Origin of the sequence: Leptothrix cholodnii SP-6, assembly GCF_000019785.1 — a bacterium.
GTDB classification, from domain to species: Bacteria; Pseudomonadota; Gammaproteobacteria; order Burkholderiales; family Burkholderiaceae_C; genus Sphaerotilus; species Sphaerotilus cholodnii.
In genome coordinates, this window is sequence record NC_010524.1 from 2,897,672 (window position 1) to 3,012,637 (window position 114,966).

Annotated in this window: 95 protein-coding genes and 1 riboswitch (2 of these 96 only partly in view); of the genes, 28 read left to right on the top strand and 67 right to left on the bottom strand. The window is 69.0% G+C overall.

Going from position 1 to position 114,966, the window contains the following annotated elements; translation table 11 throughout:
• The 6 genes from LCHO_RS13195 to bamC all read left to right on the top strand — a co-directional run.
• Positions 1–403, top strand: the 3' portion of a protein-coding gene (locus LCHO_RS13195; protein ID WP_012347657.1) for a hypothetical protein. The gene continues 320 nt to the left of window position 1, outside the view; the window shows 403 of its 723 coding nt (coding positions 321–723); its start codon lies off the left edge, out of view; its stop codon occupies positions 401–403.
• 83 nt (positions 404–486) lie between these two features.
• Positions 487–1,731, top strand: coding sequence for an MFS transporter (locus LCHO_RS13200; RefSeq protein WP_012347658.1), 1,245 nt, complete (start codon positions 487–489; stop codon positions 1,729–1,731).
• A 9-nt stretch (positions 1,732–1,740) separates the two neighbouring features.
• Positions 1,741–1,872, top strand: coding sequence for a hypothetical protein (locus tag LCHO_RS24140; protein ID WP_012347659.1), 132 nt, complete (start codon positions 1,741–1,743; stop codon positions 1,870–1,872).
• 15 nt (positions 1,873–1,887) lie between these two features.
• Positions 1,888–2,475, top strand: a complete 588-nt coding sequence (locus LCHO_RS13205) for a class I SAM-dependent methyltransferase (protein ID WP_012347660.1) — start codon at positions 1,888–1,890, stop codon at positions 2,473–2,475.
• A gap of 58 nt (positions 2,476–2,533) precedes the next feature.
• Positions 2,534–3,415, top strand: coding sequence for a 4-hydroxy-tetrahydrodipicolinate synthase (gene dapA / locus LCHO_RS13210; protein WP_012347661.1), 882 nt, complete (start codon positions 2,534–2,536; stop codon positions 3,413–3,415).
• A gap of 122 nt (positions 3,416–3,537) precedes the next feature.
• Positions 3,538–4,734 (top strand): outer membrane protein assembly factor BamC, encoded by a 1,197-nt coding sequence (gene bamC / locus LCHO_RS13215; RefSeq protein ID WP_012347662.1) that lies wholly within the window; start codon positions 3,538–3,540, stop codon positions 4,732–4,734.
• 126 nt (positions 4,735–4,860) lie between these two features.
• On the opposite strand, the gene LCHO_RS22805 is transcribed toward bamC, so the two are convergent.
• Both LCHO_RS22805 and LCHO_RS13220 read right to left on the bottom strand, forming a co-directional pair.
• On the bottom strand, positions 4,861–5,052 hold the full coding sequence (locus LCHO_RS22805; protein WP_083772729.1) for a hypothetical protein: 192 nt from the start codon (positions 5,050–5,052) through the stop codon (positions 4,861–4,863).
• Positions 5,053–5,271: 219 nt separating this feature from the next.
• A complete protein-coding gene (locus tag LCHO_RS13220; RefSeq protein ID WP_012347663.1) occupies positions 5,272–6,528 on the bottom strand; it encodes a ribosomal protein uL16 3-hydroxylase in 1,257 nt (418 codons plus the stop codon).
• Between the two features lie 58 nt (positions 6,529–6,586).
• Between LCHO_RS13220 and LCHO_RS13225 the strand changes: the two genes are divergently transcribed.
• A complete protein-coding gene (locus tag LCHO_RS13225) occupies positions 6,587–7,120 on the top strand; it encodes an FKBP-type peptidyl-prolyl cis-trans isomerase (RefSeq protein WP_012347664.1) in 534 nt (177 codons plus the stop codon).
• Positions 7,121–7,159: 39 nt separating this feature from the next.
• On the opposite strand, the gene dut is transcribed toward LCHO_RS13225, so the two are convergent.
• Together dut and coaBC are read right to left on the bottom strand one after the other, a co-directional pair.
• A complete protein-coding gene (gene dut, locus LCHO_RS13230) occupies positions 7,160–7,612 on the bottom strand; it encodes a dUTP diphosphatase (RefSeq protein ID WP_012347665.1) in 453 nt (150 codons plus the stop codon).
• 14 nt (positions 7,613–7,626) lie between these two features.
• Positions 7,627–8,886 (bottom strand): bifunctional phosphopantothenoylcysteine decarboxylase/phosphopantothenate--cysteine ligase CoaBC, encoded by a 1,260-nt coding sequence (gene coaBC / locus LCHO_RS13235; protein WP_012347666.1) that lies wholly within the window; start codon positions 8,884–8,886, stop codon positions 7,627–7,629.
• 161 nt (positions 8,887–9,047) lie between these two features.
• On the opposite strand from coaBC, the gene LCHO_RS13240 reads away from it, so the two are divergent.
• Positions 9,048–11,420, top strand: coding sequence for a TonB-dependent receptor plug domain-containing protein (locus tag LCHO_RS13240; protein ID WP_012347667.1), 2,373 nt, complete (start codon positions 9,048–9,050; stop codon positions 11,418–11,420).
• 6 nt (positions 11,421–11,426) lie between these two features.
• On the opposite strand, the gene LCHO_RS13245 is transcribed toward LCHO_RS13240, so the two are convergent.
• On the bottom strand, positions 11,427–12,641 hold the full coding sequence (locus tag LCHO_RS13245) for an ammonium transporter (RefSeq protein ID WP_012347668.1): 1,215 nt from the start codon (positions 12,639–12,641) through the stop codon (positions 11,427–11,429).
• 416 nt (positions 12,642–13,057) lie between these two features.
• On the opposite strand from LCHO_RS13245, the gene LCHO_RS13250 reads away from it, so the two are divergent.
• A complete protein-coding gene (locus tag LCHO_RS13250; RefSeq protein ID WP_012347669.1) occupies positions 13,058–14,497 on the top strand; it encodes a DEAD/DEAH box helicase in 1,440 nt (479 codons plus the stop codon).
• A 43-nt stretch (positions 14,498–14,540) separates the two neighbouring features.
• Here the strand turns inward: LCHO_RS13250 and LCHO_RS13255 are convergent, their stop codons facing one another.
• From LCHO_RS13255 to yaaA, 4 genes are all read right to left on the bottom strand, one after another.
• Positions 14,541–15,149, bottom strand: a complete 609-nt coding sequence (locus LCHO_RS13255; RefSeq protein ID WP_083772730.1) for a GNAT family N-acetyltransferase — start codon at positions 15,147–15,149, stop codon at positions 14,541–14,543.
• Positions 15,150–15,440: 291 nt separating this feature from the next.
• A complete protein-coding gene (locus LCHO_RS23730) occupies positions 15,441–15,893 on the bottom strand; it encodes a hypothetical protein (protein WP_050757363.1) in 453 nt (150 codons plus the stop codon).
• A 116-nt stretch (positions 15,894–16,009) separates the two neighbouring features.
• A complete protein-coding gene (locus LCHO_RS13265; protein ID WP_012347672.1) occupies positions 16,010–16,873 on the bottom strand; it encodes a 2OG-Fe(II) oxygenase in 864 nt (287 codons plus the stop codon).
• A 65-nt stretch (positions 16,874–16,938) separates the two neighbouring features.
• Complete coding sequence (yaaA, locus tag LCHO_RS13270) at positions 16,939–17,712, bottom strand: peroxide stress protein YaaA (protein ID WP_012347673.1); 774 nt, start codon at positions 17,710–17,712, stop codon at positions 16,939–16,941.
• A gap of 61 nt (positions 17,713–17,773) precedes the next feature.
• On the opposite strand from yaaA, the gene LCHO_RS13275 reads away from it, so the two are divergent.
• Positions 17,774–18,202, top strand: a complete 429-nt coding sequence (locus LCHO_RS13275; RefSeq protein WP_012347674.1) for a YchJ family protein — start codon at positions 17,774–17,776, stop codon at positions 18,200–18,202.
• Here LCHO_RS13275 and LCHO_RS13280 read toward each other — a convergent pair whose 3' ends face one another.
• Positions 18,203–18,724, bottom strand: coding sequence for a hypothetical protein (locus tag LCHO_RS13280; protein WP_190274804.1), 522 nt, complete (start codon positions 18,722–18,724; stop codon positions 18,203–18,205).
• Positions 18,725–18,920: 196 nt separating this feature from the next.
• Here LCHO_RS13280 and nth point away from each other — a divergent pair, with 196 nt between their 5' ends.
• Positions 18,921–19,559 (top strand): endonuclease III, encoded by a 639-nt coding sequence (gene nth, locus LCHO_RS13285; RefSeq protein WP_012347676.1) that lies wholly within the window; start codon positions 18,921–18,923, stop codon positions 19,557–19,559.
• Positions 19,560–19,569: 10 nt separating this feature from the next.
• Here nth and LCHO_RS13290 read toward each other — a convergent pair whose 3' ends face one another.
• From LCHO_RS13290 to LCHO_RS13340, 11 genes are read right to left on the bottom strand one after another with little or no spacing between them, the layout of a single operon-like run.
• The gene (locus tag LCHO_RS13290) at positions 19,570–20,379 is read right to left on the bottom strand and encodes a cobalamin-binding protein (RefSeq protein ID WP_012347677.1); all 810 of its coding nucleotides are present in this window, start codon (positions 20,377–20,379) and stop codon (positions 19,570–19,572) included.
• Between the two features lie 17 nt (positions 20,380–20,396).
• A complete protein-coding gene (gene panD, locus LCHO_RS13295) occupies positions 20,397–20,792 on the bottom strand; it encodes an aspartate 1-decarboxylase (RefSeq protein ID WP_012347678.1) in 396 nt (131 codons plus the stop codon).
• A gap of 10 nt (positions 20,793–20,802) precedes the next feature.
• Positions 20,803–21,453, bottom strand: a complete 651-nt coding sequence (locus LCHO_RS13300) for a histidine phosphatase family protein (RefSeq protein ID WP_012347679.1) — start codon at positions 21,451–21,453, stop codon at positions 20,803–20,805.
• Complete coding sequence (locus LCHO_RS13305) at positions 21,446–22,240, bottom strand: adenosylcobinamide-GDP ribazoletransferase (protein ID WP_012347680.1); 795 nt, start codon at positions 22,238–22,240, stop codon at positions 21,446–21,448. Before LCHO_RS13305 ends, LCHO_RS13300 begins: the two co-directional genes overlap by 8 nt.
• Positions 22,240–23,319: a nicotinate-nucleotide--dimethylbenzimidazole phosphoribosyltransferase gene (gene cobT / locus LCHO_RS13310; protein ID WP_012347681.1), complete on the bottom strand. Its 1,080-nt coding sequence runs from the start codon at positions 23,317–23,319 to the stop codon at positions 22,240–22,242. The genes LCHO_RS13305 and cobT overlap by 1 nt, the downstream gene beginning before the upstream one ends.
• Positions 23,320–23,369: 50 nt before the next feature.
• Positions 23,370–24,911 carry a cobyric acid synthase gene (locus tag LCHO_RS13315; protein WP_012347682.1) on the bottom strand — a complete coding sequence of 514 codons (1,542 nt, stop codon included), beginning with the start codon at positions 24,909–24,911 and terminating at the stop codon, positions 23,370–23,372.
• Between the two features lie 15 nt (positions 24,912–24,926).
• Positions 24,927–25,724: an ABC transporter ATP-binding protein gene (locus LCHO_RS13320; protein WP_012347683.1), complete on the bottom strand. Its 798-nt coding sequence runs from the start codon at positions 25,722–25,724 to the stop codon at positions 24,927–24,929.
• Entirely contained in the window at positions 25,721–26,728 is a 1,008-nt protein-coding gene (locus tag LCHO_RS13325) for a FecCD family ABC transporter permease (protein WP_012347684.1), read from the bottom strand. The genes LCHO_RS13320 and LCHO_RS13325 overlap by 4 nt, the downstream gene beginning before the upstream one ends.
• On the bottom strand, positions 26,725–27,636 hold the full coding sequence (locus LCHO_RS13330) for an ABC transporter substrate-binding protein (protein ID WP_012347685.1): 912 nt from the start codon (positions 27,634–27,636) through the stop codon (positions 26,725–26,727). The genes LCHO_RS13325 and LCHO_RS13330 overlap by 4 nt, the downstream gene beginning before the upstream one ends.
• Positions 27,633–28,208: a bifunctional adenosylcobinamide kinase/adenosylcobinamide-phosphate guanylyltransferase gene (gene cobU / locus LCHO_RS13335; protein WP_012347686.1), complete on the bottom strand. Its 576-nt coding sequence runs from the start codon at positions 28,206–28,208 to the stop codon at positions 27,633–27,635. The genes LCHO_RS13330 and cobU overlap by 4 nt, the downstream gene beginning before the upstream one ends.
• Before the next feature lie 11 nt (positions 28,209–28,219).
• The gene (locus LCHO_RS13340; protein WP_012347687.1) at positions 28,220–30,136 is read right to left on the bottom strand and encodes a TonB-dependent receptor; all 1,917 of its coding nucleotides are present in this window, start codon (positions 30,134–30,136) and stop codon (positions 28,220–28,222) included.
• Positions 30,137–30,206: 70 nt separating this feature from the next.
• Positions 30,207–30,447, bottom strand: a riboswitch (cobalamin riboswitch).
• 89 nt (positions 30,448–30,536) lie between these two features.
• Between LCHO_RS13340 and LCHO_RS13345 the strand changes: the two genes are divergently transcribed.
• The 4 genes from LCHO_RS13345 to LCHO_RS13360 all read left to right on the top strand — a co-directional run bounded on the left by LCHO_RS13345 (position 30,537) and on the right by LCHO_RS13360 (position 32,647).
• On the top strand, positions 30,537–30,764 hold the full coding sequence (locus LCHO_RS13345) for a cell division protein ZapB (RefSeq protein WP_012347688.1): 228 nt from the start codon (positions 30,537–30,539) through the stop codon (positions 30,762–30,764).
• Positions 30,761–31,087: a cell division protein ZapA gene (locus LCHO_RS13350; RefSeq protein WP_012347689.1), complete on the top strand. Its 327-nt coding sequence runs from the start codon at positions 30,761–30,763 to the stop codon at positions 31,085–31,087. The genes LCHO_RS13345 and LCHO_RS13350 overlap by 4 nt, the downstream gene beginning before the upstream one ends.
• A 277-nt stretch (positions 31,088–31,364) precedes the next feature.
• Positions 31,365–31,838 (top strand): EVE domain-containing protein, encoded by a 474-nt coding sequence (locus LCHO_RS13355; protein ID WP_012347690.1) that lies wholly within the window; start codon positions 31,365–31,367, stop codon positions 31,836–31,838.
• Positions 31,835–32,647, top strand: coding sequence for a sulfite exporter TauE/SafE family protein (locus LCHO_RS13360; protein WP_012347691.1), 813 nt, complete (start codon positions 31,835–31,837; stop codon positions 32,645–32,647). Before LCHO_RS13355 ends, LCHO_RS13360 begins: the two co-directional genes overlap by 4 nt.
• Positions 32,648–32,653: 6 nt before the next feature.
• On the opposite strand, the gene LCHO_RS13365 is transcribed toward LCHO_RS13360, so the two are convergent.
• The 5 genes from LCHO_RS13365 to LCHO_RS13385 form a co-directional block, all read right to left on the bottom strand.
• Positions 32,654–33,640, bottom strand: coding sequence for a GGDEF domain-containing protein (locus tag LCHO_RS13365; protein ID WP_012347692.1), 987 nt, complete (start codon positions 33,638–33,640; stop codon positions 32,654–32,656).
• 73 nt (positions 33,641–33,713) lie between these two features.
• Positions 33,714–34,292, bottom strand: a complete 579-nt coding sequence (locus tag LCHO_RS13370) for a DUF3501 family protein (RefSeq protein ID WP_012347693.1) — start codon at positions 34,290–34,292, stop codon at positions 33,714–33,716.
• A 21-nt stretch (positions 34,293–34,313) separates the two neighbouring features.
• The gene (locus LCHO_RS13375; RefSeq protein ID WP_012347694.1) at positions 34,314–35,678 is read right to left on the bottom strand and encodes a (Fe-S)-binding protein; all 1,365 of its coding nucleotides are present in this window, start codon (positions 35,676–35,678) and stop codon (positions 34,314–34,316) included.
• Positions 35,679–35,780: 102 nt separating this feature from the next.
• On the bottom strand, positions 35,781–36,200 hold the full coding sequence (locus LCHO_RS13380; RefSeq protein ID WP_012347695.1) for a rubrerythrin family protein: 420 nt from the start codon (positions 36,198–36,200) through the stop codon (positions 35,781–35,783).
• Positions 36,201–36,378: 178 nt separating this feature from the next.
• Positions 36,379–37,512, bottom strand: coding sequence for a type IV pili methyl-accepting chemotaxis transducer N-terminal domain-containing protein (locus LCHO_RS13385; protein WP_223210442.1), 1,134 nt, complete (start codon positions 37,510–37,512; stop codon positions 36,379–36,381).
• Between the two features lie 518 nt (positions 37,513–38,030).
• On the opposite strand from LCHO_RS13385, the gene LCHO_RS13390 reads away from it, so the two are divergent.
• Positions 38,031–39,287: an MFS transporter gene (locus LCHO_RS13390; RefSeq protein ID WP_012347697.1), complete on the top strand. Its 1,257-nt coding sequence runs from the start codon at positions 38,031–38,033 to the stop codon at positions 39,285–39,287.
• Between the two features lie 65 nt (positions 39,288–39,352).
• On the opposite strand, the gene LCHO_RS13395 is transcribed toward LCHO_RS13390, so the two are convergent.
• Positions 39,353–41,095, bottom strand: a complete 1,743-nt coding sequence (locus LCHO_RS13395; RefSeq protein WP_012347698.1) for a bifunctional protein-serine/threonine kinase/phosphatase — start codon at positions 41,093–41,095, stop codon at positions 39,353–39,355.
• A 143-nt stretch (positions 41,096–41,238) separates the two neighbouring features.
• On the opposite strand from LCHO_RS13395, the gene nirB reads away from it, so the two are divergent.
• The 3 genes from nirB (at position 41,239) to LCHO_RS13410 (ending at position 46,957) form a co-directional block, all read left to right on the top strand.
• Positions 41,239–43,704: a nitrite reductase large subunit NirB gene (gene nirB, locus LCHO_RS13400; RefSeq protein WP_012347699.1), complete on the top strand. Its 2,466-nt coding sequence runs from the start codon at positions 41,239–41,241 to the stop codon at positions 43,702–43,704.
• Positions 43,705–43,736: 32 nt separating this feature from the next.
• Positions 43,737–44,093, top strand: a complete 357-nt coding sequence (nirD, locus tag LCHO_RS13405) for a nitrite reductase small subunit NirD (RefSeq protein ID WP_012347700.1) — start codon at positions 43,737–43,739, stop codon at positions 44,091–44,093.
• A gap of 62 nt (positions 44,094–44,155) precedes the next feature.
• Positions 44,156–46,957, top strand: a complete 2,802-nt coding sequence (locus LCHO_RS13410) for a nitrate reductase (protein WP_012347701.1) — start codon at positions 44,156–44,158, stop codon at positions 46,955–46,957.
• 156 nt (positions 46,958–47,113) lie between these two features.
• Here LCHO_RS13410 and LCHO_RS13415 read toward each other — a convergent pair whose 3' ends face one another.
• From LCHO_RS13415 to LCHO_RS13450, 8 genes are all read right to left on the bottom strand, one after another.
• Complete coding sequence (locus tag LCHO_RS13415; RefSeq protein WP_012347702.1) at positions 47,114–48,448, bottom strand: sigma-54-dependent transcriptional regulator; 1,335 nt, start codon at positions 48,446–48,448, stop codon at positions 47,114–47,116.
• A complete protein-coding gene (locus tag LCHO_RS13420) occupies positions 48,445–50,352 on the bottom strand; it encodes an ATP-binding protein (RefSeq protein WP_012347703.1) in 1,908 nt (635 codons plus the stop codon). The genes LCHO_RS13415 and LCHO_RS13420 overlap by 4 nt, the downstream gene beginning before the upstream one ends.
• 179 nt (positions 50,353–50,531) lie before the next feature.
• The gene (locus LCHO_RS13425) at positions 50,532–55,376 is read right to left on the bottom strand and encodes an NAD-glutamate dehydrogenase (protein WP_012347705.1); all 4,845 of its coding nucleotides are present in this window, start codon (positions 55,374–55,376) and stop codon (positions 50,532–50,534) included.
• Between the two features lie 583 nt (positions 55,377–55,959).
• Positions 55,960–56,694, bottom strand: a complete 735-nt coding sequence (locus LCHO_RS13430) for an amino acid ABC transporter ATP-binding protein (RefSeq protein ID WP_012347706.1) — start codon at positions 56,692–56,694, stop codon at positions 55,960–55,962.
• 12 nt (positions 56,695–56,706) lie between these two features.
• Positions 56,707–57,372 (bottom strand): amino acid ABC transporter permease, encoded by a 666-nt coding sequence (locus tag LCHO_RS13435; RefSeq protein ID WP_012347707.1) that lies wholly within the window; start codon positions 57,370–57,372, stop codon positions 56,707–56,709.
• Positions 57,369–58,112 carry an amino acid ABC transporter permease gene (locus LCHO_RS13440; RefSeq protein WP_012347708.1) on the bottom strand — a complete coding sequence of 248 codons (744 nt, stop codon included), beginning with the start codon at positions 58,110–58,112 and terminating at the stop codon, positions 57,369–57,371. The genes LCHO_RS13435 and LCHO_RS13440 overlap by 4 nt, the downstream gene beginning before the upstream one ends.
• An 87-nt stretch (positions 58,113–58,199) precedes the next feature.
• A complete protein-coding gene (locus LCHO_RS13445) occupies positions 58,200–59,102 on the bottom strand; it encodes a transporter substrate-binding domain-containing protein (RefSeq protein WP_012347709.1) in 903 nt (300 codons plus the stop codon).
• 31 nt (positions 59,103–59,133) lie between these two features.
• The gene (locus tag LCHO_RS13450) at positions 59,134–60,204 is read right to left on the bottom strand and encodes a type II asparaginase (protein ID WP_012347710.1); all 1,071 of its coding nucleotides are present in this window, start codon (positions 60,202–60,204) and stop codon (positions 59,134–59,136) included.
• Between the two features lie 399 nt (positions 60,205–60,603).
• Between LCHO_RS13450 and ybiB the strand changes: the two genes are divergently transcribed.
• Positions 60,604–61,533, top strand: a complete 930-nt coding sequence (gene ybiB, locus LCHO_RS13455) for a DNA-binding protein YbiB (RefSeq protein ID WP_012347711.1) — start codon at positions 60,604–60,606, stop codon at positions 61,531–61,533.
• A 99-nt stretch (positions 61,534–61,632) separates the two neighbouring features.
• Here the strand turns inward: ybiB and LCHO_RS13460 are convergent, their stop codons facing one another.
• The 7 genes from LCHO_RS13460 to scpA all read right to left on the bottom strand — a co-directional run bounded on the left by LCHO_RS13460 (position 61,633) and on the right by scpA (position 71,527).
• Positions 61,633–63,531 (bottom strand): propionate--CoA ligase, encoded by a 1,899-nt coding sequence (locus tag LCHO_RS13460; RefSeq protein ID WP_012347712.1) that lies wholly within the window; start codon positions 63,529–63,531, stop codon positions 61,633–61,635.
• Positions 63,532–63,625: 94 nt separating this feature from the next.
• Positions 63,626–64,087, bottom strand: a complete 462-nt coding sequence (locus tag LCHO_RS13465; protein WP_012347713.1) for a VOC family protein — start codon at positions 64,085–64,087, stop codon at positions 63,626–63,628.
• A 20-nt stretch (positions 64,088–64,107) separates the two neighbouring features.
• Positions 64,108–66,183, bottom strand: coding sequence for an acetyl-CoA carboxylase biotin carboxylase subunit (locus tag LCHO_RS13470; RefSeq protein WP_012347714.1), 2,076 nt, complete (start codon positions 66,181–66,183; stop codon positions 64,108–64,110).
• Positions 66,184–66,203: 20 nt separating this feature from the next.
• The gene (locus LCHO_RS13475) at positions 66,204–67,736 is read right to left on the bottom strand and encodes an acyl-CoA carboxylase subunit beta (protein WP_012347715.1); all 1,533 of its coding nucleotides are present in this window, start codon (positions 67,734–67,736) and stop codon (positions 66,204–66,206) included.
• A 60-nt stretch (positions 67,737–67,796) separates the two neighbouring features.
• Positions 67,797–68,852, bottom strand: coding sequence for a methylmalonyl Co-A mutase-associated GTPase MeaB (meaB, locus tag LCHO_RS13480; protein WP_012347716.1), 1,056 nt, complete (start codon positions 68,850–68,852; stop codon positions 67,797–67,799).
• Entirely contained in the window at positions 68,845–69,318 is a 474-nt protein-coding gene (locus LCHO_RS13485) for a GNAT family N-acetyltransferase (protein WP_012347717.1), read from the bottom strand. Before LCHO_RS13485 ends, meaB begins: the two co-directional genes overlap by 8 nt.
• 46 nt (positions 69,319–69,364) lie before the next feature.
• Positions 69,365–71,527: a methylmalonyl-CoA mutase gene (scpA, locus tag LCHO_RS13490; RefSeq protein ID WP_012347718.1), complete on the bottom strand. Its 2,163-nt coding sequence runs from the start codon at positions 71,525–71,527 to the stop codon at positions 69,365–69,367.
• A 36-nt stretch (positions 71,528–71,563) separates the two neighbouring features.
• On the opposite strand from scpA, the gene LCHO_RS13495 reads away from it, so the two are divergent.
• From LCHO_RS13495 to sucD, 3 genes are all read left to right on the top strand, one after another.
• Complete coding sequence (locus LCHO_RS13495) at positions 71,564–72,262, top strand: GntR family transcriptional regulator (protein ID WP_012347719.1); 699 nt, start codon at positions 71,564–71,566, stop codon at positions 72,260–72,262.
• A 114-nt stretch (positions 72,263–72,376) separates the two neighbouring features.
• Positions 72,377–73,537: an ADP-forming succinate--CoA ligase subunit beta gene (gene sucC, locus LCHO_RS13500; protein ID WP_012345532.1), complete on the top strand. Its 1,161-nt coding sequence runs from the start codon at positions 72,377–72,379 to the stop codon at positions 73,535–73,537.
• 17 nt (positions 73,538–73,554) lie between these two features.
• The gene (gene sucD / locus LCHO_RS13505; RefSeq protein ID WP_012345531.1) at positions 73,555–74,448 is read left to right on the top strand and encodes a succinate--CoA ligase subunit alpha; all 894 of its coding nucleotides are present in this window, start codon (positions 73,555–73,557) and stop codon (positions 74,446–74,448) included.
• A 168-nt stretch (positions 74,449–74,616) separates the two neighbouring features.
• Here sucD and LCHO_RS13510 read toward each other — a convergent pair whose 3' ends face one another.
• The 7 genes from LCHO_RS13510 to LCHO_RS13540 form a co-directional block, all read right to left on the bottom strand.
• Positions 74,617–75,927: a citrate synthase gene (locus LCHO_RS13510; RefSeq protein ID WP_043705402.1), complete on the bottom strand. Its 1,311-nt coding sequence runs from the start codon at positions 75,925–75,927 to the stop codon at positions 74,617–74,619.
• A gap of 70 nt (positions 75,928–75,997) precedes the next feature.
• Positions 75,998–76,273, bottom strand: coding sequence for an FAD assembly factor SdhE (locus LCHO_RS13515; RefSeq protein ID WP_012347721.1), 276 nt, complete (start codon positions 76,271–76,273; stop codon positions 75,998–76,000).
• A gap of 31 nt (positions 76,274–76,304) precedes the next feature.
• Entirely contained in the window at positions 76,305–77,009 is a 705-nt protein-coding gene (locus LCHO_RS13520) for a succinate dehydrogenase iron-sulfur subunit (RefSeq protein ID WP_012347722.1), read from the bottom strand.
• An 18-nt stretch (positions 77,010–77,027) separates the two neighbouring features.
• Positions 77,028–78,836 (bottom strand): succinate dehydrogenase flavoprotein subunit, encoded by a 1,809-nt coding sequence (gene sdhA / locus LCHO_RS13525; RefSeq protein ID WP_012347723.1) that lies wholly within the window; start codon positions 78,834–78,836, stop codon positions 77,028–77,030.
• Positions 78,836–79,198 (bottom strand): succinate dehydrogenase, hydrophobic membrane anchor protein, encoded by a 363-nt coding sequence (sdhD, locus tag LCHO_RS13530; protein WP_012347724.1) that lies wholly within the window; start codon positions 79,196–79,198, stop codon positions 78,836–78,838. The genes sdhA and sdhD overlap by 1 nt, the downstream gene beginning before the upstream one ends.
• Before the next feature lie 37 nt (positions 79,199–79,235).
• Entirely contained in the window at positions 79,236–79,664 is a 429-nt protein-coding gene (gene sdhC, locus LCHO_RS13535) for a succinate dehydrogenase, cytochrome b556 subunit (protein WP_012347725.1), read from the bottom strand.
• A gap of 93 nt (positions 79,665–79,757) precedes the next feature.
• A complete protein-coding gene (locus LCHO_RS13540; protein ID WP_012347726.1) occupies positions 79,758–80,537 on the bottom strand; it encodes a GntR family transcriptional regulator in 780 nt (259 codons plus the stop codon).
• A gap of 222 nt (positions 80,538–80,759) precedes the next feature.
• Between LCHO_RS13540 and LCHO_RS13545 the strand changes: the two genes are divergently transcribed.
• From LCHO_RS13545 to acnB, 4 genes are all read left to right on the top strand, one after another.
• The gene (locus LCHO_RS13545) at positions 80,760–81,746 is read left to right on the top strand and encodes a malate dehydrogenase (RefSeq protein WP_012347727.1); all 987 of its coding nucleotides are present in this window, start codon (positions 80,760–80,762) and stop codon (positions 81,744–81,746) included.
• A 126-nt stretch (positions 81,747–81,872) separates the two neighbouring features.
• Positions 81,873–82,925: an HpcH/HpaI aldolase/citrate lyase family protein gene (locus LCHO_RS13550; RefSeq protein WP_012347728.1), complete on the top strand. Its 1,053-nt coding sequence runs from the start codon at positions 81,873–81,875 to the stop codon at positions 82,923–82,925.
• Between the two features lie 210 nt (positions 82,926–83,135).
• Complete coding sequence (locus LCHO_RS13555; protein ID WP_012347729.1) at positions 83,136–83,576, top strand: hypothetical protein; 441 nt, start codon at positions 83,136–83,138, stop codon at positions 83,574–83,576.
• Positions 83,577–83,787: 211 nt separating this feature from the next.
• Positions 83,788–86,379, top strand: coding sequence for a bifunctional aconitate hydratase 2/2-methylisocitrate dehydratase (acnB, locus tag LCHO_RS13560; protein WP_012347730.1), 2,592 nt, complete (start codon positions 83,788–83,790; stop codon positions 86,377–86,379).
• 94 nt (positions 86,380–86,473) lie between these two features.
• Here the strand turns inward: acnB and LCHO_RS13565 are convergent, their stop codons facing one another.
• The 7 genes from LCHO_RS13565 to LCHO_RS22260 form a co-directional block, all read right to left on the bottom strand.
• Entirely contained in the window at positions 86,474–87,385 is a 912-nt protein-coding gene (locus LCHO_RS13565; RefSeq protein WP_012347731.1) for a DNA ligase, read from the bottom strand.
• 162 nt (positions 87,386–87,547) lie between these two features.
• Positions 87,548–89,002, bottom strand: coding sequence for an exodeoxyribonuclease I (sbcB, locus tag LCHO_RS13570; RefSeq protein ID WP_012347732.1), 1,455 nt, complete (start codon positions 89,000–89,002; stop codon positions 87,548–87,550).
• A 54-nt stretch (positions 89,003–89,056) separates the two neighbouring features.
• Positions 89,057–90,283 (bottom strand): hypothetical protein, encoded by a 1,227-nt coding sequence (locus tag LCHO_RS13575; RefSeq protein ID WP_012347733.1) that lies wholly within the window; start codon positions 90,281–90,283, stop codon positions 89,057–89,059.
• Between the two features lie 28 nt (positions 90,284–90,311).
• Positions 90,312–91,706 (bottom strand): undecaprenyl-phosphate glucose phosphotransferase, encoded by a 1,395-nt coding sequence (locus LCHO_RS13580; protein ID WP_012347734.1) that lies wholly within the window; start codon positions 91,704–91,706, stop codon positions 90,312–90,314.
• A gap of 156 nt (positions 91,707–91,862) precedes the next feature.
• A complete protein-coding gene (locus LCHO_RS13585; protein ID WP_012347735.1) occupies positions 91,863–93,773 on the bottom strand; it encodes a GGDEF domain-containing protein in 1,911 nt (636 codons plus the stop codon).
• Between the two features lie 115 nt (positions 93,774–93,888).
• The gene (locus LCHO_RS13590; protein WP_012347736.1) at positions 93,889–96,051 is read right to left on the bottom strand and encodes a putative bifunctional diguanylate cyclase/phosphodiesterase; all 2,163 of its coding nucleotides are present in this window, start codon (positions 96,049–96,051) and stop codon (positions 93,889–93,891) included.
• A 9-nt stretch (positions 96,052–96,060) separates the two neighbouring features.
• Entirely contained in the window at positions 96,061–99,828 is a 3,768-nt protein-coding gene (locus LCHO_RS22260) for a response regulator (protein WP_012347737.1), read from the bottom strand.
• A 307-nt stretch (positions 99,829–100,135) separates the two neighbouring features.
• Between LCHO_RS22260 and LCHO_RS22265 the strand changes: the two genes are divergently transcribed.
• On the top strand, positions 100,136–101,512 hold the full coding sequence (locus LCHO_RS22265) for a sensor histidine kinase (protein ID WP_150105474.1): 1,377 nt from the start codon (positions 100,136–100,138) through the stop codon (positions 101,510–101,512).
• A gap of 41 nt (positions 101,513–101,553) precedes the next feature.
• Here the strand turns inward: LCHO_RS22265 and LCHO_RS13605 are convergent, their stop codons facing one another.
• The 11 genes from LCHO_RS13605 to flgF all read right to left on the bottom strand — a co-directional run.
• Entirely contained in the window at positions 101,554–102,699 is a 1,146-nt protein-coding gene (locus LCHO_RS13605; RefSeq protein WP_043704310.1) for a GNAT family N-acetyltransferase, read from the bottom strand.
• Positions 102,696–103,301, bottom strand: a complete 606-nt coding sequence (locus LCHO_RS13610; protein ID WP_012347740.1) for an ANTAR domain-containing response regulator — start codon at positions 103,299–103,301, stop codon at positions 102,696–102,698. Before LCHO_RS13610 ends, LCHO_RS13605 begins: the two co-directional genes overlap by 4 nt.
• A gap of 88 nt (positions 103,302–103,389) precedes the next feature.
• Positions 103,390–106,344 carry a PAS domain S-box protein gene (locus LCHO_RS13615; protein ID WP_150105475.1) on the bottom strand — a complete coding sequence of 985 codons (2,955 nt, stop codon included), beginning with the start codon at positions 106,342–106,344 and terminating at the stop codon, positions 103,390–103,392.
• The gene (locus LCHO_RS13620; RefSeq protein ID WP_012347742.1) at positions 106,341–107,540 is read right to left on the bottom strand and encodes an EAL and HDOD domain-containing protein; all 1,200 of its coding nucleotides are present in this window, start codon (positions 107,538–107,540) and stop codon (positions 106,341–106,343) included. The genes LCHO_RS13615 and LCHO_RS13620 overlap by 4 nt, the downstream gene beginning before the upstream one ends.
• A 21-nt stretch (positions 107,541–107,561) precedes the next feature.
• Positions 107,562–108,779 (bottom strand): flagellar hook-associated protein FlgL, encoded by a 1,218-nt coding sequence (gene flgL, locus LCHO_RS13625; protein WP_012347743.1) that lies wholly within the window; start codon positions 108,777–108,779, stop codon positions 107,562–107,564.
• Between the two features lie 97 nt (positions 108,780–108,876).
• On the bottom strand, positions 108,877–110,799 hold the full coding sequence (gene flgK, locus LCHO_RS13630) for a flagellar hook-associated protein FlgK (RefSeq protein ID WP_012347744.1): 1,923 nt from the start codon (positions 110,797–110,799) through the stop codon (positions 108,877–108,879).
• A complete protein-coding gene (gene flgJ / locus LCHO_RS13635) occupies positions 110,796–111,842 on the bottom strand; it encodes a flagellar assembly peptidoglycan hydrolase FlgJ (RefSeq protein ID WP_012347745.1) in 1,047 nt (348 codons plus the stop codon). Before flgJ ends, flgK begins: the two co-directional genes overlap by 4 nt.
• Positions 111,843–111,844: 2 nt before the next feature.
• Positions 111,845–113,023 (bottom strand): flagellar basal body P-ring protein FlgI, encoded by a 1,179-nt coding sequence (locus LCHO_RS13640; protein ID WP_012347746.1) that lies wholly within the window; start codon positions 113,021–113,023, stop codon positions 111,845–111,847.
• 46 nt (positions 113,024–113,069) lie between these two features.
• On the bottom strand, positions 113,070–113,771 hold the full coding sequence (locus tag LCHO_RS13645) for a flagellar basal body L-ring protein FlgH (RefSeq protein WP_012347747.1): 702 nt from the start codon (positions 113,769–113,771) through the stop codon (positions 113,070–113,072).
• A gap of 9 nt (positions 113,772–113,780) precedes the next feature.
• Positions 113,781–114,563: a flagellar basal-body rod protein FlgG gene (gene flgG, locus LCHO_RS13650; RefSeq protein WP_012347748.1), complete on the bottom strand. Its 783-nt coding sequence runs from the start codon at positions 114,561–114,563 to the stop codon at positions 113,781–113,783.
• A gap of 17 nt (positions 114,564–114,580) precedes the next feature.
• A protein-coding gene (flgF, locus tag LCHO_RS13655) for a flagellar basal-body rod protein FlgF (RefSeq protein WP_012347749.1) crosses the window boundary here: on the bottom strand, positions 114,581–114,966 show its 3' portion. 340 nt of this gene lie beyond the right edge of the window; 386 of the gene's 726 nt are visible here — the last part of the coding sequence; its start codon lies off the right edge, out of view; the stop codon is at positions 114,581–114,583.

The following is a 114,966-nucleotide window of genomic DNA, read 5'->3' on the forward strand; positions in this document are numbered from 1 at the left end:
CTTCGACATCGGCGTGGCCCTCGGCGCCGTGCCCGACAGCAATGTGCGCACCACCGGCGGCGAACTGCGCTGGGCCTTCGTCGACGGCGGCATGCTGATGCCGGCGATCGCCGTGCGTGGCGCGATCAGCCGGCTGTCGGGCGTCGACCAGCTCAAGGTCAGCACCAGCAGCATCGACGTGTCGATCTCGAAGGGTTTCCTGATGTTCACGCCCTACGCCGGCGTCGGCACGGTCAACATCAAGACCGACGCGCCCGGCACCGGACTGGCCAAGGAAAGCTTCAGCAAGAGCAAGGTGTTCGCGGGCATCAACATCAACCTCGGCCTGCTCAACCTGGCCGCCGAAACCGACAAGACCGGCGACAACACCAGCTACGGCCTGAAGGCCGGTTTCCGGTTCTGAACGGCGCCTGATGCCTGCGGCTGCCGTCGCGGGCCGAAGCCCCGAGGCTGCGCCGCGACGTCGCCATTGGCTACAGTCGCGGGATGACCGAGCCCCATCCCGCCCACACGCCCGCGCGGCTGTCGATGAACCAGGTGCTGCTGTGCGGCGCGCTGATCGTCACGCTGTCGATGGGCATCCGCCACGGCTTCGGCCTGTGGCTCGACCCGATCACCAGCGAACGCGGCTGGAGCCGCGAGACCTTCGCCTTCGCGATCGCGATCCAGAACCTGGCCTGGGGCATCGCCGGGCCGGTGACCGGCATGCTGGCCGACCGCTTCGGCGCCTTGCGCGTGCTGCTGGTGGGCAGCGTGGCCTACGCCCTCGGGCTGGTGCTGATGGCGCTGTCGACCTCCGGCCTGGCGTTTACCGGCAGCGCCGGCCTGCTGATCGGCATGGCCCAGTCGGGCACCACCTACGCGGTGATCTACGGCGTGATCGGGCGCAATGTCGACCCGTCCAAGCGCTCGTGGGCGATGGGCGTGGCGGCGGCGGCCGGCTCGTTCGGCCAGTTCCTGATGGTGCCGGTGGAGAGCTGGCTGATCAACCACCTCGGCTGGCAGAACGCGCTGTTCCTGCTGGGCTGCGCGGCGCTGGCGATCATGCCGCTGGCCTTCGGCCTGCGCGAGCCCAAGCTCGGACACGGCGCCCATCGCGGCCATCAGCAGAGCATCGCCAGCGCGGTGCGCGAGGCCTTCGGCTACCGCAGCTTCCAGCTGCTGATGGCGGGTTACTTCGTCTGCGGCTTCCAGGTCGTGTTCATCGGCGTGCACATGCCGAGCTACCTGAAGGACCACGGCATGGCGCCGCAGGTGGCCACCGGCGCGCTGGCGCTGATCGGCCTGTTCAACGTGCTGGGCACCTACGCGGCCGGCGTGCTCGGCCAGCGCCTGGCCAAGCGCCACATCCTGGCCGCCATCTACGCGCTGCGCTCGCTGGCGATCGTGGTCTTCCTGACGGTGCCGCTCACACCCGCCAGCGTCTACGTCTTCGCCTCGGTGATGGGGGTGCTGTGGCTGTCGACCATTCCGCCGACCAACGCCGTGGTGGCGCAGATCTTCGGCGTCCAGTACCTGTCGATGCTGGGCGGCTTCGTCTTCCTCAGCCACCAGATCGGCTCGTTCCTGGGCGTGTGGCTGGGCGGGCGTCTGTACGACAGCACCGGCAGCTACGACATCGTCTGGTGGATCGCGGTGGCGCTGGGCATCTTTGCCGCGTTCATCAACCTGCCGGTGCGCGAGTCCGCGATCGCCCGGCCGGTCCACTCGCCCTCGACCTCCGCGGCCTGAGGATCGGCGATGCGATCGCCCCGACTGCAACGCACGCTCGCCTGGCTCGCCGTGGCGATCGCGCTGGCGCTGGTCACGCTGAGCTATTTCCAGCCCGCGCTGGTGGTCGATCTGGGCAACCGGATGTGGGCCTGTTTCTAGGCCGTTGAACTGCAGATGATCCCGATCTCACCTTCCGCGCCCGGTGCGCACGGATCGAGCACGCCGCCCTCGGACTGGGTGGTGCGCTTCAGCGCCGACCTCGCACCCGGCGCCCGCGTGCTCGATCTGGCCTGCGGCGGCGGGCGGCACGTGCGCATGCTGGCCGCACGGGGCCACCATGTCACCGCGGTCGACCGCGACGCCCAGGCGCTCGCCGGCCTGTCCGGCATCGCTGCGGTCACGGTGGTGGCCGACATCGAGGCCAGCCCCTGGCCGCTGCCCGATCAGCGCTTCGACCTGGTCGTGGTGACCAACTACCTCTGGCGCCCCTTGCTGGCGCAGATCGTCGCCAGCGTCGACGCGGGCGGCTGGCTGGTCTACGAAACCTTCGCGATCGGCCATCAGCGCTACGGTCGACCGAGCAACCCCGACTTCCTGCTGCGTCCCGGCGAACTGCTCGACGCCGTGCACGGTCAATTGCGTGTGGCCGCCTACGAAGAAGGCCTGCTCGACGGCCCGCCGCGCTGGGTGCAGCGCATCGCCGCACGGCGCGAACCCGACATGCCATTGCACAGCCACAGCCCGGCGCGCACGCCGGTGTGAGTGGTCAGACTGCTGAAACCCCGCCCGCTAGAATCGCGGGCTTGCAAGGAACCCGCTCATGAATCCGATTGTTGGCAGCATCGTCGCCCTGGTGACCCCGATGCTTGAGGACGGCAGCGTCGACTACCCGACCCTGCGACAGCTGATCGACTGGCACATCGCCGAAGGCACGGCGTGCATCGGCGTGGTCGGCACGACGGGGGAGTCCCCCACCGTCTCGGTCGAGGAACACTGCGAGATCATCCGCGTAGCCGTCGAGCAGACCGCCGGGCGCGTGCCCGTGATGGCCGGCGCCGGTGGCAACTCCACCCGCGAAGCCATCGAGCTGGCGCGCTTCGCCAAGAAGGTCGGCGCCGACTGCACGCTCAGCGTGGTGCCCTACTACAACAAGCCGTCGCAGGAAGGCATCTACCAGCACTTCCGCGCCATCGCCGAAGCGGTGGACATCCCGACGGTGCTCTACAACGTGCCCGGCCGCACGGTCGCCGACATGCTGCCCGAGACCACCCTGCGCCTGGCGCAGGTGCCCGGCGTCATCGGCATCAAGGAAGCCACCGGCAACATCGAGCGCGCCTGCTGGCTGATCAAGCAGGCGCCGGCCGGTTTCTCGATCTACTCGGGCGACGACGGCACGGCCGTTGCGCTGATGCTGCTCGGCGGTCATGGCAACGTCAGCGTCACGGCCAACGTGGCGCCGCGGGCGATGGCCGACCTGTGCCGTGCCGCCGTGGCGGGCGACGCACGCACCGCGCGCGAGATCCATTTCAAGCTGCTGGGCCTGCACAAGCTGCTGTTCGCCGAGCCCAATCCGACGCCCGTGAAGTGGGCGATGCATCGCCTGGGCCTGTGCGCCGCGACCATGCGCCTGCCGATGGTGCCCATGAGCGCCCATCTCGAAGCCGGCCTTGAAGCCGCCATGCGTGAGGCCGGCCTTCTTTGATCGCAGAGCTGCCCGCCCTGCGCGGGCCTGCGACCCTGACTGCCCACCCTGCTCATGCGCCGCTGGGGCGCTGACTCACCCTGTTCCTGCAGGGCTTTCCGCCTGCTTACCGTGCTCCGACCATGTCTGATTCCCTGACCCGCGCCCCGCAACGCCTGAGCGCCTCCCTGTGCATGACGGCGCTGGGCCTGTTGCTGGCGCAAGGCCTTGGCGGCTGCTCGGCGGTGTCGAACACGCTGGCACCCAACAAGGTCGACTACAAGGCCCAGGCACAGCCTGCCACCAAGCTCGACGTGCCGCCCGACCTGACCCAGCTGGCCAGCGATCCGCGCTACCAGCCGCCTACCGGCGCCAGCGTCAGCGCCAACGCGCTGCAAAGCGCGGGCTCGGCGGTCCTGCCGGGCTCGGCCGCGCCGCAGCCCGGCACCATCGCACCACGGGCAGCCGGCGGCACCCGCATCGAGCGCTCCGGCAACCAGCGCTGGCTCGTCACGTCGTCGACGCCGGAGCAGCTCTGGCCGGTGCTGCGCGAGTACTGGCAGGCCAACGGCTTCACGTTGCTGGTCGACAAGCCCGAACTGGGCGTGATGGAAACCGACTGGCTCGAGAACCGCGGCAAGCTGCCGCAGAACACCTTGAGCCGGGCGATCAGCAAGGTCTTCGAAGCCCTCACCGACAGCGACGAGCGCGACCGCTACCGCATGCTGGTCGAACGCGGCGCGCAGGGCACCGAAGTCACCATCAGCCACCGCGGTGCGGTCCAGGTCGTCACGGGCGACCGCAACAACGAACAGGTTCGCTGGCAGACCCGGCCCACCGACCCCACCCTCGAAGCCGAAATGCTGGCTCGCCTGCTGGCGCACCTGGCACCGGCAGCAGATGCCACCGCGGCTGCGCCGGCACTGGCAGCGGCCGCACAGACCGTCGCCGCCGCGCCGGCCGCGCCGCCGCGGGCCCGCATCGATGCGTCGGCCGCGGTGCCGACGCTGCAGGTCGACGACGGATTCGATCGCGCCTGGCGCCGTGTCGGTGTGGCGCTCGATCGCAACGGCTTCACGGTCGAGGACCGCGACCGCAGCCAGGGCGTCTACTTCGTGCGCTACGTCGACCCCAAGCTCGCCGGCAAGGAAGACCCCAACTTCATCGCACGCCTGTTCGGCGCCAAGAAGGAAGACCTTTCGGGCAAGCGCTACCGCGTTCAAGTCGCCGCCGAAGGCAGTACGGCCAGCACCGTGTCGGTGCTCAACAGCGAAGGCATGGCCAGTGCCGACGAAAGCGCCCGCAACATCGCCCAACTGCTGCTTGTGGAGTTGCGCTGACGCATCAAGGGCATCGACCGGCCCTGCAGCCGACCCGCGCTCCGCGCCGGTCGGCTTTTTTCTGCTCGTCGCAGACAGCCAAAAAAAAGCCGCCCGGAGGCGGCTTTTCGAATCGAAGCGGTGTGCTCAGTTCGAAGCAGCGGAAGCAGCAGCTTCGACAGGAGCGGACGCTTCCATCGCAGGAGCCGAAGCCTCAACGGCAGGAGCCGAAGCTTCCACGGCAGCGGGAGCAGCAGCAGGAGCGGCTTCTTCCTTCTTGCCACAGGCGGCGAGGGCAGCGGCGGCGATCAGGGCGGCCATCAGGAGCGACTTGTTCATGGTTATTTCCTTGGGTCTTGGAGTCAGACAATTACCGGTAATTGCGGGGCTCTCGGACGAGGCTCAAACAAGAAGCCAACAATTCGTCAAGTCCCACCTGAAGCGTGATCAGCTCGAGCATTTTCACGTCCAGCCCGCAAGTATACCCATTCGGCGTGCACTCGGCAGGTGCCCGGTATGCAGCCAAAGCCGGAACCGGTGCACCCGAGCGTGCCGGGCTCAGCCAGCCAGCGGGTGCAGCCAGCCGTCGTCAGCCCACTGCTCCAGCAAGGCACGCAACGCCGGACTGGCTCGGCGCAGGGTGGTGGCATCGAGTTGGCGCGCGTCGGCCAGCAGATGCAGCATCGCCGCATCGCGGCCCGCCGCACGCCACGAATCGCCGTTGCAATAGACGTGGCCGTCGTCGTAGAGCAGGCAGCTGCGGTCATCGAGCCGGACACCCACACCGTCAGGCAGCGGCTCGCCGAGCTCGAAGCTGACCTGCGCCTTGGGCTCGCTCAGGTACTCGCCCAACGCGCGCGCGAGTGCGCCAGGCTCGGCCAGCGCGCGCATCAGGCCCTGCTCGGCAAACGCCAGCAGTTCGGCCGGGATGCGCCCGGGCGCCGCGGTGGCCGACTGCTTGGGGTCGCGATAGACCGGCGGGCGCGCACCGGCATCGGCCGGATCGTCGATGCCGTCGGCCAGACGCAGCAGCGTCTCGCGCACCAGTTCGCTGCGCTGCGGCGAGCGGAAACCCACCGAGCACGTCATGCACTCGCCGTCGACCGCATCGCCGTCATGGGCCCAGCCGGGCGGCAGGTAGAGCATGTCGCCCGGCTCGAGCACCCACTCTTCTTCATGACGGAAGTTCTCGATGATCTTGACCGGCAGCCCTTCCCTCAGGCGCGCGTCGGGCAGGCGGCCGATGCGCCAGCGCCGCCGGCCCGCCACCTGGATCAGGAAGACGTCGTAGGAGTCGAAGTGCGGCCCGACACCGCCCCCCTCGCTGGCCCAGGAGATCATCAGATCGTCGAGCCGGGCCTGTGGCACGAAGCGGAAGCGGTTCAGCAGGTCGGCGGCAGCCGGCACGTGCAGGTTGAGGCCCTGCACCAGCACCGTCCAGCCGGGTTGCTTGATGGCCGGCAGCGAGCGGCGCGGCATCGGTCCGCGCTTGAACTGCCACGTCTGCCGGTCGCCCTCGCCCTGACGGCTCAGGAATCGGGACTCGACCGCATCGTCTTCGAGCATCGCGAACATCTGCGCGCGCGACACCGGCGGCTCGATGCCCGGCACGGCCTGGCGCACCAGCAGCGGCTTGCGCTGCCAGTGGCGCTGCATGAAGACCGACGGACTGAGCCCGCCGAGCAGCTCGCAGGGCAGGTCGAGCGGCGGCACGGCCGCGTCAGGATGGACGGGAGACGGCGTCGAGCCCTTCGTGACCGAGGGCTTGGCGGGTTGGGCTGCAGCGGATGCAGCGCGGCTTTTCGGGAGATTCATGCCCGCATTGTGCCGGCGGGCTTCGGGGGCCTCGCGCGCGCATGCGATCATTCCGGCCATGAGAATTTCAGAACCCTGTGTCGTCAGCCTGACCTGGCGCCTTGAAGATGCCCAAGGGCAACTGATCGACGAACTGGTCGAGCCGGTCGAGTTCTTCTACGGCGGCGACGACCTGTTCGCCAAGGTCGAAGAGGTCATCAACGGCGAAGGTGCCGGCTTCGAGGCCACGCTGCACCTGGAGCCCGAACACGCGTTCGGCGAGTACCACGCCGAGCTGGTGTGCTTCGAGGAACGCCGCCTGTTCCCCGACGGCATCGCGCCGGGCATGCAGTTCGAGGGCCTGCCCGAAGGCAGCCAGACGCCCGACATGCCGAGCGCGGTGATCTACACCATCACCGAGGTCTACGACAGCCATGTCGTGCTCGACGGCAACCACCCGCTGGCCGGCGTCGCGCTGGTGCTGCAGCTGCAGGTGACGGACGTGCGCGAAGCCGACGAAGAAGAGATCCTGCGCCGCAGCGTCGACAACGACGCCACCGGCCTGCTCAGCCTGGCGCCGGTCATGGCGACCGACAACCAGACGATGCACTGAGGTGCGATGCGGCGGTCCGCCGCGCGGATTGCCCGTCGGTCAGCCTCGGCCGGTGGAGCCGAAGCCCGCCACGCCGCGATCGCTGGCCTCGAATTCGTCGACCTGCCGGAACTGCGCCTGCACCACCGGCACGATCACCAGCTGGGCGATGCGTTCGAGCGGCTGCACGGCATAGGCCACACTGCCGCGGTTCCAGCAGCTCACCATCAGCTGGCCCTGGTAATCGCTGTCGATCAGCCCGACCAGATTGCCCAGCACGATGCCGTGTTTGTGGCCCAGCCCCGAGCGCGGCAGGATGATCGCCGCCAGGCCGGGATCGGCGATGTGGATGGCGATGCCGGTGGGGATCAGCGTGGTCTGGCCGGGCGCGATCTCGAGCGGCAGGTCGATGCAGGCGCGCAGGTCCAGGCCGGCGGCACCGGGCGTCGCGTAGGCGGGCAACTGCTCGGCCAGGCGGGCGTCGAGCAGCTTGTATTCGATCTGGGTGTTCATGGATGTCGGGGATTTCAGGTCGTTGCCGACGCGCGTGAGCCGGCCAGACGCCGGGCGATGTCGCCCACCAGCGCGCGCGCCAGGCTGAGCTTGTCGGTGGCGCGGCCGTCTTCGGGCAGGGCGCGCTCGCCGTCGGCGTCGACCAGCAGCAGCGCGTTGTCGTCGCGCCCGAAGGTGGCGGGACCGAGGTTGCCGACGATCAGCGGCACCTTCTTGCGCAGCAGTTTTTCGCGCGCGTGCTGGGCCAGCTTCTCGCTCTCGGCGGCAAAGCCGACGCAGTAAGGCGGCTCGGGCAAAGCCGCCACCGCGGCCAGGATGTCGGCGTTTTCGGTCAGCTCGAAGCTCGGTGCGACCTTCTTGCCGGCCTTCTTGATCTTGTGCGCGCTCAGGTTGGCCGGGCGCCAGTCGGCCACCGCGGCGGTGGCGACGAACACGTCGTGCTGCGCCGCCGCGGGCATCACCGCGTCGTGCATCTGCTGCGCCGAGCGCACGTCGATGCGCGCCACGCCGCGCGGCGTGGGCAGGTGCACCGGACCGGCGATCAAGGTGACGGCCGCACCGGCTTCGCGCGCCGCGCGGGCGATCGCAAAACCCATCTTGCCGCTCGACAGGTTGGTGATGCCACGCACCGGGTCGATCGCCTCGAAGGTCGGTCCGGCCGTGATCAGCATCGACACGCCCGCCAGCGGCTTGGGCGAGAGTGCGGCGATCAGGTCCTCGACGATCTGCTCGGCTTCGAGCATGCGGCCGTCGCCGACCTCGCCACAGGCCTGGAAGCCCGAGTCGACGCCCAGCACCCGCGCGCCATCGGCAGCCACCTGGGCCAGGTTGCGCTGCGTCGCCGGATGGGCCCACATCTCGCGGTTCATCGCCGGCGCCAGCACCAGCGGCACCGGCTCGGCACCGCTGCCCCACGGGCGCGCCAGGCAGGTCAGGCTGAGCAGGTCGTCGGCCCGGCCCTGCGCCAGGCGGGCGATGAAGTCGGCGCTGGCCGGCGCCACCAGCACCGCGTCGGCGCCGCGGGTCAGGTTGATGTGCGGCATGCCGTTGGGCTCGCGCGCATCCCAGGTGTCGGTGGCCACCGGCTGGCCCGACAGGGCCTGCATCGTCTCGGCGGTGATGAAGCGCAAGGCGCCGCTGCTCATCACCACGCGCACCTGCGCGCCGGCCTTGATCAGCAGCCGCAGCAGCTCGGCACTCTTGTAGCAGGCGATGCCGCCCGTGAGCCCCAACACCAGTTGGCGGCCGGCCAGATCGAGTCGTTCTTCGGTCATGGGGCGCGAGTCTAATCGGGCGCGCTTGCGTGACGTGGACACCTGCGCGCCGGTGCCGACCCGGCGCCAGCAGGCTCTTGCACCTGCGTCGACAATCCGCCGCAGCCCGGCCCACCGGCGCCCACCTCGATTGCAACAGCCGCCACAAGGTCTGCCCGTCCATGCGCCCCATCGTTCGTCCGTCCCAGGATCCGACCGCCAGCCTCGTTCCCCGCCGCAACGCCGGCCCGATCAGCCACGCCGTGGCGATGCTGCTGCTCGGCCTGACCAGCTTGAGCGCGCACAGCCAGACCGGCAGCAGCCCCGGGACACCGACGGATGGCTCGGTCGAGACCCGCGAGGTCAAGCCGCCCGCCGAGCCCACTGCTCGCCCGCCCGCCACCGCCCCGGCGCTCGAACGCGTCGAGATCATCGGCACCGCCAGCGACACCGACGTGCGGCGTGAATCTAGCGCCGCCAAGATCGTGATCGGCCGCGAGGAACTCGACCGCATGGGCGACAGCAGCGTCAGCGAGGTGCTCAAGCGCCTGCCCGGCGTGACGCTGGGCGGGCGACCCGGTCGCGGCGGCGCCGTGCGCATGCGCGGGCTGGGCAGCGGCTACACGCAGATCCTGATCAACGGCGAGCGCATGAGCGCCGGCCTGTCGCTCGATGACCTGACACCCGAACAGCTCGAACGCATCGAGGTGCTGCGCGCACCCACCGCCGAAACCGGCGCGCAGGCGATCGCCGGCACGATCAACATCGTGCTGCGCGAAGAGGTGCGCAAGCGGCTCAACAACGTCCACCTGATCCTCACGCACGACGACCGGCACTGGCAGCCCTCGGCGACGCTGAACCGCGCCAATCAGGACGGCGCCTTCAGCTACAACCTCAACGGCCAGATCTCGCACGGCGACCGCGAAAGCGAATCGCTGCGGCGCACGCTCGAAACCAGCACGCCCGACGCCGGCGGCGCCGAAACCACCACGCTCGACCAGACCGACACCAGCTTCAGCCGCGACCGCCGCAACAGCGTGCACCTGGGCGGGCGGCTGCAATGGCGGTTGAGCCCGACCGACACGCTGGCGCTGACGCCGTTCGCGATCGTCTCCAACAACCAGGGCCACGCCAGCAGCCTGCGCACGCAGGCGGTGCCGGGCAGCGCGCCCGACTTCGATCGCAGCAGCGGCGCATCCACCAGCCAGTACCGGCTGGCGCGCCTGAACGGCCAGTGGCAGGGCCGCTTCGAGGGCGGCGCCCGGCTGGAGCTGCGCGCCGGCAGCAGCGCGTGGATGTTCGACAGCGACAGCGAGCGGCGCGAGTTCAGCGCCGGCAGCCAGAACCGCCTTCAGCAGGATCGCTCCGAGATCCGCGAACAGTGGTGGAGCACCGGCGGCAAGTACACCCGCAACCTGGCCGGCGAGCACCAGCTCGCCACCGGCTGGGAGGCCGATTGGGGCCGCCGAGACGACACCCGCGTCAGCCTGCAGACGCTGCCCGGCACGGCCACCACCTCGCTGCTGGCCGACTTCGGCGACAACCTGCGGGCCCACACAGTGCGCACCGCCGTCTGGGCGCAGGACGAGTGGGATCTGAGCGGCCAGTGGGCGCTGCACGGCGGCCTGCGCTGGGAAGGCATCGGCACCCGCAGCGACGCGCCGGACGCGCCGGTGCGCAACCACAGCCAGGTGCTGAGCCCGCTGCTGCACGCGATCTACCGCATCGAAGAGGGCGGGCGCGACCAGATCCGCGCCAGCCTGACACGCAGCTACCGCGCGCCGACGCTGCAGAACCTGGCCGCGCGGCCGTCGATCAACAGCACCTTCCCGGCCACCGGCGCCAATCAGCCGACCAGCCCCGACCGCGCCGGCAACCCGGATCTCAAGCCCGAACTGGCCACCGGCCTGGACGTGGCGTACGAGCATTACCTGGGCGGCGGCGGCGTGCTGAGCGCGGGCGTCTTCCACCGCCGCATCAACCAGCTGATCCGCAACCAGACCGCGCTCGAGACGGTCAGCTGGTCGAGCGTGCCGCGCCACGTGTCGCGGCCGCAGAACATCGGCCGCGCCAGCACCAGCGGCATCGAGCTCGAAGCCAAGCTGCGCCTCGACGAGTGGCGCGACGGCGCCGCGCCGGTCGACCTGCGCGGCAACCTGGCGCTGTTCCAGTCACGGGTCGACGGCATCGTCGGCCCCGACAACCGGCTCGACCAGCAGCCCGGCTGGACCGCCAACCTCGGCGCCGACTACCGCCTGCGCAGCTGGCCGCTGACGCTGGGCGGCAACCTGGCGCTGACACCCGGCTATGCGGTGCAGCAGAGCAACGCCCAGCGCTTCGAACAGGACGCCAAACGGGTGCTCGACGCTTACCTGCTGTGGCGCATGAGCCCGGCGACGCAGCTGCGCTTCACGGCCAGCAACCTCGTGGCGCGCGACTTCCACAACATCAGCACCGTCGTCGGCAGCGACGGCAGCAACACCCTGCGGCAGACCGCGCTGAGCACCGATCCGAGCCTGACGGTGTGGGGCCTGCGGCTCGAGATGAAGCTTTGAGCCGCCTCACCAGCTGACGTCGCGATCGGGCGTGGCGCCGATCTTGTGGATCGAGATGTCGGCGCCGTCGAACTCTTCTTCCTGCGTCAGGCGCAGGCTGGTGAACAGGCGGATCGCGCCGTAGACGGCCAAGCCGCCCGCAAACGCCCAGATCACCGCCAGCAGCGTGCCGATCGACTGGCTGGCCAGGCTGACCCCGCCGATGCCGCCCAGCGCCTGCTGGCCGAAGATGCCGCAGGCGATGCCGCCCCAGGCGCCGCACAGGCCGTGCAGCGGCCAGACGCCGAGCACGTCGTCGATCTTCCAGCGGTTCTGGGTCAGGGTGAACAGGCTGACGAAGATCGCCCCGGCCACGCCGCCGACCACCAACGCGCCGGCCGGGTGCATCAGGTCGGAGCCCGCACACACCGCCACCAGCCCGGCGAGCGGGCCGTTGTAGGCGAAGCCCGGGTCGTTCTTGCCCATCAGCACCGCCACCAGCGTGCCGCCGACCATCGCCATCAGCGAGTTGACGGCCACCAGGCCGGAGATCTTGTCGAGCGTCTGCGCGCTCATCACGTTGAAGCCGAACCAGCCCACCGCCAGCACCCAGGCACCCAGCGCCAGGAACGGGATGCTCGACGGCGGATGGGCGCTGATCTGCTGGCGCCCGGCGCCGTCCTTGCGGTATCGACCGGTGCGCGCACCCAGCAGCAGCACGGCGGCCAGGCCGATCCAGCCGCCCACCGCGTGCACCACCACGCTGCCGGCGAAGTCATGGAACTCGGCGCCGAAGGTCGATTTCAGCCAGGCCTGCAGGCCGAACTGCTGATTCCAGACGGCCCCTTCGGACAGCGGATAGATCAGCCCGACGATCACCGCGGTGGCGATCAGCTGCGGGCCGAAGCGCGCGCGCTCGGCGATGCCACCCGACACGATCGCGGGGATCGCCGCCGCAAACGTCAGCAGGAAGAAGAACTTGACCAGCTCGTAGCCATTCTTGGCCGCCAGCGCCTCAGCGCCGGTGAAGAAACTCACGCCGTAGGCCACGCTGTAGCCGACGAAGAAGTAGGCGATGGTCGAGACCGCGAAGTCGACCAGGATCTTGACCAGCGCGTTGACCTGGTTCTTCTTGCGCACCGTGCCCAGTTCCAGAAACGCAAAGCCGGCGTGCATGGCCAGCACCATGATGGCGCCCAGCAGGATGAACAGCGCGTCAGCGCCTTGTTTGTATGAGTCCATGACGAGGAGAGAGAAGGGATGAAAGGATCTCGAGGCCTCGAGCACGCACCGATGCGGCACAAAGCGCACCACTTAAGCAATTCACATACCCATTCAGGTGCACGCTTGCCGGCATGGAATCGGGAGTCAGTGCACCAACCATGCACGCAAGCACATCCGCTGCGCACGAATTGAGTGCTTTTGATCCAACTTGGTGCCAATCTGGATGGCCTTTGCAGATTTCGGGTAAACCCGCGAACTGAAAGAGGCCGCAGCGCCGCCGGACACTACAATGCGCCCCGGCATGCCTGCACCAGTCAGGGCATGACAGTCATTCCTGACTCCCCGCCTCTTCCGATGGGGCCTGAGACTGGCGCTCCCGCAAGGGGAGGCTGCAGGCCAGATCGCCCCGCCCAGAGCGGGAAGCTCCCAACTCCATGACCTTTGACGACCTGGGCCTGGCCCAGCCGATCCTTCGTGCCGTGCACGAAGAAGGCTATTCGATCCCCACCCCGATTCAGGCGCAAGCCATCCCCGCCGTGCTCGCCGGCGGTGACCTGCTGGCCGGCGCACAGACCGGCACCGGCAAGACCGCCGGTTTCACGCTGCCGCTGCTGCACAAGCTCGCCGCGGGCGAGCCGGTCAAGAACCGCAACGGCCGCCCGGCGATCCGCGCGCTGATCCTCACCCCCACGCGCGAACTCGCCGCCCAGGTCGAAGAAAGCGTGCGCACCTACGGCAAGTACCTGCAGCTCACCAGCATGGTGATCTTCGGCGGCGTCGGCATGGGCCCGCAGGTCGACCGGCTGCGCAAGGGCGTCGACATCCTGGTGGCCACGCCCGGGCGCCTGCTGGACCACCACCAGCAAGGCACCATCGACCTCAGCCAGGTGCAGTTCTTCGTGCTCGACGAAGCCGACCGCATGCTCGACATGGGCTTCGTGCACGACATCAAGAAGGTGCTGGCCATCATCCCGGCCAAGAAGCAGAGCCTGCTGTTCTCGGCCACCTTCAGCGACGAGATCAAGGCGCTGGCCGACCGGCTGCTCAACAAGCCGCAGGTGATCGAGGTGGCGCGCCGCAACACCACCGCCGAGACCATCGCCCAGCGCGTCATCAAGGTCGGCCGCGAGAACAAGAAGGACCTGCTGGCCCACCTGATCAAGAGCCAGAACTGGCACCAGGTGCTGGTGTTCACGCGCATGAAGCACGGCGCCAACCGGCTGTGCGAGTTCCTGAACAAGAACGACATCAGCGCGATGGCGATCCACGGCAACAAGAGCCAGGGTGCACGCACCAAGGCCCTGGCCGAGTTCAAGACCGGTGACCTGACGGTGCTGGTGGCGACCGACATCGCCGCGCGCGGCATCGACATCGACATGCTGCCGCACGTCATCAACTACGAGCTGCCCAACGTGCCGGAAGACTACGTGCACCGCATCGGCCGCACCGGCCGCGCCGGCGCGCAGGGCGAGGCGCTGTCGCTGGTGTGCGTCGACGAAGAAGGCTTCCTGGCCGACATCGAGAAGCTCATCAAGCGCAGCATCGCGCGCGAGGTGGTGGCCGGTTTCGAGCCCGATCCGGGCGAGCGTGCCGAGCCGATCCAGGTGGGTCGCCGCACGCTCAACGGTGCTCCGCGTGGTGCACACCGCCCGTCGGGCAACGGTGCGCCGAAGCCGACCCATCGTGGTGGCAACTCGTCGGCACCGCGTTCGAGCGCCGGACATGCCTCGGGAAATGGCAATCACTCGGCACATGCCCGTCCGGCTGGCCAGCAACCGCGCTCCGGTCAGCCCAACGGCGCCGGTCGCAGCAGCCAGGGCACGGCACAACCGGGTGCGCTGAACCGCACGCCGCCGCGCTCACGCAACGGCTGATCGCCCGATCCGTGCCCGGAACGTCCGGGCAGCCCGCGCAGCTTCAGCCGGCGCGGGCGCTGCTGCCAAGCCAGGCGCCGTAGAGCGCGCGCATCGCCAGGCGCTGGAAAGGCGCCGGCGGCACGCGCGGCGCATGTTCGCGCTTGAGCTGCCAGGTCGGCCACACCGGCGACTTGGCGCGGCGCACCAGACGTCGCATGCCCGCAGCGGCACTGGCACAGGCTGCCGAGACGTCGTAGCCCAGATGGCGAAAGAACGACTGCGTGACGAGGTCGTCGCTCGGCAACTCGAATGCCAGGCTCGGCGCCCCGCAGGCACACGCCACTTCTTCGCAGTAACTCACGAGCGCGCGGGCCACGCCCTGGCCGCGCAGGGCCGGCAGCACGCCCAGTTGCGTCAGCAAGGTGACGCGACAGCCGGGCTGGACCTCGAAGCGGACCATGCCCACCAGCCCTTCGGCCGTGAAGGCCACCGCCAGGCAATGCCGCTGGTCACGCAACCAGTGGCCGTAAGTGGCCTCGTCGATGTGCGGAAACACGCTGCACATCAAGCCCTGCAGACGGGCCCAGTCACGTATTCGCGCCGCCCGAACCCGCACCGCGGCACCCGGAGCGGGCAAGCCTGAGTCGAGAAAGGCGGGAAGCGAAGACATCGAGATCTCCAGAAAGGCGGAATCGCTGGCGTGTGATTGTTCACAAGAACAACGATTTGATCATGACACGTGACGGCGTGTAACACCAGCACAAATGATGGGTTTCTTTCCCATTGGGCTGGATCAAACCCGTGCGTGACGCAGGGCATGACGGCCTGGCGCCAGCAGGCTCATGGCGCGCCCGGCCGTCGGCTGCGGACGATCTGCAGCCGATTCGAAACGGGCGGCTGTTGCGCCAGTGCAACTGGAACCCGTCGACCGCCCGTTGAAGCGGTCCGCCCGGCCCCGGTATCAGGGACGCGAGCCGTCGTTGAAATCGGCCGGCAGCGGCTTCTTCTGCGCGGGACGGGCCTTGGCTTTCTTCGCCTTCGCCGCGGCCTTGGCGGCGGACGCCTTCTTGCCAGCCAGCGCGGTCTTCTGGCGCTGGGCACTCGACTTCGCGGTCGATTTCCCGGCAGCCGCCTTACGGGCTGCAGCCTTCTTGGTGGCGGCCTTGCTGGCCGTCTTCTTCTTGACCGTCGCCTGCTTCGCAGGCTGCACCGGAGCCGCGGCCTGGCTGGTCAAGCGCGGCCGCTCGGCCATGGCATTGCCCAGTGCCGGAGCGGGCGCAACCGGCGCAGGAGCGGCAGCGACCGGCGCCGGCAGGGCCGCTGCAGGCACCGGCAACACGATCGTGGTGGTATTGGACTTGGGCGCTGCGGCGTTCTGGGCCTGGGCCGTCACGGCCAGCAGGGCCAGTGCCATCGCGGCAGTCAATCGGTGCATGCGAACTCTCCTCGTTGTGATGGACATGGCCGGGCAGAACCCGGCCGATCCATCATTATCGGATCGCCCCACGCAGACGCCGTGAACGCCAGCCGTCAATCAAACCGGGCCTGGCGCAACCACTTGGTGGCGACCCATTTCTCGCCAGCCAGCACCGGCGCACCGCCGTGCAGCGATCGGGTCGACGGATGGGCGCGCTCGTAGCTGAAGAACACCGCATTGCCCTTGATCGGCGCGACCTCGAGGTTCACGTCCGGAAAGGTCGTGCCGCCGCCACGTTCGGGCGTGTTGAGGTACATCACCAGCGTGCCGACCCGCTGTCCGCCGCGCTTGAGGATGGTCGGCGTGCCCGGCTGGGCCGGATCGAAATAGTCGTAATGCGGCTTGTATTCGGCGCCCGGGCGGTAGTGCAGCACCTGCACGCCCTCGCCGTTCTCGAGCGGCCAGTCGAGCAGCGCCGCGATGCGCGCCTCGATGCGGCTGATCAGCTCGCCCTCGCCGCGCATGAAGAACATGCCCTGGCTGGTGCGCGCCTCGTTGACCTCGCTGCCGCCGGTGTCGTTGTCGACCGTCTCCGAGCGGGCCAGGCGGGGCTGCGCCAGTGCCACCAGCGCGTCGCATTCATCGTGCGAGAGAAACCCGCCAAACACCACCACGCGCGGATCGCGCAGGTTCATCAGCACCTGCACCTCGCGGTCGAGGGCCATCACGGCCGACGGCGCCTGCTCGAGCCGGGGCTCGGGCACAGGCGAAGGCGCAGGCAGGGCGTCCTGCAAGGCCTGCTCGGCCAGATGGGTCTTGAGCGTTTCTTCCAGCGTGGCGATGGCGACGTCTTCCTGCCAGCCCGCATCGGTCATCGAGCGCAGCACCGCCTCCGGTGCATGGCCGGCACGGGCCTGCTCGACGATCCATTGCCGCAGTTCGGGGGTGGCGCTCTGGCTGCTGATTCGGGTCTTCATGCCCGAATTCTGGCAGGCCGCACCGGCCCTTCGGACGCCGGGCCCCGGCGGTGTGCATCAAGTTGTCAATCGGCCGGATGGCGGCGGAAGACCAGCCGGTCGGGCCCGGACACCGCCGGCGCGTAGGCGTAACCGGCCAGGTCGAATCCCTGCAGATCGGCCACGCGCCGGATGCGCTGCGTGATGGCATAGCGCGCCATCAGCCCGCGTGCGCGCTTGGCGTGGAAGCTGATGATCTTGTAGACGCCGCCCTTCCAGTCCTCGAACACGCAGTCGACCACCCGCGCCTTCAGCACGCCGCGGCGCACGACCTTGAAGTATTCCTGCGACGCCAGGTTGACCACCACCGGGTGCGGTTCGCCGGACTGCCGTTCATTCAGGTAGTCCGACACCGTGTCGCCCCACCAGGCGTACAGGTCCGGCCCCTGCGGATTGGCAAGCCGGGTGCCCATCTCGAGGCGATAGGGCTGCAGCGCGTCGAGCGGCCGCAGCGCGCCGTACAGGCCCGACAGGATCACCAGATGCGACTGGGCCCAGCGCAGGTCGGGCGTGGCCAGCGTGCGGGCATCGAGCCCGTCGTAGACGTCGCCGTTGAACGCCAGCACTGCCGGCTTGCTGTTGTGGCGGTCGGCCTGCGGCTGCCAGGCGGCGTAGCGGGCCACGTTGAGGCCGGCCAGCGCATCGGACAGATCCATCAGCTCGGCCACCTCGACGGGCGTCTTCGTGCGCAGGATCTCGATCAGATCCGCGGCCTGGCGCGTGTACAGCGGCTCGGTGGCGGCGACGCGGGTGGGCGTCTGATAGTCGAGCGACTTGGCGGGCGACAGGAGAAAAAGCATCGGCGGGAATCCAGGGGCAGCGCAGCGCGCGGATTATCCGTGGCCGTGACAATCGGCGCCCATGAAGAACCTGCCCCCCACCCCCGCCGCAACGCCCTGCCCTTGCGGCTCGGGCCAGACCTTGTCGGCCTGCTGCGGCCGCTATCACGCGGGCGCGCTGCACCTGCAGGCACCGGACGCGGAATCGCTGATGCGCTCGCGCTACAGCGCCTACGTGCTCGATCGGCTCGACTACCTGCTCGCCACCTGGCATCCGGACACGCGACCGGCCAGCCTCGCCCCCAACGAGAGCGGCCTGCGCTGGCTCGGCCTGGACGTGCGCCACCATCGACAACAGGATGCCGACCACGCCACGGTCGAGTTCATCGCCCGCAGCAAGCTCGGCGGGCGCGCCCACCGGCTGCACGAGATCAGCCGCTTCGTGCGCGAGAACGGCCGCTGGTATTACGTCGACGAGATGGGCGCGAACCCGCAACAGGCGCCGCGCTGATCAGGTCGAGACCTTGACGCGCTTGTTCGGCTTGATCGGTGCTGCCACCGGCGGCAGGAACTCCGCGCGCACCGGTGCCGACAACAGGTGCGTGATGAACCAGCCCAGTGCCACGCACAAGGCCAGCCCCAGGCCGGCCGCAGACGCGCTGGCCGGCGGCAGCCCGTCGCCGAGGCTCGCCAGCGGAGCGGCGCCCGCATCATGCACACCGCGCAGGCTGTCGATGAACAGACCCAGCACCTCCGACTGCAGCCAGCGGCCGTTCAACTGGGCGTAGATGACGTAGGCGAACATGCCGATGGCCGCGCAACGGGCCCAGTTCATGCGGTGCCAGAGCCCCAGTCCGACCACGACCAACAGGCTGGCCAGGCCGACCAGACGGACCTGCCAGATCGCCAGATCGGCAGCCGGCAAGACCCAGCTGCCAGCCAGCGCCGCCACACCCGCGGCCACCATCAGCAGCGCCAGGCCCGACACGGCCACCGCGCGTGGGCGTTCGACAGACGCGACAGTTCCGGCCAAGCGGTTCGAAGCAGAAAAATATCGTGGATGCATGATCTTGCTCATCGCCCCGTGAACTGTGCACGTTATAGGGGCAGTATGTCAGCGCGTAATCAAATGTTTCTCAGGGATTCTGCTGGGCCGCTTGCGGCCGTTCCATCCCCTGGGCACAGGGCGCCCCGCAGTCCGGGGGCACATCCCGCCTAGACTGCCGCCCATGCAAGCCGACCAGATCCAGCGCTTTTTCAGCACCTTGCGGGCCGCCAACCCGATGCCAGCGTCCGAACTAGAATACAGCTCGGTGTTCGAGTTGCTCGCGGCGGTGCTGCTGTCGGCGCAGGCCACCGATGTCAGCGTCAACAAGGCCACGCGGCGGCTGTTCCCGGTGGCCAACACGCCGGCCAAGCTGCTCGCGCTGGGCGAGGAGCGGGTGGCCGAGCACATCAAGACCATCGGCCTGTACCGCAACAAGGCGAAGAACCTGGTCGAGACCTGCCGCCTCCTGCTGGCCCGGCACGGCGGCCAGGTGCCGCACAGCCGCGAGGCGCTCGAAGCCCTGCCCGGCGTGGGCCGCAAGACCGCCAACGTGGTGCTCAACGTGGCCTTCGGCGAGCCGACCTGCGCGGTCGACACGCACGTCTTTCGCGTCGGCAACCGCACCGGGCTGGCCCCGGGCAGGACACCGCATGAAGTCGAGATGCAGTTGCTCGAACGTGTGCCCGACGAGTTCAAGGTCGAGGCCCACCACTGGCTGATCCTGCACGGCCGCTACGTCTGCCAGGCGCGCAAGCCGCAGTGCTGGCTGTGCAGCGTGGCCGACTGCTGCGATTTCGAGCCCAAGACAGCCGCGCCCTGAGCGAAAAAACTCAGCCCTGCAGCGCTGCCCAGGCCTGGATGCGCGCGGCGATCTGGCGCACGCCGTCGGTCAGCGCGGCCGGGCCGGGCTGCAGGATCTCGCTCGACTTGATCTCGAAGACCTGGCCGTTGCGCACCGCCGGCACGTCCTGCCAACCCGGCCGGGCGATGACCTGGTCGGGCCGGAACTTGCGCCCGCACCACGAGCCCAGGATCAGGTCGGGCGCACGCCGCACCACTTCCAGCGGGTCGGCAATGATGCGGTTCTTGCCCAGCGACTGGCCGGCCAGCTCGGGGAAACACTCCTCGCCACCGGCCAGCACGATCAGCTCGCTGACCCAGCCGATGCCGCTGATCAGCGGGTCCATCCACTCCTCGAAATAGACCCGCGGCCGGCGCGGCAGCGTGGCGGCGCCTGCGGCCACCGCATCCAGCCCAGACTGCAGTTCGGCCAGCAAGGCGGCGGTGCGCTGATGTGCGCCCACCATCGCCCCGACCATCGCGATGGTCTGCAGGATGGTGGTGATGCCGCGCTGGTTGAACACGTGCACCGGCACGCCGGCGCGGATCAGCTGGCTGGCGATGTCGGCCTGCAGGTCCGAGAAACCCAGCACCAGGTCGGGTTCGAGCGCCAGGATCTTGTCGATCTTGGCGGAGAGAAAGGCGCTGACCTTGGGTTTTTCCTGCCGCGCCCGCGGCGGGCGCACGGTGTAACCCGAGATGCCGACGATGCGGTCCTGCTCGCCCAGCAGGTAGAGGATCTCGGTGGTCTCTTCGGTCAGGCAGACGATGCGGCGCGGGTAGAGGTCGGGCGTCGCCATTGCCGAAGCCGTCGCAGTCACCGCAGCGGCGAGGTCTGCGGCGGGTTCTGCGGCTCGCTGCGCAGTTCCTTGATGCGGTTGGCCTCGTCCATGAACACCAGCTTGGGCTGATGCGTGGGCACCTGCTCCTCGTGCACCTGCGCGAAGGCCGCGATGATGACCAGATCGCCCGCGCTGGCGCGCCGCGCCGCCGAGCCGTTGAGCGAGATGATGCCGCTGCCCCGCGGCGCCTTGATCACGTAGGTGACGAAACGCTCGCCGTTGTTGATGTTCCAGACGTGGATCTGCTCGTTCTCGCACAGGTTGGCGGCGTCCAGCAGGTCTTCGTCGATGCCGCAGGAGCCCTCGTAATGCAGCTCGCAGTGGGTGACGACGGCGCGGTGGATCTTGGATTTGAGCAGGGTGCGGAACATGGCGGACGGGTCAGGTTGAAACGGGTACGGCACTGCGGCCGCTGCGGTGCAGCATGGTACCGATGCGCAGAAGCCCCCGGGCGGCCGACCAGTGCGCCGCGCCGCCGTAACACAGCGGCGCGGGCCAGTGGCTCGCTTCGGGCAATTCGGTGTTGACAAAAGTCAGCGCGTTGATCCAGCCCGCATGCGCGACCAGCAGGCGGGCAGCCGCCTTCGGGCCTCTGGCGACGGCAGTGGATTCGGCGCCTGCCGCGTCGTGGGCAATGAAGGCACGCACCCGCTCGCGCAGTGCGGCGAGGGATTCACCACCACCCGGCGCGTGGCCGGCAAAGTCGGCCTCCCAGGCGGCGAACTCGGCGGCGCCGATGTGCGACCAAGGCTCGCCGTCCCACGATCCGAAATCCATTTCCAGCAGACGGACGTCGACGTGGTGGCGCCAGCCCCAGCGCCGCAGCCAGCGGCCGACCGCCGCGCAGCGCGTCAGCGGCGAGGTCCAGACCTCGCGGGCGAGCCCCTCGCGACGTGCGTGGCGGCGCAGCCGATGCGCCAGACGCTTGGCGCGGCGCCGGTCGACGCTCACGTCGGTGCAGCCGATGCAGCGCCCGGCCACGTCGAACGGGCGCGGATGGCGCCAGAGCCACAGCTCGCCGTCGTCACTCAAACCAGACTCCCGCCAGCCAGCCGAGGTAGGCCGCCAGCTCGCACAACTGCTGCGCCGCGCCGAGCGTGTCGCCGGTGTAGCCGCCCAGGCGCTGCCGGTACCAGCGCACGCAGAACGCCGCCAGCGCGATCACGCCGAGTGCGGCGCAGGCCAGCGTGAACGCCGACGCTCCTAGCCCCCACGCCGCCGCACAAGCCAGCGCGGCCCAGCCGAGCGCAGCCGCGAGGCCGGCGTCGGACACCTGCTGCGCCATCGGCTTGGCCTTGGCGTGTTCGGCGTCGCCGGCATAAGGCAGCAGCCGCAGCAAGGCCACCGGCACCGCACGCGACACCGCGTGCGCCCAGACCAGCGCGATCAAGGCTTGGACGCCGTCGAAATCGGTCAACTCGTACAGCGCCACCGCCTTCAGCCCCAACACGCCGACCAGACCGAGCGCGCCGTAGCTGCCCAGCCGCGAGTCCTTCATGATGGTCAAGGCGCGCTCGCGGCTGACACTGCCGCCCAGGCCGTCGCAGGTGTCGGCCAGGCCGTCTTCGTGGAAACCGCCGGTCAGCCACACGGTGGCCGCCATGCTCAGGCCCACCGCCACCGACAGCGGCCAGACCTGCGCAGCCAGCCACAGCACCAGCGCCGCCACGCCCCCGACCCACGCGCCGACCAGCGGGTAATGCCGCGCGCTGGCGTGCATCCACTCCGGCGTGTAGCCCACCCAGGCCGGCACCGGCACGCGGGTGAAGAACTGCAGCGCGATGAAGAACAGCCGCGCTTCGTGGATCAGCGCGGCCATCACGGCTGCGGGGTCGATCCGGCGGCCGGTCCGGTCGAGGCATCAGTCGAGGCATCACTCACGCCGGCCGACTCGAAACTCGCCATCTCCGCCAGGATGCGACAGGCCGACTCCAGCAGCGGCCAGGCCAGCGCCGCGCCGGAACCTTCGCCCAGGCGCAGGCCGAGGTCGAGCAGCGGCCGCGCACCGAGCTGCGCCAGCAGCAGCGCATGGCCGGACTCGTCCGAACGGTGTGCGAACACGCAGCGCTGCAGCACCGCCGGCTGCAGCCGCGCGGCCACCAGCAAGGCGGCGCCGACGATGAAGCCGTCGATCAGGATCACGCGCCGTTCGGCGGCGGCCTGCAGCATGGCGCCGACCAGCATCGCGATCTCGAAACCGCCCATCGCGGCCAGCACGGCCAGCGGCTCGGTGGCGTCGACGTGATGGACCAGCACCTCGCCGAGCAGCGCGGTCTTGCGCGCCAGCGCGGCGTCGTCCAAGCCGGTGCCGCGGCCGACGCAGCGCCACAGCGGCTCGCCGCTCAGGCGCGCGAGCAGCAGCGCCGCCGCCGAGGTGTTGCCGATGCCCATCTCGCCCAGCGCCAGCGCATTACCCGGCAGGCCGCGCACCACCTCGCGGCCGGCGCGGATGGCCTGCTCGCACTGCACCGCGCTCATCGCCGGGCCGGCCAGCATGTCGGCGCTGCCGGGGCCGATCTTGCGCAGCAGCAGGCCGGGGCGCGGCGCGAAGTCGTGGCGCACGCCCGCGTCGACCACCGTCAGCGCCAGGCCGTGCTGGCGCGCCAGCACGCTGACCGCCGCGCCGCCGGCGAGGAAGTTCTCGACCATCTGCCAGGTCACGTCGCTCGGATACGCCGACACGCCGCGCGCGGCCAGACCGTGATCGGCGGCGAACACCACCAGCTGCGGCTGCTCCAGCCGTGGCAGCGTGCGGCCCTGGATCAGCGCCAGCTGCAGCGCCAGCGCCTCCAGCCGGCCGAGCGCGCCCAGCGGCTTGGTCTTGCGGTCGATCTGCTGCTGTACCTGAGCGGCGAGGCTGGCGTCGTGGAGGTCTTCGAGGGTCGGGATCAGGTTCATGGCTGCGGGGCGTAGAGACGCCGTGGGTGCAAGACGTGGGATGGCGGCAATCAGCCGGGTGGCTGCTTCGGGCTCAGCAGCCCGGCCAGCGCACCGAGGCTGAAATGCCGCTCGGCGAAATCGGCCAGGCCGTCGAAGACGCTGTCGAGCGTGCGGCAGCCGGCGCCGAACAGCGCCTGCAGCACGGCCGGCGATTCGAACAGGCCGTGCGTGTAGACGCCCAGCACCGAGCCGTTCTGCCAACCGATGGTGTCGCCGCACGTGCTGCGCAGCGCGGGCAGCGCCGACGCCATCGCCGGGTGCTGGATTGAGCGGCCGTTGTGGATCTCGTAGCCGTCGAAGGCGACGCCGGCCAACGCCGCCCAGACGCCGTGGGTGGCGCCGAACGAGGCGCGTGTCGGCCGCAACAATTTGTGCGGATCGAACTGCGTCACCAGCGGCAGCAGGCCCAGGCCGGGGCCATTACCACCAAGCGCGTCGAAGCCGCCCTCGACGCCGTGCAGGTCGATCAGCGCTTCGCCCAGCATTTGCAGGCCGCCGCAGATGCCCAGCAGCGCGCCGCCGGCTGCGGCATGGCGGGCGATCGCCGCGTCGAGCCGCTGTGCGCGCAGCCAGGCGAGGTCGGCCTGGCTGTGTTTCGAGCCCGGCAGGATGACCCAGTCGGCGCGCTCCAGATCAGCCGGCTGGCGCGCCCAGACCAGTTGCACGCCCGGCAGGTTGCGCAGAGGCTGGAACTCGTCGAGGTTGCTGATGCGCGGGTAGGCGACGATGGCGATGCGCAGCCGCTGGGCGGCGTGGCCCGGCGCGGCCGTGTGTCCGCCCGGCTCGTACAGGCCGTCTTCCTCGGGCAGGCCGTGCTCGCGCCACATCGGCAGCACGCCGATCGTCGGCACGCCGGTCAGCGCCTGCAGTTGTTCGGGCCCGGGCGCCAGCAAGGCCGCGTCGCCGCGAAAACGGTTCAGCACGAAGCCGCGGATCAGCGCGCGCTCGTCGGCCGGCAGCAGCTGATGCGTGCCGTAGAGGTGGGCGAAGGCGCCGCCGCGGTCGATGTCGGTGATCACCAGGCAAGCGGCTTGCGCCGCCAGTGCGGTGCGCATGTTGACGTAGTCGCTGGCGTGCAGGTTGATCTCGGCGGGCGAGCCGGCGCCTTCGATCACGACCACGTCGTTGTGGGCCATCAGCTGCTGCAAGGCGGCGCGGGCGTGTGGCCAGAGCGCCTCGCTGCGCTCGCGCCACGGCACCTCGGCCAAGTCACGGCGCACCTCGCCCAGCACCACCACCTGGCTGCGCGTGTCGGCCTCGGGCTTGAGCAGCACCGGGTTGTGCATCACGCCGGGCACGCAGCGCGCGGCCAGGGCCTGGAAATACTGCGCGCTGCCGATCTCGCCCATGGGCTGCGCGCCGTCCGCGCCGATCAGGCCGGGCACGACACGGGCGTTGTTGCTCATGTTCTGGGCCTTGAACGGCGCCACTTTCAGGCCCTGGCGCGCATACCAGCGGCACAGCGCGGTGGCCAGCCAGCTCTTGCCGGCGCCGCTGCTGGTGCCCAGCACCATGACGGCACGGGCCGGCGATCGGACCAGGTCGGACATCGATGGATTCCTCGATCAAAGGTGCGGCACGGCGACCCAGCGGCCGTCGACCGACAGGATGCGGATCGCGCCGCCGAACACCGCCTCCAGCTCGGCGTGCACGGCCGGATCGTCGGACCGGCCCTGCGCCCGCACGCGGCCCTGCGCCAGCACCACCAGGCGGTCGGCGGCCAGCGCCAGCGGCAGGTCGTGCAGCACGCTGATGACGCAGTCCTCGCGCGAGCGCCGCTTGAGCAGGCGCACCAGCGCCACCTGATGCGGCGCGTCGAGGTGGGTGGTCGGCTCGTCGAGCAGCAGCACCGGCGCATCCACCGCCAGCGCCCGCGCCAGCAGCACGCGCTGGCGCTCGCCGCCGGAGAGCTCGGTCAGGCGCCGGTGCTGCCAGTCGGCGCATTCGGTGTCGGCCATCGCCTGCTGCACGATCGCCTCGTCGTGCGCGTTCGGTCGACCGAGCAGGCCCAGATGCGGCAGGCGGCCGAGGTGCACCACGTCGCGCACCGTCAGCTCGCCCGAGGCTTCGCCCTGCTGCGCCAGCCAGGCCAGGCGCCGGGCGCGCTCGCGCAGCGGCCAGTCTGAAATCGGTCGGCCCTGCAGTCGGACCTCGCCGGTGAAGGTCGGCAGCAGGCCGGCCAGGCAGCGCAACAGCGTCGACTTGCCGGCGCCGTTGGGGCCGACGACGGCGGTCCAGCCGGTGGCGGCAAATTCGAGGTCGACGCCGCGCAGCACCTCGCGGCGCGCAGCGCCTTCGCCCAGCGGCACCCCGAGGGCGCGGCATGACACGGCGGGCGTCGTTGCCGTCGTCGCACGCATCATCCCAGCCCCCGCCGATGCAGCAGCCACAGCAGATAGAGCCCGCCCAGCACGGCGGTCAGCACGCCCACCGGCAGCTCCTGCGGCGCGATCACGCAGCGTGCGGCCACGTCGGCCAGCAGCAGCAGGGCGCCGCCCATCGCGGCGCTCGCAGCGAGTCGATAGCCGTGCGTCGCGTGCACGAAGCGCCGCACCAGATGCGGCGCGACCAGCCCGACAAACGCCACCAGCCCGGCCTGCGCCACCGCCGTGCCGGTCGCCAGCGCCATCAGCACGACCAGCGCGGCGCGCAGGCGCGGCAGCGACAGGCCGAGGCTGCTGGCGCTGTCTTCGCCCAGACTGAGTGCATCGAGCGTGCGCGCCAGCCGCCAGGCCAGCGGCAGCGTCGCGGCCAGCGCCGCGGCCAGCAGCGCCACGCTCGGCCAGCCGAGAAAGCCGGTGCTGCCGAGCAGAAACGCCTGCTTGCCGCGCAAGGCGGCGGGCGACACCATCGTCACCAGATCGTTGAGCGCGCCCAGCACCACACCCACCACCACGCCGGCCAGCAGCAGCCGGGTGGTGTGTTCGGCGCCGCGGGCGAGCATCAGCGTCAGGCTCACGCCCAGCAGCGCGCCGCCGAACGCCGCGCCGACCAGGCCGAAACGCGCCAGCAGTTCGGCGCCCGCCAGGCTCAGCCCGCTGCCGACCAGGCTGCCGGCGGCCAGCACCAGCACCACGCCGAGCGATGCACCGGCCGCCGAGCCGAGCAGGTACGGATCGGCCAGCGGATTGCGGAACAGCCCCTGCGCGATCGCGCCGGACAGCCCGAACAGCGCGCCCACCAGCCAGGCACCGAGCGTGCGCGGGGCGCGGATCTGCCAGACGATCAGCTCGGCGGTCGGGTCGTCGAGCGAGGGCAGGCGCCAGCCCTCGCTGCCGGCCAGCAGGCCCGCGAAGCTGCCGGCCAGCGCGATCAGCAGCAGCGCCCAGGCCAGGCGCTGTCGGCGCTGGCGTTCGAGTTCGCTCATTTCGATGTTCCGTTGCCGCCGGGTACGGGCGCGGCCAGCCGGCCGAGGCAGGCGGCGATCAGCAAGGCGCCCTCGCCCAGCCTCGGGCCGGGGCGCACCAGCATGTCGTAGTCGGCGGGCGCGAAGGCGCAGGTGCGCCGGCGCTGCAGCGCCCGCAGGTGCGACCAACCCGGGCGCTGCGGCATCGCGGCCAGGTCGTGCGTCACCGCCATCACGAGGTCGGGTTGGGCACGCAGCACGAACTCGGGGTTGAGCTTGGGGAACGGGCCCAGTTCGGGGCCGATGATGTGGGCCAGGCCGAGCTGCGTCAGCGTCTGGCCGACGAAGGACACCGCCCCGGCCGCATAGGGCGCGGCATCGACCTCGAAATAGACCCGCTGGCCGCGCCAGGCCGGCGGCACCTGCGCGGTGGCGCGCCGCACCTGGCTGTCGATCTGTTGCCACAGCAGTTCGGCCTGGCCGGGGCGACCGAGCAGCGTGGCCAGCGTGGCGAGGCCGGCGCGCAGCTCGGTGTGGTCGACCGGTTCGAGCGCCAGCACCTTCAGGCCCAGCGCCTCCAGCCGCTCGATCGCGCGGCTCGAACGCGCCGCCAGCACGACGTCGGGCCGCAGCGCGACGATGGCCTCGATCTGCGCGTCCTCCAGCCCGCCGAGCTTGGGCAGGCGGCGCACCGCGTCGGGCCAGTTGGAATAACGGTCGACCCCGACCAGTCGCTCGCAGGCACCGAGCGCGCAGACGCTTTCGGTCAGCGAGGGCATCAGGCTGACGATGCGCTGCGGCGGCCTCTCGAATGTCAGACGGTGGCCGCGTTCGTCGGCCACGCTGATGGCGGCCTGCGCGACGGCGCCGAGGCCGAGGCACAGCCCGATCAGCAGCAGCCACGCGCGGCAACCGCCCGACAGGCTCATGACGACGCCCCCGGCTTGATCGTCAACGGCAGCCCCGCCACCATCAGCGTGACGCGGCTGCAGCACTGCGCCAGATCCTGGTGCAGGCGGCCGAGTTCGTCGACGAAGCGGCGCGCCTCGGCACGCATGGGCGACAGGCCGAGGCCGATCTCGTTGGACACCAGCACCAGCGGGCCGGGCACGGATTCGACCGCCGCCATCAGCGCCGCGCGCTGCGCGGCCCAGCCGGCTTCGTCCACATCGCCGGCCATCGGCATCAGCCAGTTGGTCAGCCACAGCGTCAGGCAGTCGACCAGCACCAGGCAGCCCGGGTCGCTGAGGCGGGCAATGGCGCAGGCGAGGTCGAGCGGTTCCTCGATCGTCGCCAGCGCCGGCACGTGGACGCCGCGGTCCGACCGGTGACGGGCGATGCGCGCGCGCATCTCGTCGTCACCGGCCAGCGCGGTGGCCACCAGCACGGCACGCTGGCCCGGCAGCGCCAGCCAGGTGGCAGCGCGCTGCTCGGCGCAGCGCGACTTGCCACTTTTCTGGCCGCCGAGGATCAGCTCATGCAAGGCAGCGGCGGATCTCATGGCGGCAGCGGTCAGAACGACATCCGGGCCGAGGCCAACACGGCGCGGCCGGGCTCGGGGTAGATCGCCGTGACCTGGCCCGCCGCACAGCCGAAGGCCTGCGTGGTGTACTGGCGATCGGCGGCGTTGGCCATCGCCAGGCTCAGCTCCAGCTTGGGCAGCCGCCACGCGTAACGCAAGTCCAGCGTGGTCGCGGCCTCCATGCGGCAGCTGTTGGCAGCGGTCGGGAACTGGGTGCCGGTGTAAACCAGGTCGGCGCCCAGGTGATGCTGCGGCAGGAACTGCCAGCTGGCGCCGACCGAGGCGTTGCGGCGCGCCGCCAGCGGGATGTCGCGGCCGGCGTTGGCCCCGGCGTCGAAACGCGAACGGCGCAGCGCACCGGCGGCGCGCAGGTCGACGCTGGCGTTCAGCACGTGGCTGGCCTCGAACTCCAGGCCGGCGCGACGGGTGCGTTCGAAGTTGACGTTCTGGAACGTCGCACCGTCGAAGCCGATCTCGTCGCTCAGGCGGCTGCGGTAGATGCGGGCCTCGAAGCGGCTGTCGCTGCCACGCCAGCGCGTGCCGAGCTCCAGGTCGCGCGAGGTCTGCGGCCGCAGGCCGGCATTGCTGAGCTCGTCGGCGTTGGGCAGGCGGAAGCTGGTGCCCCAGCGCGCATAGACCTGGGTCTGCGCGGTGACGGGGTGGACCGCGCCGATCTCCCAGGCGTTGATCCCGTCGGACACGCTGGCCGGGCCGGCAAAGGTGTTGGCATCCTTGTCGACCTGCTCGCGCCGCAGGCCGGCCGACAGGCTGCTGCCGTTGGCCAGGGTCAGCTCGTCCTTGACGTAGATGCCGCGGTTGCGCTGCACGTCCGGCAAGCCCGTCGGCAGCACGTCGCGCTCCCAGCGCGCATGGTCGATGCCGAAGCGGAGCTGGTTGCGCAGGCTGGCGATGCGGCCGACGTGGCGGGCACGCACGCCGGCGGTACTGGCGTCGACGTCGTAGTCGAAAGGAAAGCCGCCGTTGATGCTGCGCAGCTCCTTGTGGCGCGTGCCGAGGTCGAACGCGAGCTCCCAGTCGCCGCCCTTGTATTCGGCGGTGAGGGTGCTGCGACGGGCGTCGATGCGGCCATGGTCGGTCAGGCTGGACGCCTGGCTGGGGTCGGCGGCGTACTGCGCGGTGCTCAAGGCGCCGGGCAGGCCGGTGGCGAGGCTGTCGGCGGCATGGCGCGCCACGACCCGCAGCTGATCGAGCTGCCACTGAGCCGCCAGCGAGACGCCGCTGACCGCCGACGCGAAGTTGTCGCGGTGGTTGTCGGCCAGGCGGCGCTGGGCGGCGAGGTCGAAGCTGAAATCGCCCGCATTGACGGTGGCCGCGCCACGCAGTTCACGCCGGCCCTGCGTGCCACCGGCAGCGTAGACCTGCGCCTGGTCGGCGCGAGCCACGCCGCGGCCGGCCTTGGTGGTGATGACGATCGCGCCGGCGGTGGCGCCCTCGCCATAAAGCACGGCGCTGCTGCCGCGCAGCACCTCGATGCGTTCGACGGTCTCGATCGGGATGCCGGCCAGGCGGGTGCCGCCGAGGTCACCCTCGCTGATGCGGATGCCGTCGACCACGATCGCCATGTTGTTGTCGGAGGTGCTGCCGAAGCCGCGCAGGTCGAGCGCGTATTCGCCACCGCCGTTGAGGTCGAGCCGGCCGGCCACGCCGAGCTGGCGCATCACCGCCTCGTTGATCGTGGTGTAGCCGCCGCGGCGGATCTGTTCGGCCGTGATCACGCTGATGCCGATCGGCTGGGCGTCGGCTTCATCTGCAAAACGGGTGCCGGTGATCAGCACCGGATCGAGCGCAGCTCGTGCGACGGCGGTGCCGCTGACAGCCGAGATCGCAGCCAGGCACAGGACGCGCAGGGCCGACGGCGCATGGCGCGCCTGGAGGTTGAACTTCATGGGATAGACAAGGACAGGTTGCCCGCAGCCTGCTTCCCCGCAGGTGCTTGCGACGTGGACAGCGCGCATGGCACGCGTCCCCCTGTTGGCCGGTATCCGGGCTGGCGGAACAACCCCTGCGACCTTCCCGGCATCTGTCGAAACCAGTGGCTGAGCACAGGAGCGGGCAAGGCTTGAAAGCCCGGCCGTCCGCTTACCGTTGCGGGGGCAGCGCAGGTTGGGTGTGGCCCGTGGGGCGTGACCTTCCTGCTTCCCGTTTAACCGCGCTGCCGTGAACGGCGGGCGCGAGCACCAACGTGAGGGAGTGTAAACGTGCGCTGTCGCGGCCTCCGAACCCGCCACTACAATGATTCCGCTTGGCAATGACGCTGTTGCGTCCACGCCGCTAGCCACACTGCGCATGTCCACCATCGAAGATCTAGCCGACCGGGTTGAACGCCTGCTGATGCGCCACGAAGAGCTCAAGCGCACCAACGCCCTGCTTGAACAGCAGATCGCCTCGGTTGCTGCCGAACGCGACAACCTGCGTTCCAGACTGGCCGCCGCGCGCAACCGCATCGACGCGCTGATCGAACGCCTGCCGGTGTCCGATTTCGACCACGACAAGTCGGCCGGGAGCGGCGCATGAAGCAGATGGAAGTGACGATCATGGGCCAGAGCTACATCCTGGCCTGCCCCGATGGCCGGGCGGTCGAGTTGCTCGAGGCCGTCTCCAGCGTCGACCGCGAGATGTGCGGCATCCGCGATGCCGGCAAGGTCAAGGCGCGTGAACGCATTGCCGTGCTGGCCGCACTGAACCTCGCCTACGCGCTGGCCGAACAGGCCCGCGCACCGATTGCTGCCGCCCCCCCGGCGCCGGCCGGTGCACCGTTCGATCCGGGCTCGGTCGACATCGATGCGCTGGTCCACCGCGTCGACGCCGCGCTCAGCGGCGACGGTCAATTGCTCTGATCGCCAGGCGCTCGCCAAGGCCGCGGTGGCTGGCCTAGAATCCGTTCCGTCCACTGCGTTCGCGAAGGTTTTATATTTCCTTGAACCGATGCTCTCGCGAGCCTGGGCTTGGAAATCGCCAAGTTGGTGTGATCGTCTCGCGTCAGATGAACCCGAAATTTGGCTGACCTCGCCCACCTGAATCCCCCTGGGTTCAGGAATGCGGCCTTTGGTTCGCGGTGGACACCCTCCTTCCTTGCGCCGTCGGCGCTCCCGCTGATTTCCGTTGAGCCGGTACATGCCCGCGCGCCAATACTGGCTGATGAAAAGCGAGCCCGAAGAGTGCTCCATCGACACGCTGGCTCAGTCCGTGAGCCAGTGCCTGCCGTGGACCGGGGTGCGCAACTACCAGGCGCGCAATTTCATGCGCGACGCGATGCAGGTCGGCGACGGCGTGCTGTTCTATCACTCGTCGTGCCCGCAGCCGGGTGTCGCCGGGCTGGCTGAAGTGGCCTCTGCGGCCTACCTCGACGCCACCCAGTTCGACCCCGCCAGCCCCTACTTCGACGCCAGGTCGCAGCGCGAGGCACCCCGCTGGCTGCATGTCGACGTGCGCTTCGTGCGCAAGACCCGGCTGCTCGGTCTGGCCGAGATGCGCGCCCAGCCCGGCCTGGCCGGCATGACGCTGCTGCGCCCGGGCAATCGCCTGTCGATCACGCCGGTGACACCGGCCGAATGGCAACTCATTCTCGAACTGCTCGAACGCACATGAACCTCGACGCCACCCTGATCGCCGAACTGCTGGCACTCGGCACCGCCACCGGTTTTCTCGCCGGCCTGCTGGGCATCGGCGGGGGCATGCTGATGGTGCCCTTCATGACGCTGATCCTGTCGCATCGCGGGGTCGACTCGGCGCTGTCGGTGAAGATGGCGATCGCCACCTCGATGGCCACCATCCTCTTCACCTCGATCTCGAGCGTGCGCGCCCATCACAAGCGCGGTGCGGTGCGCTGGGACATCGTGCGCGTGCTCGCACCTGGCATCGTGGGCGGCGGGCTGCTCGCCGGCGCGGGTGTGTTCGCGCTGCTCAAGGGCACGACGCTGGCACTGGTGTTCGCGCTGTTCGTGGCCTTTTCGGCCACGCAGATGCTGCTCAACAAGAAGCCGCCGCCGAGCCGCCAGATGCCCGGCACCGCCGGCAGCCTGGGCGCGGGCGGCGTGATCGGCTTCATCTCGGGCCTGGTCGGCGCCGGCGGCGGTTTCATCTCGGTGCCGTTCATGGGCTGGTGCAACGTGGCGATGCACAACGCGGTGGCCACCTCGGCGGCACTGGGCTTTCCGATCGCGCTGGCCAATACGGTCGGCTACGTGGTGGGCGGCTGGTCGATGCAAAGCCCGGTGCCGGGCGCGCTGGGTTTCCTGTGGCTGCCAGGCCTGGCCGTGATCGCCACCGCCAGCGTGCTGACCGCGCCGCTGGGCGCGCGCACCGCCCACGCGATGAACGTGCAGCAACTCAAGAAGGTCTTTGCGCTGGTGCTCTATCTGCTCGCCGCCTACATGCTCACCAAGGCGATGCAGTGAGCGCACTCACCGGGCCGTGAGCCCGCCCAGCTGGATGCTCGCCAGCGCGACCCGGTTGCCGCCACGCTGACGGGCATCGTTGAGCGCACGGATGGCCGCCTGGCTGAGCGCCGAGAGGCTGTCGGCGCTGTGCGGAAAGCTCGCCACGCCCGCCGAGATCTCGAAGCCGAACGACTCGCCGTCCAGCACCAGCACCTCGCTGGCGCAGGCGCGCCGCAACTGCTCGACCCGGGCATGCGCGGTGGCCAGGCCGATGCCCGAGAACAGGATCGCGAACCGGTCCGGGCCCAGCTGAGACAGCACGTCCATCGCGCGGGTGTTGCCCCGCATCAGATGGCTGACCGAATCGGCCACCCGCGCCGCTGCGGCCGGGCCTCGCTGCTGCTGCAGCTGATCCAGCCGGTCGACCGCCAGCAGCACCAGCGCGAACTCGCGCCCCTCGCGCTGGGCCAGCGCGGCTTCACGACGCAGTTGATCCTCGAAGTGTTCGCGGCGGAACAGCTCGGTCGGGCGATCCTGCGTCTGCGACTGCTGTTGGCGCACCTGGTCGAGCGCCGTCTGCTGACGCTCGATCTGCGCCAGCGCCTGCTGCAGACGCTGCTCGAGCCCGGCCTGGGCATCGTTGCGCCAGACCGTGAGCAGCTGCGGCGCAGGCCCGTCCGCCCCGAGCACGACACGCCACGACAGCAGTTCGACCTGGTGGCCGCCACGCTCGAAATGGTGGGTGTCGGCAGACAGCTGCCCGGTGGCCAGGGCTCGCTGATCGGCCGCACGCACGACGGCCGCATCGGCCTTGGGCATCAGGTCGAGATCGGTGCGCCCGGTCAGCGCGTCGAGCGCATGCCCCAGAAAGCCGCCCATCGCTGCGTTGGCCCAGAGGTAGCGACCGCTCGACACCTCCTTGATCGACACCATCGCTCCACTGGCCTGCATCGAGGCGAGCAATGCGGGAGCCAGTTCATCCTGGGCAATCGACGGGGGAAGTTGGGTCATCACGGCTCGGGTCTTCGGACTGCGCCAGCGGCTTGAGCGCACGCTTGATGATAAGCAGCCGACGCGAGCCGTTTCAGCGCAGATCACCTGCCAGCGCGGCCAGGGTTTCGGGCGGAATGCTCAGGTGCACGGGGTAATGCGTGTGATCGCAGCCGATCTTGACGGCCGCACCGGCGCGCACCGCCTGTCGGCTCGCCGGGTCGAACTCGAAGCGCACGAAATGCACCGCCGAGGTCTTCTCGTCGTTCTCGCGGTCGAGGTCTTCGTCGGCAATCGCGTAGATCCGCGGATGGCCCTCGACCTCGACGAACACCCGGTCCTCGACACCGATCAGGCGTGCCAGTTCGCGGCGGCGCTCGTGCACGTCGGGGTACTCGAGCAGCAGCGTGGCCTTCCAGTTGCTGCCGTCGGGTACCAGCGGGTTGTAGGCCTCGAGTTCGCCCTGGATGCCGTCTTCCTCGAAGATCTTCTCGACCCGCAGCATCTCCTGGATCTGGTAGCGCACGGTGGTTTCATCCTCGAACTGCAGCGTCATGTGCTCGCCCAGGTGCACGCTGCGCAGGCGCCGGCGGGCGATGACGGCGGTCTTCATCTGCGGCCGTGCACGGGCATAGGCTTCGAGGGTCAGCAGGCTGTCGCGGGTGATGCGCATGGTCGTCTTCGTCTCCTGTTGTCACTTGAGGCCGTAGGCCGTCGCGACCAGGCTCAGCGGATGAGCCAGCGGCGCGCTCGGCAGCTGGTTGTTGGCCAGTCCCTGGGCGATGTGGTGGCCGCCCAGCGGGCAATCCGAGCTGATCCAGTCGGGGCCCTTGCCGTCGGCATCGAGCTTGCCCATCGCCTTGAACACCGGCTTGCCGATCTTCATGGCCAGTTCGTGATACGGCTTCTTGACGCCGTAGGTGCCGGCGTGGCCCGAGCAGCGTTCGATGGTGTTGAGCCTGACCTTCACGCGCTGGCCGATCAGCTTGAAGACTTCCTCGGTCTTGCGGCCGATGTTCTGGACCCGGCCATGACACGGGATCTGGTAGCTGATGTTGCCCAGGTCGCGCTTGAAGTCGAGCTTGAGCAGGCCGTCGCGGTGGCGCGCGGCCAGGTACTCGAACGGATCCCACATCGCCTCCTGCACCCGCGCCACCGCCTCGTCGCCCGGGAACATCAGCGGGATCTCCTGCTTGTACATCAGCGTGCACGAGGGCACCGCGGCCAGGATCGCGTAGCCCTCGCGCGCGTGACGGTCGAGCACCGGGATGTTGGCCGCCTTGCTGCGCGCCACCGATTCGAGATCGCCCAGTTCGAGCTTGGGCATGCCGCAGCACTGCTCCTTGTCGACCAGCACGTAGGGGATGTCGTTGTGCGCCAGCACCGCCAGCAGGTCGTGGCCGATGCCGGGCTCGTTGTAGTTGATGTAGCAGGTCGCGAAGATCGCCACCTTGCCGGGCGTGCGCTGGCCGTTGGTGACGGTCTTGGACGGGCTAACGGCCGCGCCCCAGCGGAAGCGCTGCGCCGCCAGGCTCGGCATCCAGGCATCCTTGTGCACGCCGAGGAACTTCTCCATCACGGCACGCGCGGGCTTCGTCTCGTTCACCGCATTGACCGCCTGCACCACGATCGGGATGCCGGCGAACTGGCCGTGCACGTCGGTGGACGCCAGCAGCCGGTCGGCGCGCGAGACCTCGCCGTTCTTGAACTTGATCGCCTTGGCGCGCAGCATCGTGTGCGGGAAATCCAGGTTCCACGCGTGCGGCGGCACGTACGGACACTTGGTCATGTAGCAGAGGTCGCACAGGTAACACTGGTCGACCACCCGGCCGTAATCGGCTTTCGGGATGCCGTGCACCTCGCCGTCTGCGGTGGCGTCGACCAGGTCGAACAGGGTCGGAAAGCTCTGGCACAGGCTCACGCAGCGCCGGCAGCCGTGGCAGATGTCGAACACCCGCTCCAGTTCGGCGTCGCACTGCGCCTTGTCGTAGAAATCGGGGTTCTGCCAGTCGAGCGGATGCCGCGTCGGCGCTTCGAGATTGCCTTCCCGATTGCTCATGATCCTGCCTCCGAAGGATGAGTCGCCGGCGCGTGCGGCACGGACGGCAACCGGGCGGTCACGGCCCGGTTGCCGGCGGGTCGGACCGACCCGCGACCAGGCTCAGTCGACCAGCGCGTCGAGCGCCTTCTGGTAGCGGTTGGCATGCGAGCGCTCGGCCTTGGCGAGCGTCTCGAACCAGTCGGCGATCTCGTCGAAACCTTCGTCGCGGGCGGTCTTGGCCATGCCCGGGTACATGTCGGTGTACTCGTGGGTCTCGCCGGCCACCGCGGCCATCAGGTTCTGGCGGCTGGTGCCGATCGGCAGACCGGTGGCGGGGTCGCCAACGGCTTCGAGAAATTCGAGGTGGCCGTGGGCGTGGCCGGTTTCGCCCTCGGCGGTGGAGCGGAACAGCGCCGAGACGTCGTTCTGCCCCTCGACGTCGGCCTTGTTCGCGAAGTAGAGGTAGCGGCGATTGGCCTGCGATTCGCCCGCAAAGGCGTCCTTCAGGTTCTGCTCGGTCTTCGTACCCTTGAGCGTCATGTGTCTCTCCTGTTGATAGCCACAAAGCATCGGTGCAACACGACCCGGCCAACCGCAGCGGCCAGGGCGCTACTTCGTCACGGTCGAATCGTGAAAACCGACCGCGCAAAGCAACGATAGCGTAGGGCTCGACGATGCCAATTAGGGATTGGCTATATCCAGGACTGGCAAAACGCAATCACCCCATCAGCATCTGCATGCTGTGTTCGTAGGTGTCGGTGAGCTGGTCGAACAGCGACAGCAGTTCCTCGCTGGCGCGCGCCAGGGCGAGGCGGCCTTCGGCGCTGGCGGGGCTGCGGGCGCCGCGCAGCATCTCCTGCCAGGCGGCATCGGCAGCGGCCAGCGATTCGCGGATCGCCACCGAGCTCAGCGGTGCATTGCGCAGATAGGCCAGGCCCTGCTCGAAGGCCGCCACCGTGTCGTCGGGCACCACCGACACCTCCGGCAGCAGCGCACCCATCAAGGCCTGCTTGGCCAGGCGCTGGGCCAGCATGCGCTGGCGGCCGGCCACGTTGATGACCTGCAGCGACGGCCCGGCGCCAGCCATCGCCAGCGCGCTGGTCAGGCGCTCGGCCTGCGCCAGCAGCTGCTCGGCCTGACGGTCGAGCTGGGCCAGGCTGCCGTCCTGCGCCGGCAGTTCGAGCGCGGTGCGCATCGCCGACCAGCTCATCGCGGCCGCGTCGAGCAGATCGCCGAAGGTCGGGCGCGAGAGGGTTCTTTCGAGTCCGGCCACGATCTGGTCGATCTGCTGGCGCGAATCGGCCAGCAGCGCCCGCGAGCCGGCCGCCTCGATGCCCGCCAGCTGCAGCGCGTGCAGCTTGACGATGCGCTGCGACAGCATGCGCAGCCGGCCGGCCCGGTTGATCGCCTCGGCATACTGGGCCGCGTCGATCACCTGCTGCGAGACCTGGCCGATGCGCTGCTTGGCGTGCATCGAGGCCGAGCGCAGCAGGCGGAAGGCCTCGTCCTCGCTGACCTGGCGCGCGTTCATCAGGATGCCCTTGGCGCGGTCGATCAGCTTGCGCTCGTTGTAGCGGCGGCGCAGGTCGGCGAGCTCCTCGCGCATCTGCCGCACATGCCGGAAGCGCGCGATCGTGTACTGGATCAGCGAGCGCAGCCGCGGCGCGGCATAGCCGTTGACGACCCAGCCCTCGATGCCGACCGCAAGACCGGCGTCCATGGTTTCGGCCCGCACGTCGCTGGTGAACACCAGCACCGGGCGTGGTGCAGCACTGTCGAGCAGACGCACCGCATCGAACAGTTCCTCACCGGGATGGGGCTCCCAGACGACGATCACATCCGGTGCATGCAACAACGATTCGCGCACCATGTCAGTGCAAAGACAGCGTGCAGCCACCCGCATGCCGCTGTTTTCGAGTTCGGCGACCAGATTCGGGGCATCGGGCGGCGCAGGGGCGACAACAAGAACTTTGATCACGGGGCGGGCGTGCCGCTGGGGCGGCATAGAAAAGTCATGCCCCAAAGCTAGCACGCCGCAGGCCAACCGGCCACCCGCACTCGACTTGGTGCGGCCACGCACAACGACGGGGACCCCTGCCAGCCGCCGCTCAGGACGCCGACGTGGCACGCGGTTTGCAAGCATTTGGGACGAGCGCAAAGAAGCGCTCACGATCGGAGTCCACGCTGACCCGCTCATGTACACGCAGCCGTGTACACCGCTCGCGACCACAACCCCGCCCCTGCGGTGGCCCATGTGGATCTGCCGGAGATCGACCGGATTCCTTCCCTCGACTCCGAACATCAACCCGCATCTTCGATCGGTCGCACCGCGCGTGTGCCTGAGTCGCCGATGTTCGAGCTCACAACACCATGGCTGGCTTCAAGACCTTCCTGCGATCAGGCCACTGGCCGACCTTGCTGGCGTCCTTTCTCTATTTCGACTTCTGCTTCGCGATCTGGGTGCTCAACGGCGCCATGGGTCCGTTCATCAGCGAAACCTTCAACCTGAGCCCGGCCGAAAAGGGCTTCATGATCTCGGTGCCGATCCTGGCCGGCGCGCTGATGCGCTTTCCGCTGGGCGTGCTGTCGCAGTACATCGGCCGCAAGAACGCCGCGATGGTCGAGATGGGCCTGATCGTCGGCGCCCTGGCCTACGGCTATTTCGCGGTCGACACCTACAACGAAGTGCTGGCGATGGGCGTGCTGCTGGGAATCGCCGGCGCCAGCTTCGGCGTGGCGCTGTCGCTGGGCTCGGGCTGGTTCCCGCCCAAGTACAAGGGCCTGGCGATGGGCATCGCCGGCGCCGGCAACTCGGGCACCGTGCTGGCCGTGCTGTTCGCACCGCCCCTGGCGGTCAAGTTCGGCTGGCAGGCGGTCTACGGCCTGGCGGCCTTCACGATGCTGCTGCCGATGGCCGTGATGTGGTTGGCCGCCAAGGAGCCGCCCGACACCGAGCACCAGAGCCTGCGCGAGCACACCGCCTGCCTGTTCGAGAAGGACGGCTGGGCCTTCAGCCTGATCTACATCGTCACCTTCGGCGGTTTCATCGGCCTGGCGAGTTTCCTGCCGACCTACTTCTACGACCAGTTCAAGGTCACCAAGGTCGAGGCCGGCCAGCTCACGATGCTGGCCACGCTGATGGGCTCGGCGGTGCGCGTGGTGGGCGGCTACATCTCCGACCGCATCGGCGGCATCAACACGCTCAGCGGCGTGCTGGTGCTGGTAGCGATCACGCTGACGCTGTGCGGCGTGGCCGGCGGCTCGCTGGCGGTCACCACGCTGCTGTTCATGCTGTGTTTTGCCGCGCTGGGCGCGGGCAACGGCGCGCTGTTCCAGCTGGTGCCGCTGCGCTGGCCGCTGACCACCGCGGTGGCGGGCTCGATGATCGGCGAGATCGGCGCGCTCGGCGGCGGTTTCCTGCCCAACGCGATGGGCCTGTCCAAGCAGTTCGTCGGCAGCTATCTGTGGGGATTCCTCTCGTTTGCGCTGCTGGCCCTGCTGATGCTCGGCATGCTGCGCATCGTGCAGATCCGCTGGACCCGCACCTGGGCCGAAAAGGGTGGCCGTGCCCGCACCACGCACGACGCCGCGGTCGCCACCGGCTCGGCCACCCGCTTGGCCCGCTGAACCCGCCTGGCGTCATGCGCACCACCCGGCCCCTGCTGCAGGCTCACGCCCTGAGCCTGCCCGCCTCAGCGCGGCAGGAACAGCAGCCAGACCACCAGCAGCAGGTTGAAGGCGAGCGAGATCGCCAGCGCCACCTTCCACAGCACGGTCGGGTCGCGCATCGCCAGGGGCGTGCTGCCCAGCGGGCCGAGCGGGCGCGAGGCACCGCGTTCGAGCGCCAGCACCAGCTCCTCGGCGGTCTCGAAACGCAGCCGCGGATCGCGGGCCACGGCCTTGAGCACGACATGGTCGAGCCAGATCGGCACCTCCGGCCGCAGCCGCGACGGTGCGACCGGATCGCGGCGGAAGCGCGCGGTCTGCCAGGGCTCGATCTCGCCGTAGGGCAGGCGGCCGGCGAGCCACTGGTAGAGCGTGGCGCCCAGCGCGTAGAGATCGCTGCGCGCGCTGGCCGGCTGGCCGTGGTCGCCGTCCCACTGCTCGGGGTTCATGTAGCTGGGCGTGCCGGCATGCAGGCTGCGCACGGCCTCGGGCTCGCGGCCGGACACCGCCACGCCCAGGTCGAGCAGGCGCCACTGGCCGTCGTCGCCCAGGTGCAGGTTGCCGGGTTTGATGTCGCGGTGGATCACGGCCAGGCGGTGCAGCCGGCCGATGGCGCGCGCGATCACGATGGCAGCCTGCACCACCTCGGCTGCGCTGAAACGACGCTCGCCGGCCAGCAGTTGCTCAAGGGTCTGGCCGCTGTGCCAGTCGAACACGGTATAGAAGGCCGTCGGATTCTTGAGCGCCCTCACCCGCACGAAACCCGCCGCCTGGCCGCTGCGCGCGTGCTCGCTCACACGCAGGCCCAGCCAGGCCTCGTGCGCCAGCATGGCGCGCTCCTGCGGGTCGCTGGCGCGGGCCTCGTGCAGGGTCTTGATCGCGACCAGTTCACGGCTGGCCGTGTCACGTGCCTGGTAGAGCCGGTGCACGCCGGTGTCGGCCACCAGCGCGGTGATGGTGTAGCCGTCGAGCACGTCGCCGACCTTGAGGCGGCCGGGCACCGGCAGCTGGCGGGCGCCGAGCTGGGTGTCCTCCAGGCGCAGTGGCGCCAGGCCGCGCACGTGCAGCACCATCGCGGTGGCGTTGTCGCGGCTGCCGGCCTCGAGGGCTTCGAGCACCAGGGCCTCGCTGACCGCCTGCGCCGGCTGGCCCGCCATCTTGCCGACCAGGGCCTGGATGCGCAGCCGGCTGAGCGCGCCGTGCACGCCGTCGCTGGTGAGCACGAAGCAGTCGCCGGCCTGCAGTTCGCCCTGCTGGTAGTCGACGTGCACGGTGTCGTCGAGGCCGACGGCACGCGTGAGCTGGCTGCGCAGGTCGGGATGATCAAAGGCGTGGTCCTGCGTGAGCTGCACGCAGTCGTCGCCGCGCAGCAGCCAGGCGCGGCTGTCGCCGACGTGCGCCACGGTGTAGGTGTGGCCTTGCAGGACCACCGACGTCAGCGTGGTGAGCGCCGTGTGGCGCTCGGCGCGCGCCGCGCTGCGACGCCGGTTGTGGTCGACCAGCCAGCCGTTCTGCGCGCCGATCAGACGGTCGAGGATGACCGTCGTCTCCCAGGTGGCGGGGGCGGCAAAGTAGTCGCTCACCAGCGTCATCACAGTGGTCTGCGCCGCCTCGCGGCCCAGGCCGCCCATCGACACGCCGTCGGCCACCGCGGCGATCAGGCCGCGTTCTTCCTCGTGCGCAGCGGCGCGCACGGCAGCGGCGAAATCCTCGTTGTGATCGCGTGGGCCGGTCGCACTGGTGTGGCCGATGTCGACGTCGAAGCTCATGGCAACCCCGTTCACCTCCAGACCACAGCGGCCCCGAGAGGGCGCCGATTGTGGTGCAGATCAGCAGCGCTCGGCCAGTGGCGCTCCAACCCCTCACTGGCATCTCGTTTGCATGACCGGATCACGGTCTCAGGAGTCAACTGATGAAGAAGATGAAACTCGTGATGGTGGGCAACGGCATGGCCGGCGTGCGCACACTCGAAGAGCTGCTGAAGATTGCGCCCGACCTGTACGACATCACCGTCTTCAGCGCCGAGCCGCATCCCAACTACAACCGCATCCTGCTGTCGCCGGTGCTGTCGGGTGAGCAGACGCTCGACGAGATCATCCTCAACCCGGTCAGCTGGTACGAGGAAAACGGCATCACGCTGCACCTGGGCAAGCGGGTCGCGAAGGTCGACCGCACCCGGCGCATCGTCTACGCCGAGGACGGCACCGAAGCCGAGTACGACCGCCTGCTGATGGCCACCGGCTCGAATCCCTTCATGCTGCCGGTGCCGGGCGCCAACCTCGAAGGCGTGATCGCCTACCGCGACATCGCCGACACCAACACGATGATCGAGACCGCCCGGACGCACAAGCATGCGGTCGTGATCGGCGGCGGCCTGCTCGGCCTGGAGGCCGCCAACGGCCTGATGCTGCGCGGCATGCAGGTCACCGTGGTGCACGTGATGCCCTGGCTGATGGAGCGCCAGCTCGACGACGTGGCCGGCGGCCTGCTGCGCAAGTCGCTCGAAGACCGCGGCCTGAAGTTCGCACTCGGCGCGCAGACCCAGGCGCTGATCGGCGACCAGGCAGACGGCAAGGCCGGCCGCGTGAAAGCCATCCAGTTCAAGGACGGCACCGAGCTGCCGGCCGACCTGGTCGTGATGGCCGTGGGCATCCGCCCCAACACCGCGCTGGCCAAGTCGATGGGCCTGCTGTGCGCGCAGGACGGCCGCGGCGGCATCGTCGTCGACGACACGCTGCAGACCACCACCGACGCGCGCATCTACTCGGTGGGCGAATGCGCCGCGCACCGCGGCATCGCCTACGGGCTGGTGGCGCCGCTATTCGAGCAGGGCAAGGTCTGCGCCACGCACCTGGCGCAGTTCGGCATCGGCCGCTACACCGGCAGCCAGACCAGCACCAAGCTCAAGGTCACCGGCATCGACCTGTTCTCGGCCGGCAACTTCACCGGCGGCGAGGGCTTCGAGGAGATCGTGCTGTCCGATCCCGTAGGCGGCGTCTACAAGAAGCTGGTGATCAAGGACGACAAGCTGGTCGGCGCCTGCCTGTACGGCGACACGGTCGACGGCAGCTGGTACTTCAAGCTGCTGCGCGAAGGCCGCAAGGTGCACGACATCCGCGACAAGCTGATGTTCGGCGAATCCAACATCGGCGACGCCGGCCACCAGGGCCACAACAAGGCCTCGGCGATGGCCGATGCCGACGAGGTCTGCGGCTGCAACGGCGTCACCAAGGGCGCCATCTGCAAGGCCATCAAGGAGAAGGGCCTGTTCACGCTCGACGAGGTGCGCAAGCACACCAAGGCGAGCGCGAGCTGCGGCTCGTGCACCGGGCTGGTCGAGCAGCTGATCATGTTCACCGCCGGCGGCGACTACTCGGCCACGCCGAAGAAGAAGGCCGTCTGCGCCTGCACCGACGCCAGCCACCAGGAAGTGCGCGACACCATCCGCAACGAGAAGATCCTGACCATCGACGGCGTCTACCAGCGCCTGGGCTGGAAGACGCCCAACGGCTGCGCGAGCTGCCGCCCCGCGCTCAACTACTACCTGATCAGCACCTGGCCGAAAGAGGCGCAGGACGATCCGCAGAGCCGCTTCATCAACGAACGCAGCCACGCCAACATCCAGAAGGACGGCACCTACTCGGTGGTGCCGCGCATGTGGGGCGGCGAGACCACCGCGGCCGACCTGCGCCGCATCGCCGACGTGGCCGACAAATACGCCATCCCGACCGTCAAGGTGACCGGCGGCCAGCGCATCGACCTGCTGGGCGTGAAGAAGGAAGACCTCCAGGGCGTGTGGCAGGACCTCGGCATGCCGTCGGGCTTCGCCTACGGCAAGTCGCTGCGCACCGTGAAGACCTGCGTCGGCAGCGACTGGTGCCGCTTCGGCACGCAGAACTCGACCCAGCTGGGCAAGGACCTGGAGCGTGCGCTGTGGGCGATGTACTCGCCGCACAAGGTCAAGCTGGCGGTGTCGGGCTGCCCGCGCAACTGCGCCGAAGCCGGCATCAAGGACGTCGGCATCATCGGCGTCGACTCCGGCTGGGAGATGTACGTGGGCGGCAACGGCGGCATCAAGACCGAGGTGGCGGAGTTCTTCGTCAAGGTCAAGACGACGGCCGAGGTGCTGGAGTACGCCGGCGCCTTCCTGCAGCTCTACCGCGAGGAGGGTTGGTACCTCGAGCGCACCGTGCACTACATCAACCGCGTCGGGCTGGACTACGTGAAGGACAAGATCCTCAACAACGCCGAGCTGCGCCGGCAGCTATGGGAGCGCCTGCAGTTCGCCCTCGACGGCGCCGCCGACCCGTGGCTGGCCTCGGCGCAAGCCAGCGTCGACGTGCGGCAGTTCGAGCCGGTGGCGAACGCCTCCGCCTGAACCGACATCCACAGCATTCAAGAGGATTCCCCATGAGCGATTGGAAAGTCATTTGCCGCGTCGAAGACATCCCCAAGCTCGGATCGCGCCGTGTGGCGCGGCCGGGTTCGACCGATGTCGCGGTGTTCCGCAACAGCGAGGACCAGGTCTTCGCGCTGCTCGACCGCTGCCCGCACAAGGGCGGGCCGCTGAGCCAGGGCATCGTGTTCGGCACCAGCGTGGCCTGCCCGCTGCACAACTGGACCATCGGCCTCGACAGCGGCTGCGCCCGTGCACCCGACGAGGGCTGCACGCCGCGTTTCAGCGTCAAGGTCGAGGCCGACCAGGTGATGCTGGACGCCGACGAGCTGGCCAGCATCGCCGTCGGCGAGCCTGCGCCGCTGCGCTGAAACGCGACCCGCATCACACGCCCACCCCCGACTCCTCTCCTGATCCCGCACCCGAGTTCCCCATGACCGAAACCCGTTCGACCTGTCCCTATTGCGGCGTGGGCTGTGGCGTGATCATCGAAAGCGACGGCTCGCAGATCACCGGCGTGCGCGGCGACCCGGATCACCCGGCCAACTTCGGCCGGCTCTGCACCAAGGGCAGCACGCTGCACCTGACCGCCAGCGCGCCGGTGACGATGGCCACGCGGCTGCTGCAGCCGATGCAGCGCCTGGCGCGCGGCACGGCAGCGCAGCCGATGGCCTGGGACGCAGCGGTGGCGCTGGCCGCCGCACGCATCGCCGACACCGTGCGCACGCACGGCCCCGATTCGGTCGGCATCTACCTCTCGGGCCAGATGCTGACCGAGGACTACTACGTCTTCAACAAGCTCGGCAAGGGGCTGCTGGGCACCAACAACGTCGACACCAACTCGCGCCTGTGCATGAGCAGCGCGGTGGCCGGCTACAAGCGCACGCTGGGCGCCGACGCGCCGCCGTGCAGCTACGAGGACCTGGCGCACGCCGACACGGTCTTCATCACCGGCAGCAACGCCGCCTGGGCGCACCCGATCCTGTTCCGCCGGCTCGAGGACGCCAAGCGCGCCAAGCCGGATCAGCGCTGGATCGTGGTCGACGTGCGCCGCACCGAAACCGCCGACTGCGCCGACCTGTTCCTGCAGATCCAGCCCGGCACCGACGTGGCGCTGGTCCACGGCATGCTGCACGTGATGCTGTGGGAAGGCCTGACCGACGCCCGCTACATCGCCGCCCACACCAGCGGCTTCGAAGCCCTGCGCGACGCGGTGCGGGCCTGGACGCCGAAAGAAGCCGCCCGCGTCTGCGGCATCCGGGAAGAAGACCTGATCCAGGCCGCACGCTGGTTCGCGCAGAACGACCGCGCGGGCGGCGCCACGCTGTCTCTCTACTGCCAGGGTCTGAACCAGAGCTCGGCCGGCACCGACAAGAACGCCGCGCTGATCAACCTGCACCTGGCCACCGGCCAGATCGGCAAGGCGGGCGCCGGGCCGTTCTCGCTGACCGGCCAGCCCAACGCGATGGGCGGGCGCGAGGTGGGTGGCCTGGCCAATCTGCTGTCCGCACACCGCGACCTCGCCAACCCCGCGCACCGCGCCGAAGTGGCCGCGCTGTGGGGTGTGGCCGATGTGCCCGCCACGCCGGGCAAGAGCGCGGTCGAGATGTTCCAGGCCGCCGCCGACGGCGCCATCAAGGCACTGTGGATCGTCTGCACCAACCCGGCGCAATCGCTGCCGGACCAGGCGATGGTGCGGCGTGCGCTCGAACGCTGCGAGTTCGTGATCGTGCAGGAAGCCTTCTCGACCACCGCCACCGCGGCCTATGCCGACCTGCTGCTGCCCGCGTCGACCTGGGGCGAGAAGACCGGCAGCGTGACCAACAGCGAGCGCCGCATCAGCCTCGTGCGCCCGGCGGTACCGGCGCCGGGTGAATCACGCGCCGACTGGCAGATCGGCGTCGACATCGCCCGCCGCATCGAGGCACTGCTGCCCGAGCGGCTGAACGGCCAGTCGACACTGTTCCCGTACGCCGACGCCGAATCGGTCTGGCTCGAACACCGCGAAAGCACCCGCGGCCGCGACCTCGACATCACCGGCCTGAGCTGGCCGATGCTCGACGCCGCCGGCCCGCAGCAGTGGCCGCTGCCCGAAGGCCAGGCCCAGGGCAAGGCACGGCTTTATGAAGACGGCATCTTCCCGACCGCCGATGGCCGGGCACAGTTTTCGGCCATGACCTACCGCGCCGTCGCCGAGCCGCGCGACGCGCGTTACCCGTTTGCGCTGACCACCGGCCGCCTGCGCGACCAGTGGCACGGCATGAGCCGCACCGGCACGCTCGGCCGCCTGTTCGGCCACATTGCCGAGCCGGTGGTGGAACTGCACCCGACCGACATCGCCCGGCGTGGTTTCAAGGACGGCGAGCTGGTCGAGGTGCGCTCGCGCCGCGGCAGCATCGTGCTGGCGGTGCAGGCCAGCACCACGGTGGCGCCGACGCAGGCGTCGATCCCGATGCACTGGGGCGAAGAGGTGCTGGGCGGCGTCGACGCCCAGGGCGAGCCGCGACTGGGCATCAACGGGCTGACGATCCCGGCCTTCTGCCCCAGCTCCAAGCAGCCCGAACTCAAGCACAGCGCCGTGCGCATCGAGCCCGCCGCTCTGCCCTGGCGCATGCTCGGCCTGGCCTGGCTGCCACAGGCGCAGGTGCTGGCGGTGCGCGAGCAGTTGAAGCCGCTGATGGCCGAGTTCGGCTACGCGCTGGCCCTGCCCTTCGGCCGCGAGCCGCATGGCGCGGGTCTGGCGGGCATCCTGTGGCGCGCCGCGGCGGCCGCGCCGGTGGCCGAGGAACTGGTGCAACGCGTCGAGGCGCTGCTGGGCCTGGCCGGCACCGACACGCTGCGTTATCACGACCGCAACCGCGGCCAATACCGTGCCGTGCACCTCGAGCGCGACGGCGAGACGCAGACCCTGCGCGGCGTGCTGCTGGCCGGCGACACCCGTGCCGAAGCCTGGATCAAGACCTTGCTGCAGGACGAGCTGCCGGCTCAGGCCTACGGCCGTGCGCTGCTGGCCGGCACCGCCACGCCGCCGGTGGCGGTGGCCGAGCGCGGCAAGCAGATCTGCACCTGCTTCAACGTCAGCGAGCCGCAGATCGTGCAGGTGCTCGGCCGCTGCAGCGGCAATGCGGACGCGCGCATGGCGCAGCTGCAGGGCGAGCTCAAGTGCGGCACCAACTGCGGTTCGTGCATCCCGGCGGTGCGGGCGCTGGTCAAGGCCTCGATCGCCGCCGCGTAGGCCGGTTGCGCCAAGCTCCTGTCAGTTATCCATGACGCCGAAGCGGCACCCTCGAGGCATGAACCGGACAGACCCGGCGACCGCCGTGGATCCGGCTCTGCCGGTCCACCGGTGGTGCCCCCTTGAGGGGGCGCGCGTGAGCGCGTCGGGGGTGGTTCACTTCAGCAAGCCGTAGCGGCGCACCTTGTCGTGCAGCGTGGTCTTGGCCACGCTCAGCGCCTCGGCCACGCGGGTCAGGTTGCCGCCTTGGCGACGCAGTTCGCTGGCGATCAGGCTGCGCTCGAAGTCGTCAACCGTCTCGGCCAGCGTCCGCGGCGGCAGCGGCAGCGTCGGGCCACCGTCGGTCAGGCCCTCCTTCATGACGCCAAGGACCAGGCAATCGGCGACATTGCGCAGTTCACGCACATTGCCGGGCCACGAATGCGCCATCAGCCGGCTGGTCTGAAGGGCCGAGACGGCGGGTTGCGGCCGGCCGTAGCGGCTCGCGGCCAGCAGCATGAAGTGCTCCAGCAGCATCGGGATGTCCTCGCGGCGTTCGCGCAGCGGCGGCAGGTCGATGGCGACGACGTTGAGCCGGTAGTACAGGTCGGCGCGGAAGGTCTGGCGTTGCGCGCGTTCGAACAGGTCGTCCTTGGACGCCGCCACGATGCGGCAATCGACCGGAATCTGCGCGTTCGAACCCAGCCGCTCGATCACCCGCTCCTGCAGCACCCGCAGCAGCTTGATCTGCACGCTGGTGGGCATGCTCTCGACCTCGTCGAGGAACAGCGTGCCGCCGTTGGCGTGCTCGATCTTGCCGATGCGGCGCTTCTGCGCGCCGGTGAAGGCGCCCGCCTCGTGCCCGAACAGCTCGCTGTCGAGCAGGTTCTCGGGCAGGCCGCCGCAGTTCAGCGCGACATAGGGCGCAGACTTGCGGCGCGAGAGCTGGTGCAGCGCCTGCGCCACCAGTTCCTTGCCGGCCCCGGTCTCGCCGCGGATCAACACGTCCACCGGCGAGTCGGCCACTTCCATCACCAGGCGCCGCACCCGTTCCATCTGCGGCGAGATGCCGATCAGCTTGCCCTCGACCCCTTCGAGCCGGGCCAGGCGCTCGCGCAGGTTGGAGATCTCCAGCGTCAGCGCGCGCTTCTCCAGCGCCCGCTGCACGACCTCGAGCAGCAGCTCCGGTGCGAAGGGCTTGGTGATGAAATCGTAGGCGCCGCTGCGCATCGAATCGACCGCCATCGTGATGTCGCCGTGGCCGGTGATGACGAGCACCGGCAGGTCGGCATCGAGCTGGCGGCAGCGCTTGATCACCGCCATGCCGTCCATGCCGGGCAATCGCATGTCGGTGACGATGACACCGTGGAAACCTGGCTTGACGAGGCGCAGCGCCTCTTCGGCGCTGCCGAAGCCCTGCACCTGGATGCCCGCGAGTTGCATCACCTGCACGCAGCCCAGGCGCATGTGGGCGTCGTCTTCGATGATCAGGACGGTGAGGTCGGTCTTCATGGGTGTGATCGCTGTGACGGCTGTGGGCCCGACGGAAGCCAGAGTGTGAAACGTGCGCCGCCTTCCGGGCGATTCTCGGCCGTCAGGTCACCGCCGTAGTCCTGCGCGATGCCGCGCGAGATCACCAGGCCGAGGCCGAGGCCGCTGCCGGCCGCCTTGGTCGTGAAGAAGGGCGTGAACAGGCCGTCGAGAACCTCGGGCGCCAGCCCCTCGCCGCTGTCGGCGACGTCGATGCACACCCGTTCGTCGCTGCCTCGGCGCACCGAGATCCGGAGTTGCTTGGTGGGCGCCTCGCGCATCGCGTCGATCGCGTTGCCGATCAGGTTGATGAGCACCTGCTCGAGCCGGTTCCGGTTGCACCAGGCGGTCACCGAATCGCCGGCGCAGTGGTTGACGACGCTGACGCCCTCGGCGCGGATGCGCTGGTCGAGCAGGAACAAGGCACTGCCGAGCGCGGCCGAGACATCGCTCGCCTCGGGCAACACCGGCGACTTGCGCGCAAAGGCCTTCAGCGGATGGATGATCTCGCCCATGCGGTCGACCAGGCCGTCGACGATGACCAGGTTGCTCTGCGCGCCGTCCAGGTCCGCGCGCCGCATGAATTCGCGGGCATTGCCCGCCAGGGTGCGGATCGCGCCGAGCGGCTGCGCCAGTTCGTGCGTGATGCCGGTGGCCAGTTGCCCGAGCACCGCGAGCTTGGCGGCCTGGACCAGCTCGTCCTGCGCCGCACGCAGCGTCGCCTCTGCCTTGACGCGCACGGCCATCTCACGCCGCAATTCGAGGTTGGTGTCGCTCAGCGCCCGGGTGCGTTTCTCGACCATCGACTCCAGCTCGGCATTGGCCCGCTCCAGCGCGAGCTTGGCCTCCAGCTTCTGCCGGGCGATGCGCCGCCGCTGCTTCAGGTAGAGCAGCAGCACGAGGGTGAACGCGGCCAGGAGCGCCGACAGCGCCGCCATCGCCAGCGCCTGCGACCGCACCGGCGCGAGGTCCGAGAAGATCAGCAGCCGCCAGCCCATGGCATCGAGCGTGCGGCCCTGGACCAGCAGGCCCGAATCGCCGCGGACGATCGACAGCTGGCCCCGCGCCACCCCCTTGTCGCGTATCAGCGTGCCGTCGTCGAAAGTCAGGTTCGTGCCGAGCGGGAAATCCTCGATGCGGCGCTCGCCGTACATCCCGGTGAGCTCGAGGTCGACACGCTCGTCGAGCGTGCGCGGTTTCATCGACGTGTAGCGCCACGATTCGAGCGACGACAGGATGACGACCTGGTTCCGATCCGCGATCAGCGCCGGCATGCCGAGCAGCGCAAACGCCTCGTTGATCGGCGCCAGGCCGACCTTGGCCACCGCCACGCCGACCACACGCTCACCGTCGCGGATCGGGTAGGAGAAGAAATAGCCCGGCTCCTCGGGCGAGGCGCCGATCGCGAAATGGCGCCCGACGCGGCCCGAGAGCGCCTCCTGGTAGTACGGCCGATACGACAGGTCCTGGCCTTGCAGGCTGTCGTCACGCAGGCTCTGGTTGCTCGACGCCACCACCTCGCCGCGCGGGTCGGCGATGAACACCGCGACGCTGCCCAGGTGGGCGTTCAGGCGCAGCAGGTAGTCGTTGACCGCAGCCACACGCCGGGGCGACACAGGCCCGCGAAACAGCGCGATCACGTCCTGGTTCAGCTGGACCGTGGCGGGCACGTTCTCGAGCCGGTTCACCAGGCCGGCCGCCGTGGCCGCAAACAGGTCGAGCTTGTGGCTGGTGTCGGCGCGCAGGGTCGCCATGCCGCGATCAAGGCCCAGCAGGCGGCCCGCCGCGCCCGCCCCGACCACGAGGGCCACGGCCAGCGCAACGCCCAAGGCCAGCCGCCAGCGCCGCGGCGCCAGCATGGCGGTGAGCATCGATCGCGGCGTCATGGGCCGATTCTGCCTATGCAGCCATGAATCGCGCTGCGGCGGGCGTCGACCAGGACCTCGCGGTCACCGAGCAGGTCGTGTTCGGTGCGGGTCGGGGCGGCAGCGGCAGATGGCATCGAATTCATGGTTTGTTGCTCCAGCCATCGGGGGAAGAACCGCTGCGGTCGCTCGGTCTGCGTTCAGGCCGCCTCGATCGCACGCAGCTCGCGTGTGGCGACCGACAACATCGCCAGATCGACGCTGCTCGACGACTGCAGATCGGCCAGCAGGCGGCGATAGCGCTCCAGGGCCGCGCGGCTGGCGGCCAGCCAGCTTTCGACGAGGGCCTCCGCCGAATCGAGCTGGGGCGAGCGGCCGACCACCTTGGCCGTGAGCGCGCGCTGCAGCAGCGTCAGGTCGTTCTGCAGCGCGGTGCGCGCCAGCGTCTGCCAATGGCTGTCGGCCGGCAGCGCCGCAGCGGACTGCCGCATCCAGCCGTGCTGCAGCTGGACGTCGAGCGCGAAGTAGGTGCCCGCCACCAGCTCCAGGCTGCGCTGCGTCGCGGCGGCCACCTCGGCGATGTCGAGCACCGCCGCGATGCGGTCGGCGCTGGCGACCCGGCGCGCCAGTTCGGCGGGCACGCCGAGCTGCACGTCGGCGTGCTGGAGGCCCGCGAGCGCGTTCGCTTCGGCAGGCGACAGGTGCGCCACCAGGCTGGCGCCGAGCTGGTCGGCGGCGAGCCGGAAGCGCACCACCGTCGCGTCGATGCCGGCGCTCGCCGGCTGGCGCAGGAACCACAGGCTGGCGCGCGCCATCAGGCCGGCGACGTCGTCGAACAGACGCGCCTGCAGGCTGTCGGGCACACGGTTGTCGAGCGCATCGATGCTCGACCACACCTCGTCCAGACCGAACACCTCGCGCGCCACGATCGCCGCACGCACCACCGCCACCGCGCCCAGGCCGGTCTCTTCGGCCAGCCGGTGCACGAAGCTCGGGCCGATCCGGTTCGTCAGCGTGTTGGTCAGGCAGGTGGCGAGGATCTGGCGCTTGAGCGGATGGCGCAGCATCGCCTGGCCATGGCGCTGGCGCAGCGCCTGCGGGAAGTAGGCCGACAGCATCGCGGCCACGTACGGCTCCTCGGGCAGATCGGAGGCCAGGATCTCGTCGTAGAGCCACATCTTGCTGTAGGCCAGCAGCACCGCCCGTTCGGGCGAGGTCAGGCCCTGCCGGGCCAGCTTGCGTTCGGCGATCTCCTCGGCCGACGGCAGGAACTCGATCGAGCGGTCGAGCCGGCCGGCCCGTTCGAGAAACTGCATCAGCCGCGCCTCGGGCTCGAGCAGCTCGGCGGCGCGGCGGCCGGCCACCGACAGCGCCTGCGTCTGCGCGTAGTTGTCGAGCAGCACCAGTTCGCCGACCTCGTCGGTCATGTCGGCCAGCAGCTGGTTGCGCTGCCGGCCGGTCATCTCGCCGTCGCTGACCAGCTGGTCGACCAGGATCTTGATGTTGACCTCGTGGTCGGAGCAGTCGACCCCGGCCGAGTTGTCGATCGCATCGGTGCAGATGCGCCCGCCACGACGCGCGAACTCGATGCGGCCGAGCTGGGTCAGGCCCAGGTTGCCGCCCTCGGCGACCACCTTGCAGCGCAGCTCGGCGCCATTGACGCGGATCGCATCGGTGGCGCGATCGCCGACCTGCGCGTGGCTTTCGTGCGAGGCCTTCACGTAGGTGCCGATGCCGCCGTTGTAGAACAGGTCCACCGGCGCCTGCAGGATGGCGCGCATCAGCTCGGCCGGGCTGAGCTCCTCGGCCGTGACGCCGAGCGCGGCACGCACCGGGCCCGACAGCGGGATCGACTTGAGCGAACGCGCGAACACCCCGCCACCGGCCGAGATCAGTGCGCCGTCGTAATCGGCCCAGCTCGAGCGCGGCAGCGCGAACAGGCGCGCCCGTTCGGCATGGCTCGCAGCGGCATCGGGCTGTGGATCAAGGAAGATGTGGCGATGGTCGAAAGCCGCCACCAGGCGGATGTGGCGCGACAGCAGCATGCCGTTGCCGAACACGTCGCCCGACATGTCGCCGATGCCGACCACGCTGAAGTCCTGTTCCTGCGTGTTCACGCCGATCTCGCGGAAGTGGCGCTTGACCGCCTCCCAGGCGCCGCGCGCGGTGATGCCCATCTTCTTGTGGTCGTAGCCGACCGAGCCGCCCGAGGCGAAGGCATCGCCGAGCCAGAAGCCGTATTCGGCCGAAACGGCGTTGGCGTGGTCGGAGAAGGTGGCCGTGCCCTTGTCGGCGGCGACCACCAGATAGGGGTCGTCGCCGTCGTGGCGCACCAGGTCGACCGGCGCCACCACCTGGCCGGCCACCAGGTTGTCGGTCAGGTCGAGCAGGCCGCGCAGGAAGTTCTTGTAGCAGGCCACCGCTTCCTCGAGCAGGGCATCGCGGTCGCCGCCCAGCGGCGGCTGCTTGACGACGAATCCGCCCTTCGATCCCACCGGCACGATCACGGTGTTCTTGACCATCTGCGCCTTGACCAGCCCCAGCACCTCGGTGCGGAAGTCTTCGCGCCGGTCGGACCAGCGCAGGCCACCGCGTGCGACCTTGCCACCGCGCAGATGCACCCCCTCGAAGCGCGGCGAATAGACCCAGATCTCGAACATCGGCTTGGGCGACGGCAGACCCGGCACCCGGGCGGGATCGAACTTGAACGACAGATAGGGCTTGGGCTGGCCGGCGCCATCACGCTGGAAATGGTTGGTGCGCAACGTGGCGCCGATCACGCCGAGGAACTGCCGCAGGATGCGGTCTTCGTCGATGCTGGCGACCGCGTCGAGCTGCTGCTGCAGCGCTTCGTCGAGCGCGGCACAACGCGCGGCACGGGCCTCGCCGAGGGTCAGGTCGAAGCGCGCCTGGAACAGCTCGACCAGCGTGCGTGCGATCACCGGATTGGCGGTCAGTGCCCGCTCGATGTAGCTGTTGCTGAAGGTCGAGCCGACCTGCCGGATGTAGCGCGCATAGGCGCGCAGCAGCATCACCTCGCGCCACGACAGGCGCGCGCTCAGGACCAGTCGATTGAGGTCGTCGCTCTCGAGCGAGCCCGACCAGACCTTGGCGAAGGCCTCCTCGAAGCTGCCCTTGATCGATTCGATCTCGACCTCGCCGCCGTCGGCGATCTGCATGCCGAAGTCGTGCAGCCAGACCGGCTCGCCGCCCTCCGGGGCGATGCGGCATGAACGCTCGTCGATGACCTTCACGCCCATGCGCTCGAGCAGCGGCAGGCTGTGCGACAGCGCGATGGGCTGGCCGACCCGGAGCATCTTCAGGCGCAGCGCACCGGCCGCCGCCTCGACCGGTCGGTACAGGCTGATCGCCAGCTCGCCCGACCGTGCGGCTCGCTCCGCCAGCTCGATGTCGCCGACCGCCACGCGCGCCTCGCAATCCTCGCGGTAGCCGGCCGGGAAGGCGGCTGCATAGCGCCGCGCCAGACGGCTGCCCAGCTCGTCGCCCAGGCCGGCCACCAGCGCATCGGCCAGATCGTCCTGCCAGCGGCGTGCCAGCGCGACGATGCGAGCCTCCAGCTCGAGCACGTCGACCTCGCCGAGCGCGCTGCCCGGCGGTGTGCGCACGATGATGTGGATGCGTGCCAGCACCGACTCCGACAACAGCAGGTTGAACTCGCTGCCGACCCCGTGGAAGGCCGAACTCAGCAACTGCTGGATGCGCATGCGCAGCTCGGTGTTGAACCGGTCGCGCGGCACGAACACGAGGCAGGACACATAGCGGCCGAAGGCATCGCGGCGCACGAACAGCCGGCTGCGCTGGCGCTCTTCGAGGTGCAGGATGCCGAGCGCGGTCTCCAGCAACTCGTCTTCGCCGATCTGCAGCAGTTCGTCGCGTGGATACTGCTCCAGCACGGTCGCGAGTGTCTTCGACAGATGGCCCTTGGGCACGAAGCCGCTGCGCGCCATCAGCGTGGCCACCTTGCGGCGCACCAGCGGCATCTCGCTGGCCGGCATCCGGTAGGCCGACGAGGTGTAGAGGCCGAGGAAACGCCGTTCGCCGACCACCTGGCCCCGTGCGTCGTAGCGCTTGACGCCCACGCAGTCGAGATAACCCGGCCGGTGCACGGTGGCACGCGAGTCGGCCTTGGTCAGGAACAGCGGTGAAGCCCCGTCGATCACCGCCAGCGAGCCCGCCGGCAGCAGCGTGCTGTCGGGCCGCTGCGGATCGCGGCGCGCGTCGCGCAACAGCCCCAAGCCCGAGCCGGCGACACCGCGCAGGTGGCTCTCGCCGCCCTGCTCCACCCGCTCGTAGTCGCGGCAGCCGAGGAAGGTGAAATGGTCGTCGACCATCCAGCGCAGGAAACACTGCGCCTCGGCGTTGTCCTCGATCGCCGCGCCGGTGACGTCGCTGCGCGCCTTCAGCTCGTCCACCGCGGCGAATGCGGCCGCCTGCATCGGCGCCCAGTCTTCCACCGCGGCCCGCACGTCGCCGAGCACACGCACGATGCCGTCGCGGATCTCGGCCTGCCGCGCCGGGTCGGTGCAGCGGTCGACTTCCAGCCGGATGTAGGACTCGTCGTGTCCGGTACCGTCGGCAACCGCCTCGTTGGCGGGCCGCAGCCGCTCGAGCTGGCCGTCGGCGTCGCGCCAGGCGTGCATCACGGGGTGGATCACCGAGTGCAGCGTGAGGCCCAGCCGGTTGATCTCGGTGGTGACCGAATCGACCAGGAAGGGCATGTCGTCGTTGACGATCTCGATCACCGTGTGGCGCGACTCCCAGCCATGTTCGGCCACGCGCGGCACATAAGCACGCACACGCGGCGTGCCGCTCGTGAAGCGGCGAGCGAACTGCCAATGGGCCATCGCGCCCCCGAACAGGTCGGCGGCCGTGCTGCCGAGGATCTGTTCGTCGGCCACCTGTCCGTGGTAGTGGCGCAGGAAGGGCTCGGCAATGGCGAAGGCGGCAGGCGCCAGGCGTTGCTGCGCGAGCGTCATCGCTTCTTCGAGCAACCGTTGGCGGGACTCCGGATTGGGCGTTTGCATGGTGTTCACTTGGGTTGTGCGGGCCCGGGTGGCCCTGGGCTCGTGGTGGGGCGGACGCCTGTCAGAAGGTTGGCGTTATTTGGGGCTGCGCCCCGTTGGGCTCACGGCGTGAGAGCGCGCCGGGTTTCGGCCGGCGGCCGACCTACTTTCATTTGGTGGCCCAAATGAAAGTAGGCAAAGCAAAGGGCCTGAACATCCGATTTGACCGAGGACTGGAATGGGCGGCCGGTTGTCACCCGCAGTGCACCCGAGAGACTTTCCAAGTGCGCCATCGACTGGCGCCGCAGATGCTTCGGTGGTGCTCATTTGATTGTTCTTCTTGCGAAGGCCTCGACCAACCACCCTCACCGAGAGCCGCCGAAGCTGGAACGTCCTCACTGCCACCAAGTGGCGCCTTCGAGCACCAGCACCGCACGTGGACAACCGGCCCCCGCTTCACGCACTCGGTCAAATCGGATGTTCAGGCTCTCTTCTTTGGTTACTTTCTTCTGAGCCAGCAGAAGAAAGTAACCCGCCCGCCGGGGCGGAACCCCGGCGCGCTCTCACGCAATGAAAGCCCCGGCCGGGCAACGACATCACCCCATCAATGCTGCAAGATCTTCGACAGGAAGTCCTTGGCGCGCGGCGACCTCGCCTCCGGATTGCCGAAGAACTCGTCCTTCCTGCAGTCCTCGACGATCTTGCCCGCGTCCATGAAGATCACCCGGTGGCTGACCTTCTTGGCAAAGCCCATCTCGTGCGTGACCACCATCATCGTCATGCCTTCCTGCGCCAGCTTGACCATCACGTCGAGCACTTCGCCCACCATCTCGGGGTCGAGCGCCGAGGTCGGCTCGTCGAACAGCATCACGATCGGGTCCATGCTCAGCGCGCGCGCGATCGCCACGCGCTGCTGCTGGCCGCCCGAGAGCTGGCCGGGGAACTTATCCTTGTGTGCGCTCAGCCCGACGCGGTCGAGCATCTTCAGGCCGCGCGCGATGGCGTCGTCCTGGCTGCGCCCGAGCACCTTGACCTGCGCGATCGTCAGGTTCTCGGTCACCGACAGGTGCGGGAACAGCTCGAAGTGCTGGAACACCATGCCGACGTGGCTGCGCAGCTTGGGCAGGTCGGTCTTGGGGTCGGTGATGCTGGTGCCGTTGACGACGATGTCGCCTTTCTGGATCGGTTCGAGCGCGTTGACGGTCTTGATCAGCGTGCTCTTGCCCGAGCCCGACGGGCCGCAGACCACCACGACCTCGCCCTTCTGGATCGAGGTGGTGCAGTCGGTCAGCACCTGGAAGCTGCCGTACCACTTGGAGATGTTCTGGATCTGGATCACGGCGGAGTCCTCTCAGCGGATGATGGCGATCTTCTTCTGCAGCCGACGCACGAGCATCGACAGGCCAAAGCAGATCACGAAGTAGACGACGGCGGCGACCAGGTAGGTCTCGACCGGCCGGTTGAAGTTCTTGCCCGCGACCTCGAAGCCCTTGAGCAGGTCGTAGGCGCCGATGGCGTAGACCAGGCTGGTGTCCTGGAACAGGATGATGGTCTGCGTCAGCAGCACCGGCAGCATGTTGCGGAAGGCCTGCGGCAGCACCACCAGTTGCATGGTCTGGCGATAGGTCATGCCCACCGCGTAGCCCGCGTGCACCTGGCCACGCGGCACGCTCTGGATGCCCGCGCGCATGATCTCGGAGTAGTAGGCCGCCTCGAACAGCGTGAAGGTGACGATGGCCGACAGTTCGGCGCCCATGGGCCGGCCGATCAGCAGCGGGATCAGCAGGAAGAACCACAGGATCACCATCACCAGCGGCACGCTGCGCATGGTGTTGACGTAGGCCGCCGACGGCAGCACCAGCCACGGCTTGCCCGACAGCCGCATCAGCGCCAGCAGGGTGCCCAGCAGGATGCCGCCGATCATCGCCACCAGCGTGAGCTGGATCGAGAAGATGAAGCCCTTGGCGATGAAGCTGGCGACGATGTCCCAGTTCAGGAAACTGAAATCCAGATTCATTTGCCGCCTCCCAGCATGCCGGGCACCTGCACGCGGTGCTCGATGAACAGCGCGACCCGGTTGATGAAGAAGGCCGAGATGAAGTACAGCGCCGTCACCGCCAGGTAGATCTCGACGCCGCGCGAGGTTTCTTCCTGCGCCTGCATGGCGAACATCGTCAGTTCGGTGACCGACACCGCGAACGCCACCGAGGAGTTCTTGATGATGTTCATGCTCTCGCTGGTCAGCGGCGGGATGACGATGCGAAATGCCATCGGCAGCAGCACGTAGCGGTAGGTCTGGGGCAAGGTCAGGCCCATCGCCAGGCCGGCGTAGCGCTGGCCCTTGGGCAGGGTCTGGATGCCGGCCTTGACCTGCTCGGAGACCCGCGCCGAGGTGAAGAATCCCAGCCCGACGACCACCAGGATGAAGCTCGGTATGGCCTGCAGCGACGGGAAGATCTGCGGCAGCACGTGGTACCAGAGGAAGATCTGCACCAGCAGCGGGATGTTGCGGAACAGCTCGGTCCAGCTGTTGCCCAGTGCCACCAGTGCGCGGCTGGGCGTGGTGCGGAAGATGCCCATCAGCGAGCCGACCGCCAGCGCGACGATCAGCGCCAGCACCGCCACCGACAGCGTCCAGCCCCAGGCCGACAGCAGCCAGTCGAGGTAGGTGATGTCGCCGCCGCTGCCCAAGCAGCCCGCGACCACCTCGCCCTCGATGGTGCTCTTGCAGAAAACCTGCCAATCCCAGGTAGCCAAGTCATTTCTCCTTGTTGGATGAGGCCCGGCGGTCATGCGCGCCGCAGCCTCGGTTCGAACGTCGCCGGCGAGCGAACGCCACACGCGTCACTTGCGTGCGTACTCTTCCATCGGCTTGTCGTTCGGGTTGGCCCAGGCCGCCTTGGTGGCGTCCGACAGCGGCAGGCCCACGCGCGTGTTCGACGGCGGGATCGGCTGCATGAACCACTTGTCGTAGAGCTTGGCGAGTTCGCCGCTCCTGATCATGCCGACGATGCTGTCGTCGACCGCCTTCTTGAAGACCGGATCGTCGCGGCGCAGCACGCAGGCGATCGGCTCGACCGACAGCACCTCGCCGACGAGGCGGTAGTCGGGCGGATTCTTGGCCCTGGAGATGTTGCCGGCCAGGATCTGGCCGTCCATCACGAAGGCATCGGCACGACCGGTTTCGAGCAGCAGGAAGCTGTCGGCGTGGTCCTTGCCATACACCTCCTTGAAATCGACGCCGTTGGCGCGTTCGTGCCGGCGCAGCGTCTGCACCGAGGTCGTGCCGGTGGTGGTCGCGACCGCCCTGCCACTGAGTTGGCCGATGCCGGTGATGCCCGAGTTGACCTTGGTCGCGATGCGCACTTCCTCGACGTAGGTGGTGACGGCGAAGGCCACGTCCTTCTGGCGCGCGGCGTTGTTGGTGGTCGAGCCGCATTCGAGGTCGACGGTGCCGTTCTGCACCAGCGGAATGCGGTTCTGCGAGGTCACCACCTGGTACTTGATGTCGAGCTTGGGCAGGCCGAGCTGCTTGCGGATGTCACCCAGGATCCGCTCGGCCATCTCGGTATGAAAACCGACGTACTTGCCGTCGCCCAGCGTGTAGGCCAGGGCGCCTGACGATTCACGCACGCCCAGCGTCGCCGAGCCGGTGTCCCTGATCTTCTTGAGGGTGTCTTCGGCCCGGGCCTGGCCCGTCACAAAGGCGCAGGCCAGCAGGGCGGCCATCATCAGTGTCTTCTTCATGTGCTTGTCTCCTTCAGAACGAACTTGCTTTTCAGTACTCCATGAACACCCGCTGCAGGCTCTTGCTGTCGCTGCCGTTGGCCAGCGCCACCATCGCCAGGATGCGGGCCTTCTGCGGATTGAGGTCATGCGAGACGACCCAGTCGTACTGGTCGTCGGGCTGCTCGGCGTTGCGCAGCACGAAGCCGCCACCCACCACCCGCGCCGAACGGATGATCTGCACGCCCTGCGCACGCAGTTCACGCAAGGCCGGCACCACCGGCGCCGCGACCGAGCCGTTGCCGGTGCCTGCGTGGATCAGCGCCTTGGCGCCCTTGGCGACGAAGGCACGCTGGGCCACGTCGCTGGCGTTGCCGTAGCCGTAGGCGATGTCGACCTGCGGCAGGGCCTTGATCGCCTCGATGTCGAACTCGGACGTCAGGGTGTGGCGCTTGACCGGCGCGCGGAACCAGTAGGTCCTGCCTTCGACCACCATGCCCAGCGGACCCCAGGCGCTCTTGAACGCCTCGGTCTTGATGTTGATGCTCTTGCTGACGTCGCGGCCGCTGTGAATCTCGTCGTTCATGACCACCAGCACGCCCTTGCCGCGGCTGTCCTTGCTGGAGGCCACCGTCACCGCGTTCAGCAGGTTGAGCGTGCCGTCAGCCGACAGCGCGGTGCTCGGCCGCATCGAGCCGACCACCACCACCGGCTTGTCGGTGCGGACGGTCAGGCCGAGGAAGAAGGCCGTCTCTTCCAGCGTGTCGGTGCCGTGGGTGATGACGATGCCGTCGACCTCGGGCTGCCTGGCCAGTGCCGCGACGCGCTTGCCCAGTGTCAGCAGGTGCTCGTTGGTGAAACTTTCGGAGGCGATCTGGAAGACCTGCTCGCCGCGCACCGCGGCCACCTGGGCCAGTTCGGGCACGCCGGCGATCAGCTTGTCGACCGGCACCTTGGCGGCCTGGTACGTGGCGCTGTTGGCTGCGCTGGCGCCGGCACCGGCGATGGTGCCGCCGGTCGCCAGCAGCACGACCTGCGGTTTCGCGGGCACCTGGGCATGCACGGCAGCGGCCAGGGTCATGGCGACGAAGGTGGACGCCAGGGTTCGGACGAGTTTCATCATGGAGAGTTCTCCGGTAGTTGCGAGGAAACAGACCATCACCCGGATCAGGCCGGACAGCGCCGGATCGGGTTGGCCGCGAGAGCGAGCGGATCGAGCAGGCAGTCCGAGGGCGGCCGGCCCAGGTTCAGGCCGCGCACGGCTACGGACTTGCGCAAGCTGGGCCAGGACGAGAACACGGACGACTGCCATGTCCCATCAGTCGCACACGCCGTGCCAGCCCGAACCGGCCGGGCAAAGAAGCCCAAGTCATTGAATTCATTGGAATTCACGGCCCATGCCGGAGTCCGGCGAACGGAATTCCGACTCTTTGCTGCGGCGGCGCATCGGATTCCCGTCCGAGCCGGCCGCACTACCATCTCGCCACGCAGAACCAACCGGGCGGCCCCGTCCGCCACCGCCATGAGCATCGCCCCCTACCTTCGAACCATCGGCCGCGGCAAGGACGGCGCGCGCAGCCTGGCACGTGATCAGGCCTTCGACCTGATGTCGCGCATCTTCGAGGGCCGCGTCAGCGATCTCGAACTCGGCGGCTTCGCGCTGGCCATGCGCATCAAGGGCGAGTCGGCCGACGAGCTGGCGGCCTTCGTCGATGCCGCGGTGGCTCACACGCTGAGCCTGCAAAGCCCGTCGCCGGCGGTGCTGCTGCCGAGCTACAACGGCGCGCGCAAGCTGCCCAACTTCACGCCGCTGCTGGCCCTGCTGCTGGCGCGGCGCGGCGTGCCGGTGCTGGTGCACGGGCCGCTGACCGACGCGGGCCGGGTCACGAGCGCCGAGATCTTCACTGCGCTCGGCCTGCCGACATCAGCCGATGCCGAGCAGGCCGCGCAGCAATGGGCGCTCGGCCAGCCGGTGTTCATGGCGCTGGAGGTGCTGAACCGCCCGCTGGCGCAGTTGCTCGCGGTGCGGCGCGTGCTCGGCCTGCGCAACAGCGGCCACACCATCGCCAAGCTGCTGCCGGCGGTGCCCGGCGCGCTGCGGGTGGTCAACCACACGCACCCGGAATACGCCATCAGCCTGTCGCAATACCTGCGCGACAGCGGCGCCGATGCGGTGCTGATCCGCGGCACCGAAGGCGAGCCGGTGGCCGACTGCCGGCGCCAGCCGCGCATGGATGTCTACCTCAAGGGCGTCAAGCACGAGGCCCTGAGCCTGGCGCCGCAGGAGGGCGTGCTGGTCGAGCTGCCGGCGTTGCCGGTGGCGATCGATGCGGCCAGCACGGCGGCGCACATCCGTGCGGTGCTGGCCGGCGAGATCGCGGTGCCCGAGCCGATCGCGCGGCAGGTCGATGCGCTGTGTGCGGCACAGCAGCTGATCGGCCAACAAGCCTGAAGCCGGCACTCACCCACGAGCGCAAGCCCGAACCATCCGGGCAAGAAAAAAGCCCTGACGGCGACACCGTCAGGGCTCATGCACGAGCGATCCGCTGGATCAGGCCGGCGTGACCAGATCCTTGATCTGCGCCAGCGCCGCCGGGTCTTCCATCGTCGTCAGGTCGCCTGAATCGCGGCCTTCACACACAGCCTGGATGGCACGGCGCAGCACCTTGCCCGAGCGGGTCTTGGGCAGCACGGTGACGAAGCGCACGCGGGCCGGGCGGGCCACGGCGCCGAGCTGGTCGTCGACCACCTTCATGACCTCGGCTTCGAGCTTGCGGGCGTCGTCGGCGTTGGCGGCGCGGCTGGCGTCCTTGAGCACCGCGAAGGCCATCGCGACCTGGCCCTTGAGCTGGTCGGCCACGCCCACCACCGCCACTTCGGCGATCGCCGGGTGGCTGGAGATGCTCTCCTCGATCTCGCGCGTGCCCAGGCGGTGGCCGGCCACGTTGATGACGTCGTCGGTGCGGCCGAGGATGAAGTAGTAGCCGTCCTCGTCGCGCACGCCCCAGTCGAAGGTGCTGTACATCTGCTTGGACGGGAAGCTGGTCCAGTAGGTGCTGACGAAGCGCTTGTCGTCACCCCACACGGTCTGCAGGCAGCCCGGCGGCAGGGGGCCCTCGACCACCACCACGCCCTTCTTGTTGGCCTCGGTGATGGCCTCGCCGGTGCTCTCGTCGATCAGCTTGACGTCGTAGCCGTAGACCGCCTTGCCGGGCGAGCCGAACTTGCTGGGCGCGCTTTCGACGCCGTTGCAGATCGCCAGGATCGGCCAGCCGGTCTCGGTCTGCCAGTAGTTGTCGACGATCGGCTTGCCCAGCGCTTCGGAGATCCACTTGGCGGTGGGCTCGTCGAGCGGCTCACCGGCCAGGAACAGTGCCTTCAGGCTGCTCAAGTCGTACTTGGTCAGGAAGGCCGGGTCCTGCTTCTTGAGCACGCGCACCGCGGTCGGAGCGCTGAACATCACGGTGACCTTGTACTTCTCGACCAGGCTCCACCAGATGCCGGCATCGGGGCGGATCGGCAGGCCTTCGTACATGATCGTGGCCATGCCGCCGATCAGGGGCCCGTAGATGATGTAGCTGTGGCCCACCACCCAGCCGATGTCGCTGGTGCTGAAGTAGGTCTCGCCCGGCTCGCCCATGTAGATGTGTTTCATCGACGCGGCCAGCGCGACGGTGTAGCCGCCGGTGTCGCGCTGCACGCCCTTGGGCTTGCCGGTGGTGCCGCTGGTGTAGAGCGTGTAGCTCGGGTGGGTGGCGTCGACCCACTCGCACGGCACGACGGTGTCCATGTGCGCGGCGCGCAGTTCGGCGTAGTCGATATCGCGGCCGTCGGTCTTGGCGAACGGGGCCAGGCCGCGGTCGACCATCAGCACGCGGGCGGGTTTGTTGTCGGCCAGGTTGATGGCTTCGTCGAGCAGGTGCTTGTAGGGCACGACCTTGCCGCCGCGCATGCCGGCGTCGGCACTGACGATGACCTTGGGCTGCGAGTCGTCGATGCGGCTGGCCAGCGAGTGGCTGGCAAAGCCGCCGAACACCACCGAGTGGATCGCGCCGATGCGCACGCAGGCCAGCATCGCGAACGCGGCCTCGGGGATCATCGGCATGTAGATCAGGACACGGTCGCCCTTGGTCACGCCTTGGGCCTGCAGGATCGCCGCCATGCGCTGCACTTCGGCGTGCAGGTCGCGGAAGCTGTAGATCTTTTCCTGCTCGGTTTCGGTCGAGACGAAGATCAGCGCGTTCTGATCAGGCCGATCGACCAGGTGGCGGTCGACGGCGTTGTAGCAGAGGTTGGTCTTGCCGCCGACGAACCATTTGGCGAACGGCGGATTGCTGTAGTCGCACACCTGTGTCGGCTGTTCGTGCCAGTGCACGAGCTGGGCCTGTTCGCCCCAGAAGCCCTCGCGGTCGTCGATCGAGCGGCGATGGAAATCAACGTAATTCGTCATTCAATGTCTCCTCGGCAATTGCCTTCGATTTCAGCGCGACGGCCTGACAAAGCCCTGTCAAACCGAAGCCCGCGATGCCTTCTTTGCAAGTGAATCAACCGAGTGCGGACACCACTTCAGGCGGTGCCTGCACCAGCTCGATCAATACCCCTTCACCGCCCACCGGGAACTGCTCGTTGCCCTTCGGATGAATGAAGCAGATGTCGTGACCCGCCGCACCCTGGCGGATGCCGCCGGGCGCGAAACGCACGCCGTTGGCGGTCATCCACTCGACCGCCTTGGGCAGGTCGTCGACCCACAGGCCGACGTGGTTGAGCGGCGTGGCGTGCACGGCGGGCTTCTTGTCGATGTCGAGCGGCTGCATCAGGTCGACCTCGACGGCAGTCGCGCCGGTGCCCAATGCGCAGATGTCCTCGTCGACGTTCTCGCGTTCGCTGACGAAGGTGCTCTTGACCGACAGGCCGAAGATGTCGACCCACAGGTTCTTGAGCCGCTGCTTGTCGGTGCCGCCGATGGCGATCTGCTGGATGCCCAGGATGCGGAATGGTTTGGTCATGGCGATGGACTCCGTGCGCATCAGGCGAACCGCAGGATCGGCTGATCGACCGACAGGCTCTCGCCCTTCTTGGCCAGCACCTCGGCGACCACGCAGTCCTGCGCGGCGCTGAGGATGTTCTCCATCTTCATGGCCTCGATCACCGCGAGCTTCTCGCCCGCCTGCACGGTCTGGCCGACCTGCACCGACACGTCGGCCAGCAGGCCCGGCATCGGCGAGAGCAGGAACTTGCTGGTGTCGGCCGGTGCCTTGTAGGGCATCAGCTTCATCAGTTGCGCCGCCTGCGGCGACAGCACCATCGCCTCGATCTGCGTGCCGTTGTGGGCCACGCGCATCGCCAGCGGCTTCTTGGCCGAACCGCGTTCGACCTGCGCCATGAACGGCCGGCCGTTGCACAGGCCGGTCATCAGCAGGTCGCCGAGCTTGGTGTGGCTGCGGATGGCGTAGGTCTGTTCGCCCACGATCACGTTGGCGGTTTCGGCCACTGCGTCGTAGCCGCTGACGGTGACCTCGTGATAGACGTGCTGACCCTGCGCGCCCAGCACCGCGACCACCAGGTTGGGCGCGTCCTTCACGCCGTGGCCGGGCAGCTGGCCGCTGATGCCGGCCGCGCGTTCGCGGGCCTTGCGGCGCACGAAGGCGGCCAGCGCGACCAGGAACAGCGGGTCGTCGTGCGGCACGTCCTCGGCCTTGAAGCCGTGGGCATAGTGTTCGGCGATGAAGCCGGTGTTGAACTCGCCGGTGACGAACTTCGGATGCGCCAGCAGCGCGGCCTGGAACGGGATGTTGCTGCTGATGCCGCGGATCACGAAGCCGTTGAGCGCCTCGCGCATCTTGGCGATCGCCTCGGTGCGGTTGCGCGCGTGCACGATCAGCTTGGCGATCATCGAGTCGTAGAACATCGGGATCTCGCCGCCTTCGTAGACGCCGGTGTCCACGCGTACACCGCCGAACGCGCCGCCCGCATAGGCCTCGCCTTCGAGCGTGGGCACCGACTGTTCGAGCGTCTGCGCCGGCGGTGCATAACGCACCAGCCGGCCGGTCGACGGCAGGAAGTTGCGAAACGGATCCTCGGCATTGATGCGGCACTCGATCGCCCAGCCGTCGCGCTTGATGTCTTCCTGCTTGAAGGTCAGCGCCTCACCGGCGGCCACGCGGATCATCTGCTCGACCAGGTCCAGCCCGGTGATGCACTCGGTGACCGGGTGCTCCACCTGCAGGCGGGTGTTCATCTCCAGGAAATAGAAGTCCTGGTCCTTGCCGACCACGAACTCGACCGTGCCCGCGCTCTGGTACTTCACGGCCTTGGCCAATGCCACGGCCTGCTCGCCCATCGCACGGCGGGTGGCGTCGCTGATGAAGGGCGACGGCGCCTCTTCGATCACCTTCTGGTGGCGGCGCTGGATCGAGCATTCGCGCTCATTGAGGTACAGCACGTTGCCGTGGCTGTCGCCGAGCACCTGGATCTCGATGTGGCGCGGCTCGAGCACGTATTTCTCGATGAACACGCGGTCGTCGCCGAAGCTGTTGCGCGCTTCATTGCGGCATGACGAGAAGCCCTCGAAGGCCTCCTTGTCATTGAACGCGACCCGCAGGCCTTTGCCGCCGCCGCCGGCCGAGGCCTTGATCATCACCGGGTAGCCGATGCCCTTGGCGATCTCGACCGCCTGCTCGGGCGTGTCGATGGCATTGTTGTAGCCGGGGATCGTGTTGACCTTGGCTTCGAGTGCCAGCTTCTTCGAGGCGATCTTGTCGCCCATGGCCGCGATCGAATAGTGCTTGGGGCCGATGAAGGTGATGCCTTCTTCTTCGAGCCGGCGCGCAAAGGCCTCGTTCTCGGACAGAAAGCCGTAGCCCGGATGCACCGCCTGGGCGCCGGTGGCCTTGCAGGCGGCAATGATCTTGTCGGCGACCAGATACGACTCGCGCGAGGGCGCCGGGCCGAGCAGCACGGACTCGTCAGCCAGTTCGACGTGGCGCGCGTCGCGGTCGGCCTCGGAATAGACGGCCACCGTCTTGATGCCCATCTTCTGGGCGGTCTTGATGACGCGGCAGGCGATTTCGCCGCGGTTGGCAATGAGGATCTTGGTGAACATGTTCTTTTCTCCTTGGCCAATCACAGGGGGATGTTGCCGTGCTTGCGCCAGGGGTTTTCGAGCTTCTTGTCGCGCAGCATCACCAGCGAGCGGCAGATGCGCTTGCGGGTCTCGTGCGGCTGGATCACGTCGTCGATGAAGCCGCGCGCGCCGGCCACGAAGGGGTTGGCGAAACGCGCCTTGTATTCGGCTTCCTTCGCGGCCAGCTTGGCCGGGTCGCCCTTGTCCTCGCGGAAGATGATCTCGACCGCGCCCTTGGCGCCCATCACGGCGATCTCGGCATTCGGCCAGGCGAAGTTGACGTCACCGCGCAGGTGCTTGGAGGCCATCACGTCGTAGGCGCCGCCATAGGCCTTGCGGGTGATCACGGTCACCTTCGGCACGGTGCACTCGGCGTACGCGTACAGCAGCTTGGCGCCGTGCTTGATGATGCCGCCGTATTCCTGCGAGGTGCCGGGCATGAAGCCGGGCACGTCGACGAAGGTGATCACGGGGATGTTGAACGCGTCGCAGAAGCGCACGAAACGCGCCGCCTTGATCGAGCTCTTGATGTCCAGGCAGCCGGCCAGCACCAGCGGGTTGTTGGCGACGATGCCGACCGTCTGGCCTTCCATGCGCGCCATGCCGATGACGATGTTGGCGGCGTAGTCGGGCTGCAGCTCGAAGAAGTCGCCGTCATCGACCACCTTGGTGATCAGCTCCTTGATGTCGTAGGCCTTGTTCGGGTTGTCCGGCACCAGCGTGTCGAGCGAAGGGTCGAGGCGATTGGCCGGGTCGCCGCTCGGGCGCACCGGCGGCTTCTCGCGGTTGTTGAGCGGCAGGTAGTTGAAGAAGCGGCGCAGCATCAGCAGCGCCTCGACGTCGTTCTCGAAGGCCAGGTCGGCCACGCCGCTCTTGCTGGTGTGCGTGGTGGCACCGCCCAGTTCCTCGGCCGTCACGTCCTCGTGCGTCACGGTCTTCACCACTTCGGGGCCGGTGACGAACATGTAGCTCGTGTCCTTAACCATGAAGATGAAGTCGGTCATCGACGGCGAGTACACCGCGCCGCCCGCGCACGGGCCCATGATCATGCTGATCTGCGGAATCACGCCGCTGGCCATGACGTTCTTCTGGAACACGTCGGCATAACCGCCGAGCGAGGCCACGCCCTCCTGAATGCGCGCACCGCCCGAGTCGTTGAGGCCGATCACCGGCGCGCCGACCTTCATCGCCTGGTCCATGACCTTGCAGATCTTCTCGGCGTGAGCCTCGGAGAGCGCGCCGCCGAAGACGGTGAAATCCTGGCTGAAGGCAAAGGCGAGGCGGCCGTTGATCATGCCGTAGCCGGTGACGACGCCGTCGCCGGGGATCTTGGTGTCGGCCATGCCGAAGTCGACGCAGCGGTGCTCGACGAACATGTCCCATTCCTCGAAGGTGCCGTCATCGAACAGCAGTTCGAGGCGCTCGCGCGCGGTCAGCTTGCCCTTGCCGTGCTGGGCGTCGATGCGCTTTTGTCCGCCGCCCAGTCGGGCCTTGGCGCGCTTTTCTTCGAGCATCTGCTGGATGTCGTGCATGGTGTGTGTGCTCCTCGGGCCTGGCCCTGCGGGTTCGGGTTTGCGTGAACGGGGTTGGAATCAGGGGGATGTGGACAGGTCGAGCAGCCGCCGCGCGGCCACCGACGCGGCGACGCGGCCGGCGCGCACGTCGTCGGTGATCGCGGGCAGCGCCTGGCGCACCTGCGCATGGGCACGAAAGCGCTCGCGCAGGCCGGCTTCGATGCGCTCCCACATCCAGGATTGGGTCTGCTGCTGGCGGCGCTGGGCGAGCCGGCCGTTGGCGGTCTGCAGATCGCGGAACTGGCTGACGGCGGCCCAGAACTCGGGCAGCCCGGCGCCCTTGAGCGCACTCAGCTGCAGCACCTGCGGCTGCCATGCCGGCTTGGCCGGCGCGCCGCCGTGAGCGTGGTCCGGGTGGCCGTGCAAGGCGTGCATCCCGAGCAGGCGCAGCGCGCTGGTGATCTGGGCGCGGGCGCGGGTGGCCGCGTCGGGGTCGATGTCGGCCTTGTTGATGACCACCAGGTCAGCCAGCTCCATCACGCCCTTCTTGATCGCCTGCAGGTCGTCGCCGGCGTTGGGCAGTTGCAGCAGCACGAACATGTCGGTCATCGCCGCCACCGAGGTCTCGCTCTGGCCGACGCCGACGGTCTCGACGATGACGATGTCGTAACCCGCCGCCTCGGTGACGAGCATGCTCTCGCGGGTCTTGTCGGCCACGCCACCGAGCGTGCCCGACGACGGGCTCGGCCGGATGTAGGCGTGTTCGTTGACAGACAGGTGCTCCATGCGGGTCTTGTCGCCGAGGATCGAGCCACCCGACACGCTCGACGACGGATCGACCGCCAGCACCGCCACGCGGTGGCCACGCTCGATCAGGTAGAGGCCCAGCGCCTCGATGAAGGTCGACTTGCCCACGCCAGGCACACCCGAGATGCCGATCCGGAACGAGCGGCCGGTGAAGGGCAGCAAGGCGTTGAGCAGCGCATCGGCAGCCAGGCGGTGATCGGTGCGGGTCGATTCGAGCAGCGTGATGGTCTTGGCCATCGCGCGCCGCTGCGCGGCCCCCGGGGCGCCCACGATGGCCGTGGCCAGCGCGCGCTGCGCGTCGGCCAGCGTGTCGAAAGATTCAGTCATGGTCGCTGGCGGGGTGGGCCGGGCGGCGGAAGTAGAGATCCCATTCGCCCTCGGCCTGCAGAACGAAGCCGTGGCGCTCGTAGAAGCGCGTGGCGTCGCTGTGCTTGAGAGCCGTCACGTAGACCGGCATGGACCGCACGTCGGCCTCGGCCAGCACGCGCCGCATCACCCAGGCGCCGATGCCTTCGCCCTGCGCGCTGGGGTGGATGTAGAGGTGGTCGAGCAGCAGGTCCTGGTCGCGCGGGATCACCACCACGAAGCCGACCAGCTCGCCGTCACGCAGGATGTGGCGGGTGTGCGCGGGGTTGAAGCCGCGGCTCAGGCGCTCGCGCACACGTTCGGGGTCGAAGCGGCCGGCGCGCTCGAGGCTCTCGCGCATGGCGGACATGCGCAAGGCCAGCAGGGCCTCGAAATCGCCTTCGCCTGCAGGCGTCAACGAGAGTTGATGGACGGCACCAGTGGGCATGAGGCGTGAAGCAGCGTGGCGGGGCCTGCAGCGTATCGCAGCCCGATCAGGCCGCTGCGCTGAACCGCTCGCGGATCTGCTCGAGCACCGTCTTGGCCGACGCCGGAATCGGCGTGCCGGGGCCGAAGATGCCCTTCACGCCGGCGTCGTACAGGTAGCCGTAGTCCTGCGCCGGGATCACGCCGCCGACGAACACGATGATGTCGTCGGCGCCCTGATCTTTCAGCGCCGCGATGATGGCCGGCACCAGCGTCTTGTGGCCGGCTGCGAGCGTGGAGACACCCACCGCGTGCACGTCGTTCTCGATCGCCTGGCGCGCGCATTCTTCGGGGGTCTGGAACAGCGGTCCCATGTCGACGTCGAAGCCGAGGTCGGCGTAGGCCGTGGCCACCACCTTGGCGCCACGGTCGTGACCGTCCTGGCCGAGCTTGGCGATCATCACGCGCGGGCGGCGGCCCTGTTCCTCGGCGAAGGCGGCGATCTCGGTCTGCAGCTTCTCCCAGCCTTCGGCCGAGTCGTAGGCCGCGGCGTAGACGCCGGTGACCTTCTGGATGTCGGCGCGGTGGCGGCCGAACACCTTCTCGAGCGCATCGCTGACCTCGCCGACCGTGGCGCGCAGGCGGATCGCTTTGATCGCCAGGTCGAGCAGGTTGCCGTTGGCAGCGGCGGCCGCGTCGGTCAGCGCCTGCAGGGCCGCGTTGACGGCGGCGGTGTCGCGTGCGGCCTTGATGGCCTTCAGGCGCTCGATCTGCGACAGCCGCACGGCGACGTTGTCGACCTCGCGGATCTCGACCGCGTCTTCCTTGGCCAGCTTGTACTTGTTGACGCCGACGATGACGTCGCGGCCCGAGTCGATGCGGGCCTGCTTCTCGGCCGCACTGGCTTCGATCTTGAGCTTGGCCCAACCCGAATCGACCGCCTTGGTCATGCCGCCCATCGCCTCGACTTCCTCGATGATGGACCAGGCCTTGTCGGCCATGTCCTGCGTCAGCTTCTCCATCATGTAGCTGCCGGCCCAGGGGTCGACCACGCTGGTGATGTGGGTCTCTTCCTGGATGATCAGCTGGGTGTTGCGGGCGATGCGGGCGCTGGTATCGGTGGGCAGCGCGATGGCCTCGTCGAAGGCGTTGGTGTGCAGGCTCTGCGTGCCGCCGAAGACCGCGGCCATCGCCTCGATGGCGGTGCGCACGACGTTGTTGTACGGATCCTGCTCGGTCAGCGACCAGCCGCTGGTCTGGCAGTGCGTGCGCAGCATCAGGCTCTTGGGCTTCTTGGCGTCGAAGCCTTTCATGATGCGGGTCCACAAGAGACGTGCCGCGCGCATCTTGGCGATCTCGAGATAGAAGTTCATCCCGATCGCCCAGAAGAACGAGAGGCGCCCGGCGAAGTCGTCGACGTCCATGCCCTTGGCGATGGCGGTCTTGACGTACTCCTTGCCGTCGGCGAGCGTGAAGGCGAGTTCGAGCGCCTGGTTGGCGCCGGCTTCCTGCATGTGATAGCCGGAGATCGAGATCGAGTTGAACTTCGGCATGTTCTGCGCCGTGTACTCGATGATGTCGCCGATGATCCGCATCGACGGCTCGGGGCCGTAGATGTAGGTGTTGCGGACCATGAACTCCTTGAGGATGTCGTTCTGGATCGTGCCGCTCAACTTGTCCTGGCTCACGCCCTGCTCTTCGGCCGCCACCACGTAGCCGGCCAGCACCGGCAGCACGGCACCGTTCATCGTCATCGAGACCGACACCTTGTCGAGCGGGATCTGGTCGAACAGGATCTTCATGTCCTCGACCGAATCGATCGCCACGCCGGCCTTGCCGACGTCGCCGGTCACGCGCGGGTGATCGCTGTCATAGCCGCGGTGCGTGGCCAGGTCGAAGGCGACCGACACGCCCTGCCCGCCGGCAGCCAGCGCCTTGCGGTAGAAGGCGTTCGATTCTTCGGCGGTCGAGAAACCGGCGTACTGGCGGATGGTCCACGGCCGCACCGCGTACATCGTGGCCTGCGGGCCGCGCAGGAAGGGCTCGAAGCCCGGCAGCGTGTCCGCATAGGGCAGGTCGGCGGTGTCGGCCGCGGTGTACAGCGGCTTGACGACGATGCCCTCGGGCGTGTGCCAGTTCAGTGCCGACACATCACCGCCGGGAGCGGACTTGGCAGCCGCCTTGGCCCACTGTTCGAGCGTGGCGGACTGAAATTCTTTGGACTGAGACATCGTGGTTTCCTGAGCAGACGCGCTCAGCGATGATACATGATGCATAATTATGAATTCAAGTCTGACTCCAAAACGACATCCGCCGTGTCATTGCCCACCGCCGAAACCAGTCTCTCGCCGCGCGCCCTCTACCAGGACGTGGCCGAGCGCCTGCGCGAGCAGATCTTCAATCGCGAACTGGAGCCGGGCAGCTGGATCGACGAGCAGAAGCTGACGGCCGAGTTCGGCATCAGCCGCACGCCCCTGCGCGAAGCACTGAAGGTGCTGGCGGTCGAGGGGCTGGTGACGATGAAGGTGCGGCGCGGCGCCTATGTCACCGAGATGTCGACGCAGGACGTGAAGCAGGTCTATCACATCATGGCGCTGCTCGAGGCCGATGCCGCCGCCGAGGTGGCCACCCACGCCAGCGAGGTCCAGCTGGCCCAGTTGCGCGCCCTGCACAACCAGCTCGAGCGCGAGGTGCAGCAGCGCGAGTTCTTCTTCGCCACCAACGAGGCGTTCCACGCCCAGATCCAGCTGCTGGCGGGCAACCGCTGGCGGATGCAGATCGTCAACGACCTGCGCAAGGTCATGAAGCTCAACCGCCACCACTCGCTGTTCAAGCAGGGCCGCATCGACGAGTCGCTGGCCGAACACCGCGCGCTGATGGCGGCCATCGAGCGGCGCGACCCCGAGGCCGCACGCTGCCTGATGCATGCCCATTTCGAGAACGGCCTGGCCGCCGCCGCAGATTGAGCGGACTCAGCTTGAGGTCAGCTTGAGGGCGCAGAGTGCGCCGCGCTGCACAGGCCAACGTCACCCCACGTTTCCCCACCCCCTGCATCCCACATCCTACGAGGAGCCGTCCCAGTGAAAATCCACGAGTACCAAGGCAAGGCGATCCTGCGCCAGTTCGACATTCCGGTGCCGCGCGGCCATGCTGCGTTCACGGTGCAAGAGGCGGTGGAAGCCGCGCAGAAGCTCGGCGGCCCGGTGTGGGTCGTGAAGGCGCAGATCCACGCCGGTGGCCGTGGCAAGGGCGGGGGCGTCAAGGTCGCCAAGAGCCTCGATGACGTCAAGAAGCTCGCCGAGCAGATCCTGGGCATGCAGCTGGTCACGCACCAGACCGGCCCCGAAGGCCAGAAGGTGCGCCGCCTCTACATCGAAGACGGCGCCGACATCCAGAAGGAGTACTACGTCTCCCTGGTCACCGACCGCCAGTCGCAGAAGGTCGCCTTCATCGCATCGAGCGAAGGCGGCATGGACATCGAGGAAGTCGCCCACTCGACGCCCGAGAAGATCATCACCGAAGTGATCGACCCGCTGACCGGCCTGGGCGCCGAGCAGGCCGAGAAGATCGCCCGCGCCATCGGCCTGCCGGCCGAGTCGATCGCGCAGGCCGTCACCCTGTTCCAGAACCTCTACCGCTGCTACATGGAGACGGACGCCTCGCTGGTCGAGATCAACCCGCTCAACCGTGACAGCAAGGGCGGCCTGATCGCGCTGGACGCCAAGTTCAACTTCGACGCCAACGCGCTGTTCCGCCACCCCGAGATCGTCGCCTGCCGCGACCTCGACGAAGAAGATCCGGCCGAAGTCGAAGCCAGCAAGTTCGATCTGGCCTACATCAGCCTGGACGGCAACATCGGCTGCCTGGTCAACGGCGCGGGCCTGGCGATGGCGACGATGGACACCATCAAGCTGTTCGGCGGCGAGCCGGCCAACTTCCTCGACGTCGGCGGTGGCGCCACCGCCGAGAAGGTGACCGAAGCCTTCAAGATCATGCTCAAGAACCCCGAGGTCAAGGGCATCCTGGTCAACATCTTCGGCGGCATCATGAAGTGCGACACCATCGCCGAAGGCGTGATCACGGCCTGCAAGGCGGTCAACCTGTCGGTGCCGCTGGTGGTGCGCATGAAGGGCACCAACGAGGACCTGGGCAAGAAGATGCTGGCCGAATCGGGCCTGCCGATCATCGCTGCGGACACGATGGCCGAAGCCGCGACCGCGATCGTCAACGCCGTCAAGTAAGCCCGGAGCAACAGAACATGTCGATTCTCATCAACAAAGACACCCGCGTCATCACGCAGGGCATCACCGGCAAGACCGGCCAGTTCCACACGCTGGGCTGCCAGGCCTATGCCAACGGCAAGAACGCCTTCGTCGCGGGCGTGAACCCGAAGAAGGCGGGCGAGAAGTTCGCCGACATCCCCATCTACGCCAGCGTCAAGGAAGCCGCGCAGCAGCAAGGCGCGACCGTCAGCGTGATCTACGTGCCGCCCGCCGGCGCGGCAGCGGCGATCTGGGAAGCGGTCGAAGCCGACCTGGACCTGGCGATCTGCATCACCGAAGGCATCCCGGTTCGGGACATGCTCGAAGTGCGCAACAAGATGAAGGCCAAGGAAGCCGCCGGCGGCAAGAAGACGCTGCTGCTGGGCCCCAACTGCCCGGGCCTGATCACGCCCGAGGAGATCAAGATCGGCATCATGCCCGGCCACATCCACCGCAAGGGCCGCATCGGCGTGGTGAGCCGTTCGGGCACGCTGACGTATGAAGCGGTCGCCCAGCTGACCGAGATCGGCCTGGGCCAATCGAGCGCGGTGGGCATCGGCGGCGACCCGATCAACGGCTTGAAGCACATCGACGTGATGCGCGCCTTCAACGACGATCCGGACACCGATGCGGTGATCATGATCGGCGAGATCGGCGGCCCCGATGAAGCCGAAGCGGCGATGTGGTGCAAGGCGAACATGAAGAAGCCGATCGTCGGTTTCATCGCGGGCGTGACGGCGCCCGCGGGCAAGCGCATGGGCCATGCCGGTGCGCTGATCAGCGGTGGCGCGGACACGGCGGACGCCAAGCTCGCGATCATGGAGGAGTGCGGTTTCACGATCACCCGCAACCCCAGCGAGATGGCACGCCTGCTGAAGGCGCTGCTGTAAACGGCACGGATCGACCGGTAAGCCGGTCGTGCCATGACGAGCCGCCTTCGGGCGGCTTTTTCGTGGGCTGATGAACGGTGATTCTTCGGCTCGACGGAAACGACAAAGGCTCCCGAAGGAGCCTTTGTCTTCATCGCGCCGCGAGACACGCGGCACGGATGGGATCGATCAGCGCTGACCGATCGGCTTGACGTCGCGCGGCACCGAGCCGGAGAACAGCTGACGCGGGCGGCCGATCTTGTACTCGGGGTCGCCGATCATCTCGTTGAGCTGGGCGATCCAGCCGACCGTGCGGGCCAGGGCAAAGATGCCGGTGAACAGGTTCACCGGAATGCCGATGGCGCGCTGCACGATGCCGGAGTAGAAGTCGACGTTCGGGTAGAGCTTGCGGCTGACGAAGTACTCGTCTTCCAGCGCGATCTTCTCCAGCTCCTTGGCGAGCTTGAACAGCGGGTCGTTCTCCAGGCCCAGTTCGGCCAGCACTTCGTTGCAGGTTTCCTGCATCAGCTTGGCACGCGGGTCGTAGTTCTTGTAGACGCGGTGACCGAAACCCATCAGCTTGACGCCGGAGTTCTTGTCCTTGACCTTCTCCATGAACTCGCCGACCTTGGACACGCCGCCTTGGCGCTGGATGTCTTCCAGCATGTTCAGGCAGGCTTCGTTGGCGCCGCCGTGGGCAGGGCCCCACAGGCAGGCGACACCGGCGGCGATGGCGGCGAACGGGTTGGTGCCCGACGAGCCGCACAGGCGCACGGTCGAGGTCGAGGCGTTCTGCTCGTGGTCGGCGTGCAGGATGAAGATGCGGTCCAGCGCGCGCTCGAGCACCGGGTTGACCACGTACTCCTCGCACGGCGTGCCGAACATCATGCGCAGGAAGTTGCCCGAGTAGCTCAGGTCGTTCTTCGGGTACATGTAGGGCTGGCCGATGCCGTACTTGTAGGCCATCGCCACCAGCGTGGGCATCTTGGCGATCAGGCGGATGGCCGAGATCTCGCGATGCTTCGGGTTGTTGATGTCCGTGCTGTCGTGATAGAAGGCCGACAGACCGCCGATCAAACCGGTCAGCACCGCCATCGGGTGGGCGTCACGACGGAAGCCGCGCAGGAAGAACTGCATCTGCTCGTTGACCATCGTGTGGTTGATCACGAGCTTGTGGAAGTCGCCACGCTGGGTGGTGTCGGGCAGTTCGCCGTTGAGCAGCAGGTAGCAGGTGTCGAGGTAGTCGCACTGGGTGGCGAGCTGCTCGATGGGGTAGCCGCGATACAGCAGCTCGCCCTTGTCACCGTCGATGTAGGTGATGGCCGACTGGCACGAGGCCGTGGACAGGAAACCCGGGTCGTAGGTGAACTTGCCGGTCTGGGCGTAGAGCTTGCGGATGTCGATGACATCGGGACCGATGGTGCCCTTGTAGATCGGCAAGTCCATCGAAGCGCTGCCATCGGAGAACGATAGCGTGGCTTTCACGTCGGAGGGGGTCATCATGGCTGTTTCCTCTTCAAGTCAAATCAGATCGGCGCAAATTTGCAGAGCGGGACATCGGGGCTGCACGTCACCGCGGCGGGCGCTCGCGCAACTGGGCCAGTACCTGCAGCACCTCGGGGCTCGCGAGCTCGCCCTGGGGTTCGCTTCGCTGCAGCAGCAGGTCCAGCAGATCGTTATCGGCCAAATCCATCAGGGCATCCAGACCGGCGGCTTGCCACACGGTCAGGACGTCCTCGTAGCGCTGGAAAAAGCGCTCGATGAAAAGGTCGTTCTCCAGCAGACCACGGCGGCAACGCCAACGCAGTTTGCTCAGTGAGCGGGCATCGAGCAGGGCAGTGTCCATTGCGGGTCTTGCAGGGTTCTGACCAGGGTGATCAGACAGCGCGACGCACCATCAGTTCTTTGATCTTGCCGATCGCCTTGGTGGGGTTCAGTCCCTTCGGGCAGACATCGACGCAATTCATGATGGTGTGGCAGCGGAACAGGCGGTACGGATCCTCGAGGTTGTCAAGGCGCTCGCTGGTGCCTTGATCACGGCTGTCGGCGATGAAGCGGTAGGCCTGCAGCAGGCCGGCCGGGCCGACGAACTTGTCGGGGTTCCACCAGAAGCTCGGGCAGCTGGTCGAGCAGCTCGCGCACAGGATGCACTCGTACAGGCCGTTGAGCTCGTCGCGCTCTTCGGGCGACTGCAGGCGCTCCTTGTCGGGCGGGATGCTGTCGTTGAGGAGGTAGGGCTTGATCGAGTTGTACTGCTTGAAGAACTGCGTCATGTCCACGATCAGGTCGCGGATGACCGGCAGGCCCGGCAGCGGCTTGAGCACGATGACGCCCGGCAGGTCACGCATGTTGGTCAGGCAGGCCAGACCGTTCTTGCCGTTGATGTTCATCGCGTCCGAACCGCACACGCCTTCACGGCAGGAACGGCGGAAGCTCAGCGTCGGGTCGACGGCCTTGAGCTTGATCAGGGCATCGAGCAGCATGCGTTCGTGGCCGTCGAGTTCGACGTCGATCGACTGCATGTAGGGCTTGCTGTCCTTGTCAGGATCGTAGCGGTAGATCTGGAAAGTGCGCTTGGCCATGGTTTGTTCTCGCTGCGATCAGAAGGTGCGGACCTTGGGCGGAACGGATTCCACCGTCAGCGGTTTCAGGTTCACCGGCTTGTACGACAGGCTGTTGGTGGCGCTGTCCCAGAGGGTGTGCTTCATCCATTCCTTGTCGTTGCGGCCGAGCGGGAACTCGGCGTCGTCGGCACCGCGCTCGTAGTCGTTCACGGTGTGTGCGCCACGGCATTCGGTGCGGGCTGCAGCCGAGGTCATCGTGGCCTGCGCAGCCTCGATCAGGTTGTCGACTTCGAGCGCCTCGATGCGGGCGGTGTTGAAGACCTTGGACTTGTCCTTGAGCGTGATCGCCTTGACGCGCTCGCGCATCGCATTGATCTTGAGCACACCCTCGTTCATCGACTTCTGGGTGCGGAACACGCCGGCGTGCTGCTGCATCGTGCTGCGCAGGTCGTTGGCGACGTCCTGCGCGTACTCGCCCTTGGCGCTGCCATCCAGGCGCGCCAGGCGGGCGAGCGAGAAGTCGGCCGCATCCTTGGGCAGATCCTTGTGCGACCTGGGTGCGCTCTTGAGCGCGTCGACGATGTGGTTGCCGGCCGCGCGACCGAACACCAGCAGGTCGAGCAGCGAGTTGGTGCCCAGGCGGTTGGCGCCGTGCACCGACACGCAGGAGCACTCGCCCACCGCGTACAGGCCGTTGACCACGCTCTTGTGATCGCCACCCTTGGGCACGACCACCTGACCGTTGATGTTGGTCGGGATGCCACCCATCTGGTAGTGGATGGTCGGCACCACGGGGATCGATTCCTTGGTGATGTCGACGTTGGCGAAGTTGTGACCGATCTCGAACACCGAGGGCAGGCGCTTGAGGATGGTGTCGCCGCCCAGGTGGGTCATGTCGAGGTTGATGTAGTCCTTGTTGGGACCGCAGCCGCGACCTTCCTTGATTTCCTGGTCCATGCAGCGGCTGACGAAGTCGCGCGGCGCCAGGTCCTTCAGCGTCGGGGCATAGCGCTCCATGAAACGCTCGCCGTTGACGTTGCGCAGGATCGCGCCTTCGCCACGGCAGCCTTCGGTCAGCAGCACGCCGGCGTTGTGCACGCCGGTCGGGTGGAACTGCCAGAACTCCATGTCCTGCAGCGGGATGTTGGCGCGCGCCGCCATGCCCAGGCCGTCGCCGGTGTTGATGAAGGCGTTGGTGCTGGCCGCGAAGATGCGACCGGCGCCACCGGTGGCAAACAGCGTGGTCTTGGCTTCGAGGATGTAGACGTCGCCGGTCTCCATCTCGAGGGCGGTGACGCCGAGCACGTCGCCTTCACTGTCGCGGATGAGGTCGAGCGCCATCCATTCGACGAAGAACTGGGTGCGCGACTTGACGTTCTGCTGGTACAGCGTGTGCAGCATCGCGTGACCGGTGCGGTCGGCTGCGGCGCAGGCGCGCTGCACGGGCTTCTCGCCGTAGTTGGCGGTGTGACCACCGAACGGACGCTGGTAGATCGTGCCGTCGGCATTGCGATCGAACGGCATGCCGAAGTGCTCGAGCTCGTACACCACCTTGCCGGCTTCACGGCACATGAACTCGATGGCGTCCTGGTCGCCCAGCCAGTCGGAGCCCTTGATGGTGTCGTAGAAGTGGTAGTGCCAGTTGTCTTCCGACATGTTGCCCAGCGACGCACCGATGCCGCCCTGGGCAGCCACCGTGTGCGAACGGGTCGGGAAGACCTTGCTCAGCACGGCCACGTTGAGGCCGGCCTGAGCCAGTTGCAGCGATGCGCGCATGCCCGAGCCGCCCGCACCGACGATGACCACGTCGAACTTGCGACGCGGCAGATTGGAACCAACAGCCATCAGAGTCTCCAGAGAACTTGGATCGCCCAGCCGGCAGTGCCGACGAGCCACACGAGCGTGAACACCTGCAGCGACAGCCGCAGACCGACGGGCTTGATGTAGTCCATCCAGATGTCACGCATGCCCACCCAGGCGTGCCAGGCGAGAGAGATGATCAGCACGAAGGTCAGCACCTTCATCCACTGCTGCGAGAAGATGCCTGACCAGCGCTCGTAGCCGATGGGGCCGCCGAACAGCACCTGCAGCAGCAGGGCCACGGTGAACAGCGCCATCAGCACGGCGGTGACACGCTGGGCCAGCCAGTCGCGAAGGCCGTAGTGCGCACCGACGACGATGCGCTTGGATCCGTAGTTCTGGGACATGGTGATTTCGTCTATTGAGAACCGGTGGGACGGGGGGTCAGAACAGACCGAAGAGCTTGGCGCCCAGCGCCAGCGTCAGCAGCACGCTGGAAACCAGCGTGACCAGCGCCGAAGAGTGGCCATGCTGCTTGGTGACGCTGTGGGTGGCGTCCATCCAGAGATGGCGCACGCCGGCGATGAAGTGGTGCAGGTAGGCCCAGATCAGGCCCAGCGCCACCAGCTTGACCAGCACGCCCGGCACGAATCCGATACCGGAACTGAATGCCGCGGTGAACTCTTCGTACGACACCTCGGAAGTCACGCTGGTATCGAAGAACCAGATGATCAGGGGCAACAGGAGAAACATCATCGCGCCGCTGACGCGGTGCAGGATCGACACGATGCCCGCCGGGGGTAACCGGTAGCTCGCGATGTCGGTGATGTGGATGTTGCGAAAGACCGGGCGTTGCGGGGTCGAGTCAGCCATGGCGTGCCTTCTTGTGATCACAGAGAAACCGTAGGATTTTATTGCAATGCAGCAGTCTGTTACTTGCCCTGGCATCGCGGTGTGTTGTCAGCATCAGCTCAACTCGTTGCGGTAATGATGATGCGTGGTGTTGTAGAGGCCGCGCCGCAGCTCGACCGGCTTGTCGCCATAGGTCAGCGACAGGCGTTCGACGCTCAGCAACGGAGTGCCTTCACTCACGCACAACAAGGTTGCGACGGAACGATCGGCACCGATGGCACGGATCTTCTCTTCGGCGCGAATCATGCGCACGCCGAATTCGGATTCGAACAGGCTGTAGAGCGGCCCGCGATACTCGCTCAGGCGCTCGGCAGTCAGGCCCTTGAACAGATTGCCGGGCAGCCAGATATCGTCGAGCACGATCGGCCTGCCGGCCTGCGAGAGCGTGCGGCGGATCTGCACCACCATGTCGCCCGAGCGCAGATCGAGCGAGCGAACCACGTCGACCGGCGCACGCAGGCGTCGGCAATCGAGAAACTCGCGCTGCATCGGCAGCGGCGGGCCGCCGTCTTCGGGTTGCAGCCGCAGGAACCGGTACTGGATCTTCTCTTCGTTGTGGGTCGCGACGAACGTGCCCTTGCCCTGCCGGCGCACCAGCAGGTTCTCGGCCGCCAGTTCGTCGATGGCCTTGCGCACGGTGCCCTGGCTGACCTTGAAACGCGCGGCCAGGTCGAGCTCGCTCGGAATCGCCTCGCCGGGCTTCCATTCGCCGCCCTGCAGGCCACGCATGATCAGCGCCTTGATCTGCTGATAGAGCGGGCTGAACGCAGGCGTCGACTCGCCGGCCGCATCGGCGGCAGGATTGGGCGGCGTATTGGACGCAATATGCGACATGTTCGCGATTGCAGCACAAGCCGGCCCGGCGGCGCAACCAAATGTCAACAGATGTCTTATATAAGACATAAGATCGTTGACGCACCCAGGGTCTATCCCTAGACTGCGCGATACTTCTGATTCACCGTTGCAGCGCGGCACTGACACCGTCTTGAATCGTGTCAACCCCAGCCAGCGCGCGGCTGAGTCGCCAGTTCCTTTCATTCCACCAGGAGTTCCTCCATGAGCAAGAGTCCCGTTCGTGTGGCCGTCACCGGCGCCGCTGGCCAAATCGGTTACGCACTGCTGTTTCGCATCGCCTCGGGCGAAATGCTGGGCAAGGACCAGCCGGTGATCCTGCAACTGCTGGAAGTGCCGGTCGAGAAGGCCCAGGAAGCCCTCAAGGGCGTGATCATGGAGCTGGAAGACTGCGCCTTCCCGCTGCTGGCCGGCATCGAGGCCCACTCCGACCCGATGACCGCCTTCAAGGACACCGACTACGCGCTGCTGGTCGGCGCTCGTCCGCGTGGCCCGGGCATGGAGCGTGCCGACCTGCTGGCTGCCAACGCCCAGATCTTCACGGCCCAGGGCAAGGCCCTGAACGCCGTCGCGTCGCGCAACGTCAAGGTGCTGGTGGTCGGCAACCCGGCCAACACCAACGCCTACATCGCGATGAAGTCGGCGCCGGACCTGCCGGCAAAGAACTTCACCGCCATGCTGCGCCTGGACCACAACCGTGCAGCCTCGCAGATCGCCGCCAAGACCGGCAAGCCGGTGGCGTCGATCGAGAAGCTGGCGGTGTGGGGCAACCACTCGCCGACCATGTATGCCGACTACCGCTTCGCCACCATCGGCGGCGAGTCGGTCAAGGACATGATCAACGACGACGTCTGGAACCGCGACGTGTTCCTGCCGACCGTCGGCAAGCGCGGCGCCGCGATCATCGCCGCCCGCGGCGTGTCGTCGGCTGCTTCGGCCGCCAACGCTGCCATCGATCACATGCGCGACTGGGCCCTGGGCACCAACGGCGCCTGGGTCACGATGGGCGTGCCGTCCAAGGGCGAATACGGCATCCCGGCTGAAACGATGTTCGGCTACCCCGTCACCTGCGAAGGCGGCGAATACAAGATCGTCGAAGGCCTGCCGATCGATGCCTTCTCGCAAGAGTGCATCAACAAGACCCTGGCCGAGCTCGAAGGCGAGAAAGACGGCGTCAAGCATCTGCTCTGATGCCCCGCTGACCGGCCGGTGACGGTCGGTCACAAAATCGAAGCCGGTCCGCGTGACCGGCTTTTTTTATGCTTTGATGCGGTGCAAGATCGATTGCCCGAGCCGCTGCTGCCAAGGAGCCCCGCCATGAAAAGTGTCGTTGCCACATCCGCGTCCGATGACGCTGCGCCGCGGGTTCATCCACGCACCGCCCTGTTCGGCGCCGATGAAACCGCGCCGGCCCTGCCGGTTTGCGACCACTACGCCGGCGTCGAGGTGCGCATGCGCAAGAGCCTCGAGATGCAGGGCCAGCTCGGGCCGGTCTTCGACGTCACGCTCGACGCCGAAGACGGCGCGCCGGTCGGCGGCGAGCTCGACCACATCGCGCTGATCAACGAGCTGATCAACTCGCCGCAGAACCTGCACGGGCGCGTCGGCGCGCGGCTGCAGGCGGTCGATCACCCGGCCTTCGAGGCGATGGCCGACCTGCTGGTGCAAGGCGCCGGCCAGCGTGTGGCCTACATCATGCTGCCCAAGCCGCGCGGCCTGGCCGACCTGGAACGCGGTGTCGCGGCGATCGACGACGCGGCCCGGCGCCACGGCATCACGCGCGCGATTCCGGTGCACGCGCTGGTCGAGACCCACGGCGCCCTGCGCGAAGTGCAGGCCCTGGCGGCGCATCCGCGCATCGAATCGCTGTCGTTCGGGCTGATGGACTTCGTCTCCGAACACCGCGGCGCCATCCCGCAGAGCGGCATGAGCGTCAAGGGCCAGTTCGAACACCCGCTGGTGGTGCGTGCCAAGCTCGAGATCGCCGCGGCCTGCCACGGCTGGGGCAAGACGCCGTCGCACTGCGTAGTGACCGAGTTCAAGCACCGTGCCGCGCTCGAGGATGCCGCCACCAAGGCCTGTCGGCAGCTCGGCTACACGCGCATGTGGAGCATCCACCCGGACCAGATCCTGACCATCGTCGAGGCCTTCGCCCCCACCGTGGCCGAGGTCGACCACGCGATCGAGATCCTGCTGGCCGCGCAGGTGGCGCAGTGGGCGCCGATCCGCCATCGCCACGCCGGCACCGACACCCTGCACGACCGCGCCAGCTACCGCTATTTCTGGCATGTGCTCGAGCGCGCGCATCGCACCTCGGTGTCCGGTGGCGACCAGCTGCCGGCCGAGATCCGCAAGGCGTTCTTTTCCTAGCCGGCAGCGCGGGTTTTGATGCCGACACCACGAATTCGTGTGGCCCGGATGAGACAGACGTCACATCCCGGACCTTCGCGACGCCTCAACATGTGACCAATCGCTTCGCGTCGACGGGTCGCCACGTCGCGCCACCGGACGCAAATTGCTACGCCTGTCGCATCCGCTGCGGCAAGAATCTGCACGCTGTTTCAAACCAAGGAATCTTCGATGTCTCACGCCCTGCCCCTGTCCCGTCTGAGCCTGCTTGCACTGAGCACTGCGGCTGCCTTGATGTCCGGCTCGCCGGCCTGGGCCCAGGACGCGCCAGTCAGCAAGAAGGCAGCCGCCAAGAAGGCCGCTGCGCTGCCCGACCTGAGCCCGGAACAGCTCGCCAACGCCGAGCGCGTGCTGACGGGCGCCACGCCGTGCGAGTTCAACCAGTCGGTGACGGTCAGCGCCAACGCCGACAAGGCGGGTTATTTCAAGATCAACTTCAAGGGCAAGAACTACGTGATGGCCCCGGAACCCACCACCACCGGCGCGGTGCGGCTCGAGGACAAGAAAAATGGCGTGGTCTGGCTGCAGATCGCCAACAAGTCGATGCTGATGAACGCCAAGATCGGCCAACGCATGGTCGACAACTGCGTGCACCCGAGCCAGAAGATCTGATCGGCCGCGAAGCGCACGAGCCCTCGCGTCACAGGCCGCCCATCGGGCGGCCTGCTGTTTTTTGGCACGCATGGCCTTCGAGTCTGCAAGGAACGCTTGGCAAGTCTTATATAAGACATAAAATATCGGGCAAACCCGAAGACACCGTCCCGCACGCTGTGTCAAGGTTCAGCCCCTCGCCAGTTGACCACCCCCGCACGGAGCCTTACTCATGCTGCAAGCCTATCGCCAACACGTCGCCGAGCGCGCTGCCCTCGGCATCCCGCCGCTGCCGCTGGATGCCAAGCAGACCGCCGACGTGATCGAGCTGATCAAGAACCCGCCCGCGGGCGAGGACGCCTTCCTGCTCGACCTGCTGACGCACCGCGTGCCCCCGGGCGTGGACGACGCCGCCAAGGTCAAGGCCAGCTTCCTGGCTGCAGTGGCTCACGGTGAACTGGCCGTCGCGCTGATCGGCAAGGCCAAGGCCACCGAACTGCTCGGCACCATGGTGGGCGGCTACAACGTGCACCCGCTGATCGAACTGCTCGACGACGCCGAAGTGGCCGCCGTCGCTGCCGCCGCGCTCAAGAAGACGCTGCTGATGTTCGACTTCTTCAACGACGTCGCCGAGAAGGCCAAGGCCGGCAACGCCCACGCCAAGGACGTGATCCAGAGCTGGGCCGAAGCCGAGTGGTTCACCAGCCGCCCCGAAGTGCCCCAGTCGATCACCGTGACCGTCTTCAAGGTGCCCGGCGAGACCAACACCGACGACCTGTCGCCCGCCCCCGACGCCTGGAGCCGCCCGGACATCCCGCTGCACTACCTGGCGATGCTCAAGAACACCCGCGAAGGCGCGGCGTTCAAGCCCGAGGAAGACGGCAAGCGCGGCCCGATGCAGTTCATCGAGGACCTGAAGAAGAAGGGCAACCTCGTGGCCTACGTCGGCGACGTGGTCGGCACCGGTTCCTCGCGCAAGTCGGCCACCAACTCGGTGATCTGGGCCACCGGCCAGGACATCCCGTTCGTGCCGAACAAGCGCTTCGGCGGCGTCACGCTGGGCGGCAAGATCGCCCCGATCTTCTTCAACACGCAGGAAGACTCCGGCTCGCTGCCGATCGAAGTCGACGTCACCAAGCTCGAAATGGGCGACGTGGTCGATGTGCGTCCGTATGACGGCAAGATCGTCCGCAACGGCGAGACCGTCGTCGAGTTCAAGCTCAAGAGCGACGTGCTGTTCGACGAAGTGCGCGCCGGTGGCCGCATCAACCTGATCATCGGCCGCTCGCTGACCGCCAAGGCGCGCGAGTTCCTGGGCCTGCCCGCGTCCACGCTGTTCCGCCTGCCCTCGACCCCGACCGCCACCAACGCCGGCTTCACGCTGGCGCAGAAGATGGTCGGCCGCGCCGTCGGTCTGCCCGAAGGCCAGGGCGTGCGCCCGGGCACCTACTGCGAACCGAAGATGACCACGGTCGGCTCGCAGGACACCACCGGCCCGATGACCCGCGACGAGCTGAAGGACCTGGCTTGCCTGGGCTTCTCGGCCGACCTGGTGATGCAGTCGTTCTGCCACACCGCGGCCTACCCGAAGCCGGTCGACGTCAAGACCCACCGCGAACTGCCCGCGTTCATCTCCAGCCGTGGCGGCGTCGCGCTGCGCCCGGGTGACGGCGTGATCCACAGCTGGCTCAACCGCCTGCTGCTGCCCGACACCGTCGGCACCGGTGGCGACTCGCACACCCGTTTCCCGATCGGCATCTCCTTCCCCGCCGGTTCGGGCCTGGTCGCCTTCGGCGCCGCCACCGGCGTGATGCCGCTGGACATGCCCGAATCGGTGCTGGTGCGCTTCAAGGGCCAGATGCAGCCCGGCATCACCCTGCGCGATCTCGTGCACGCCATTCCGCTGTACGCCATCAAGGCCGGTCTGCTGACCGTCGCCAAGGCCGGCAAGAAGAACGTGTTCTCGGGCCGCATCCTCGAGATCGAAGGTCTGCCCGACCTGAAGGTCGAACAGGCTTTCGAGCTGAGCGACGCTTCGGCCGAACGCTCGGCCGCCGGTTGCACCGTCAAGCTGAACCCGGCTCCGATCAAGGAATACCTCACCAGCAACATCGTGCTGATGAAGAACATGATCGCCGACGGTTACGCCGACGCCCGCACGCTGGCGCGCCGCATCGAGAAGGTCGAAGCCTGGCTCGCCAACCCGAACCTGCTCGAAGCCGACAAGGACGCCGAATACGCGGCCGTGATCGAGATCGACCTGAACGAGCTGACCGAGCCGGTGCTGTGCTGCCCGAACGACCCGGACGACGCCAAGCTGCTGAGCGAAGTGGCCGGCGCCAAGATCGACGAGGTCTTCATCGGTTCGTGCATGACCAACATCGGTCACTTCCGCGCGGCGTCCAAGCTGCTCGAAGGCAAGCGCGACATCCCGGTCAAGCTGTGGATCGCTCCGCCGACCAAGATGGACGCGTCCGAGCTGACCAAGGAAGGCCATTACGGCGTCTTCGGCGCGGCCGGTGCGCGCACCGAGATGCCGGGCTGCTCGCTGTGCATGGGCAACCAGGCGCAGGTGCGTGAAGGCGCGACCGTGGTGTCCACCAGCACCCGCAACTTCCCGAACCGCCTGGGCAAGAACACCTTCGTGTACCTGGCCTCGGCCGAGCTGGCTGCGATCGCATCGAAGCTGGGTCGCATCCCGACGGTGGCCGAATACGCCGCCGACATGGGCGTGATCAACAAGGACAGCAGCAAGATCTACACGTACCTGAACTTCGACCAGATCGAAGAGTACGCGGACACCGCCAAGGGCGTGTCGGCCTGAGCCACTGCGCCATGAACGGTCACTGATCGTTCCATGAGACAAGGCCCGCCGGGGTAACTCGGCGGGCCTTTTTCATGCCTGGATCACGCGTCGTTCAAGGCAGATCGTGCATGCGCCAGAAGGTCGCGAAGCGCGGCAGCCCGCTGTTCGTGAGGCCGCGGTAGCGATAGGTCACCCAACGGCCCGGCGCGGGCGGATCGTCGCGTTCGGCGTCCGACAGGCCCGAGCCCAGCGCGAACTCCCTGCCGTCGGGCGTGCGCACCCGCAAGGCGCCGAGCCGGCCGGCGTGGCGGCCCTTGCCGGGCAGGTGGCCGATCACCATCGCCTCGGCATCGAGCTGCGGCTTGAGCTTCAGGAGCCAGTCGCTGCGGCCGGTGACGTAGGGTGCATCGGCGCGGTGCAGCATCAGCCCTTCCCCGCCGGCGGCGATCACTTCGGCCAGCCAGCGGTCGAGTTCCTGCCGATCGTCAAGGCGGCGCTGTTGCACCACGTGCGCGCCCGCCACGGCGTCGGTGCCGGGCAGCAGTTCGCGCATCGCCCGATGCCGCTGAGCGAAGTCGCCCGGCGCGTCCGGCAGCTCGAACACGGCATAACGCACCTCGCGCCAGAGCGGGTCGTCGGCCGAATGCTCGCGCCGGATCAGCGCCGACATCGCGTCGAAGCGGCTGCGACCGAGCCAGAGTTCGCCGTCAAGGGCACGCGTCGGCAGCCGGGCGGTGAAATCCGCCGGCGCCCGGATCGGGATGCCACTGCGCAGCAGCAATTGCCGACCGCTCCAGAAGGCCCGCACGCCGTCGAGCTTTTCGCTGACCAGATGGCTCGAAACATCCAGGTCCGGCCCGGCGGGCCTGGCCAGCAGCAGGGCCGGCGGAACGGGGGCAAGAGGCTCGGCCCGGGCCGAGTCATGCCGCAGGCCGAGGCTGCCGAGCGCCCCCGCCATCGGTACAGCCCAGGCCTGGGCCAGGCCCCAGGCCAGCCAGCGTCGTCGATCCGGTCGTGTGTCCATCGCAGCCCCTTGCGGCGTCATGCGCCGTGATGCGCGCGGTACCGGCCGATCCGGCCCTGTGCGGCACGACATGAGGGTAGGCAGAACCGGCCCGCACGTCTCTCCCCCCGGAGAGGGAGACGATGGGGGATGCCGCCGGGGCGGCGGCGCGCCGTGCCGGCCTCAGGGCGGCGGTGGCGCGATCTGCTCGGCGTAGTCGTAGAGCGCGCCCAGGATCTCCGGGCCGCGCTCGTCGTCTTCGGGCAAGGCTTCGCCCAGCGTGTCGATGCGCTCGAAGAACGCCGCCAGCGTCATCGCCCCACCCGCGCCGTCGTGCAGGCGTCGTGCGCAATGCCGTTCCCAGCGCGCGCGCTCCTCGTCGCGCAAGGTCTGCGGGAAGTTGCGGGCGCGCCAGCGCAACAGCAGCTCGTCGAGCCTCGGGTCGTTGAACGTCGGCAGCTTGTCGGCGAGCTTCTCGGGTGCCAGCGCACGCACGCGCTGCAGCGTGCGGCGGTCGTCCTGGCCGATGAAGCCGCCGTACAGGTCCTCGTCGACGTCCGGCGGCTCGGCCGCTGCGGGCCGGGCGAAGACCTCCGGCCAGATGCCGGCCATCGTCGCGCCCTTGCGCGCGGCCAGTTCGGCGTGGTGCAGGGCCTGATCCTTGTCGATGCCCCAGCGCTGCGCCATCTCGGCGCCGAGCGTCTTGAGCTGCGCGATCACGACCGGCGACTTGTTGATGTGGATGCTCTTGATCGGCAGGCGACCGACACCCTCCGGCAACTCGCTCGCCTTGACGAACAGGCGCGCGCGGATCGCCTCGGCGTCGAGGGTGAACAGCTCGCCCGGGTCCTCGGCCAGGTCCCAGACGATGATCTCGTTCTTGTTGGTCGGATGCGGCGCCAGCGGCCACACGATCGCCAGGCAGCCGCGCTCGGGGCCGTACATGCCGGAGATGTGCAGGAAGGGGCGGCCCTGTCGTTGTGCACCCTCGATCTCGGCCAGCACGGCGTCCTTCTTGCGCAGGCGCAGGCAGAAGTCGAACAGCTTGGGCCGAGCGTTCTTGATCAGCCGCGCCAGCGCAATCGTGGCGCGCACGTCCGACAAGGCGTCGTGCGCGCCCTCGTGGCTGATGCCGTTGGCGGCGGTGAGGTGCTCGAGCTTGAACGACGGCCGACCGTCGTCGTGCCGGGGCCACTGGATGCCGTCAGGCCGCAGCGCGTAGCAGCAGCGCACCACGTCGAGCAGGTCCCAGCGGCCGCATTCGTTCTGCCACTCGCGGGCGTAGGGGTCGATCAGGTTGCGCCAGAACAGGTGGCGCGTCACCTCGTCGTCGAAGCGGATGCTGTTGTAGCCGACGCCGATGGTGCCGGGGCGCGCGAGCTGGTCTTCGATCGCGTCCGCGAAGGTGTGTTCGGGCACGCCGAGCTCGAGGCAGGTCTGCGGCACGATGCCGGTCAGCAGGCAGGACTCGGGGTCGGGCAGGTAGTCGGGCGCCGGCTGGCAATGCTGCATCAGCGGTGCGTCGATCTCGTTGAGATCGAGGTCGGTGCGGATGCCCGCAAACTGGGCCGGCCGATCGCTGCGTGGCGATCGGCCGAAGGTTTCGTAGTCGTGCCAGAAGAAGGTGTGCTCAGCCATGGGCCGGCACGTTAACCGATGCCGCGCCCGCCAAGGCGCGGCAAGCACCCGTCGTCAACGCCAGTAGAGCTGGCCGGAGCAGTTCAACACCGTCACGTCGTAGGCGTAGGTGATGGTCGAGGCCGGATCGCTGACCGAGCGGTCCTCCCAGTGCACGCCGCAGCCGAGTTCGATGTTGCGGATCGGCAGGTAGCGCAGTGACAGGTCGACGGCCTGGGTGCGGTCCGACGCCGAGTTGACGCTGGCCGCACCGATCGCGACCAGCGAGTTGTCGAGCGTGCGCCGGCTGGTGGACACGCCGGCGCCGAGCAGCACCTTGCCGGTCAGCTCCCACTGGGCCTTGACCGCCAGCGTGGTGCGCAGGCGGGTGTCGCTGGTGTCGAACGAGGTCTGGCCGATGTCGAAGCTGCTGCTGCCGATGTTGCTGTCGCGGCTCAGCGAGGTGTCGAGCGTGACCTTGGCGGTCGGGCGCCAGTTCCAGGCCAGCGCGCCGGTCCAGGTGTTGTAGTCGCGCGCCAGTTGCGCCGAGTGGCTTTCGCGGGTGCGGCTCAGGCGGGCGGTCAGCGTGCTGGCGCCGCTGGCTTCGAGGGTGCCGGTGAAATCGAGGTCGCGCCGCTTCACGTCGTCGCCGACGCCGTTGGCGAAATTGGGATAGCGGGCGTCGGTGTAGCGCGCCCCCACCCGCACCTGCAGGCCGCTGCCGGGGCGCACCGAGATGCCGCCGTTGCCGGTCCACTGGCGCACGTCGCGGGTCGGGCTGGCCTCGTACTGGACGCGGTTGGCCGACAGGCCGGCGTCGAAGGTGTACATCGTCACCAGGCCGACCCGCGCCTGGGTCGAGACGGTGTGGGTGCGCACCAGGTTGCGGCCGGCAAAGGTGCGGGTGTTGTCGACGTCGAAGCGGTCGAGCGACTGCCGGGTCTCGGCCAGCAGGTTGCCCGACCAGCGCTCGGCGGTGGCCCAGTCGAGGCGGGTGTTCAACGCATAGTCGGTGTTGTCGAAGCGCTTCTGGCTGCGGAACTGGTTGCGGTTGGCATTCAGGCTGGCGCTCAGGCGCTGGCGGCTGAGGGTCTGGTCCAGGCCCAGTCGCACGCCGGTCGACAAGAAGGTGTCGCTCAGCACCGGGCCGCCGGCCGGGGCGCGCTCGAGGTTGCTGTCGCGCGTGACGGTTTCGGACACGCCCAGGTAGTAGGGCGAGGTCTCGGCCCGGGCCTGCATCGCGCAGCCCAGCAGGGCGGCGCAGCAGAGGGCGTTCAGGGCGGGCAAGCGATTGAGGTTCATGGGGATTTCCTGGATCGGATCGTCAGGTTCAGAACGCGTTGCGGTCGAAGAAAACCAGCTTGATCGTGCGCGCGATGATGCGCAGATCCATGCCGATCGACCAGGTGCGCAGATAGGCGATGTCGTACTCGACGCGGGCGGCCATCTTCTCGACCACATCGGTCTCGCCGCGGCAGCCGTTGACCTGGGCCCAGCCGGTGATGCCGGGCTTGACCTTGTGGCGGATCATGTACGAACGGATGATCGGCCGGTACTCGTCGTTGTGCGCCACCGCATGCGGGCGCGGGCCGACGATGCTCATGCGGCCCTGCAGCACGTTGATGAACTGCGGCAGCTCGTCGAGCGAGGTGCGGCGCAAGAAGGCGCCGAAGGGCGTGATGCGCGGATCGTCGCGGGTGGCCTGGCGCACCACCCGGCCGTTGTCCATGGCGCGCATCGAGCGGAACTTGTAGACCACGATCTCGTCGCCGTCGAGGCCGTTGCGGCGCTGCCTGAAGATCACCGGCCCCGGCGAGCTGAGCTTGACGCCGATGGCGATCGCCACGAACAGCGGCGACACCAGCAGCAGGATCAGGCTGGCCAGCACGATGTCGCTGGCGCGCTTGGCCAGGCCGTTGATGCCGACGAACGGGCTCTCGAGCAGGCTGACGATCGGCACGCCGTCCATGTTGCGCATGCGGCCCTGGATCACGTTGACACCGAACACGTCGGGCACGAAGTAGATCGACACCGCCGTGTCCTGCAGCGCCGTGAGCAGGCGCATGATGCGCGGCTGCGAGCTCAGCGGCAGCGTGATGTAGACGTCCTTGATGCGGTGGCGGGCGATGCAGTCGACGATCTCGTCGAAGCGTGCGACCACCCGGTCGGCGGCTTCCGGATGGCGACGCTCGGGCTGGCGATCCTCGACGTAGCCGATGAAATCATGTCCGTAGGAGTGCCGGCTGCCGAGCGCCTGGGCCACCTTGACGCCCAGCGCGCCGGCACCGATCACCAGCGCGGGTCGGCGCGATTCGGGCTGCGCGGCGTGACTGCGCATCAGGCTGCGGCCGATCATCACGCAGGCGAACTGGGCCAGCGGCGTGATGGCGGCCCACCACAGCAGCACCGACGGCTCGAAGAACTTGAGGCTGTCGGTGGCGTAGCCGCACAGGCCGAGGATCAGCAGCACCACCACCCAGGCCGAGACGATGTCGACCGCGGAGTTGAGCGGCCGCTCGTAGAAGCGGTTGGTGCCGGGAAACACCAGCACCAGCATCAGGATGCACAGGATCATCACGGCGCGGTTGACCGGCTCGTCATGCAGCACCGTCACGGCCAGGAAGGTCGAGACGGCGAGCAGCGGCTCCGCGATGGCGGCAACGAAGACCGGCACCGACTGGGGCGCCGAGGCGTTGAAACCGGGTGACGTGCGTTGAGCGTGCATCGATGAGGGAATCGCCGGGCGAGGGCCAGTGTCGGAGGCGCCTATTGTCCGGTGGACACAACGCCGATCCACGCACCGGCGCGGCGCGGCGTGATGCTTTGCGCGCCTGCGCCTCGGTGCAAAGTCACACCGTGGCGCGTGGCGTTCAAGCGCCGTTCAGGCCACGCAGGTCCGGTTCTTGCCCGTGCGCTTGGCCTCGTAGAGCGCCTCGTCGGCGCGCTGCAGCGCCACCTCGATCGCCTCGCTCGGCCGGTACAGCGTCACGCCGGCCGAGAAGGTCACGAAGCTCTGCTTGCCCTCGTACATGAACAGCTCGGCCGACAGCAGCCGCTGCACCCGCGTCAGCACCCGCTGCGCCTCGTCGGACGGTGTGCCCGGCAGCAGCACCACGAACTCCTCGCCGCCGTAGCGCGCCAGCGTGTCGGTCGGCCGCAGGGCCTCGCCGACCCGGCGGGCCAGGAACTTCAGCGCCTCGTCGCCGGTCTGGTGACCCAGGCTGTCGTTCAGGCGCTTGAAGTTGTCGATGTCGAGCAGCCCGATCGCCAGGTCGGCGGACTCGCGCTCGACCCGTGCACGCTCGGCGTCGAAGCAGCGCAGCAGGCCGCGCCGGTTGGCGATCTGCGTGAGCTGGTCGGTGCAGACCTCCTGCGACAGCTGGCGCAGCTCGGCCTCGAGCTCGACCACCCGGTCGGCCATCGTGCGCGCCCGTTCGTGTTCATCGTGCAGGCGCTGCGTGGTCTGGCTGACCAGCATGTGCACCGTGCGGGTCTCGTCGACCATCTCGCGCACCACGCCGGCCAGGCCCTCGAGCGAATCGGCCGAGCCGATCACCTCGGCGTAGCGGCCCACGCTTTCGTTGAAGCGGCCGGTGTGGGCACCGAGTTCGCCGATGTCCTGCAGCATGCGGTGGATCAGGTGCTTGAGCGCGTCACGCGCCTGCGCCCGCTCGCGGCGCAACTGCTGCTGGCGCGCGCGGGTGGTGCCGAGCAGTTCGCTGACGGCGCTGACGCCGCGGCTGCTCAGGCCCATGCCGAGCTGTTCGCGCATCGCCAGGCACTGGCCTTCGACCCAGCTGTCGTCCTCGGCCAGTTCACCGAGCCCGTCAGTCAGCTCGTTGACCAGCGCACCGAGCTGGTCGACGAGGTGGTGGCGGTGCTGCAGGACGCGCCGCACGTCGTCGCAGGCGCTCTGCAGTTCGGCGATGTCGGCCGGCTCGTGACGGGCCTCTCTCACCGCGCTGGCCGCGCGCTGCAGCTTGCCGCCGACCTCGCCGGAGCGGCTCTCGCCCGGTGGCAAGGCAGCCTGCAGCGACGCTTCGAGCAGGTGCACGACCTGCGGCCATGCGCCCGGCTGCCCGCTCGGTGCGGACAGCGGCCCGCCGCCGGCCGCGACACCGCTGATCGCCTGCGTCAACGCCTGCTCGGCCTGCGCCAGCGGATCACCGGCCGCCTCCGCCTGCACGGGCGCTTCGCCGGCCGCGCCATCGGCAGACGGTTCGGCGTCGGCATCGACCGGCGCCGCGTCGCTGTCCCAGCTGGCGACCAGACTCTGCAGCCGCTGCTGCAGCCGCTGCGGATCGCTGCGGCAGGAACTGAGCACGTGCTTGATGCTGTCCTTGCGGCGCCCCACCGGCCAGGTGCGCGAGCCCCGCTCGAGGCAGCGGCTGCTGCGCTCGATCACCTCGGCCCAGGCCTGGGCCTGCTGCGCGGCGCTGGGCGCCTCGGCCTCGACGACGCTGGCGACCTCCTGCCAGCGCTGCGATTGCAGGGCCTGGCTCAGGCGGTCGCGCGCCGCGCCGGCCGGCAGCAAGCGCGTCACGATGCCCTGCACCGCCGCCCGTGCGACGGCGCCGGCCGGTTCGGCAGCGGCCTCACCGATGCCCTCGCCGCCTTCTTCGCGCCACGCACGCGCGTAATTGGCCGGCGTGGGCTCGAGCTTGGCCATCGCGAGACGGCGCAAGGCCGCCTTGGCGAGCGACGCACTCGCGCCGGCCCCCGCACCGGGACCGGCACCGGCAGCCGCCGCTCCCGCACCCGTCACTGCGCCCGCTTCCCTGGTTCGTTCCATCGTCACACCTGCTCGATTGCGCCTCGAAACGCCGTCGGCACGTCGCTCGAAGACGACGCCGGACGGCCTTCAGCCACGGCCGCACCGATCGGCACCGCAGCCCCCTGCGCGTGTGTCAGACCCGAGCCACGGCCTTGCGACGGAACTCCGTCACCCACCGCACCACCTCGTCGGGCGGCAGCGGCTGGGAGAACAGGAAGCCCTGCATCGTGTGGCAACCCAGGCGCAACAAGACATCGCGCTGGTACTCGTTTTCGACACCTTCGGCCACCAACTTGAGCTTCAGGCTGTGCGCCAGCGCAATGATCGCGGTGACCACCGCCGACGACCCGCCGGTGCGGTCGAGCCGCTGCACGAACGAGCGGTCGATCTTGAGCTCGCTGATGGGCAGCTGGGTGAGGTAGGAAAGCGACGAATAGCCGGTGCCGAAGTCGTCGATCGAGATGCCCACGCCGTGCTGGGTCAGGCGATGCAGCATCGGCATCACCTCGTCCAGGCCCTTCATCAGGCTGGTCTCGGTGATCTCGAGTTCGAGCGAACTCAGCGGCACGTCGTGCGCCGCCGCGGCTTCATGGATGTGGTCGAGCACGTTGCCGCGCTCGAAGCTGCGGCTGGGCAGGTTGACCGCCACCTTCAGGTCGAGCCCGGCGCTGTCGCGCCACGAGCGGATCTGGCGCGTCGCCTCGCGCATCGCCCACTCGCTGATCGGCAGGATCAGCCCGGTCTCCTCGGCCAGCGGGATGAAGTCGCCCGGCGGCACCAGTTCGCCGTTGCGATGCCAGCGCATCAGGGCCTCGACACCGACCAGCCGGCCGCGCGCCACGTCCACCTTGGGCTGGTAGTGCAGCACCAGCTCGCCGCGTTCGAGGGCCTTGTGCAGGGCGCTTTCGAGCTCGAGCTTCTCGCGGCCCTTGCCCGACATCTGCGGCTGGAAGACCTTGACGTTGTTGCGCCCCGAATCCTTGACCGCATACATCGCCATGTCGGCGTTGCGCAGCAGGTCGACCACGCTGATGCCGTCGCGCGGGAACATCGCCAGGCCGACGCTGGCGGTGACGAAATACTCGGCACCGCCCAGCACCACCGGCGCCCGCATGGCTTCGAGGATGCGCTGCGCCGTCTCCAGTGCCTCCGGCTCGTCGGCGACCTCGGGCAGCAGGGTCACGAACTCGTCGCCGCCGAGCCGGGCCACCGCCTCGAGCGAGCGGTGCGAGCGCAGCAGGGTGGCGTCGATCGACATGTCGGCCAGCTGGTCGCTGTGGCGCACGCACGAGCGCAGGCGCCGGCCGATCTCCATCAGCAGTTCGTCGCCGACGCCGTGGCCGAGGGTGTCGTTGATGACCTTGAAACGGTCCAGGTCGATCAGCAGCAGCGCACACGGATGGCCCAGCCGGCGCGCATGTTCGAGCGCCCGCTCGGCCCGCCAGATCAGCTGGCGGCGGTTGGGCAGGCCGGTCAGGGCGTCGAAGTTGGCCAGGTGCCGGATCTTGTCCTCGATCAGGCGCCGGTCGGTCACGTCCTGGAGGATGCCGGCGTAGCCGACCACGTTGCCGTGCTCGTTGAACTCGGGCTCGGCCTCGATGTGGATGATGCGCTGGCGGTGGTCGGGCATCACCACGTTCACGTCGGTGTCGAGCACCGTGCTGTGGCGCACCACCTCGCGCAGCCGGCTGCAGACACCGGCGCGCTCGTTGGCCACCAGCGAGCGCAGCAGCCGGCGCAGGCCCAGGTGATCGTGCGGGCCGTGGCCGAGCACGCGCAGCGCCTCGGGCTCGAGCATCAGGCCGGCCGAATCGCCGCGCCACTCGAAACTGCCCATGCGCGCCAGGTCCTGCGCGCGCGCCAGCTTGGAGCGGCTGCGCAGCAGCTCGAGCTGGATGCGCGCGGTGCGCAGCAGGTGCCGCAGGCGCCCGGCCAGCAGGCGCCACTGATGGCTCTTGACGAAGAAGTCGGTCGCGCCGACCTCGTAGGCGCGCTCGATCGAGGCCTCGTCGTCGAGCCCGGTCAGCATCAGCACCGGCATCAGCTCGAAACCCGGCAGGCCGCGCAGCTCGACGCAGGTGTCGAAGCCGTCGAGCCCCGGCATCATCGCGTCGAGCACGATCAGGTCGGGCGTCCAGTCGCCCAGCAGGCGCAGCGCGCTCAGGCCGCCGGTGGCCTCGGTGACGGCAAAACCGCGTTCACGCAGGGCTGCCGAGGTCAACAGCAGCGTGACCTCGTCGTCGTCGACCAGCAGGATCCTGGGCTGGCGGTCGGGTTCTTCATCACGCAGGTACATGACGCATTCTCAGGCCGGTTGCGCCTCGATGTAGGGGTGAAGCCCCTGTTGCACCCGCAGCATCTCCAGTTGCAGCTGATTGAGCCGGGTCGCGAGCAGATCCAGCCCCACGCCCTGGCGCAGCTGGGCCTCGCAGTCGACGCACATCTGCGCCAGCGCCAGCGCGCCCACGCTCTGCGACGACGACTTCAGGGTGTGCAGCACGTGGCGCACCAGCGCGGCGTCCTGGCCCGACTGGCCCTCGGCCAGCTGGGTCAGCATGCGGCCGATCGACGCATCGAAGGCTTTCAGGACCCGTTCCAGCAAGCGGTTCCGGCCGCCGGGATCGAGTTCGCGCAAGCGCTGCAGCGCCTGCACGTCGAGCATCGGGGCGCCGCCGCGCAGTGTGGCCTCGCCCGGCGGGGCGGGCGCCGGATCGGGCGCAGCGCGGCTGTCGTCGGCCGGCAGGCCGGTGCCGACCAGGCCCGGCACCACGCCCTGCAGGATGCCGAGCAGCTGGCTCTGGCGATAGGGCTTGGACAGATAGGCGTCGAAGCCGAAGCCCAGGAAACGCTCCTCGTCGCCGTCGAGCGCATTCGCCGTCACCGCCACCACCGGCAGATTGGCGGGGGTGCGCAGCTTGAAGCGGCTGCTTTCGCCGCGCCGGATCCAGTGCAGCGCCTCGATGCCGTCCATGCCCGGCATCTGGATGTCCATCAGCACCAGATCGACGGGCTGCTCGCACAGCACCCGCAGGCCATCGAGCGCGGTGCCGGCCACCCGCACGCGGCAACCCAGGCGGTGCAGCATCTGGCCCATCACCTCCTGGTTGACGGGGTTGTCCTCGACCACCAGCACCTGCGCCCGGACCTGCGCGTCGACCGGCTCGACACCGCGGCTGGCGGTGACACCCAGGATCGCCTGGCGCAGCTCGGCCTTGCGCACCGGCTTGTGGATGAAGCGCACGAAACCGGCGTCCTGCGCCAGCCGGGCGTCGTCGGGCGCGCTGGCCGACGACAGCATCACCAGCTGGGTGCCGGGCGCCAGACCCTCTGCGCGCAGGGCCTTGGCGAAACCGATGCCGTCGAGCCGCGGCATGCGCCAGTCGACCAGCGCGATGTCGAAATCGGGCTGATCGGCCGGCCGGTTGCGCAGCAGCTCGAGCGCCGCCTGGCCGTCGACGGCCAGCGTCACGCTCAGGCCCCAGGCGCTCAGCAGGTGGTCGAGCACGGTGCGGTTGGTGGCGTGGTCCTCGACCACCAGCACCCGCGCCTGCGGCAGCGCGGTGAGCTCGCCGGCCTCGCTGTCGCGGCCGCTGCCGGGCTCGAAGGTCATCGTGAAACGGAACTCCGAGCCGACGCCGGGCTGGCTGACCACATCGATCTGGCCGCCCATCAGCTCGACCAGCTGGCGCGAGATCGCCAGCCCCAGCCCGGTGCCGCCGTAGCGCCGCGCCATGCCGCCGTGGGCTTGCGTGAAGGCCGTGAACAGCCGCGGCAGCAGCTCGGCGGCCATGCCGATGCCGGTGTCACGCACGCGGAACTCCAGCATCGCCGGCGCCCCGGCCCGCGGCCGCGGCAGGAACCGCAGGTCAACCGTGACCTCGCCGTGTTCGGTGAACTTGACCGCGTTGGCCACCAGATTCGTGAGCACCTGGCGCAGCCGCAGCGGGTCGGCCAGCACATTGGCCGGCACATCGCCGGTCTCGCGAAAGCTCAGCTCCAGGCCTTTCTCGTGCGCGCGCGGGGCCAGCAGGTCGAGCGTGTCCTCGATCAGCGTGCGCAGGTTGAAGTCGGTCGGCGCCAGTTCGAGCCGGCCGGCCTCGATCTTCGAGAAGTCGAGCACGTCGTTGATGATCTCCAGCAGGTTCTCGCCCGAGCGGTAGACCGCCTGCGCGAAGCGGCGCTGGCGGTCGTCGAGCCGGGTGCCCAGCAGCAGCTCGGTCATGCCGAGGATGCCGTTCATCGGGGTGCGGATCTCGTGGCTCATGCTGGCCATGAACTGGCTCTTGGCCTGGCTGGCGGCCTCGGCCACGTCGCGGGCGGCCTGCAGCTGCAGCGCCCGCTCGCGCTCGTCGGTGACATCGTCGAGCAGGCCGTAGACGCGCGTCTCGCCGCCCGGCAGCACCCGCGTGCGGGTGCGCTGGCGCAACCAGCGCAGGCCGCGGCCGGGGTGGCGGATGCGCAGCGTCACGTCGGTGGCCTCGAGGGCTTCTTCGTGTTCGCGCTGCTGCGCCAGCAGCCGGGCGTCGTCGGGCAGCACCAGCGACTGCAGCAGGTCGGGGTGCTCGCGCCGGTCGGCCACCTTCAGGCCCAGCATCTGATACATGCGCGGGCCGATGTAATACCACTGGTCGCGCGCCGGGTTGCTGATGAAAACGCCCTCGTCGATGGTCTCGACCAGCTCGCGGTAGCGGGTTTCGGACTCGCGCAGGCGCAGCTCGTCGCGGCGCTGGCGGGTGACGTCGCGCAGCTGCGTGATCACCACCCGGGGCGGGCCGTGGCGATCCTGCACCGCCACGTGGCGGGCGCTGATGACGCGCCGACCCTCGACCGTCGGCCAGACGAACTCGTGCTCGACCGCGCCCGGACGCTGCAGCACCTCGTCGAGCTCGGCGCGGATGCGCTCGTGCAGGCCGGCGCCGAGCATGTCGTCAAGGCCGCTGTTGCCCGGCGTCGGCGAGACGCCGAACTCGATCTGGGCGTGGCGGTTCAGCGACAGCACCTGCATCCGCTGGGCGTCCAGCACCAGCAGGCTGATCGGCAGGTTCTCGGTCAGCGCGGCCAGCAGCTCGCGCTGCTCGTCGTTGCCGGATTCGTGCGCCTTGCGGCTCGAGATGTCGGAGCACAGGCAGACGAACTGCAGCCGGCCGGTGGTCTCGTCGATCACCTGCGCGGCGTCGACCTCCAGCCAGTATGGCTGGCCGGGCTCGGCGCAGGCCTGGCCGCGGCGCGCCACGAACTCGTGCCGGAAGGCACCGCTGCCGGCGAACAGGGTGCGCAACTGGGCGGCGGCGTCGCTGCGCGTGAGGTCACGCGCCAGCGCTTCCCAGAGCGGGCGGCCCTGCACCTCCAGCGGCAGGTGGCCGGTGATCTCGGCAAAGGCCGGGTGGACCCATTCGATCCGGCCGTTCTGGTCGGTGATGACGGTCGAGCGACCGGTGCGCGAGGCCAGCATCGCCACCTGGGCGAGCTGCTCGTCGCGCTGGCGGGCCAGCTGCAGGTCGGCCTCGCGGCGTGCCACCGCCGCCAGCTGCAGGGCGAGCATGCCCAGCAGCGGCAGCACCTCGGGGTCGAAGCGGTCGGGATCGTGAAACTCGAGCGCCGCCAGCGTCGGCCGCAGCGGCTCGCTCGCGGCCAGCCCGGCGACGGCGACCGGGCCGGGCCCGTGATCGGGGGTCTCGAGCGTGAGCACCGGCAGCACCAGCACCTGGCGCACACCCGGCGCCCGCCAGTTCCAGGCCTGCGGGCTGACGCCGACCGCGCCGTATTCGACCTGGCCGCGGCTCAGCGCCCGGCCCAGCGGGCAGCGCTCGGCTTCGACCAGCACCAGCTGCGCCAGGTCGATCCACTCGTCGTCGGTGCTGCTTTCGGGGCCCCAGGGCTGCACCAGGCTCGAAGCCGGCCGCCACTGCATCACCTGGACCAGGCCGACGCCCTGCGCGCCGAGTGCGCGGGCGACGCTCGGCGCCACCACCGTCATCGCGTCCAGCAACCGCGAGGTCGACGACACCGCCCGCGCCAGTCGCCACAACAGGTCGGGCGTGAGGGTCTCGACCGGTTTCACGTTCGCTGGCATGCCGGGCCGCTGTCCAGATCGATCCCGAGGCGGTGAATCGTCATCATCGAATGAGGTTGAAGGAATCGCCGACGCAGCCCCGCGCGTGGCCTGCGTTTTCACATTTGCGCGCAGCATAGGGCTCGCGCCAGGCCCCTTCGAGCACGCAGCGATCCCGAACGCGCAATTTCGCCGATGTGCGCGAGCGCCGCCCGAGGGGCACCATGCGCAGGCGGCGGGTGCGGCACCGACGCATCCCTACAATTGCTTTCATGTGGCGCGATGATCAGCATTCAGACGGTTTGGCCGGTGGCACCGAAGGGCCCGCGTGCTGAGCACGGTTCGACGCCGGCGGATGGCCTGGCGGGTGGCGTTGCCGGCCGGCCTTGGCGCCCTGCTGCTGGTGATGGCCGCCAACGGCCTGGCGACGGCGTTCGGGGTGTCGGCCGGGGTGTCGGTTCTGCTGGCGCTGGTGGCCTGCGGGTGCGTGGGGGTGGCGGCGGCCGGCTGGTCCGGGCTGCAGTCCGACGCCCGCAAGCAAGCGCCTGAAGCGATCGCCACCAGCCGCCCGGCCCCGCCGGTCGACCTGATCGCCGCCGACTGGGAACGCGCCCTGCTCGCCCGCCTGCCCGGCCTGAGCTTCATCGTGCAGCGTGTCACCGAAGGCGAGCTGACCGACTGGCTGCTGCTGGCCGGCCACGGCCAGGCCGAAGCCGGCCAGGCGCAGGCCGACACCGCCATCCCGGCCCCCGAGCTGCTGAGCCACTGGCTCGCGCGCCATCCGCAATGTCCGCCCGCCGAGGTGGTCGCGGCGCTGCAGGCGGCGGGCGACACCGCCACGCCCCCCGGCGCCGACCCGCGGCCCTGGCGCGTGCTGCCGCTGGGCGTGCGGCACAGCGTGCTGTGGCAGCCCCCGACCGCCAAGGCTGCGCCGGTTCCCCCTGCTCCCGCACCGGCTCCTGTTCCAGCGCCTGCCCCCGCGTCCGTCCCGGCGCCGGCGAAGCCACCCGAGAACGACCGCGAATCGATCGCCTACACGGTGTCGCACGACCTGCGCGCGCCGATCCGCGTGATCGAGGGTTTCACGCGCATCGTGCGCGAGGACTACGGCCACCTGCTCGACCGCATCGGCAACGACCACCTCGACCGCGTGCTCGGCGCCGCCACCCGCATGAACACCATGATCGACGCGCTGCTGGCGCTGTCGCGGCTGTCGAACCAGCCGCTGGTGCGCGAGGCGGTACCGCTGTCGCAGCTGGCCACGCAGATCATCGAGGAGCTGCGCGCCCAGGCGCCCGGCCGGGTGGTGCAAGCCAGCATCGAGCCGGATCTGACGGCACAGGGCGACCCGGCGCAGCTGCGCACCGTGCTCGAGAACCTGCTCGGCAACGCCTGGAAATACTCCGCCCGGCGCGCCGAGGGCCGGATCGAGTTCGGCCTGACGCGGCTGAGTGCGGTGCGCGCCGACGTCGACGCGGCGCAGGATCGCCCGGTCTACTTCGTGCGCGACAACGGCGCCGGTTTCGACATGCGGTTCGCCGAGCGTCTGTTCGGCGCCTTCCAGCGCCTGCACAGCGCCAGCGAGTTCACCGGCACCGGCGTCGGCCTGGCCTCGGTGCGGCGCATCATCAACCGCCACGGCGGCGAGGTCTGGGCCCAGTCCAAGGTCGACGAGGGCGCCAGCTTCTACTTCACGCTCGGCTGAACCGGCCGGACGGCGCGCATCAGCGCCGGATCAGCGCCGGATCAGCGCCGCAGCAGCCAGCCGGCCAGCGCGCGCAACGCCATGCGCGAGCGCAGATTCCAGATCGTCAGCCGCTCGGTCGGCCGCACGCCGTCGAGCCACGGCGTCAGGGCCTCGACCCGGCCGCTGGCGTCGGGCGGCCAGAGCAGGTCGGATTCCTGCGTGGCGCCGTCGCGCATCGCCTCGGCCAGGGTCTGCAGCAGCAGTTCCTGGGCCGGCGCCAGGTCGACGACATCCGGCGCCGCAACCGCGTGGCGCTCGAGCCAGACGCCGCCGCAGCGCAGCCGGATCAGCGCCGCCACGTCCTGACCGCCGCCGCGCATCAGCCGCAACTCGGCCTCGCCGCGCGCGGCCAGCAGCGGCAGGAAGGCGCGGTAGAAGGCCACCCGCTCGGGCTTGCTGCTGATGCGGTAATGGGCGTCGGCCAGGGGCGACGCCGCAAGCCGCGCCTCGATCGCCAGGAAGCGATCCAGCGCCGCAGGCATGTCGGCGCCGGTGTTCAGGACCTCGGTGGACAGATCGGGCAGCCGGCGTTTCAACGCATGCTGGACGTGCTCGCGGGCCTGGCGCAGCGCCGCCGGCCGGCGGACCCGCCACGCCACGGCGTCGCCGCCGAGCGGCTGCCACGGCGCTGCGGTATCGGCCTGCGCGCGCACCTGGAATCCACCCGCCACGCCGGGCCGAACGGCCAGCTGGCGCAGCGGCCAGCTGCCGGCGTCGAGCTCGGGCAGCGTCAGCACGTGCCAGCGGCTGCGCAGGCCGGCCAGCGCCGACCAGAGGCCGGCCCAGGCGGTGTCGGCATCGCCCTCGCACAGCACGTGCGGGCGCTCGCCTTCCCAGATGCCGATCGGGCCGAGCTGGCGGACCTCCATCTTCGCCTGCCGGCTGCGGCGCAGCACCAGCGGCCAGACCGCCTGCAGATGACCGGCGTCGCCCAGCGTCAGCACGAACAGCTCGTCGCCCGGCTGGCGCAGGTGCTGCCAGGCCAGCCGCACGTAGCGGTGGCTGACGTAGAGCTGGCCGGGCGCGCCGCCGGCCTGCGCGCGGGCCTCGAGCGCGTCCCAGGCCGGACCCAGCGCCAGCAGCGCGGCCTCGTCGGTGATCAGGTCGGCGCTCACCCGCGTGGCGCTCACAAGCAGGGCGCTCACAGTCCGGGCAGCGCCAGTTGCTCGACCGCCTGCACCATCGCGCGGCAGCTGACGTCGAGCGGGCGACCGTCGCGCTCGGCCAGCTGCTGCAGGCGCGCCAGCGCGGCGCTGGCGGTGAGCGAATAGCGATGCATGACGATGCCCACCGCGATCGCCACCGGCTGGGCCAGCGGATCGGCTTCGGCCGGTGCCGGCCGGGCGGGCTGCGCCGCCGGGCCGCTGCGCACCTGCGCCATCACGGCCTCGACCGCCGGCACGATCTGGGCGATGTCGAGCGGCTTGACCAGGTAGGCCTTGGCGCCCAGCGCCTTGATCTGCGCCACGGTGGCCTCGTCGGAGAAGGCCGACAGGAACATGAACGGCAGGTGCAGGTGCTCGCGCAGATAGGCCGCCACGTCGAAGCCGCTCATGCCGTCCATGCGGATGTCGAGCAGCGCCAGATCGGGCTTGTGCTGGCGCGCCTGCAGGATGGCGTCGTCGCCGTTGTCGGCGTCGACCACCTCGAAACCGGCCTGCGACAGGCCGTGCACCAGGGTGGCGAGCACCAGCCGGTCGTCGTCGACGACCAGGATGCGGCCCTTGCTGTCGGGAGATGGATTCACGCTGGATGCTCGGAGTTTTCGATCGATGGCGGCGGGCTCGCCGACGCGTTCAGGAGTGTCGCATGGCCCCCACGCGCTCGGGCCACGCTCAGGCCACCCGGGCGGGTGGGGGCAGGCGCGTGACCACCGGCGCAGCCAGCGCCACGATCGCCACCACCCGGTCGTCGCGCTGCTCGATGCCGAGCGAGGCGTTGCGGCGCGGCAGCAGGGCCCGCACCAGCCCCAGGCCCGACACGGTCGACGGCCGGTGGTCGATCCGGAATCCCGGCGGCAGGCTGCCGAGGTTGCCGATCTCGATGCGCACGCCGCCCGGATCCGCCACCAGGCGGCAGCCCACCGTGCTGCCGGCGGGGCTGTGCTTGATCGCGTTGGTGAGCAGTTCGTTGAGCGTCAGGGCGATCGGGATCGACTCCGACTCGGGCAGGGCCCAGTCGATGCGCTCGTGGTCGTCGACCCGCAGCTCGATCGTGCGCCCGAAGGTGCGTTCCACCGACTGCGCGATCGCGCTCATCACGTTGCGAAAGCGCAGCGGCCCGATGTTGCCGACCTGCAGCCCGTAGACCTGCGCGATCGCCTGCACCTGGCCGACCACCTCGGCAATCACCGGCTGGACCTCGGGGCGGCGGGTGGCGATCTGCTGCATCAGGCCGACGACGCCCTGCAGGTTGTTCTTGATGCGGTGGTGGACCTCCTGCACCAGCATCTCGCGCTGCGCGATCGCGGCTTCCAGCTCGGCCTGCTGGGCGGCGCGCTGGGCGGTCACGTCGCTGGCCACCAGCAGGATCTGGTCGACCCGCTCGCCCGGACGCGCCAGCGGCAGGAACCGCGCATCCCACACCTGCGCGACCGCACCGCGCTGCCAGCGGTATTCGCGCTGCGTGACCTGCTCGGGGCTGGCCATCGCCACGCGCACGTCCTCGCGCAGGCGCTGCGCCGCGGCGGGCGAGAACAGCTGCTCGGGCCGGCAGCCCACCGCCGCTTCGGCCGCCACGCCGCACAGCTCGGCGGCGGCCCGGTTGATCTGCAGCACCGCCAGGCTGTTGGCGTCGCACAGCGTGATCGCCATCGGCGCGGCTTCGATGATGCGCTGCAGCGAGGCGCGTGCCTCGGCCACCCGGGCCTCGGCCTGGCGGCGCTGCTCGATGTCCATCAGCGCGAACATCAGCTCGCGCCGGCCGTGCGCACCGAGCGTGTTGACGACGTTGCCCACCACCCAGAAGGTGCGACCGTCGCGGCCCTGCACGCGGCACTCGAACATCAGCGCCTCGCCGTCGCGCAGCTCGTCGAGCAGCTCGAGGCTGCGCCGGAACGGGTGCAGCGGCTCGTCGGTGGCGACCGCATCGATCGCCCGCCCGAGAAAGTCGCCCAGGTCGCCGCCGAACATGCGCCGCGCCGAACGGTTCAGCCACGAGATCACGCCCTGCTCGTTGACCGTGACGATGCCCACCAGCACCGAGTCGAGCACCGCCCGGTTGCGGTCGGCCTGCTGGCCCAGCACCTGGGCCATCTGCTCGCGCTCGTGCGCCAGGGTCTCGAGCTGCGCCTGCTGCGCCTTCAGCCGGGTGATCTCGGAGACCACCGCGATCGCCTGCGGCGCGTCGCCGGCCGGGCCGGTGCGGCGGATGCTGAGCGCGTACCAGTGGCGCTGGCCGTCGTCGTCGGGCACTTCGAGCTCGGCTTCGTGCAGCGTGTCGTGCTCGAGGCCCTCGGCCCAGGCGTCACCTTGCACGTGGCTGGCCAGCAGGGTGCGGATGTCGCGCCCCACGCCGGCCCCCGGGGCGAGCCGCAGCATGTGCTCGAAGCGCCGGTTGCACTGCACCAGCGTGTAGCCGCGCATCGAGGCGATGCCGGCCGGCGAGCTCTCGAGGATGGTCGACAGATCGGCCAGCAGCTGCTCGGCGTGCGCCTGCGCGAGCTGCTGGCGGGCCACCGCCAGATCGCGCTCGGCCTCGGCGGTGCGGTCTTCGAGCATGCACATGATGCGGCGCGGGCCGCCACGGCCCTCGTGCGCCTCGTAGCTGCGCAGCAGCGCGCGCACCCAGCGCGCACCGCCGTCGGCCTGGGGCAGGCTGCCGTCGGCGCCAGCCCAGTGGGCGTCGGGCTCGACCGCCATCAGCTGCTGGTCGGCGCGCCAGGCCAGCAGCGCCCTGACCTCGGGCGAGGCCTCGCGCACTTCGACCAGCGGGCCGCCGACGAGCTGCTCGAACACCTGGTTGGCGCGCAGCACCAGCCCGCCCGGGTCGAACAGCGCCATGCCCAGCGGCGAGCGGTCGAACCACTGGTCGAGCTCGCGCGAGTAGCGCTCGGCCTGGTCGCGCGCGGCGTGTTCGGCGGTGGTTTCCTGCATCAGCGTGAGCAGCAGGTGACGGCCGTCCTGCGTCAGCGTGACGTAGCGTGCCGCGCGCACCCAGCGCACCTGGCCGTCGCTGTCGATCAGGCGCTGCTCGACCAGCGCCGGCACGTCCGGGTGCAGCGGGTCGCGCATCAGCCGCTCGCGGTCGGCCAGGGTTTCGGCGTGATCGGCGGGCGGCTGGAAACCGAGCGGATCGTGGCCGATCAGGCGCTCGCGGCTGCCGCCGGCCAGGGTCAGGAAGGCCGCGTTGACGTCGAGGATGCGAAACGATTCGTCCTGCAGCATGGCCGGGAACGGCGCGCCCCAGAGCATCGCGTGCACATGGCGCAGCGGCCCGTCGGCGATCTGCAGCACCGGCACCTGCTCGCGCAGACGCAGCGACTCGAGCGGCAGGCACAGCGCCCAGTGGCGCTCGTCGAGCCGGCTGAGCACGGCCAGAGGCCGGCCGTCGGCCGAGCGCGGCGGCTGGACCAGCGAGCGGTCGCTGCCGATGGCCTGGTTGAGCCACTGCCAGATGGAGGTGTCGAACACGCTGCGCAGGTCGGCCAGGCTCATGCCGACTTCGACGTGCAGGTGGCGCAAGGCCGCCGGGTTGACGTAGCGCAGACCGGCGCCGGCATCGAACACCAGCACCGGCTCGACCAGGCTGTCGAACAGGGCTTCGGGCAGCATCGTGGCGGGCCGGTTCACGTCAGCTCGATCGCTCCGGCCAGGGCCTTCAGCAGGGCCCGGTTGATGGTGCGCATCTCCAGCAGGGCGCGGTCGGCCGCGTCCATGATGTCGTGTGCCGTGCCGCCTTCGAGGCAGCGCACCAGGTGGATCGCGTATTCGTACGGGCCGCTGCTCTCGACCAGCGCCTTGTAGACCTGGTCGGGCACCGGGATGGTCTTGAGCAGTTCGGCGAACGGCTGCTGCAGCATGCGGTCGAGCAGCGAGAAGACGCCGCAGATGAACATCTCGCTGCAGACGGTCGAGTCGCTGCCCGGCGGCGCGAGCGCCTCCATCAGCAGGCCGCGGCGCACGGCGGCGAACATCACCGGCCGCTGGTTGGCGTCGCTGCCCGCCGTCACCAGCAGCAGCGCCAGCCAGCGCTTGAGCCGCTGGTAGCCCAGCAGCATCACGGCGTGGCTGAACGACGAGATCTCCACGCTCAGGCCGAACACCGGCGAGTTGATGTAGCGCATCAGCTTGTAGGCCAGCGTCGGGTCGCGCTTGAGGGTGGCCTCGAGCTGGCCCATCGGCGCTTCGGCGTCGACCTGGTTGATCAGCTCGATGATGGCCTGCAGGTCGGGCCGGCTGGTGGCCGCGCTGCGTCCGGGCTTGACCTTGATGACATCGTCGATCGGCCAGCCGACCACCGCCACCGCATTGCGCTGGAAGGCCGATTCCATCTCGGCCATGCTGCGGATGCCGTCCTGGAAGAAGCCGATCGAGCGCTGGATGCCCGCCGGCGCCGGCACGGCGTCGAGGCGGCGCTCGTCGGCCATGTCGACGATCGCGTACTTGAAGGCGCCCAGCAGTTCGCGCGGCAGCGGCTGGTCGGGGCGGCCCGACAGCAGCAGCATGTTGCCGTTGGCCGCCAGCGTCAGGATGGCATCGCGGTGCAGCGGATCGCAGGCCATGAACTTGGGCACTTCGATCATCACGTTGGTGGTCGGCTGCACCGTCAGCAGGTCGGACAGCAGGGTCTCGCTGCGCACCGACAGCGCCACCCGCTGGCCATCGGCGGGCCAGACCTGGCCGACCGCCTCGAGCAGCTCGTCGACGGCCATGCGCCGTCCGAGCTGCAGGGGCGAGACGGTCAGGCGGGTCGCCATCACGTTGCGTTGGCGGTCGATGACCGGGCAGTAGCTGAGGGCTACCTGGCCGAGGATGGTTTTGTCCATGGGGGGTGTCGGATTCGACGGTCAGTTGCCGATGTAGTTGAACAGCGAAAGCTTCTGCACCTGCGCATACGACTGCAGGGCGGCCTGGTAGCTGGTCTGCTTGTTCGAGAAGTCGGAGATCGCCTCCACCATATCGAGATCTTCGGCGTTCGATCGGGTGGTCTTGGATGAAAGAATTCTGGCATCCGTGCGGTCGCCCACGCCGTCGAGCCGGTTGAGGGTTTCGCCAACCATGGCACGTGCCGACGAAAAGCTGCTGAGCGCCTGATCCATGTCACGCAGGCCGGCGTTGACGCCCTGCATCACCTGGCCCGGATTGGCGTTCGGATCGTTGAGCACCGCCAGGGCCCGATCGAGCGCGTCGAACACGCTCAGCTCCGGCTGCGACGGCGCGACCGTGAAGCGGTCGGGCGGCGTGCCGGTGGCCGACGGCGTGCCGCTGATGGTGAACGCCACGCCCGGCACGTCGGTGATCGCCTTGCCGGCGCTGTAGGGCTGGTTGCTGGCGATCGAGGCGCCGTCGCTGTCGGTGATGCTGTATTCCAGCGCACCGCCGGCACCGGCCGAAAAGCTCACCTCGTAGGACTTGCCGGTGTAGGCCGCCGGATCGGTGACCTGGCCGGCGTTGACCCAGCCGCTGCCGCTGTTGGCGGCGTCGGCGGCGGTCGTGAAGACGCCGTTGCCGCTGCGCGCCTGCAGCCAGATCTGCTGGCCGTCGACCGACAGCGGCAGGCGCTCGTCGGTCGCGCCGTTGATCTGCCCGCCGGTCGAGGCGTAGTCGACGCCGCCCACCGCGTCGAGGAACGGGGCGGTCTGCACGCCCTGCCCGCCGAACAGGTAGCCGCCGTTGCCGTCCTGCTGGTTCGCCACGTTGAGCAGCTGGTTGCGCAGCTCGCTCAGCTGCAGTGCCACGGCCTTGCGTTCGCCGGCGGTGTAGCTGCCGTTACCGGCCGCCATCAGCGCCTCGCGGGCGGTCTGCACCAGGTCGACGGCGTCGCCGAGCGCGCCTTCGGACAGCGTCATGGCGTTGCGGCTGGCGTCGATCACCCGCAAGGTGGTCTCGCCGCGGGTCTGCTCGATCAGGGCCCGCTCGGCCCGCGCCGCGCCGGTCGGGTCGTCGCTCGGCTTGCCGATCTTCTTGCCGCTGGTGAGCTGGCCCTGCGCCAGCGACAGCTCCTGCTGGCGCCGCTGCAGCGTGTTGATCGAGGACTCGTAGGTGGAGGCGGTGGACACTCGCATGGCTGGACTCGATCGGTACGGCGGGGGAAAACGGGGAGGCAGCGGGTTGTCGGCGGCGGATTCGGCGGGTCAGCGGACAGAACCAGACGGCAGGCCGTCAGCCGCCCAGCGACAGCACGGTGTCGAACACCTTCTGCGCCGTCTGCAGGATCTTGGCGGCCGCCTGGTAGGCCTGCTGGTACTGCAGCAGCCGGGCGGCCTCTTCATCGAGATTGACGCCGGTCTGCGCGCCGAGCTCTTCCTTGGCGCGATCGGCCACGCCGGCCGAGACGGTCGCCGCCGATTGGGCGCTCTGCACCCGCACGCCGATGTCCGACAGGGTCTGCGCGTAGCTGTTGGTGAAGGTCTGGCCGAGCGTCATCGCGGTGTCGGCCAGGCCCTGCAGCGCCAGCGCGTTGCCGTTGCTCGAGGCGGCGAAGGTGGTCGGCCCGACCGCGAAGGTGTCGGCCTCGGCCGGCACGCCGTCGATCTTGATGGCGACGCCGTCGTAGCGGATCGGCGTGCCCGCGCTCCAGGTGCCGCTCGAGAGCAGGCTGCCACCGCTGTCGAGCAGCTGGTAGTCGCGCCCGCCACCGGCGCTGGTGGCGCCGAACGCCAGCGTCATGCTGCCGTAGGGCGTGGCGGCGGCGGTCTCGATCACCACCGAGTTGAGCCGGCCGGTGCCCTGGTTGGACGGCGCCGCGGTCACGCTGATCGGGCTGGCGGCGGCGATGCCTTTCGGGTCGGTCAGGGCCAGCTCGATCGACTGCGCGGCACCGCCCACCGGCTGCAGCAGGAAGCGGTCACCGGCCAGCGGCGCCGAGCTGCCGAAGTCGATCCGGAAGCCGTCGACCTCGGCGCCGTTGACGAGGCCGGCGCTGCGCTGGCCGTCGCTGCGCCGCAGCACGTCGAAGCTGCCGTCGGCGTTGACGCTGAGCTCGTACTCGCTGGCCTGCAGCGCCCGGCTGTCGGTGATGGTCAGGGCGACGTTGCCCGCCGGGTTGCCGGCGGCATCGCTCGCATTGCCGGCGGCCGGCACCGCGTTGGCCGCGACGTGGCGGAACAGCGGGTCGCCGGCCGTGCCGCCCAGGCTCAGGCCGAGCGACTGCTGCCGGTTGACCTCGCTGGCCAGCGTGCTGGCGAGCTGGCCGAGCTGGTCGCGGGCGGCGCTCAGGTCGTTGTTCTGGAAGCCGATCAGGCCGGCCAGCGTGCCGCCGCCGAGCGACTGCTGGTCGAACGGCCGCTCGACGCCGGCCACCTTGACCGCCACCTCGACCCGGGCCGGATCGAACCGGTCGGCGCGCGCCACCATCTCGTAGGCCGCGTTGCCCAGCACCAGGCTCTGGCCGCCGCCGATGAACAGGTTGAGCGAGCCGTCGTCCTGCTCGAGCCGCGTCACCTGCACGTGCTGGCTCAGCTCATTGACGAGCTGGTCGCGCTGGTCGAGCAGGTCGTTGGGTTCCTGGCCGCTGCCGCGGGTGCTGGCGATCTGTTGGTTGAGCTCGGCCACGCTCTGCGCCAGGCCGTTGATGGTGTTGACCGTGTTGCCGACGTCCTCGGTCACCGACAGCTGCAGCGCCTCGATCTGGTCGCTCGAGGCCCGGAAGCGCGACGCCAGCTCCTCGCTGCGCGCCAGCACCACCTGGCGCGCCGACGGGTCGGCCGGTGACGAGGCCACGTCGCTGAAGGCGTTGAACAGCTTGGTGGCGGCAAAACCCAGCCCGGCCTCGCCGGTGCCGAAGGAATCCTGCAGGCGCGACAGCATGTCCGAGCGGGTCGAATCGGCAGCGGCCTGGGCGCGGGTCTGCGCCACCTGGTCGGTCTGGAAGGCGCTGACCGCGCGCGTGACGGTCTGCACCGCCACGCCGCGGCCGTAGTAGCCGGCGCCGCTGTACTGGCCGCCGACCGTGGTCAGCACGGTGTCCTGGCGCGAATAGCCCGCCACGTTGGCGTTGGCGATGTTGTGGCCGGTGGTCTGCAACTGCGCCTGCGAGGCGAACATCGCCCGCGTGCCCAGGTTCAGGAGCGTGGACGTGCTCATGTGGGTGCCCTCGCGCGGTCAGGCTGCGCCTGCGCCACCGCGCCGATCTCGCGCTGCAGGCGGGCGGTGGTCTCGATCACGCGGCCGAGCTTGGCGGCGTACTGCGGGTCGGTGGCGTAACCGGCGCGCTGCAGGCCTTGCGCGAACGCGGTGGCGTCGTTGCCGGCGCGCACCACGCCGGCATAACGCGGGCTGTTGCCGATCAGCCGGGCGTAGTCGCGGAAGCTCTCCTCGGGCGTCGCGTAGGCGCGGAACTTCGCCTGCACCTTCTGCGGCTGACCGTTGATGACCTCGGTGGTGGTGGTGGTCACGGTCGGACCGGTCCAGCTGCCGCCGGCCTTGATGCCGAACAGGTTGTTGGAGTTGGTGCCGTCGGCGCCGCGGATCTCGCGCCGGCCCCAGCCGGTTTCGTGTGCGGCCTGCGCCAGCATGAAACGCGCCGGGATGCCGCTCTGGGCCGCCACCTCCTGCGCCGCGGCCGAGTGGGCCTGGATGAAATCCTGCGCCCGGCCGGTGGCCGAACTGCTGCGCGACGGCGTTGACGGTGCTGCGGTGGCGCCGGTGGCCGAGCCGGCCGTTGCACCGGTTGCTGCCGGCACGCCGTAGCTGGCCGCCAGCCGCGCCCGGTTGTTGTTCAAGCCCGCGACGCTGCTCGCCGCGCCGGTCGCGCCCGCGCCCAGGCCCTTGAGCCCGCCGATCGCAGGCCCCGATCCCGCCGCGGGGCTCACACCCATCTGGCGTTCGAGCTGGCGCGCGATGGCGTCGGCCAGCCCGCCGGGCTGGCCGGTCATCGAGGTGGCGTACTGCTGGTCGAGCATGCCGGTCATCATCTCGCCGCCGTTGCTGGCGAGCATGTCGTCCTTCATCGTGGTGGCGCGCATGCTCTTCATCAGCTCCTGCATGAACAGGGCCTCGAACTGCTTGGCAACTTCCTTGATGGCGCCCTTCGGGTCCTTGTTCGCACTCGCCCGCAGGCCGTCGAGCGACGCGCCGCCGGCGACGAGCTGCTGCGAGGACGCTGGACTGGAGGCCGCGGCACGCATGATCAGATGACCTCCAGCTCCGCGTTCAGGGCGCCCGCCGCCTTGATCGCCTGCAGGATCGCCAGCAGGTCACCGGGCGTGGCACCGAGCGAGTTGAGCGCCTTCACCACGTCGGTGAGCTGGGTGCCTTCCTTCAGCTGGATCAGCGAGCCGGGCTCCTGGTTGATCTTGATGTCGGTCTTTTCGGTGACGGTGGTCTGGCCGTTCGAGAACGGCGCGGGCTGGCTGACCTGCGGCGTCGAGGTGATCGTGACCGACAGGTTGCCGTGCGCCACCGCGCAGGCGGCCAGCGTGACGGCCTGGTTCATCACGATCGAGCCGGTGCGGGCGTTGACGATGACCTTGGCGGCCGGCTTGGCCAGCTCGATCGCCAGGTTTTCCATGTCGGCCAGGAAGTTGACGCGCTCGTCGGGCGTGGCGGGCATCTTGACGCGCACCACGCGGCCGTCCATCGCGCTGGCCGTGCCCTTGCCGAAGCGTTCATTGATGGCCTGCGAGACCGCGCGGGCGGTGGCGAAATCGCTCGACTTGAGGTCGAGCTGCAGCGAATCGCCCTCGGCCAGCGGCGTGGGCACCGCGCGCTCGACGGTGGCGCCGTCGGGGATGCGGCCGGCCGACAGGTGGTTGACCTGCACCTTCGAGCCGCCCGCCGAGGCGCCGGCGCCACCGATGATCAGGTTGCCTTGCGCGAGCGCGTAGATCTGGTTGTCGGCGCCGCGCAGGGGCGTGCCGATCAGCGTGCCGCCGCGCAGGCTCTTGGCGTTGCCGAGCGAGGCCACGGTCACGTCGACCGACTGGCCGGGCTGCGCGAACGGCGGCAGCGTGGCCGTCACCATCACCGCGGCGACGTTCTTGATCTGCATGTTGGTGCCCGGCGGCACGGTCACGCCGAGCTGCTGCAGCATCGCCGTCAGGCTCTGCGCGGTGAACGGGGTCTGCGTGGTCTGGTCGCCGGTGCCGTCCAGGCCCACCACCAGGCCGTAGCCGACCAGCTGGTTGGGCCGCACGCCCTGCACGCTGGCGACTTCCTTGATGCGGGTGGCGTGGGCGGGGGCCGGCCACCAGAGTGCCGTGCTGGCCAGCACCAGCGCCAGCCAGAGGGCGCCGCGCAGCAGGCGATCCTGCAGGTCTTTCTGGCGTTCGGCCAGCGGGCCGGTCAGCGAGTCAAGCAGCGTGTCCATCTGCGGGTCCGATCTCTTGAGTGGTCGAACCCATTGTGTCGGCGCTTCAGATCGGCAGAAGGTTCAAAAAGAAGCGCCCCAACCACCCTATCTTCTGCGCATCGGCGCCGCCGCCGCGGCCGCGCTGCTCGACGCGCACGTTGGCGATCTGCGCCGAGGCGACCGAATTGCCCGGCTGGATCGAGCGCGGATCGACCTGGCCCGAGAAGCGCAGCACGTCGGCGTTGTCGTTGACGCCGATCTGCTTTTCACCCGCGATCAGCAGGTGGCCGTTGGGCAGCACCTCGATCACGGTGGTGGTGATGGTGCCGCTGAACTCGTTGGAGTTCTCGGTGCCGCCCTTGCCGGCGAACTTGTTGGTGCTCGATCCGCCCACCCCCAGCTTGCCCAGCGCCGCCACGCCCTGGTAGGGCAAGGCGGTGAGCGAGGCATCGACCGAGCCGCTCTTCTCGACCGTGCTGGTCGACTTGGCGCTGGCGCTGACCTTCTCGACGATCTGCACCGTCAGCGTGTCGCCGACCAGGCGGGCGCGGTGATCCTCGAACAGCGGCCGGTAGGCGCCGGCCTGGAAGATCGAGCCGTTGCTGACACCGGGCGTGACGACCGCCACCGGTCGGGCCGACGTCGGCTCGGCCACGTCCACCTTGGCCACGGTGGGCATCAGGTTGCAGGCGCCGAGCAAAGCGGCCGAGCCGACCAGCAGGGCCAGCCGGGCACTGCGGCCGATGCGCGTGACGAGGCGGTTCATGCCGTTCTTTCAGAGCTGACCGAGCTTCTGCAGCATCTGGTCGGAGGTCGAGATCGCCTTCGAGTTGAGCTCGTAGGCGCGCTGGGTCTGGATCATCGTGACGAGTTCCTCGACCACGTTGACGTTCGAGGTTTCGAGGAAACCCTGGCTCAGCGAGCCCAGCCCGTTGCTGCCCGGCGCGCCGCCGTTGGGCGTGCCCGACGAGGCGGTTTCGGTGTAGAGGTTGCCGCCCTTGGCCTCCAGGCCGGCCGGGTTGATGAAGTTGGCCACCTGCAACTGGCCCAGCACCTGCGGCGCGGTCTGGCCCGGCAGCGCCACCGACACCACGCCATCGGGCGCGATCGTCACGGTCTGCGCGTCGGCCGGGATCGTGATGCCGGGCTGCACCGCGTAGCCGGCGCTGGTGACGAGCTGGCCGGTCGCGCTGACCTGGAAGGCGCCGTCGCGGGTGTAGCCGGTGGTGCCGTCGGGCATCTGGATCGGGAAGAAGCCGTTGCCCTTGATCGCCACGTCGAGCGTGTTGCCCGACTGCTGCAGGTTGCCCTGCGTGAACTGGCGCGAGGTCGCCACCGTGCGCACGCCCAGGCCGACCTGCAGGCCGGTGGGCAGCTGGGTCTGCTCGGAACTGGCCGCGCCGCTCTGGCGCAGCGTCTGGTACATCAGGTCCTCGAAGACGGCGTGCGACTTCTTGTAGCCGTTGGTCGCAACGTTGGCGAGGTTGTTCGACACCACGTCCAGCTGGGTCTGCTGGGCTTCCATGCCGGTCTTCGAAATCCACAGGGCGCGCATCATGGTGAGTTACCTCGGGTTCAGTTCAGGGACAGCAGCTGGGCGGCCTGCTTCTCGTCCTGTTCGGTGGTCTGCATCGACTTCATCTGCTGCTCGAACTGGCGCGCCGCGGAGATCATCGCGACCATGGTCTCGATCGCGCTGACGTTGGAGCCTTCGAGCGCACCGTCCTGCAGGCGGGCGTTGGGGTCGGCCGGCAGGTCGCCGTCGGCGGCGCGGAACAGGCCGTCGTCGCCACGCTTGAGCGGCGCCTCGGGCGTCACCAGCTTCAGCTTGCCGACCGGGGTGATGCCGCCGTTGGCGGCGCGCGCGCTGATGGTGCCGTCGCCGGCGATCTGCACCTCGGCGTTGGCCGGCAGCGTGATCGGGCCGCCGTCGCCCAGCACCGGCAGGCCGTTGCTGCCGA

Excerpts from the sequence above, each read along its gene's own strand:
- LCHO_RS13290 (WP_012347677.1), bottom strand. The coding sequence starts at position 20,379 with ATGGCGACGCCCGACCTCTACCCGCGCCGCATCGTCTGCCTGACCGAA.
- LCHO_RS13585 (WP_012347735.1), bottom strand. The coding sequence starts at position 93,773 with ATGGAACGAACCAGGGAAGCGGGCGCAGTGACGGGTGCGGGAGCGGCG.
- LCHO_RS13375 (WP_012347694.1), bottom strand. The coding sequence starts at position 35,678 with ATGAGCAATCGGGAAGGCAATCTCGAAGCGCCGACGCGGCATCCGCTC.
- LCHO_RS13495 (WP_012347719.1), top strand. The coding sequence starts at position 71,564 with ATGATGCATAATTATGAATTCAAGTCTGACTCCAAAACGACATCCGCC.
- LCHO_RS13320 (WP_012347683.1), bottom strand. The coding sequence starts at position 25,724 with ATGATGCGTGCGACGACGGCAACGACGCCCGCCGTGTCATGCCGCGCC.
- LCHO_RS13390 (WP_012347697.1), top strand. The coding sequence starts at position 38,031 with ATGGCTGGCTTCAAGACCTTCCTGCGATCAGGCCACTGGCCGACCTTG.
- panD (WP_012347678.1), bottom strand. The coding sequence starts at position 20,792 with ATGTTCCGCACCCTGCTCAAATCCAAGATCCACCGCGCCGTCGTCACC.
- meaB (WP_012347716.1), bottom strand. The coding sequence starts at position 68,852 with ATGACTGAATCTTTCGACACGCTGGCCGACGCGCAGCGCGCGCTGGCC.
- sdhD (WP_012347724.1), bottom strand. The coding sequence starts at position 79,198 with ATGTCCCAGAACTACGGATCCAAGCGCATCGTCGTCGGTGCGCACTAC.
- LCHO_RS22805 (WP_083772729.1), bottom strand. The coding sequence starts at position 5,052 with ATGAACAAGTCGCTCCTGATGGCCGCCCTGATCGCCGCCGCTGCCCTC.
- flgG (WP_012347748.1), bottom strand. The coding sequence starts at position 114,563 with ATGATGCGCGCCCTGTGGATTTCGAAGACCGGCATGGAAGCCCAGCAG.
- LCHO_RS13420 (WP_012347703.1), bottom strand. The coding sequence starts at position 50,352 with ATGACGCCGCGATCGATGCTCACCGCCATGCTGGCGCCGCGGCGCTGG.
- LCHO_RS13240 (WP_012347667.1), top strand. The coding sequence starts at position 9,048 with ATGCGCCCCATCGTTCGTCCGTCCCAGGATCCGACCGCCAGCCTCGTT.
- LCHO_RS13245 (WP_012347668.1), bottom strand. The coding sequence starts at position 12,641 with ATGGACTCATACAAACAAGGCGCTGACGCGCTGTTCATCCTGCTGGGC.
- flgK (WP_012347744.1), bottom strand. The coding sequence starts at position 110,799 with ATGAGCACGTCCACGCTCCTGAACCTGGGCACGCGGGCGATGTTCGCC.
- nirD (WP_012347700.1), top strand. The coding sequence starts at position 43,737 with ATGAGCGATTGGAAAGTCATTTGCCGCGTCGAAGACATCCCCAAGCTC.
- LCHO_RS13365 (WP_012347692.1), bottom strand. The coding sequence starts at position 33,640 with ATGACCCAACTTCCCCCGTCGATTGCCCAGGATGAACTGGCTCCCGCA.
- flgJ (WP_012347745.1), bottom strand. The coding sequence starts at position 111,842 with ATGCGTGCCGCGGCCTCCAGTCCAGCGTCCTCGCAGCAGCTCGTCGCC.
- LCHO_RS13485 (WP_012347717.1), bottom strand. The coding sequence starts at position 69,318 with ATGCCCACTGGTGCCGTCCATCAACTCTCGTTGACGCCTGCAGGCGAA.
- LCHO_RS13580 (WP_012347734.1), bottom strand. The coding sequence starts at position 91,706 with ATGCACGCTCAACGCACGTCACCCGGTTTCAACGCCTCGGCGCCCCAG.
- LCHO_RS13645 (WP_012347747.1), bottom strand. The coding sequence starts at position 113,771 with ATGAACCGCCTCGTCACGCGCATCGGCCGCAGTGCCCGGCTGGCCCTG.
- LCHO_RS13475 (WP_012347715.1), bottom strand. The coding sequence starts at position 67,736 with ATGCACGACATCCAGCAGATGCTCGAAGAAAAGCGCGCCAAGGCCCGA.
- LCHO_RS13360 (WP_012347691.1), top strand. The coding sequence starts at position 31,835 with ATGAACCTCGACGCCACCCTGATCGCCGAACTGCTGGCACTCGGCACC.
- cobU (WP_012347686.1), bottom strand. The coding sequence starts at position 28,208 with ATGAGATCCGCCGCTGCCTTGCATGAGCTGATCCTCGGCGGCCAGAAA.
- LCHO_RS13315 (WP_012347682.1), bottom strand. The coding sequence starts at position 24,911 with ATGTCCGACCTGGTCCGATCGCCGGCCCGTGCCGTCATGGTGCTGGGC.
- LCHO_RS13555 (WP_012347729.1), top strand. The coding sequence starts at position 83,136 with ATGTCTCACGCCCTGCCCCTGTCCCGTCTGAGCCTGCTTGCACTGAGC.
- LCHO_RS13305 (WP_012347680.1), bottom strand. The coding sequence starts at position 22,240 with ATGGCCGCGCTGATCCACGAAGCGCGGCTGTTCTTCATCGCGCTGCAG.
- LCHO_RS13345 (WP_012347688.1), top strand. The coding sequence starts at position 30,537 with ATGTCCACCATCGAAGATCTAGCCGACCGGGTTGAACGCCTGCTGATG.
- LCHO_RS13255 (WP_083772730.1), bottom strand. The coding sequence starts at position 15,149 with ATGTCTTCGCTTCCCGCCTTTCTCGACTCAGGCTTGCCCGCTCCGGGT.
- LCHO_RS13510 (WP_043705402.1), bottom strand. The coding sequence starts at position 75,927 with ATGACCCCCTCCGACGTGAAAGCCACGCTATCGTTCTCCGATGGCAGC.
- sdhA (WP_012347723.1), bottom strand. The coding sequence starts at position 78,836 with ATGGCTGTTGGTTCCAATCTGCCGCGTCGCAAGTTCGACGTGGTCATC.
- LCHO_RS13340 (WP_012347687.1), bottom strand. The coding sequence starts at position 30,136 with ATGAAGTTCAACCTCCAGGCGCGCCATGCGCCGTCGGCCCTGCGCGTC.
- LCHO_RS23730 (WP_050757363.1), bottom strand. The coding sequence starts at position 15,893 with ATGGCACTGGCCCTGCTGGCCGTGACGGCCCAGGCCCAGAACGCCGCA.
- LCHO_RS13355 (WP_012347690.1), top strand. The coding sequence starts at position 31,365 with ATGCCCGCGCGCCAATACTGGCTGATGAAAAGCGAGCCCGAAGAGTGC.
- sucD (WP_012345531.1), top strand. The coding sequence starts at position 73,555 with ATGTCGATTCTCATCAACAAAGACACCCGCGTCATCACGCAGGGCATC.
- LCHO_RS13275 (WP_012347674.1), top strand. The coding sequence starts at position 17,774 with ATGAAGAACCTGCCCCCCACCCCCGCCGCAACGCCCTGCCCTTGCGGC.
- LCHO_RS13205 (WP_012347660.1), top strand. The coding sequence starts at position 1,888 with ATGATCCCGATCTCACCTTCCGCGCCCGGTGCGCACGGATCGAGCACG.
- LCHO_RS13265 (WP_012347672.1), bottom strand. The coding sequence starts at position 16,873 with ATGAAGACCCGAATCAGCAGCCAGAGCGCCACCCCCGAACTGCGGCAA.
- LCHO_RS13445 (WP_012347709.1), bottom strand. The coding sequence starts at position 59,102 with ATGAAGAAGACACTGATGATGGCCGCCCTGCTGGCCTGCGCCTTTGTG.
- LCHO_RS13370 (WP_012347693.1), bottom strand. The coding sequence starts at position 34,292 with ATGCGCATCACCCGCGACAGCCTGCTGACCCTCGAAGCCTATGCCCGT.
- LCHO_RS13350 (WP_012347689.1), top strand. The coding sequence starts at position 30,761 with ATGAAGCAGATGGAAGTGACGATCATGGGCCAGAGCTACATCCTGGCC.
- LCHO_RS13325 (WP_012347684.1), bottom strand. The coding sequence starts at position 26,728 with ATGAGCGAACTCGAACGCCAGCGCCGACAGCGCCTGGCCTGGGCGCTG.
- LCHO_RS13575 (WP_012347733.1), bottom strand. The coding sequence starts at position 90,283 with ATGAACCTCAATCGCTTGCCCGCCCTGAACGCCCTCTGCTGCGCCGCC.
- LCHO_RS13380 (WP_012347695.1), bottom strand. The coding sequence starts at position 36,200 with ATGACGCTCAAGGGTACGAAGACCGAGCAGAACCTGAAGGACGCCTTT.
- LCHO_RS13250 (WP_012347669.1), top strand. The coding sequence starts at position 13,058 with ATGACCTTTGACGACCTGGGCCTGGCCCAGCCGATCCTTCGTGCCGTG.
- bamC (WP_012347662.1), top strand. The coding sequence starts at position 3,538 with ATGTCTGATTCCCTGACCCGCGCCCCGCAACGCCTGAGCGCCTCCCTG.
- ybiB (WP_012347711.1), top strand. The coding sequence starts at position 60,604 with ATGAGCATCGCCCCCTACCTTCGAACCATCGGCCGCGGCAAGGACGGC.
- scpA (WP_012347718.1), bottom strand. The coding sequence starts at position 71,527 with ATGTCTCAGTCCAAAGAATTTCAGTCCGCCACGCTCGAACAGTGGGCC.
- LCHO_RS13220 (WP_012347663.1), bottom strand. The coding sequence starts at position 6,528 with ATGAATCTCCCGAAAAGCCGCGCTGCATCCGCTGCAGCCCAACCCGCC.
- LCHO_RS13410 (WP_012347701.1), top strand. The coding sequence starts at position 44,156 with ATGACCGAAACCCGTTCGACCTGTCCCTATTGCGGCGTGGGCTGTGGC.
- LCHO_RS13590 (WP_012347736.1), bottom strand. The coding sequence starts at position 96,051 with ATGTACCTGCGTGATGAAGAACCCGACCGCCAGCCCAGGATCCTGCTG.
- LCHO_RS13545 (WP_012347727.1), top strand. The coding sequence starts at position 80,760 with ATGAGCAAGAGTCCCGTTCGTGTGGCCGTCACCGGCGCCGCTGGCCAA.
- LCHO_RS13620 (WP_012347742.1), bottom strand. The coding sequence starts at position 107,540 with ATGGACAAAACCATCCTCGGCCAGGTAGCCCTCAGCTACTGCCCGGTC.
- sdhC (WP_012347725.1), bottom strand. The coding sequence starts at position 79,664 with ATGGCTGACTCGACCCCGCAACGCCCGGTCTTTCGCAACATCCACATC.
- flgL (WP_012347743.1), bottom strand. The coding sequence starts at position 108,779 with ATGCGAGTGTCCACCGCCTCCACCTACGAGTCCTCGATCAACACGCTG.
- LCHO_RS13225 (WP_012347664.1), top strand. The coding sequence starts at position 6,587 with ATGAGAATTTCAGAACCCTGTGTCGTCAGCCTGACCTGGCGCCTTGAA.
- LCHO_RS13395 (WP_012347698.1), bottom strand. The coding sequence starts at position 41,095 with ATGAGCTTCGACGTCGACATCGGCCACACCAGTGCGACCGGCCCACGC.
- LCHO_RS13425 (WP_012347705.1), bottom strand. The coding sequence starts at position 55,376 with ATGCAAACGCCCAATCCGGAGTCCCGCCAACGGTTGCTCGAAGAAGCG.
- LCHO_RS13415 (WP_012347702.1), bottom strand. The coding sequence starts at position 48,448 with ATGAAGACCGACCTCACCGTCCTGATCATCGAAGACGACGCCCACATG.
- cobT (WP_012347681.1), bottom strand. The coding sequence starts at position 23,319 with ATGAACCTGATCCCGACCCTCGAAGACCTCCACGACGCCAGCCTCGCC.
- nirB (WP_012347699.1), top strand. The coding sequence starts at position 41,239 with ATGAAGAAGATGAAACTCGTGATGGTGGGCAACGGCATGGCCGGCGTG.
- nth (WP_012347676.1), top strand. The coding sequence starts at position 18,921 with ATGCAAGCCGACCAGATCCAGCGCTTTTTCAGCACCTTGCGGGCCGCC.
- LCHO_RS13540 (WP_012347726.1), bottom strand. The coding sequence starts at position 80,537 with ATGTCGCATATTGCGTCCAATACGCCGCCCAATCCTGCCGCCGATGCG.
- yaaA (WP_012347673.1), bottom strand. The coding sequence starts at position 17,712 with ATGCTTTTTCTCCTGTCGCCCGCCAAGTCGCTCGACTATCAGACGCCC.
- LCHO_RS13460 (WP_012347712.1), bottom strand. The coding sequence starts at position 63,531 with ATGACGAATTACGTTGATTTCCATCGCCGCTCGATCGACGACCGCGAG.
- LCHO_RS13565 (WP_012347731.1), bottom strand. The coding sequence starts at position 87,385 with ATGGACACACGACCGGATCGACGACGCTGGCTGGCCTGGGGCCTGGCC.
- LCHO_RS24140 (WP_012347659.1), top strand. The coding sequence starts at position 1,741 with ATGCGATCGCCCCGACTGCAACGCACGCTCGCCTGGCTCGCCGTGGCG.
- LCHO_RS22260 (WP_012347737.1), bottom strand. The coding sequence starts at position 99,828 with ATGCCAGCGAACGTGAAACCGGTCGAGACCCTCACGCCCGACCTGTTG.
- LCHO_RS13435 (WP_012347707.1), bottom strand. The coding sequence starts at position 57,372 with ATGAATCTGGATTTCAGTTTCCTGAACTGGGACATCGTCGCCAGCTTC.
- coaBC (WP_012347666.1), bottom strand. The coding sequence starts at position 8,886 with ATGACCGAAGAACGACTCGATCTGGCCGGCCGCCAACTGGTGTTGGGG.
- LCHO_RS13200 (WP_012347658.1), top strand. The coding sequence starts at position 487 with ATGACCGAGCCCCATCCCGCCCACACGCCCGCGCGGCTGTCGATGAAC.
- LCHO_RS13465 (WP_012347713.1), bottom strand. The coding sequence starts at position 64,087 with ATGACCAAACCATTCCGCATCCTGGGCATCCAGCAGATCGCCATCGGC.
- LCHO_RS13450 (WP_012347710.1), bottom strand. The coding sequence starts at position 60,204 with ATGATGAAACTCGTCCGAACCCTGGCGTCCACCTTCGTCGCCATGACC.
- LCHO_RS13515 (WP_012347721.1), bottom strand. The coding sequence starts at position 76,273 with ATGGACACTGCCCTGCTCGATGCCCGCTCACTGAGCAAACTGCGTTGG.
- LCHO_RS13640 (WP_012347746.1), bottom strand. The coding sequence starts at position 113,023 with ATGGACACGCTGCTTGACTCGCTGACCGGCCCGCTGGCCGAACGCCAG.
- sbcB (WP_012347732.1), bottom strand. The coding sequence starts at position 89,002 with ATGGCTGAGCACACCTTCTTCTGGCACGACTACGAAACCTTCGGCCGA.
- LCHO_RS13550 (WP_012347728.1), top strand. The coding sequence starts at position 81,873 with ATGAAAAGTGTCGTTGCCACATCCGCGTCCGATGACGCTGCGCCGCGG.
- dut (WP_012347665.1), bottom strand. The coding sequence starts at position 7,612 with ATGAACACCCAGATCGAATACAAGCTGCTCGACGCCCGCCTGGCCGAG.
- acnB (WP_012347730.1), top strand. The coding sequence starts at position 83,788 with ATGCTGCAAGCCTATCGCCAACACGTCGCCGAGCGCGCTGCCCTCGGC.
- LCHO_RS13470 (WP_012347714.1), bottom strand. The coding sequence starts at position 66,183 with ATGTTCACCAAGATCCTCATTGCCAACCGCGGCGAAATCGCCTGCCGC.
- LCHO_RS13520 (WP_012347722.1), bottom strand. The coding sequence starts at position 77,009 with ATGGCCAAGCGCACTTTCCAGATCTACCGCTACGATCCTGACAAGGAC.
- LCHO_RS13330 (WP_012347685.1), bottom strand. The coding sequence starts at position 27,636 with ATGAGCCTGTCGGGCGGTTGCCGCGCGTGGCTGCTGCTGATCGGGCTG.
- dapA (WP_012347661.1), top strand. The coding sequence starts at position 2,534 with ATGAATCCGATTGTTGGCAGCATCGTCGCCCTGGTGACCCCGATGCTT.